114 protein-coding genes, 2 tRNA genes and 1 pseudogene (2 of these 117 cut by a window edge) are annotated in these 112012 nt (G+C 63.8%); 78 read left to right on the forward strand and 39 right to left on the reverse strand.

Features of this window, described 5'->3' with window-relative positions; genetic code table 11:
* Positions 1-1107 carry the 5' portion of a 3-phosphoshikimate 1-carboxyvinyltransferase gene (aroA, locus tag ACOOE2_RS06980; RefSeq protein ID WP_420382295.1) on the reverse strand. It extends 234 nt beyond the left edge of the window, so the window shows 1107 of its 1341 coding nt (coding positions 1-1107); it begins with the start codon at positions 1105-1107; the stop codon falls past the left edge of the window.
* A 175-nt stretch (positions 1108-1282) separates the two neighbouring features.
* Between aroA and ACOOE2_RS06985 the strand changes: the two genes are divergently transcribed.
* Positions 1283-1600, forward strand: a complete 318-nt coding sequence (locus ACOOE2_RS06985) for an FYDLN acid domain-containing protein (RefSeq protein ID WP_420382296.1) — start codon at positions 1283-1285, stop codon at positions 1598-1600.
* A 169-nt stretch (positions 1601-1769) separates the two neighbouring features.
* Positions 1770-1845, forward strand: a tRNA-Ala gene (locus ACOOE2_RS06990).
* A 232-nt stretch (positions 1846-2077) separates the two neighbouring features.
* Here ACOOE2_RS06990 and ACOOE2_RS06995 read toward each other — a convergent pair.
* Complete coding sequence (locus tag ACOOE2_RS06995; protein ID WP_420382297.1) at positions 2078-2329, reverse strand: hypothetical protein; 252 nt, start codon at positions 2327-2329, stop codon at positions 2078-2080.
* 56 nt (positions 2330-2385) lie between these two features.
* Here ACOOE2_RS06995 and ACOOE2_RS07000 point away from each other — a divergent pair, with 56 nt between their 5' ends.
* Positions 2386-2562: a hypothetical protein gene (locus tag ACOOE2_RS07000; RefSeq protein WP_420382298.1), complete on the forward strand. Its 177-nt coding sequence runs from the start codon at positions 2386-2388 to the stop codon at positions 2560-2562.
* 42 nt (positions 2563-2604) lie between these two features.
* Here the strand turns inward: ACOOE2_RS07000 and ACOOE2_RS07005 are convergent, their stop codons facing one another.
* Together ACOOE2_RS07005 and ACOOE2_RS07010 are read right to left on the reverse strand one after the other, a co-directional pair.
* Positions 2605-4248, reverse strand: a complete 1644-nt coding sequence (locus tag ACOOE2_RS07005) for a caspase family protein (protein WP_420382299.1) — start codon at positions 4246-4248, stop codon at positions 2605-2607.
* Between the two features lie 132 nt (positions 4249-4380).
* The gene (locus tag ACOOE2_RS07010) at positions 4381-4755 is read right to left on the reverse strand and encodes a hypothetical protein (protein ID WP_420382300.1); all 375 of its coding nucleotides are present in this window, start codon (positions 4753-4755) and stop codon (positions 4381-4383) included.
* On the opposite strand from ACOOE2_RS07010, the gene ACOOE2_RS07015 reads away from it, so the two are divergent.
* From ACOOE2_RS07015 to ACOOE2_RS07030, 4 genes are all read left to right on the forward strand, one after another.
* Positions 4748-5143: a hypothetical protein gene (locus ACOOE2_RS07015; protein WP_420382301.1), complete on the forward strand. Its 396-nt coding sequence runs from the start codon at positions 4748-4750 to the stop codon at positions 5141-5143. The two genes, ACOOE2_RS07010 and ACOOE2_RS07015, sit on opposite strands and share 8 nt — an antisense overlap.
* Positions 5144-6739 carry an SUMF1/EgtB/PvdO family nonheme iron enzyme gene (locus tag ACOOE2_RS07020; protein ID WP_420382302.1) on the forward strand — a complete coding sequence of 532 codons (1596 nt, stop codon included), beginning with the start codon at positions 5144-5146 and terminating at the stop codon, positions 6737-6739.
* 70 nt (positions 6740-6809) lie between these two features.
* The gene (locus ACOOE2_RS07025; protein WP_420382303.1) at positions 6810-7781 is read left to right on the forward strand and encodes a hypothetical protein; all 972 of its coding nucleotides are present in this window, start codon (positions 6810-6812) and stop codon (positions 7779-7781) included.
* A gap of 37 nt (positions 7782-7818) precedes the next feature.
* Positions 7819-9396: a C1 family peptidase gene (locus tag ACOOE2_RS07030; protein ID WP_420382304.1), complete on the forward strand. Its 1578-nt coding sequence runs from the start codon at positions 7819-7821 to the stop codon at positions 9394-9396.
* Here ACOOE2_RS07030 and ACOOE2_RS07035 read toward each other — a convergent pair.
* On the reverse strand, positions 9361-10698 hold the full coding sequence (locus ACOOE2_RS07035) for an APC family permease (protein ID WP_420382305.1): 1338 nt from the start codon (positions 10696-10698) through the stop codon (positions 9361-9363). The genes ACOOE2_RS07030 and ACOOE2_RS07035 overlap by 36 nt on opposite strands.
* Before the next feature lie 19 nt (positions 10699-10717).
* Between ACOOE2_RS07035 and ACOOE2_RS07040 the strand changes: the two genes are divergently transcribed.
* The gene (locus ACOOE2_RS07040) at positions 10718-11527 is read left to right on the forward strand and encodes an enoyl-CoA hydratase-related protein (RefSeq protein ID WP_420382306.1); all 810 of its coding nucleotides are present in this window, start codon (positions 10718-10720) and stop codon (positions 11525-11527) included.
* Positions 11528-11660: 133 nt separating this feature from the next.
* On the forward strand, positions 11661-13724 hold the full coding sequence (locus ACOOE2_RS07045; RefSeq protein WP_420382307.1) for a M13 family metallopeptidase: 2064 nt from the start codon (positions 11661-11663) through the stop codon (positions 13722-13724).
* Between the two features lie 134 nt (positions 13725-13858).
* On the opposite strand, the gene ACOOE2_RS07050 is transcribed toward ACOOE2_RS07045, so the two are convergent.
* Positions 13859-14812, reverse strand: coding sequence for an isopenicillin N synthase family dioxygenase (locus ACOOE2_RS07050; RefSeq protein WP_420382308.1), 954 nt, complete (start codon positions 14810-14812; stop codon positions 13859-13861).
* A gap of 41 nt (positions 14813-14853) precedes the next feature.
* Between ACOOE2_RS07050 and ACOOE2_RS07055 the strand changes: the two genes are divergently transcribed.
* The gene (locus ACOOE2_RS07055) at positions 14854-15303 is read left to right on the forward strand and encodes an EVE domain-containing protein (protein ID WP_420382309.1); all 450 of its coding nucleotides are present in this window, start codon (positions 14854-14856) and stop codon (positions 15301-15303) included.
* Positions 15304-15368: 65 nt separating this feature from the next.
* Positions 15369-15623, forward strand: coding sequence for a hypothetical protein (locus ACOOE2_RS07060; protein ID WP_420382310.1), 255 nt, complete (start codon positions 15369-15371; stop codon positions 15621-15623).
* A gap of 32 nt (positions 15624-15655) precedes the next feature.
* Here ACOOE2_RS07060 and ACOOE2_RS07065 read toward each other — a convergent pair whose 3' ends face one another.
* Complete coding sequence (locus ACOOE2_RS07065; RefSeq protein ID WP_420382311.1) at positions 15656-16981, reverse strand: MFS transporter; 1326 nt, start codon at positions 16979-16981, stop codon at positions 15656-15658.
* A gap of 163 nt (positions 16982-17144) precedes the next feature.
* Between ACOOE2_RS07065 and pgsA the strand changes: the two genes are divergently transcribed.
* Entirely contained in the window at positions 17145-17738 is a 594-nt protein-coding gene (gene pgsA / locus ACOOE2_RS07070; RefSeq protein ID WP_420384571.1) for a CDP-diacylglycerol--glycerol-3-phosphate 3-phosphatidyltransferase, read from the forward strand.
* A 63-nt stretch (positions 17739-17801) separates the two neighbouring features.
* On the opposite strand, the gene ACOOE2_RS07075 is transcribed toward pgsA, so the two are convergent.
* Positions 17802-18710: a hydrogen peroxide-inducible genes activator gene (locus ACOOE2_RS07075; protein WP_420382312.1), complete on the reverse strand. Its 909-nt coding sequence runs from the start codon at positions 18708-18710 to the stop codon at positions 17802-17804.
* Positions 18710-20005: a ribonuclease D gene (gene rnd / locus ACOOE2_RS07080; protein WP_420382313.1), complete on the reverse strand. Its 1296-nt coding sequence runs from the start codon at positions 20003-20005 to the stop codon at positions 18710-18712. The genes ACOOE2_RS07075 and rnd overlap by 1 nt, the downstream gene beginning before the upstream one ends.
* Before the next feature lie 158 nt (positions 20006-20163).
* Between rnd and aspS the strand changes: the two genes are divergently transcribed.
* The 6 genes from aspS (at position 20164) to ACOOE2_RS07110 (ending at position 27621) form a co-directional block, all read left to right on the forward strand.
* Positions 20164-21960, forward strand: a complete 1797-nt coding sequence (gene aspS / locus ACOOE2_RS07085; protein ID WP_420382314.1) for an aspartate--tRNA ligase — start codon at positions 20164-20166, stop codon at positions 21958-21960.
* A 109-nt stretch (positions 21961-22069) separates the two neighbouring features.
* Complete coding sequence (locus tag ACOOE2_RS07090) at positions 22070-22306, forward strand: acyl carrier protein (protein ID WP_008071537.1); 237 nt, start codon at positions 22070-22072, stop codon at positions 22304-22306.
* 163 nt (positions 22307-22469) lie between these two features.
* Positions 22470-23726 (forward strand): beta-ketoacyl-ACP synthase II, encoded by a 1257-nt coding sequence (gene fabF / locus ACOOE2_RS07095; protein ID WP_420384572.1) that lies wholly within the window; start codon positions 22470-22472, stop codon positions 23724-23726.
* Between the two features lie 43 nt (positions 23727-23769).
* Positions 23770-24771, forward strand: a complete 1002-nt coding sequence (gene mltG, locus ACOOE2_RS07100) for an endolytic transglycosylase MltG (protein WP_420382315.1) — start codon at positions 23770-23772, stop codon at positions 24769-24771.
* 217 nt (positions 24772-24988) lie between these two features.
* On the forward strand, positions 24989-25513 hold the full coding sequence (locus ACOOE2_RS07105) for a 2'-5' RNA ligase family protein (RefSeq protein WP_420382316.1): 525 nt from the start codon (positions 24989-24991) through the stop codon (positions 25511-25513).
* Positions 25514-25593: 80 nt separating this feature from the next.
* A complete protein-coding gene (locus tag ACOOE2_RS07110; RefSeq protein WP_420382317.1) occupies positions 25594-27621 on the forward strand; it encodes a DUF2075 domain-containing protein in 2028 nt (675 codons plus the stop codon).
* 117 nt (positions 27622-27738) lie between these two features.
* Here the strand turns inward: ACOOE2_RS07110 and ACOOE2_RS07115 are convergent.
* From ACOOE2_RS07115 to ACOOE2_RS07125, 3 genes are all read right to left on the reverse strand, one after another.
* A tRNA-Thr gene (locus ACOOE2_RS07115) sits at positions 27739-27813 on the reverse strand.
* A 26-nt stretch (positions 27814-27839) separates the two neighbouring features.
* The gene (locus ACOOE2_RS07120) at positions 27840-28754 is read right to left on the reverse strand and encodes a hypothetical protein (RefSeq protein ID WP_420382318.1); all 915 of its coding nucleotides are present in this window, start codon (positions 28752-28754) and stop codon (positions 27840-27842) included.
* On the reverse strand, positions 28721-30043 hold the full coding sequence (locus tag ACOOE2_RS07125) for a replication-associated recombination protein A (protein ID WP_420382319.1): 1323 nt from the start codon (positions 30041-30043) through the stop codon (positions 28721-28723). The genes ACOOE2_RS07120 and ACOOE2_RS07125 overlap by 34 nt, the downstream gene beginning before the upstream one ends.
* Positions 30044-30144: 101 nt before the next feature.
* Here ACOOE2_RS07125 and ACOOE2_RS07130 point away from each other — a divergent pair, with 101 nt between their 5' ends.
* Complete coding sequence (locus ACOOE2_RS07130) at positions 30145-30837, forward strand: PadR family transcriptional regulator (RefSeq protein WP_420382320.1); 693 nt, start codon at positions 30145-30147, stop codon at positions 30835-30837.
* 101 nt (positions 30838-30938) lie between these two features.
* Here ACOOE2_RS07130 and ACOOE2_RS07135 read toward each other — a convergent pair whose 3' ends face one another.
* Positions 30939-32147 carry a glycosyltransferase family 4 protein gene (locus ACOOE2_RS07135; protein WP_420382321.1) on the reverse strand — a complete coding sequence of 403 codons (1209 nt, stop codon included), beginning with the start codon at positions 32145-32147 and terminating at the stop codon, positions 30939-30941.
* A 229-nt stretch (positions 32148-32376) separates the two neighbouring features.
* On the opposite strand from ACOOE2_RS07135, the gene ACOOE2_RS07140 reads away from it, so the two are divergent.
* The gene (locus ACOOE2_RS07140; RefSeq protein WP_420382322.1) at positions 32377-32682 is read left to right on the forward strand and encodes a hypothetical protein; all 306 of its coding nucleotides are present in this window, start codon (positions 32377-32379) and stop codon (positions 32680-32682) included.
* An 83-nt stretch (positions 32683-32765) separates the two neighbouring features.
* On the opposite strand, the gene typA is transcribed toward ACOOE2_RS07140, so the two are convergent.
* The gene (gene typA, locus ACOOE2_RS07145; protein WP_420382323.1) at positions 32766-34610 is read right to left on the reverse strand and encodes a translational GTPase TypA; all 1845 of its coding nucleotides are present in this window, start codon (positions 34608-34610) and stop codon (positions 32766-32768) included.
* Between the two features lie 294 nt (positions 34611-34904).
* On the opposite strand from typA, the gene ACOOE2_RS07150 reads away from it, so the two are divergent.
* Together ACOOE2_RS07150 and ACOOE2_RS07155 are read left to right on the forward strand one after the other, a co-directional pair.
* The gene (locus ACOOE2_RS07150) at positions 34905-35318 is read left to right on the forward strand and encodes a DUF805 domain-containing protein (protein ID WP_420382324.1); all 414 of its coding nucleotides are present in this window, start codon (positions 34905-34907) and stop codon (positions 35316-35318) included.
* Positions 35319-35332: 14 nt separating this feature from the next.
* Positions 35333-35752: a DUF805 domain-containing protein gene (locus ACOOE2_RS07155; protein ID WP_420382325.1), complete on the forward strand. Its 420-nt coding sequence runs from the start codon at positions 35333-35335 to the stop codon at positions 35750-35752.
* 28 nt (positions 35753-35780) lie between these two features.
* Here the strand turns inward: ACOOE2_RS07155 and ACOOE2_RS07160 are convergent, their stop codons facing one another.
* A complete protein-coding gene (locus ACOOE2_RS07160; protein WP_420382326.1) occupies positions 35781-38321 on the reverse strand; it encodes an ABC transporter permease in 2541 nt (846 codons plus the stop codon).
* Positions 38318-39037: an ABC transporter ATP-binding protein gene (locus ACOOE2_RS07165; RefSeq protein WP_420382327.1), complete on the reverse strand. Its 720-nt coding sequence runs from the start codon at positions 39035-39037 to the stop codon at positions 38318-38320. Before ACOOE2_RS07165 ends, ACOOE2_RS07160 begins: the two co-directional genes overlap by 4 nt.
* A 167-nt stretch (positions 39038-39204) precedes the next feature.
* On the opposite strand from ACOOE2_RS07165, the gene ACOOE2_RS07170 reads away from it, so the two are divergent.
* Positions 39205-39894, forward strand: a complete 690-nt coding sequence (locus tag ACOOE2_RS07170) for an arylesterase (RefSeq protein ID WP_420382328.1) — start codon at positions 39205-39207, stop codon at positions 39892-39894.
* A 105-nt stretch (positions 39895-39999) separates the two neighbouring features.
* Here the strand turns inward: ACOOE2_RS07170 and recF are convergent, their stop codons facing one another.
* Both recF and pspF read right to left on the reverse strand, forming a co-directional pair.
* The gene (recF, locus tag ACOOE2_RS07175) at positions 40000-41076 is read right to left on the reverse strand and encodes a DNA replication/repair protein RecF (RefSeq protein WP_420382329.1); all 1077 of its coding nucleotides are present in this window, start codon (positions 41074-41076) and stop codon (positions 40000-40002) included.
* A gap of 3 nt (positions 41077-41079) precedes the next feature.
* On the reverse strand, positions 41080-42120 hold the full coding sequence (gene pspF / locus ACOOE2_RS07180; RefSeq protein ID WP_420382330.1) for a phage shock protein operon transcriptional activator: 1041 nt from the start codon (positions 42118-42120) through the stop codon (positions 41080-41082).
* A 160-nt stretch (positions 42121-42280) separates the two neighbouring features.
* Between pspF and ACOOE2_RS07185 the strand changes: the two genes are divergently transcribed.
* The 7 genes from ACOOE2_RS07185 (at position 42281) to ACOOE2_RS07215 (ending at position 45628) form a co-directional block, all read left to right on the forward strand.
* Positions 42281-42439 carry a hypothetical protein gene (locus ACOOE2_RS07185; RefSeq protein ID WP_420384652.1) on the forward strand — a complete coding sequence of 53 codons (159 nt, stop codon included), beginning with the start codon at positions 42281-42283 and terminating at the stop codon, positions 42437-42439.
* A gap of 119 nt (positions 42440-42558) precedes the next feature.
* A complete protein-coding gene (pspA, locus tag ACOOE2_RS07190) occupies positions 42559-43239 on the forward strand; it encodes a phage shock protein PspA (RefSeq protein ID WP_420382331.1) in 681 nt (226 codons plus the stop codon).
* Between the two features lie 3 nt (positions 43240-43242).
* A complete protein-coding gene (gene pspB, locus ACOOE2_RS07195) occupies positions 43243-43545 on the forward strand; it encodes an envelope stress response membrane protein PspB (protein WP_420382332.1) in 303 nt (100 codons plus the stop codon).
* Positions 43542-43919 (forward strand): envelope stress response membrane protein PspC, encoded by a 378-nt coding sequence (gene pspC / locus ACOOE2_RS07200; RefSeq protein WP_420382333.1) that lies wholly within the window; start codon positions 43542-43544, stop codon positions 43917-43919. The genes pspB and pspC overlap by 4 nt, the downstream gene beginning before the upstream one ends.
* Positions 43920-43964: 45 nt before the next feature.
* The gene (locus ACOOE2_RS07205) at positions 43965-44240 is read left to right on the forward strand and encodes a hypothetical protein (RefSeq protein WP_420382334.1); all 276 of its coding nucleotides are present in this window, start codon (positions 43965-43967) and stop codon (positions 44238-44240) included.
* A 162-nt stretch (positions 44241-44402) separates the two neighbouring features.
* Entirely contained in the window at positions 44403-44813 is a 411-nt protein-coding gene (locus ACOOE2_RS07210; RefSeq protein ID WP_420382335.1) for a SufE family protein, read from the forward strand.
* The gene (locus ACOOE2_RS07215) at positions 44810-45628 is read left to right on the forward strand and encodes an MOSC domain-containing protein (protein ID WP_420382336.1); all 819 of its coding nucleotides are present in this window, start codon (positions 44810-44812) and stop codon (positions 45626-45628) included. Before ACOOE2_RS07210 ends, ACOOE2_RS07215 begins: the two co-directional genes overlap by 4 nt.
* Here ACOOE2_RS07215 and ACOOE2_RS07220 read toward each other — a convergent pair.
* On the reverse strand, positions 45625-46128 hold the full coding sequence (locus tag ACOOE2_RS07220) for a sterol desaturase family protein (RefSeq protein WP_420382337.1): 504 nt from the start codon (positions 46126-46128) through the stop codon (positions 45625-45627). The two genes, ACOOE2_RS07215 and ACOOE2_RS07220, sit on opposite strands and share 4 nt — an antisense overlap.
* Before the next feature lie 92 nt (positions 46129-46220).
* Here ACOOE2_RS07220 and leuC point away from each other — a divergent pair, with 92 nt between their 5' ends.
* The 4 genes from leuC (at position 46221) to ACOOE2_RS07240 (ending at position 49596) form a co-directional block, all read left to right on the forward strand.
* Positions 46221-47654: a 3-isopropylmalate dehydratase large subunit gene (gene leuC, locus ACOOE2_RS07225; protein ID WP_420382338.1), complete on the forward strand. Its 1434-nt coding sequence runs from the start codon at positions 46221-46223 to the stop codon at positions 47652-47654.
* A 77-nt stretch (positions 47655-47731) separates the two neighbouring features.
* Entirely contained in the window at positions 47732-47914 is a 183-nt protein-coding gene (locus ACOOE2_RS07230; RefSeq protein ID WP_420382339.1) for a hypothetical protein, read from the forward strand.
* A gap of 9 nt (positions 47915-47923) precedes the next feature.
* Positions 47924-48520 (forward strand): 3-isopropylmalate dehydratase small subunit, encoded by a 597-nt coding sequence (gene leuD / locus ACOOE2_RS07235; protein ID WP_420382340.1) that lies wholly within the window; start codon positions 47924-47926, stop codon positions 48518-48520.
* A 77-nt stretch (positions 48521-48597) separates the two neighbouring features.
* Positions 48598-49596, forward strand: a complete 999-nt coding sequence (locus ACOOE2_RS07240; RefSeq protein WP_420382341.1) for an NADPH:quinone oxidoreductase family protein — start codon at positions 48598-48600, stop codon at positions 49594-49596.
* Positions 49597-49790: 194 nt separating this feature from the next.
* Here the strand turns inward: ACOOE2_RS07240 and lpdA are convergent, their stop codons facing one another.
* The 6 genes from lpdA to ACOOE2_RS07270 all read right to left on the reverse strand — a co-directional run bounded on the left by lpdA (position 49791) and on the right by ACOOE2_RS07270 (position 58659).
* Positions 49791-51191, reverse strand: a complete 1401-nt coding sequence (lpdA, locus tag ACOOE2_RS07245) for a dihydrolipoyl dehydrogenase (RefSeq protein WP_420382342.1) — start codon at positions 51189-51191, stop codon at positions 49791-49793.
* A gap of 25 nt (positions 51192-51216) precedes the next feature.
* Complete coding sequence (gene odhB / locus ACOOE2_RS07250; RefSeq protein ID WP_420382343.1) at positions 51217-52491, reverse strand: 2-oxoglutarate dehydrogenase complex dihydrolipoyllysine-residue succinyltransferase; 1275 nt, start codon at positions 52489-52491, stop codon at positions 51217-51219.
* Positions 52492-52527: 36 nt separating this feature from the next.
* The gene (locus tag ACOOE2_RS07255) at positions 52528-55365 is read right to left on the reverse strand and encodes a 2-oxoglutarate dehydrogenase E1 component (protein WP_420382344.1); all 2838 of its coding nucleotides are present in this window, start codon (positions 55363-55365) and stop codon (positions 52528-52530) included.
* 196 nt (positions 55366-55561) lie between these two features.
* The gene (mdh, locus tag ACOOE2_RS07260) at positions 55562-56524 is read right to left on the reverse strand and encodes a malate dehydrogenase (protein ID WP_420382345.1); all 963 of its coding nucleotides are present in this window, start codon (positions 56522-56524) and stop codon (positions 55562-55564) included.
* A 333-nt stretch (positions 56525-56857) separates the two neighbouring features.
* Entirely contained in the window at positions 56858-57064 is a 207-nt protein-coding gene (locus ACOOE2_RS07265; RefSeq protein ID WP_420382346.1) for a hypothetical protein, read from the reverse strand.
* Between the two features lie 281 nt (positions 57065-57345).
* On the reverse strand, positions 57346-58659 hold the full coding sequence (locus tag ACOOE2_RS07270) for a cell wall hydrolase (protein WP_420382347.1): 1314 nt from the start codon (positions 58657-58659) through the stop codon (positions 57346-57348).
* Positions 58660-58808: 149 nt separating this feature from the next.
* Between ACOOE2_RS07270 and ACOOE2_RS07275 the strand changes: the two genes are divergently transcribed.
* The gene (locus tag ACOOE2_RS07275) at positions 58809-60794 is read left to right on the forward strand and encodes a TonB-dependent receptor plug domain-containing protein (RefSeq protein WP_420382348.1); all 1986 of its coding nucleotides are present in this window, start codon (positions 58809-58811) and stop codon (positions 60792-60794) included.
* Between the two features lie 150 nt (positions 60795-60944).
* Positions 60945-63869, forward strand: coding sequence for an excinuclease ABC subunit UvrA (uvrA, locus tag ACOOE2_RS07280; protein ID WP_420382349.1), 2925 nt, complete (start codon positions 60945-60947; stop codon positions 63867-63869).
* A 275-nt stretch (positions 63870-64144) separates the two neighbouring features.
* Here uvrA and ACOOE2_RS07285 read toward each other — a convergent pair whose 3' ends face one another.
* Together ACOOE2_RS07285 and ACOOE2_RS07290 are read right to left on the reverse strand one after the other, a co-directional pair.
* On the reverse strand, positions 64145-64450 hold the full coding sequence (locus tag ACOOE2_RS07285) for a hypothetical protein (RefSeq protein WP_420382350.1): 306 nt from the start codon (positions 64448-64450) through the stop codon (positions 64145-64147).
* A complete protein-coding gene (locus ACOOE2_RS07290) occupies positions 64447-65220 on the reverse strand; it encodes a DsbA family protein (RefSeq protein ID WP_420382351.1) in 774 nt (257 codons plus the stop codon). Before ACOOE2_RS07290 ends, ACOOE2_RS07285 begins: the two co-directional genes overlap by 4 nt.
* 92 nt (positions 65221-65312) lie before the next feature.
* Here ACOOE2_RS07290 and modA point away from each other — a divergent pair, with 92 nt between their 5' ends.
* Genes modA through ACOOE2_RS07305 form a run of 3 tightly spaced genes read left to right on the forward strand, consistent with a single transcriptional unit; the run spans position 65313 to position 67424 of the window.
* Positions 65313-66113 (forward strand): molybdate ABC transporter substrate-binding protein, encoded by an 801-nt coding sequence (gene modA, locus ACOOE2_RS07295; RefSeq protein WP_420382352.1) that lies wholly within the window; start codon positions 65313-65315, stop codon positions 66111-66113.
* Positions 66113-66811: a molybdate ABC transporter permease subunit gene (gene modB, locus ACOOE2_RS07300; protein ID WP_420382353.1), complete on the forward strand. Its 699-nt coding sequence runs from the start codon at positions 66113-66115 to the stop codon at positions 66809-66811. Before modA ends, modB begins: the two co-directional genes overlap by 1 nt.
* The gene (locus tag ACOOE2_RS07305) at positions 66801-67424 is read left to right on the forward strand and encodes an ATP-binding cassette domain-containing protein (protein ID WP_420382354.1); all 624 of its coding nucleotides are present in this window, start codon (positions 66801-66803) and stop codon (positions 67422-67424) included. Before modB ends, ACOOE2_RS07305 begins: the two co-directional genes overlap by 11 nt.
* A gap of 191 nt (positions 67425-67615) precedes the next feature.
* On the opposite strand, the gene ACOOE2_RS07310 is transcribed toward ACOOE2_RS07305, so the two are convergent.
* The 4 genes from ACOOE2_RS07310 to ACOOE2_RS07325 all read right to left on the reverse strand — a co-directional run bounded on the left by ACOOE2_RS07310 (position 67616) and on the right by ACOOE2_RS07325 (position 74467).
* Positions 67616-69616, reverse strand: coding sequence for a potassium transporter Kup (locus ACOOE2_RS07310; RefSeq protein ID WP_420382355.1), 2001 nt, complete (start codon positions 69614-69616; stop codon positions 67616-67618).
* 77 nt (positions 69617-69693) lie between these two features.
* Positions 69694-71364 carry a TolC family protein gene (locus ACOOE2_RS07315; RefSeq protein WP_420382356.1) on the reverse strand — a complete coding sequence of 557 codons (1671 nt, stop codon included), beginning with the start codon at positions 71362-71364 and terminating at the stop codon, positions 69694-69696.
* A 197-nt stretch (positions 71365-71561) separates the two neighbouring features.
* Positions 71562-72896 (reverse strand): HlyD family type I secretion periplasmic adaptor subunit, encoded by a 1335-nt coding sequence (locus ACOOE2_RS07320; protein ID WP_420382357.1) that lies wholly within the window; start codon positions 72894-72896, stop codon positions 71562-71564.
* Positions 72893-74467, reverse strand: coding sequence for a type I secretion system permease/ATPase (locus tag ACOOE2_RS07325; protein ID WP_420382358.1), 1575 nt, complete (start codon positions 74465-74467; stop codon positions 72893-72895). Before ACOOE2_RS07325 ends, ACOOE2_RS07320 begins: the two co-directional genes overlap by 4 nt.
* Before the next feature lie 62 nt (positions 74468-74529).
* Here ACOOE2_RS07325 and ACOOE2_RS07330 point away from each other — a divergent pair, with 62 nt between their 5' ends.
* From ACOOE2_RS07330 to eat, 4 genes are all read left to right on the forward strand, one after another.
* On the forward strand, positions 74530-75054 hold the full coding sequence (locus tag ACOOE2_RS07330; RefSeq protein ID WP_420382359.1) for a MarR family transcriptional regulator: 525 nt from the start codon (positions 74530-74532) through the stop codon (positions 75052-75054).
* Between the two features lie 123 nt (positions 75055-75177).
* Entirely contained in the window at positions 75178-76566 is a 1389-nt protein-coding gene (locus tag ACOOE2_RS07335; protein WP_420382360.1) for an ethanolamine ammonia-lyase subunit EutB, read from the forward strand.
* Positions 76563-77342 (forward strand): ethanolamine ammonia-lyase subunit EutC, encoded by a 780-nt coding sequence (gene eutC, locus ACOOE2_RS07340; RefSeq protein ID WP_420382361.1) that lies wholly within the window; start codon positions 76563-76565, stop codon positions 77340-77342. Before ACOOE2_RS07335 ends, eutC begins: the two co-directional genes overlap by 4 nt.
* Positions 77339-78685, forward strand: coding sequence for an ethanolamine permease (eat, locus tag ACOOE2_RS07345; RefSeq protein ID WP_420382362.1), 1347 nt, complete (start codon positions 77339-77341; stop codon positions 78683-78685). Before eutC ends, eat begins: the two co-directional genes overlap by 4 nt.
* A 23-nt stretch (positions 78686-78708) precedes the next feature.
* On the opposite strand, the gene ACOOE2_RS07350 is transcribed toward eat, so the two are convergent.
* The 3 genes from ACOOE2_RS07350 to ACOOE2_RS07360 form a co-directional block, all read right to left on the reverse strand.
* A complete protein-coding gene (locus tag ACOOE2_RS07350) occupies positions 78709-79284 on the reverse strand; it encodes a hypothetical protein (protein WP_420384573.1) in 576 nt (191 codons plus the stop codon).
* On the reverse strand, positions 79284-80792 hold the full coding sequence (locus tag ACOOE2_RS07355) for a mannosyltransferase (RefSeq protein WP_420382363.1): 1509 nt from the start codon (positions 80790-80792) through the stop codon (positions 79284-79286). Before ACOOE2_RS07355 ends, ACOOE2_RS07350 begins: the two co-directional genes overlap by 1 nt.
* A 74-nt stretch (positions 80793-80866) precedes the next feature.
* Complete coding sequence (locus tag ACOOE2_RS07360) at positions 80867-81544, reverse strand: energy transducer TonB (RefSeq protein ID WP_420382364.1); 678 nt, start codon at positions 81542-81544, stop codon at positions 80867-80869.
* A gap of 471 nt (positions 81545-82015) precedes the next feature.
* Here ACOOE2_RS07360 and rpsL point away from each other — a divergent pair, with 471 nt between their 5' ends.
* The 28 genes from rpsL (at position 82016) to ACOOE2_RS07500 (ending at position 100194) form a co-directional block, all read left to right on the forward strand.
* Positions 82016-82387, forward strand: coding sequence for a 30S ribosomal protein S12 (gene rpsL / locus ACOOE2_RS07365; RefSeq protein ID WP_028639302.1), 372 nt, complete (start codon positions 82016-82018; stop codon positions 82385-82387).
* 83 nt (positions 82388-82470) lie between these two features.
* A complete protein-coding gene (gene rpsG / locus ACOOE2_RS07370; protein ID WP_420382365.1) occupies positions 82471-82941 on the forward strand; it encodes a 30S ribosomal protein S7 in 471 nt (156 codons plus the stop codon).
* A gap of 132 nt (positions 82942-83073) precedes the next feature.
* Positions 83074-85146: an elongation factor G gene (gene fusA, locus ACOOE2_RS07375; RefSeq protein ID WP_420382366.1), complete on the forward strand. Its 2073-nt coding sequence runs from the start codon at positions 83074-83076 to the stop codon at positions 85144-85146.
* A 177-nt stretch (positions 85147-85323) separates the two neighbouring features.
* The gene (gene tuf / locus ACOOE2_RS07380; protein ID WP_420382367.1) at positions 85324-86514 is read left to right on the forward strand and encodes an elongation factor Tu; all 1191 of its coding nucleotides are present in this window, start codon (positions 85324-85326) and stop codon (positions 86512-86514) included.
* A gap of 145 nt (positions 86515-86659) precedes the next feature.
* On the forward strand, positions 86660-86971 hold the full coding sequence (rpsJ, locus tag ACOOE2_RS07385; protein WP_420382368.1) for a 30S ribosomal protein S10: 312 nt from the start codon (positions 86660-86662) through the stop codon (positions 86969-86971).
* A gap of 318 nt (positions 86972-87289) precedes the next feature.
* Positions 87290-88024 (forward strand): 50S ribosomal protein L3, encoded by a 735-nt coding sequence (gene rplC / locus ACOOE2_RS07390; protein ID WP_420382369.1) that lies wholly within the window; start codon positions 87290-87292, stop codon positions 88022-88024.
* Positions 88021-88644 (forward strand): 50S ribosomal protein L4, encoded by a 624-nt coding sequence (rplD, locus tag ACOOE2_RS07395; RefSeq protein WP_420382370.1) that lies wholly within the window; start codon positions 88021-88023, stop codon positions 88642-88644. Before rplC ends, rplD begins: the two co-directional genes overlap by 4 nt.
* Positions 88637-88945, forward strand: coding sequence for a 50S ribosomal protein L23 (locus ACOOE2_RS07400; protein ID WP_420382371.1), 309 nt, complete (start codon positions 88637-88639; stop codon positions 88943-88945). The genes rplD and ACOOE2_RS07400 overlap by 8 nt, the downstream gene beginning before the upstream one ends.
* Before the next feature lie 7 nt (positions 88946-88952).
* Positions 88953-89789, forward strand: coding sequence for a 50S ribosomal protein L2 (gene rplB / locus ACOOE2_RS07405; protein ID WP_420382372.1), 837 nt, complete (start codon positions 88953-88955; stop codon positions 89787-89789).
* 5 nt (positions 89790-89794) lie between these two features.
* On the forward strand, positions 89795-90070 hold the full coding sequence (rpsS, locus tag ACOOE2_RS07410) for a 30S ribosomal protein S19 (RefSeq protein WP_420382373.1): 276 nt from the start codon (positions 89795-89797) through the stop codon (positions 90068-90070).
* Positions 90070-90447, forward strand: coding sequence for a 50S ribosomal protein L22 (gene rplV / locus ACOOE2_RS07415; RefSeq protein ID WP_420382374.1), 378 nt, complete (start codon positions 90070-90072; stop codon positions 90445-90447). The genes rpsS and rplV overlap by 1 nt, the downstream gene beginning before the upstream one ends.
* A 2-nt stretch (positions 90448-90449) precedes the next feature.
* Positions 90450-91145 carry a 30S ribosomal protein S3 gene (gene rpsC / locus ACOOE2_RS07420; RefSeq protein WP_420382375.1) on the forward strand — a complete coding sequence of 232 codons (696 nt, stop codon included), beginning with the start codon at positions 90450-90452 and terminating at the stop codon, positions 91143-91145.
* Between the two features lie 16 nt (positions 91146-91161).
* Positions 91162-91596: a 50S ribosomal protein L16 gene (gene rplP, locus ACOOE2_RS07425; protein ID WP_420382376.1), complete on the forward strand. Its 435-nt coding sequence runs from the start codon at positions 91162-91164 to the stop codon at positions 91594-91596.
* A 12-nt stretch (positions 91597-91608) separates the two neighbouring features.
* Positions 91609-91812: a 50S ribosomal protein L29 gene (rpmC, locus tag ACOOE2_RS07430; RefSeq protein ID WP_420382377.1), complete on the forward strand. Its 204-nt coding sequence runs from the start codon at positions 91609-91611 to the stop codon at positions 91810-91812.
* Positions 91813-91823: 11 nt separating this feature from the next.
* Complete coding sequence (rpsQ, locus tag ACOOE2_RS07435; RefSeq protein ID WP_420382378.1) at positions 91824-92093, forward strand: 30S ribosomal protein S17; 270 nt, start codon at positions 91824-91826, stop codon at positions 92091-92093.
* 69 nt (positions 92094-92162) lie between these two features.
* On the forward strand, positions 92163-92531 hold the full coding sequence (gene rplN, locus ACOOE2_RS07440) for a 50S ribosomal protein L14 (RefSeq protein WP_420382379.1): 369 nt from the start codon (positions 92163-92165) through the stop codon (positions 92529-92531).
* Positions 92531-92848, forward strand: coding sequence for a 50S ribosomal protein L24 (gene rplX / locus ACOOE2_RS07445; RefSeq protein ID WP_420382380.1), 318 nt, complete (start codon positions 92531-92533; stop codon positions 92846-92848). Before rplN ends, rplX begins: the two co-directional genes overlap by 1 nt.
* The gene (gene rplE, locus ACOOE2_RS07450) at positions 92841-93422 is read left to right on the forward strand and encodes a 50S ribosomal protein L5 (protein ID WP_420382381.1); all 582 of its coding nucleotides are present in this window, start codon (positions 92841-92843) and stop codon (positions 93420-93422) included. Before rplX ends, rplE begins: the two co-directional genes overlap by 8 nt.
* Positions 93423-93475: 53 nt before the next feature.
* Positions 93476-93781 (forward strand): 30S ribosomal protein S14, encoded by a 306-nt coding sequence (rpsN, locus tag ACOOE2_RS07455; RefSeq protein ID WP_420382382.1) that lies wholly within the window; start codon positions 93476-93478, stop codon positions 93779-93781.
* A gap of 10 nt (positions 93782-93791) precedes the next feature.
* Positions 93792-94187 (forward strand): 30S ribosomal protein S8, encoded by a 396-nt coding sequence (gene rpsH / locus ACOOE2_RS07460; protein WP_420382383.1) that lies wholly within the window; start codon positions 93792-93794, stop codon positions 94185-94187.
* The gene (rplF, locus tag ACOOE2_RS07465; RefSeq protein ID WP_420382384.1) at positions 94187-94720 is read left to right on the forward strand and encodes a 50S ribosomal protein L6; all 534 of its coding nucleotides are present in this window, start codon (positions 94187-94189) and stop codon (positions 94718-94720) included. Before rpsH ends, rplF begins: the two co-directional genes overlap by 1 nt.
* Positions 94720-95070: a 50S ribosomal protein L18 gene (rplR, locus tag ACOOE2_RS07470; protein ID WP_420382385.1), complete on the forward strand. Its 351-nt coding sequence runs from the start codon at positions 94720-94722 to the stop codon at positions 95068-95070. The genes rplF and rplR overlap by 1 nt, the downstream gene beginning before the upstream one ends.
* 3 nt (positions 95071-95073) lie before the next feature.
* Positions 95074-95838 carry a 30S ribosomal protein S5 gene (gene rpsE / locus ACOOE2_RS07475; RefSeq protein WP_420382386.1) on the forward strand — a complete coding sequence of 255 codons (765 nt, stop codon included), beginning with the start codon at positions 95074-95076 and terminating at the stop codon, positions 95836-95838.
* A 6-nt stretch (positions 95839-95844) separates the two neighbouring features.
* The gene (gene rpmD, locus ACOOE2_RS07480) at positions 95845-96021 is read left to right on the forward strand and encodes a 50S ribosomal protein L30 (RefSeq protein WP_420382387.1); all 177 of its coding nucleotides are present in this window, start codon (positions 95845-95847) and stop codon (positions 96019-96021) included.
* A 173-nt stretch (positions 96022-96194) separates the two neighbouring features.
* A complete protein-coding gene (gene rplO, locus ACOOE2_RS07485) occupies positions 96195-96722 on the forward strand; it encodes a 50S ribosomal protein L15 (RefSeq protein ID WP_420384574.1) in 528 nt (175 codons plus the stop codon).
* Between the two features lie 179 nt (positions 96723-96901).
* Positions 96902-98269: a preprotein translocase subunit SecY gene (gene secY / locus ACOOE2_RS07490; protein WP_420382388.1), complete on the forward strand. Its 1368-nt coding sequence runs from the start codon at positions 96902-96904 to the stop codon at positions 98267-98269.
* A 63-nt stretch (positions 98270-98332) separates the two neighbouring features.
* Positions 98333-98977 carry an adenylate kinase gene (locus ACOOE2_RS07495; protein ID WP_420382389.1) on the forward strand — a complete coding sequence of 215 codons (645 nt, stop codon included), beginning with the start codon at positions 98333-98335 and terminating at the stop codon, positions 98975-98977.
* Positions 98978-99078: 101 nt separating this feature from the next.
* Positions 99079-100194 carry an SRPBCC family protein gene (locus tag ACOOE2_RS07500; protein WP_420382390.1) on the forward strand — a complete coding sequence of 372 codons (1116 nt, stop codon included), beginning with the start codon at positions 99079-99081 and terminating at the stop codon, positions 100192-100194.
* Between the two features lie 374 nt (positions 100195-100568).
* Here the strand turns inward: ACOOE2_RS07500 and ACOOE2_RS07505 are convergent, their stop codons facing one another.
* The 4 genes from ACOOE2_RS07505 to ACOOE2_RS07520 form a co-directional block, all read right to left on the reverse strand.
* Positions 100569-101360 carry a phosphate/phosphite/phosphonate ABC transporter substrate-binding protein gene (locus ACOOE2_RS07505; protein ID WP_420382391.1) on the reverse strand — a complete coding sequence of 264 codons (792 nt, stop codon included), beginning with the start codon at positions 101358-101360 and terminating at the stop codon, positions 100569-100571.
* Positions 101357-102292: a fatty acid desaturase gene (locus tag ACOOE2_RS07510; protein ID WP_420382392.1), complete on the reverse strand. Its 936-nt coding sequence runs from the start codon at positions 102290-102292 to the stop codon at positions 101357-101359. The genes ACOOE2_RS07505 and ACOOE2_RS07510 overlap by 4 nt, the downstream gene beginning before the upstream one ends.
* Before the next feature lie 75 nt (positions 102293-102367).
* Entirely contained in the window at positions 102368-103261 is an 894-nt protein-coding gene (locus ACOOE2_RS07515; protein WP_420382393.1) for a homocysteine S-methyltransferase family protein, read from the reverse strand.
* 75 nt (positions 103262-103336) lie between these two features.
* Complete coding sequence (locus ACOOE2_RS07520; protein WP_420382394.1) at positions 103337-104698, reverse strand: hypothetical protein; 1362 nt, start codon at positions 104696-104698, stop codon at positions 103337-103339.
* A 441-nt stretch (positions 104699-105139) separates the two neighbouring features.
* Between ACOOE2_RS07520 and rpsM the strand changes: the two genes are divergently transcribed.
* From rpsM to ACOOE2_RS07545, 5 genes and pseudogenes are all read left to right on the forward strand, one after another.
* Positions 105140-105508, forward strand: a complete 369-nt coding sequence (gene rpsM / locus ACOOE2_RS07525; RefSeq protein ID WP_420382395.1) for a 30S ribosomal protein S13 — start codon at positions 105140-105142, stop codon at positions 105506-105508.
* Between the two features lie 93 nt (positions 105509-105601).
* Entirely contained in the window at positions 105602-105991 is a 390-nt protein-coding gene (gene rpsK / locus ACOOE2_RS07530) for a 30S ribosomal protein S11 (protein ID WP_420382396.1), read from the forward strand.
* A gap of 151 nt (positions 105992-106142) precedes the next feature.
* A complete protein-coding gene (locus tag ACOOE2_RS07535) occupies positions 106143-107207 on the forward strand; it encodes a DNA-directed RNA polymerase subunit alpha (RefSeq protein ID WP_420382397.1) in 1065 nt (354 codons plus the stop codon).
* 99 nt (positions 107208-107306) lie between these two features.
* Complete coding sequence (rplQ, locus tag ACOOE2_RS07540) at positions 107307-107732, forward strand: 50S ribosomal protein L17 (protein ID WP_420382398.1); 426 nt, start codon at positions 107307-107309, stop codon at positions 107730-107732.
* 224 nt (positions 107733-107956) lie between these two features.
* Positions 107957-108136: pseudogene (locus ACOOE2_RS07545) on the forward strand (GIY-YIG nuclease family protein); the annotation flags it as partial.
* Positions 108137-108190: 54 nt separating this feature from the next.
* On the opposite strand, the gene ACOOE2_RS07550 reads toward ACOOE2_RS07545, so the two are convergent.
* A complete protein-coding gene (locus tag ACOOE2_RS07550) occupies positions 108191-108655 on the reverse strand; it encodes an SRPBCC family protein (protein WP_420382399.1) in 465 nt (154 codons plus the stop codon).
* 216 nt (positions 108656-108871) lie between these two features.
* On the opposite strand from ACOOE2_RS07550, the gene ACOOE2_RS07555 reads away from it, so the two are divergent.
* The gene (locus tag ACOOE2_RS07555; RefSeq protein WP_420382400.1) at positions 108872-110131 is read left to right on the forward strand and encodes an MFS transporter; all 1260 of its coding nucleotides are present in this window, start codon (positions 108872-108874) and stop codon (positions 110129-110131) included.
* Between the two features lie 52 nt (positions 110132-110183).
* On the forward strand, positions 110184-112012 hold the 5' portion of the coding sequence (locus tag ACOOE2_RS07560; RefSeq protein ID WP_420382401.1) for a prolyl oligopeptidase family serine peptidase. 520 nt of this gene lie beyond the right edge of the window; the window shows 1829 of its 2349 coding nt (coding positions 1-1829); the start codon lies at positions 110184-110186; its stop codon lies beyond the right edge, outside the window.

Here is a 112012-nt window from a genome sequence, read left to right on the forward strand (position 1 = left end):
CGCCAGCGTCAGCGCGGCGCACATCGCGGCGATCCGATCCGATTCCTTGACGCGCAATTCTTCGAGGCCCGACGTGGTCGTGCAGCCATGCGCCAGCGCCGCGGCGACGAACAGTATGGGGAATTCATCGACCATCGCCGGCACGACCGCCGGATCAACCGTAATGCCGGTCAGCTCGCTTGCCTTCACATGCAGATCGGCAACGGGTTCGCCGCCGACTTCGCGCGGGTTCACCGCGACGATGTGCCCACCCATCAGGCGCAGGATATCGAACAGCGCGGCGCGCGTGGCATTCAGCCCGACGTTTTCGACCAGCACGTCCGACCCCGGCACGATCAGCGCCGCGACGACGAAGAACGCCGCCGACGACGGATCGCCGGGGACGACGATCGCCTGCGGCCGCAGTTCGGGTTGGCCGGTCAGGCGGACGACACGCGCGCCGTCTTCGATATCGACCGACAGCTCCGCGCCAAATCCGCGCAGCATCCGTTCGGAATGGTCGCGCGTGGGCACCGGCTCGATCACCGTGGTCACGCCGGGCGTATTCAGCCCGGCGAGCAGCACCGCGCTTTTGACTTGCGCCGAGGCAACGGGCAGGCGGTAGGTGATCGGCACCGGTGTTTCCGCTCCGGTCACGATCAGCGGCAGGCGGCCCCCCGGATAAGCCGTGAATTTGGCACCCATGTCGCTCAGCGGCGCGATCACGCGGCCCATCGGCCGTTTCGACAAGCTGGCATCGCCGATGAAGCACGCGGTGATCGCATGACCCGCGACCAGGCCCATCAGCAGCCGTGTCGATGTGCCCGAATTGCCCATGTCGAGCGCGCCCGCAGGCTGCAGCAGCCCGCCCACGCCGACACCTGCAACCAGCCAGTCGCCATCAGCCTGGCGCTCGATCGTGGCGCCCATCGCGCGCATCGCGGCGGCGGTCGCCAGCACATCTTCGCCCTCGAGCAACCCGGTCACGCGCGTTTCCCCCACCGCCAGCGCGCCGAGCATGATCGAACGATGGCTGATCGATTTGTCCCCGGGTACGCGGATCGCGCCGGTCAGCGGGCCTTTGGCGACAAAACGACGGGGCTGGGCCAGGGAAATGGGTTGGGACACGAAAAAGCCTTGCTGTGATTGCGCGGCTTTTGACAGCGGCGCGCGCCTATGGCAAGGCGCCGGGCTCTGCATGGGCACGAGCGCTTTGCCAGCCTGCTTTCGCTCGCCCATGACCCACGCGTATTTTGCGACCGACCCTGGACAGTCCGGGGCGGGCAGGACTTGAGGAAACTTCATGGTCAAGCCGGAATGGGGTGCCAAGCACAGCTGTCCCAAGTGTGGCACCCGTTTTTACGATCTGGGCAAGGATGACCCGGTAACTTGCGTCGAATGCAAGTATGCCTGGCATCCCGACCCGGTGCTGAAATCGAAACAGCCGATCCCTTATGCCGAAATCCAGAAGGAAAAAGTCGACGAAGTCGTCGACGGCGATCTGGCGGATGAAGATCTCGACATCGATGAAGACGGCGATTCGCCCGACAATGATGTCGATCTCGGCGGCGACGATGACCTGGGTGTACCAGGACACGAAGGCAACGACGAAGAAAGCTGATCGGGTCCGGGCGTCCGTCCTCTCCGGGAGGGCGGGCGTCCGTCCATAAAAAATGCGCGCCTCGCAATTTCGTCTTGCAAGCGCACTGGCCCTGCCATAAAGGCGCGGCTCCCGGCGCAACACCCGCCGGACCATGCCATGCCTCCCAGGGCACCGGCGTAAAACACGTGGGGCCTTAGCTCAGCTGGGAGAGCGCTACGATGGCATTGTAGAGGTCAGCGGTTCGATCCCGCTAGGCTCCACCAGTTTCCTGCTTTAAAACTCTGAAGTAGCGGTTTTTCCTCTCGAGCGTCACCGCAGTAATGCGAAGGGCCGGCGCGCCAGGTCGGATTACCGACAGGCTCTTGGCAGAGCTCGATGGTCGACTTTGGCATGTTACTAGAGAAGCAGGTTGGCGGGATCAAGACGATGTGGCCGGTGAGGCGCGCCGGCCGCTGGCAGAGGTGATCGATTGCGATCCTGCACCGCCTTGCCCTGTCAGGTAAAGCGGTTAGACGCTGGCGGATCGCTGGCAGGATAGCTTTCGTCGCTGGCCTGGTCGACTTTATCCCATCTGGGCTGTTCGCCTGCCATGGCTGCGGGCCCGGCGTTACGGACTTCGATGGTACCAGGCGTGGATTCGCCGCTCGCAAACGCTGCGCGCGGCATTTCGCTATCCGATCGTGTGGTGACATACCGATAGAGCCCGTAGGCGACGGACGAGACAATGCCGATTTTCAGCAGGGACATGATGTCGTTTCCTGTTCTAGCTACTCCGTTCAAATGCTTGGCCAGCCATTTGGTTCATGACGCCTGCGATTAAGCGGCAGGAAGCCCGCAGATCTGACAGCGCCGAGATCCGCCATGTCGCCAAGTCGGTGATCCATCCGAACGCAATCCCGGTTATATTGCACGACACCGATTACGATGCTTGGCTGACGGCCGATTGGCAGGACACGCAGCAGCGCAGGAGGGTGGAGTGAAGTTATACGGAACTAGGCTCCACCAGTTTTCCAACATTCTCGCTACGACCCGGTATAGATCTCCGCGATCGACAGCCTGGCTTGTGCTCCCGGATCGGCCAGCACCTTGCGGATCGGCTCGACCACTTGCATCGCGGCGGGCTGGTTGTTCAGAGTCTGCAACAGCGCCCTGAATTGCATCGGCGGCGCCGCAGTGACCAGCGCCACGACGTGATCCGCGCCATAAGGCGCAACGGCCTGGGTGTTCACCACAGGCATCGCGCCGCCCGGCCCAAGTTTGCCATCCCCATCGGCGGCTTCCACCGGGTACAGCAATTGCACCGTACCCAGCGACGTCAGATCGAAAATCGTTACGTACGTGGACGCCGGCAAGTCCTGCGCATGTTTCAGCGCGACATTGACCAGCGCATCGGGACCATACCGCGCGCCAGAAGTCTGCGGCCCGATGACGAGCTGCGCCCGCGTCTCGTTCATATACGGCCGCAACGCGCCGATTGCGCGCCATTTTTCGAGTGCGCCGCGCAGTTGCGCCGGGCCCGTGACGCCTTGCGCGACCGTATCACCGGTCTGGCGCACCAGCTTGCCCGTCCTGGCATCCCACAGGAAATCGGCCTGCGCTGCGCTCGCCGCAACGGTCCAGGGATGATCGCCGGTCGCCAGAAGTGCCTGCGCCCCCGGCTGCGCGGAAAACAGGCCCGGCAGGGGCGATTGCGGAGCTAACGGCGCGCGGGCGGGAAATTGCGCAAACAGCGCCAGATTCTCGTTTCCCGAAACGAACGATGTGCGTGGCTTCTGGCGTTCGCCGCTCAACCCGCGCACCTGGCTGTCGAGGTAGATCGCCAGCTCGCCGACCGAAATCTTGCCATCGCCGTTCGCATCGGCCACCAGGGTCTTGCCGTCCACCGATCGCGCAGTCAGGCCCTGTTCGAACGAATACGTCAGGAACCCGCGCGATGGCGCGCCTGTCACCGGCAATTCGTGCTCCCACGCCACCTGGTCGTCCTGCGCAGCGCCGACGAAAATCACATTGGGCAGATCGGGCCTGTCGGGCGTGGCCATGGGAAAGGCGGCGGCGTCGGTGTCGGGCAGGACCGCAGGGAATTGCGGGGCCGGGCGCGCGACGAGGTCGAACACGTCGGCATCGCCGCGAAACGCCAGTCGCGGCACGAAATGAAACAGCGCAGGGTCGACCGACCGGTTCATCGTTCCCGAATGGCAGGTGTCGGCAATCATCAGCACTTTGACGCTGGGCGGAATATACCGCGACAGCCAGGCATAGAAGTCCTTGTCGACAATGAACCGTTCGGCATCCGGGTGCATCTGGTCGAACCCGGGCAGCGGCACAAACTGGTCGAGATCGCCGTCGCGGGTACCCTTTACCGCGGTATGTGCCTCCGCCCCATGCCCTGAATAATAGAACACGATCCAGTCGCCAGGTTTTGCGCGCAGGCCCAGGGCATGGAGCGCGGTCTCTACCGTGGTGCGGCTGACCTGATCGTTGCGCAGGACGGTCACATCGCTCGCCCCTTCGGATCGCATCAGCGTGTCCATCGCGGCCAGGTCGTTTTCAGGGCCTTTCAAGTCAGGAATCTGCGGATTTGCGAATTTCCAGGCACCGACGAGCAAAGCGCGAGTCTCGGCATAAGATGATGAATAGCACGACAAATATAGGGCGCCGATTGCCATTACTATGATCAGACGGGCATCTTTTCTTTTCTTCAAAGCATGCTCCCGAAGATTCCAGTTGCAATCGTATCACAGAGAAAGCTAACCCGGTATACAGCACGGTAACAAATTAAAATCGCACTGTTGGGGATTTTAAAAAATCGTTTTTTTACAAGGTGGGGCTATGAGGCGGTTTCGGGGGAAACAGTTTCGATTGACGTTTTTTCGATTGTCGGCCGTTTGCACCGCTGTGTTGTTAAGTATGGGAATACTGACGCATATCGCACCAGCAATCGCGCAAACGTCCGCCGAATCGCCCGGTGCTTTGCCACCGGTGGCGATCAGCGCGACGCAGGCAGATCCGTCGCAATCGCGGGGCGTCATCGTTCTGCGGGCTTCGCCCGTTGCCGATACGTCGTCCGCGCCGGTGGCCGTTCCGCAGGCACCGGCCCTGGCCATGGATCCCACAATTTTGCCGCCAGCACCGCCATCACCCCCATCACCGCCAGCACCGGTGTCGATGTTCAAATCATGCCCGCGACCCTTTGGCCGGGCCGACATCGCGATCGTCGCAGCATCGCCCGAAACGCCGAAATTCGAGGGGCTGTTGCACAACCGGCTGGGTCGGCGGCAGCCAAGTGTAGTCGTCGACATGTCGGCGCCATTTGCAGTCGATGGCGGCGCTCCGCCTGAACTCGCAGCCTGGCTGACCCAGGTCAAATCGACCGGCGGCGCGGTGACCATGCACCAGTATTGCGAACAGAGCCGCGGGTTCATGTCGTTTTTCGGCAAGATGTTTACCGGCCCGCGCGCCGGCCGTTATGCAGCGGCGGACAATTACGATGCGGTGCTGCATGTCGACGGTGTCGATCAGCGCGTCACGCAAGTCGAATTCCGGCTGCGGGGAACACACTGAATGCGCCAGGCGTTCGGCCTGTTGTGCGCGCTGCTGGCCATGCTGTGCCTGGGCGGTAGCGACGTTGCTGCGTCGGCGACACGTGCGCCCCGCCTGGCGCTGGTGATCGCCAATGGCGCCTATGCCAATTACGATCATCTTGCCAAGACCGGGGTGGATGGCGACCGGGTTGCGGCCGCGCTTGGTGCGACCGGGTTTACCGATGCGTCGGGCGCGGCCACGGTGCAGGTCAATCGCGACCTGACGCTCGCGCAGATGCAGGCGAAGGTCGCCGAATTCCGCGAAAAGCTGGCGGCCGCCGGGCCCGAGGCGTTTGGCGTGCTGTACTTTTCCGGCCATGGCGCCGCGCTGTCCAGCTTTGGCGATCCGGCGCTGGTGCCGACCGATGCGGACAGGCAGTTGACCGCCGGCAGTCTCAGCCTGACGCGCGCGTATCTGACTCGCACGCTGCTCGGTTCGGGCGCCAAGAACATCCTGATCGTGCTCGACATGTGCCGCAATGTCGTTGCCGCATCTGCGGTGGATGCGCCGGCTGCGCCGCTGGCCGACGCGGGTGTCGGCGTACAGGCAGGCAGCAAGGGTTTGCGCCGCCTGATTCACCAGTCCGATGGCGCATTCCGGCCGGACCAGGGGTACCTGGTCGCGTTTTCGACCAGCCCCGACCAGGTCGCGTTCGACGACGGCACGTTTTCGCGCGTGTTTGCCGAAGAGATCCGCCGGCCGCAGCAGAATATCGCCGATGCGTTGAAACGCACATCGGACCGCGTGGCGGTGACCGCGGTAAAGGCAAGCAAGGCGCTGCAGAAACCGACATTCGATTACGGCCTGCAGGGATCGCCCCCGTGCTTCGTGTCGTGCGATCTGAACAACCAGGACCGGTTCTACGACTGCGCGAACTGCCCGTACATGCGTGTCATTCCGGCGGGTACCGCCCGGCTCGGCTCGCCACTGACCGAGCCCAGGCGACAGCGCGATGAACCGGTCCAGCACGACGTCGCGATCGACCGGCCGTTTGCGATGGGCGTCTATGCCGTCACGATCAGCGAATGGGCGGCGTGTGTGCGCGACAAGGCGTGCCGCGCAATATCCGACTGGTCAAAGGAAAATCCCAACCCGTCGATTCCGGTGACCGGGATCAGCTTTGAAGATGCGCAAGGCTATGTCGCCTGGCTGTCGGTGCAATCGGGGCTGCCCTATCAATTGCCGACCGAAACCCAGTGGGAATATGCCGACCGCGCCGGCGCCGCGACCGTGTTTCCATGGGGGGATGCCATCACACCGGGCGATGCGAATTACGACCAGACCGCCAGCTATCACGGATCGCCGACCGCGCCCTATCGCGGCTATCCCGAAGCGGTGGGCGCCTATCCGCCCAATGCGTTCGGGCTGTACCAGATGAATGGCAATGCCTGGACGTGGACGCAGGGCTGCGCCGACCAGCCGTGCCGCAGCCGGATTTTGCGCGGCGGATCGTTCCAGAGCGCGCCCGAGGAATTGCGCGCGGCGAACCGTTTTGCCGCCGATGCCTCGCGCAAACGCGACGACGCCGGCCTGCGCGTCGTGCGCGAATTGAGCCCGGACGAGGCGCTGCACTGAACGGGCAACGGAAAATTTTCGACTGGCGGAAGGGGACCATCCATTCGCTGCACAACCGGGGAATGCCATAATGAAGCCTGCCACTACCATCACGACGACGCTGGTTCTGCTGGCGGCCGCGGCGCCGATGACCGCGCTGGGCCAACAGATTCCGAACCAGGGTCTTCCGACATCGGGATACTATGCCTACAATCCCACCGAGGGCAGCCCGAACAGCCTGCAGTTCCAGGCGGTGCGCGACAGTTTGAACATGCTCGATGTCGAGGCCGAGGGCGAGGATCGCGGCGAACCCGACGGCGATTCGGATACGATCGGCGGCACGCTGACGCGCTGGGGCATCCAGAACCAGAATGGCGAGCGTTACGACCTGCATTACCAGCATGCGCAGCGCGTGTTCGAAGGCAGCCGCGCGCGCCTGATCATCGACGCGCCGATCAACATCCTGCACCCCGATACCGTGCATGCGCTCGGCTATTCCTTTCCCGGTGCCACGGCGGTGTCGGGCACGCTGAACGTCGGTCTCGAGCTGCCGGCGCAGCCGAACTGGCTGATCACGCCGCGCGTGTCGTACGGGGTTGCGCTGGCCGGCAGCTATTTCGGCGGCAATGGCGAACTGGGCACCGGATCGCTGACCAGCCGGTATCAGATCCGCCATGTCGGGCGCGGTGAAATCATCATCGGCGACATGGTCGCCTATACCCACAGCACCAAATTGCTGACGAGCCAGAAGTTCTATTTTCCGGTGATCAACTGGGTGTTCCGCAACGGGATCGCGTATCAGTTGCCGCTGAAATCGCGGATGTTCGGGCGCCAGACATCGCTGCGCGCCAGCTACGTGTTCACGATCGCGACCAAGGATCCGCTGTTCTTCAAGAAAACGCACGAGCTGGGGTTCAGCATGGGTGTGCGCGCGCGTGAAGCCGAACAGAAAAGCCGCTTCGAACAATTGCGCGTCGGGATCCTGTATACCCGCGCCAGCGACCAGTACGTTTCGACCGACCATTATCACGCCATATCGCTGACGCTGGGCTATCGGTTCTGACGCACCGCAATTTACCGTGATCCGGGGGGATGGTCGTATGGGCAAGATGGTTTGGCTGGGGGGTGTTGCCGCGCTGGCGGCGGGCATGGGGGTGGGGGCCTTTCCGCTGCTCGCCGGCGACACCGTGGCACCACCGCCTGCGCTCCACACGATGTTTGTGACAGGGGCAGATCCGATTGATCCGGCCGACTACGAAACATTGCCAAAGCTGGGAACATTTCGCGCATTTCTGCCAAAATCGGTTGATCTGACGCCATTTTTTCCCAAGCCGGGGTATCAGGGACAGCAACCCGATTGTGTGGCCTGGGCGACGACATATGCCGCGCGCGGCTTTCTGTCGGGCCGGGAAATGGGCCATCAGCCGTCATTGCCCGCGGAGGAAATGAGCCCGGCCTATGTCTATAATCGCTTGCGCCGGCCCGGATCGCTATGCGATCGCCCCACCAAGATCGTCGATGCGCTGGGCGTGTTGCAGCACGAGGGCACCGTGACGTTTGCGGATTTTCCCGACGACGTGAACCAGTGCACGACGCCCGCACCACAGTCGCTGATCAGCAAGGCCGCGCTATACCGGCTAGGCGGCTGGCGCGCGATCGAGCACGAAACGTCGGGTCCGTTCAAATCCGCGATGGCGGTCGATGATATCAAGGGCGCGCTCGCCCAAGGACAGCCGGTGGTGTTTGCCATGCCGGTCGCCGATGACTGGTATGCAGTGAAGGACGCCACCGTCTATACCCACCGGACGCCCGAACATGCCAATTTTCACGCGATGACCGTGATCGGGTATGACGAGGATCGCCAGGCGCTGCGCGTGATCAACAGCTGGGGCACAGACTGGGGCGATCATGGTTATGCCTGGATCGGGTATGACACGTTCCGGACGCTGGTCTACGAGGCCTATGCGCTGCACGATATGCCGCACGCCGACACGGCCCACTCGCAGCCTGGCCTGTCGCCGCGCCAGACGCTCGATGCCGATCTCGCCAAATTGCCCTGCGGCTCGGCGCAAGTGAAGCAGGTGGGCGGGCATCTGTCGGTCACGGGATTTGCCGGCGGCAAGGATACGCTGGACGAGCTGCACGCTGCGCTGCTGGCGGTTGATCCGCATGCCGGCTGGTCCATGGCCTATCACCCCTGGCCACAATGCGAGGCCGAACTGACGGTGGGCCCATCGCGGATTACCGGCGACGTGGCGATGGTCGCGATGACTGACAGCGGCGCCGCGCGCAGCGGTGATCCGGTAATCATGCGTGCGGGCGAATTGTTCGGCATCGGCGTGGACGTGCCCGCGGGCAAACCGGAACTGAGCATCGTCTATGTGCAGGCCGATGGCAGTGCGGTCGAACTGTTTCGCGGCACCGTTGCGCCCGGCACCCCGGGGCATCACAGCGTGGTCATCGGGCTGGATGGGGCCAAGGCGGCGCGGTTTCAGGTGGGGCCGCCCTTTGGTAACGAAATGGTGATCGCGCTTGCTTCGGATCGTCGGCTGTTTGGCAACGAATTGAGCGACTATGCGTCCGAACGACAGTTCCTGACCGCGTTGCGTGCCCGATTGACGACAGTGCCGGCAGGCGCGGTGTCAGCGTCCATCCTGCGCCTGCGCACGCACGACTGAACGCCGGCGCACCAGCCGTTCCAGCACCACGCCAAGCGCCATGACCGCCGCGCCGGCCAGCGCGGCGGGCCCAAGCTCGGTCAGCGATGACCACAGCATGGCGAGCGCGAGGCCGCCGAACGCCAGCGGAAACAGCGGAAACAGCGGTGTGCGGAACGGAAATGCCGCTGCATCGTGCCCCCGGCGCAACCGGATCGCGGCGCCCATGCCGAACACGATGAACACCCAGTAGACCGGGGTCATGTAGTCGACCATCGCGCCAAAGCCGTTGCCGGCCAGGCCCGCAAAGACAGTCAACACCGCCGAAAACCCGCCGACCGCGATGACCGCAGACACGGGCGTGCCGCGCGTGGCATGCCAACCTGCCAGCGGTTGCAGCACCGGGATATTGCGCGCCGCCGCGCTGGTGATCCGCGCGCCGACGATCAGCGTCGAATTCATGCTGGCCAGCGCGGATACCACCACCACGCCGACCACCACCCAGGCGCCGGGCGTGCCGAAGGCCGCGCGCGCAACATCGGCGCCGGGCGCCGTGCTGTGCGCGAGCGCCGCCATGCCCAGCCCATGCGCCATCGCGGCGTTGAGCGCGACATACAGCATGATCAGCAAGGCGATCGCGCCCAGCGTGACCAGCGCCATACCACGCCGCCCGGCGCGCAGCTCGGCCGACAGCGTCGCAATGTCGCTCCACCCGCCATAGGCCAGAAACACATAGATCAGTGCAACACCCAGGCGGGGCTGAACCGGTGCGGTTGCGGCAACAATCGCAGGAGGATGCGCGACAAACCCGGCCGCGATCACTGCGGCAAACCCTGCCGCAACCAGGGCGACAAGCGTGGCCTGCGTCAGAAACCCGAGCCGGACATGGACGCAGTTCAGGCCTGTCAGCGCGATCACCACCGCCAAGGCACACAGCGTGTGCGCAAGCGGACCCATCGGCACCACTGCGCCCGCGTAATCGGCCAGCAGATACGCCATCAGCGCGATCCACCCGGTGTGCATTACCGCAAAGCGCGACCACGCATATTGTGCGCCGAAGCGCGGCCCCCAGGCACGCGACAGGAAACTGTATTCGCCGCCGGCATCGGGAAACGCGCAGGCCATTTCGACATACGACAGCGCACCCACCACCGTCGCCAGCCCGCCCAGCACCCACAGCCAGCCGAACTGCCCCGGCGCGACATTCAGCGCCACGGTGGGGGCAGTTTTCAGCACATCGGTCGACATGATCATGCCCAGCGCAATCAGCGTGGCCATGGCCGGGCCGAGATGCGCGCGCGGGGTCGGGGTGGCTGGTTCCATATGTCCCGGGATACGCATTGTGCGCGCGGCGTCCAGCCCCGGTCTTGTTGTCCTGCGCGCCGGCGAGTATCCGGCGGGCATGATCGAAATCGAGATTACCGACGCCGTGGCCACGATCACGCTCGAAGCGCCGGCGACGCGCAATGCGCTGACACTGGCGGGATGGCACGCGCTGTCGGCTGCGGTCGCCGCGATCGGCGCTGCGATCGGCGCTGGGCGACCGCGTGCGGTGGTGCTCTGCGCAAAGGCGCCGGGCATGTTCTGTTCGGGGTCCGACATTGGCGAAATTGCCGCGCTGGCCGACGACGCGGCCTTGCGTGCGCCGTTCCGGGTGGCGATGCGCGACGCGCTGGAGCCGTTGGCACGGCTGCCGATGCCGGTGATCGCCGCAATCGACGGCGATTGCTTTGGTGCGGGCGTGGCGCTGGCGCTTGCTGCGGATCTGCGCATTGCCACCCCGCGCGCGGTGTTTGCCGTGCCCCCGGCAAAGCTGGGGATCACCTATCCGCAAGAGGATGTCGCACGGCTGGTGGCGCTGGTCCGCCCGGGGCAGGCCGCACGCATGCTGTATGGCGCAGCGCGGATCGATGCGGCGGAGGCGGCACGGATCGGGCTGGTGGAGATCGTGGCAGATGACGCATCGGGCGCGGCGCGGGCTATGGCGCGATCCATGGCAACACTTTCGCCATCGAGCCTCGCGGCGTTGAAAACAGCGGTGGCGCGTGCCCCGCTGGGGCATGATCCCGCGCTCGACGATCTTTTCGACAACGCCTTTGCGGGCGACGATTTCGGCAAGGGTATCGCTGCTTTCCGCGCGCGGGCACGATAATCCGCCCGTCCATAAAAAGTGGGCAGCGTCGCGTTCATCTCGCAAAACTGGCATTCTCGCACCGTCGTGCTATGCCGCGCGGCGACGATGTCCGCGCCTTTCCCCTCATGGCGCGGGTTCCGACGGAGGTTTGATGACCCGCACCTGGTTTCGCCGCGCGCTGACGTGCGCGCTTGTCGCCCTGCCCATTGCGCCGCTGATGGCCCAAAACGCAGATACGCATACAGCCCCGAATGCCCGAGACCCCGACGCGCCGGTTTATGGCAGCCTGGGTATCGATACCGGCAACATGAACCGCGACATCGTGCCTGGCGATGATTTCTTTGCCTATATGGAGGGCAATTGGGCCGATCACACCTCGATCCCGCCCGACAAGACACGCATCGGTTATAACTATGATCTAGAAGACAAATCCGCCGAGGATGTGCGCAAGATCGCGCTGAATGCGGTTGCCCACCCTGACAGTCCGACCGCGCAGCGCATCGCGGCAGTGTGGTCGGCGTTCATGAATGAACCGGCGATCGAGGCGCACGGCGTGACCGCGCTGCAGGCGATGATCGCGCGGATCGCGGTGATCAAGACTCGCGGCGAATTGATGGCGCTGATGGCAGAGCCCGGGTTTGCAAATGCAATCGGGTTCAGTGTCGCGCCCGATGTCAAGCGGCCCGATCACTATGCGGTGTATGCCGGGCAGGGCGAACTCGGCCTGCCGGCGCGCGAATATTATCTGGAAAACGGCGAGAAATATGTCGCCGTGCGCAAGGCCTATGTCGAATACATGACCCAGCTGTTTGCGCTGGCCGGCGTGTCGGATGGGCCGACGCGCGCCGCTTCGATCCTGGCGCTGGAAACTGCGCTGGCGAAGGACGACTGGGCGCCCGAACGGATGCGCGATCCTGTCGCGACATACAATCCGGTGCTCCGTGCAAAGCTGGCGACGTATGCGCCGGGCGTGGCGTGGGAAGCGATGCTGAACAAGCTCGGCCTGCCCAAGGCCGACATGGTCGTAATCCGCCAGCCCAGTGCGGTGCGCGCGATCGGGCATCATCTCGCCACCGATCCGGTCGAAGTGTGGCGCGATTACCTCGTGTTTCGCCTGGTCAGCGATATGGCGCCGTATTTATCGGCGCAATTCGTGCAATCGCGGTTCAATTTCTACGGCGTGGTGCTCGAAGGCGTGACGCAGCAGCGTCCGCGCTGGAAGCGCGGCGTCGACATGGTCGACAGCGCACTGGGCCAGGATGTCGGACAGATCTATCTGAAAACGCACTGGTCGCCCGAAGCCGACAAGCAGATGGGCGAACTGATCGATGATCTGAAAGCGTCGTATGCCGACAAGATCAACCACGCGGCATGGATGGACGCGCCGACCAAAACAGCTGCGCTGGCCAAGCTGGCCACTTTCGAAGCACGCGTGGCGGGCCCGAAAACGCCGATCGACTACAGCGATTTTCACGCTTCAGACGATGCCTTTGCCAACGCGATCGAGATGGAGCGGTTCGGCTGGGCGCTGCAGGCCAAGCGCTATGGCGGGCCGGTCGATCGCGGTTTGTGGGATATGAACCCGCAGACGGTGAACGCCTATTACAGCGAGACGACCAACCAGATCACGTTTCCGGCGGCCGAATTGCAACCGCCGTTCTTTGATCCCAATGCCGATCCGGGGGTGAATTACGGCGGGGCAGGCGCGACCATAGGCCATGAAATGGGCCATGGTTTCGATGATCAGGGGCGCCAGTTCGACGGGCAGGGCCGCCTGCGCGCCTGGGGCACGGCGGCAAGCACCGCCCGGTTCAAGGCCAAGGCTGCGGCGCTGACCAGACAGTTCGACGCGTACGAACCGATTGCGGGCGTGCATATCAAGGGTGCATTGACGCTGGGCGAAAACCTGGCGGATCTGGGTGGGCTGGAAGTCGCCTATGCGGCGTGGCACCGCTATCAGGATCGGCACGGCGCGGCGACCGAGCTCGACGGGATGACCGGTGATCAGCGGTTCTTTTTGTCCTATGCGCAAAGCTGGCAGGCATCCACGCGCGACGAGGCCTTGCGCGAGCAATTGCTGGGCGATCCGCACAGCCCGGACAAGTTCCGCGTCAACGGGATCGTGCGCAATATGGACGAATGGTACGCGGCGTTCGACGTAAAGCCCGAGCAGAAGCTGTACCTGGCACCGGAACTTCGCGTCCACGTTTGGTGATTTTCGGTCTCTTTGCCCCTCCCCTTCAGGGGAGGGGTTGGGGTGGGGGCTCTCGGCTATATCCCATGCTTCAGGCAGCCTCGGCGAGTGGGGAGAGGCCCCACCCCCAACCCCTCCCCTGAAGGGGAGGGGAGCTAAGACGGCAGAAGGCCGATTTCGCGCAGGCGTTGTTGCAGGTATTCGTCGGCGGTGATCGGGTTTGGATAGCGGTCCGGGTTGTCCGGCGTTACGCATCCGGGCAGTGTCCGGATGACGAAGTCGCTGCGCAAGTGCAGGAAAAACGGCATCGAATAGCGGCTGAACCGGGCGCGCTCGCCGCTTGGGTTGCGTACGCGGTGCGTCGTCGAGGGCAGCACGTGGTTGGTCAGGCGTTGCAGCATGTCGCCGATATTCACCGCCAGTGCGCCCGGCGGGGGGATGACTTCGACCCATTGTCCGTCACGCGCCAGCAGCTCCAGACCGGCCTCTTCGGCGCCGAGCAGCAACGTGATCAGGTTGATGTCCTCGTGCGCGCCGGCGCGGATAGCGCCTTCCGGCGCATCATCGATCGGCGGATAATGCAGCAGCCGTAGCACCGAATTGCCCTCATCGATCGCGGCATCGAACCAGTCCGGCGCGAGACCCAGCGCGGTGGCAAGGTACGCCAGGATCTGGGCGCCGATGCGGTCGAATTCCGCAAACAACGCACGAAACGTCCCGGCAAATCCGTCCGGCGCTTCGGGCCAGACATTGGGCGGCATGCTGTGTGTCAGCGGATGGCCAGCCGGCAGGTCGCGGCCGACATGCCAGAATTCCTTGAGATCGTGGACAGTGGCGCCCTTGGCAATCTCGGTGCGGAACGGGGTGTAGCCGCGCGCGCCACCTTTGCCCGGCACATGGCCGCGCCGTTTGACGGCGTCAGGTTGCGCAAACAGCTGCGCGGTCAGGTCCCATGCGCGCGCAATCAACGCGGGTGCGATGCCATGGTCGGTGACGAGTGCAAAACCGAATTCGCCAAAGCTGTCCATCAGCGCGCGCGGCAAATTCCGGGGATCCCCGGCCAGCGATATACCGTGAAGGGTTGGCAGCATCGGCGTTTCAGGCGACATGGCTTTTCCCGTGATCATCATGCCCGCTCTATTGGAACACCATGACCCGCTTTGCCAATCCCGATGTTACCGGCAAACAGCTTTGGCTGTTGAAGTCGGAACCCGATGCCTATGGCTTCGACGATCTGATCGCCGAGGGGGAGGGGACGTGGGACGGCGTGCGCAATCATACCGCTGCGCGCAATCTGCGCACGATGCGGGAAGGGGATCTCGCGTTTTTCTACCATTCCAACACCGGCAAGAATATCGTCGCGGTGGCGCAGGTTTCGGTGCCCGGATTGACCGATCCCGGCGACGCCAAATGGGCGGCGGTCAAAGTGAAGCCGGTGGCCTGGCTGAAAATGCCGGTCACACTGGCGACGATCAAGGCCACGCCGGAACTGGCGGGGATGGACATCGTGCGCCAGTCGCGTCTGTCGGTAGCGGCCGTGCGGCCCGAGGAATGGGCGTTGATCATCGACATGGCCGGGGGGCTGGTGTCCCTTTCCTGAACAGCGCGAATTCAGCGCCGGGGGAGGGATACTAAAGGGGTTAACAACCCGTTAAAGCCATCAGCATGAGCATGATCACACTCGTGCCGGGACGCCCCGGCCAACCCAACGCCTTTCGCCGCAACCTGCCAGGCCGGGTGCAGGACCATCTCGCATTGCCGCTACCGCGCTTCGAACCCGAAGTGGAAGCAGCCATCGCGCGCGGCGCATTGCGCTCGCCGCCGGTTAACTGGCGCCGCATCACGCGCCAGGACGCGCGCGATTTCCTGCTTGCCTATTGCGCGTGCTTCATCGCGCTGCAGATGTTCTTGCTGGCCTGAGATGTGTCTTTCCCCTTCTCGGGAGGGGATGGTCAGAAGGTGTATTCGATCTCGCCGACATGGGCCTTTTCGACCTGGTACAGCTTCCATGACAAGAGCGCCGATACCGCGCACAGCGCCGCGCCGAGCAACAGCTGGTGGACGATGGCTACGCCGATCGCGGTCAGGCTGACCGCAAACACCGACGAGATGACCATCGCGGCGGAATTGACGATGTTGTTGGCGGCAATCGTGCGCGAGGTTTCCGCCTTGTCCACGATCGTGGTCAAAAACGCATAGAGCGGCACGACGAACATGCCGCCGGTCACTGCGATGCCCAGCAGCGTACCCAGCAGCGGAATCGCCATCGGCTGCATCACGAACGACCAGGCATCGAGCATATGGCTGTGATCGCGCGCGGGCCACATGCGGCACACAATATCGAACGCGACGATGAACAGCGCCATGGCCACGATCGAGATCGGGGCAAAGCGCGCCGAGGCCTTGCCGCGCAGCAGGTGGTTGATCGACACCGACCCGAGCGCCACGCCGATCGAAAACACCACGAGAAACAGGCTGGCGACACTTTTGCTGGCGCCCAACACATTCTTGGCAAGCGGCGGAAACTGGATGAATAGCACCGCGCCCACGCCCCAGAACACGCTGATCGCGGCAATCGCCAGGAATACGCGCGGATGGCGCATGGTCATGCGCACCAGGTTCACCGACGAGCGTATGACATGCAGGTCGATCCGCTGACAGGCGTGAACCGGTGGCGCGCAAGGCACGCTTTGCGCGGCGATCCGGCCGATGATCGCGACCGCGACAACCGCCATCGCGGCCCATTGCACCGAAATGAACCCGGCAAGGATTGTACCCGCCAGGATGGCGATATAGGTGCCTGCCTCGACCAGGCCGGTGCCTGCCAGCACTTCGTTCGGCCGCAGGTGCTGCGGCAGGATGGCGTATTTGATCGGGCCGAAAAACGCGGAATGAACACCCATCGCGAACAGCGCGGCCAGCATCAGCGGGATAGCCAGCGTTTCGACCGAGACATGATGCGACGCCAGGATCAGCCCCGCAGCACCCACCACCATGATCGCCACTTCGCACGTCTTGATGATGCGGATCAGCCGCGCCTTGTCGCGCATATCGGCCAATTGGCCGGCCAGCGCCGACAGCAGCAGGAACGGCATGATGAACAGGCCCGATGCGATCGCGGAAAACCGCGTTTCCTGCGCTTCGGAATTGTACAGGCCATAAACCACGAACAACAGCATCGCGTTTTTGTAGAGGTTGTCGTTGAAAGCCCCCAGCAACTGGGTGACGAACAGCGGTAGAAAGCGCCTCTGGCTAATCAGATTCGAATTGGTGGTCATCGCGCCCCGGATCGCATCCCCATATGGCGAAACCCTTAACGTCCCGGGCGGGGCGGGCAAGGGCTTGTTGATTGTACGAAGCATATTGATGTATTTCCGGTAACAATGTTTGATATGCGCCGATGTTTCCAACGTGCACATGAACGGATACGGGCGGATCGCCATGCTGACTTTGCCCAATATCCTGACCCTTTCGCGGATTTTTACGGTGCCCGTGCTGGTCGGCCTGCTGTGGTGGCCCGAATGGCCGCTGGGCTATGGCCTGGGTTTTGCGATCTACTGCCTGATGGGTATCACCGACTATTTCGACGGCTATCTGGCGCGCGCGCAGGGCACCGTATCAAAGCTGGGCGTGTTTCTGGATCCGATTGCGGACAAGATCATGATCGCGGCGGTGATCCTGGTGCTGGCGGCGCGCGGCATCCTGACCGGGCCTTATGTCGGATCGCTGCATGTCATTGCCGGGCTGGTCATTTTGCTGCGCGAGATCGCGGTCTCGGGCCTGCGCGAATTTCTGGGCAGCGCTCAGGTTTCGGTGCCGGTGTCAAAGCTGGCGAAATGGAAAACCACCGCGCAAATGGTGGCGCTGGGCGCGCTGATCCTGGGCACGGCCTTGCCCCACTGGATGTGGCTGATCGACGGGTACGAGGTCAATGTGCCGCATACCGTCGGGCTGACCACGCTGTGGACCGCAGCGGTGCTGACGGTGATCACCGGATGGGATTACCTGCGAATCGGTTTGAAGCACATGGATTGAAGCTGGGGAAAAATCCCGCAGCGGACAACCCACCTCTCCCCCCCGTGGCGGCAGCGCGCCGTCTCAGCCCGCGCGCAGTTCCTCGGCCAGCAACCGGAATTCTTCTGCACGGGGCGAGTTTTTGCGCCAGACCAGCGCGATTTCGCGCAAGGCATGGTCGCTGATCAGGGGGCGGGCGACGATGCGCGTGCCCATCAGGATGCCGGCGTTGATGGCCATTTCGGGCAGCATGGTCAGGCCCAGGCCGTTGTCGACCATTTGCACCAATGTGTGCAACGACGTGCCGATCATCGTTGCGCTGGCGCGCAATTCGGGGCGGTTGCAGGCGGCAAGCGCATGTTCACGCAGGCAATGGCCGTCTTCGAGCAGCAACAGGCGGTTCTGGTCGATCGAGGACGGGGCGACCATGGGCGGCGGGTCGCCCAGATGCGCCAGAATGTCATCGTGGGGCAGGGCGATCAGCAGAGGGTCGTTGAACAGATGGTGCATCTCGACATCGCCGGTGGGGAACGGCAGCGCGAGCAGCACGCAATCGGCGCGGCCATGGTGCAGCGATTCGATCGCGGCGGCGCTGGGTTCCTCGCGCAGGAACAGGCGCAGTTGCGGGCGTTCGGCGCGCAGGCGGGGCAGGATGCGCGGCAACAGGAACGGTGCGATCGTGGGGATGACGCTCATGCGCAATTCGCCGGCCAGCGGCACCCCGTGCGACTGGACCAGTTCGGACAATTCCTCGGCCTCGCGCAACAGGCGGTGTGCCTTGGCCACGACCTGGTTGCCCAGCGGGGTAAACCGCACGACGCGGCGCGTGCGTTCGACCAGCACCACGTCAAGCAGCGATTCGAGCTCGCGCAGGCCGGCCGACAGCGTCGATTGCGAAACAAAACACGCTTCTGCCGCGCGCCCGAAGTGGCCATGTTCGTGCAGCGCCACCAGGTATTGCAGCTGCTTGAGTGTAGGCAGATAGATCGCCATCAGGCTTCGGGCGTTTCGTGGGCGCTTTGGGTCTCGCCGGTTTCGTCGGCGTCGATCGGCTTGAACATTCCGTCGTCGTCATCGTCGTCCTGTGCAATCTCGGGCGTTTCCGGCCCGGAATTCCCGATATCGTCGATATGCGCCATTTTCAGCCGGTTGCGCACGACCGCGAACGCGACTTTGCCTTCGACCAGTTCAAGCGCATCACGCCCGAACTGTTCAAAGCGCCAGCCTTCGAGGATGGCCAACCCGCTGCGTTGCCCGGCAGCCAGCGCTTCGAGATCGTCGCTGCGTGCCAGCAGGCGGGCGGCGACATCGATTTCGCGGCTGCGGATTTTCAGCAGCAGTTTCAGCAGGTCGGCGACCAGCGCGCCTTCCTTGCCCAGCGGCGCGCCGCGTGGCGCACGCGGCGGCAGTTCGGCATCGGTCAGCGGCTGCGCACCGGTGAGGCATTGCATCAGGCGGCGACCGATTTCGTTGTCGCGCCACCCGGCCGACAGCCCGCGCACTTTGGCCAGGTCCGCCTGGTCGCGCGGCGGGTGGCTGGCAATGTCGGCCAGCGTTTCGTCACGCATGATTCGCCCGCGCGGGATGTTCTTGTCCATCGCCTCGGTTTCGCGCCAGGCGGCGAGCGCTTTCAGCCGGCCGAGCACGGCATGGTTGCGGCTGGGCGGCCGGATCCGCAGCCAGACGGTTTCGGGGTCGCTGCGATAGTTCGCCGGATCGGCAAGCTTTTCCATCTCGATATCGAGCCATTCGCCGCGCCCGGTGCGGATCAACCGCTTGAGCATGCGCGGAAAGATCTTCGACAGATGGGTGACGTCGCCGATCGCGTATTCGATCTGGCGCTCGGTCAGCGGGCGGCGCGACCAGTCGGTAAAGCGCGCACCCTTGTCGACCGAGAACCCCAGCCAGCTTTCGACCAGGTTCGAATAGCCGATCTGTTCGGACTGGCTGATCGCCATCATCGCGATCTGCGTGTCGAAGATCGGATGCGGCGTCCGCCCGGTCAGGTTGAAGATGATCTCGACATCCTGCCCGCCGGCGTGAAACACTTTCAGCACGTTTTCGTTCTGCGTCAGGAGGTCCAGCATCGGGGTCAGGTCGATGCCCGGCGCCATCGGGTCGATCGCCGCGGCCTCCTTGTCATCGGCGATCTGCACCAGGCACAATTCCGGCCAGAACGTGTTTTCGCGCATGAATTCGGTATCGACAGTGATGAAATCGGCTTTGGCCAGGCGGCCGCACAGATCGGCCAGCGCGTCGGATGTGGTGATCAGCGGATGGATCTTCATCGGTCTTTTTTCTTTTAGGGGCCACGTGACGGCCCGTTCGGGTACCCCCGTCCGGGGGCGGCGGCTTGACAAAATCACGGCCATCGCCTCTTGGCCGCTGAAAGTACCTGCCCGATTGCGGCATGAATGGAAAGAGCCCCCTAATGCAATCGTCAGCGATGCAATCGTCTGAGCATCCCTATCGCTCGCACACCTGCGGCGCGCTGACGCCCGAAGCGGTCGGGCAAACCGTGCGCCTGTCGGGCTGGGTGCATCGCAAGCGCGATCACGGCGGGGTGCTGTTTGTCGATCTGCGCGATCATTATGGCCTGACGCAGATCGTCGCCGATGTCGACAGCCCCGCGCTGGCGATCCTGGACGCGGCGCGTATCGAAAGCGTGGTGACAATCGACGGATTGGTCAAGGCGCGCGGGGCAGGGACGATCAATGCGAACCTGGCGACCGGCGCGATCGAAGTCTATGCGCGGCGCGCGACCGTATTGTCGGCGGCCGAGGAGCTGCCGATGCCGGTGGCGGGCGAGCAGGAGTATCCTGAGGATATCCGCCTGAAATACCGCTTCCTCGATCTGCGCCGCGATACGCTGCATGCCAATATCGTGCGCCGCACAAAGGTCATCTCATCGATGCGCCGGCGGATGGAAAGCGCCGGGTTCACCGAATATTCGACGCCGATCCTGACCGCGTCGAGCCCCGAAGGCGCGCGCGATTTCCTCGTGCCCAGTCGCATCCATCCCGGCAAATTCTACGCGCTGCCGCAGGCGCCGCAGCAGTACAAGCAGTTGCTGATGGTCGCAGGCTTCGACCGCTATTTCCAGATCGCGCCGTGTTTTCGCGATGAAGACCCGCGCGCCGACCGCCTGCCGGGTGAATTCTACCAGCTCGACCTGGAAATGAGCTTCGTCACCCAGGAAGAAGTGTGGGCCACGATGGAGCCGGTGATCGGCGCGGTGTTCGAGGAATTCGCCGATGGCCGCAGCGTCACGCCCAGCGGCGAATTTCCGCGCATTGCCTGGGACGACGCGATGCTGAAATACGGATCGGACAAGCCCGACCTGCGCAATCCGATCCTGATCGGCGATGTGTCGCACCATTTCACGGCCTCGGGCTTTGGCCTGTTCGAACGCATCGTCGGCGGCGGCGGAGTCGTGCGCGCGATTCCGGCACCGAAAACAGCGGAGAAAAGCCGCAAGTTCTTCGACGAGATGAACGACTGGGCCCGCGCCGAAGGGCATGCCGGTCTCGGCTACGTGACGCGCAAGCAGGGCGAATTCGGCGGCCCGATCGCCAAGAACCATGGGAGCGAAGGCATGGCCGCGCTCTATGCCGAACTGGGCCTGGGCGATGACGACGGTCTGTTCTTTGCCGCGGGCAAGCCGGACCAGGCAGCCAAGCTGGCGGGTCTTGCGCGTACGCGCGTGGCCGAACAGCTCGACTTGATCGAAAAGGACGCGTTCCGCCTGTGCTGGATCGTCGATTTCCCGTTCTACGAATGGGACGAGACCGAAAAGCGCGTCGATTTCAGCCACAACCCGTTTTCGATGCCGCAGGGTGGGCTCGACGCGCTGAACAATGCCGATCCGCTGACGATCAAGGCCTATCAGTATGACCTTGTCTGCAACGGCTTTGAAATCGCATCGGGATCGATCCGCAACCAGAGCCCCGAAACGATGGTGCGCGCGTTCGAGATCGTCGGCCTGACCAAGGCGGATGTCGAGGACCGCTTCGGCGGGTTGTACCGTGCGTTTCAGTACGGCGCGCCGCCGCATGGCGGCATGGCGGCGGGTGTCGACCGCATCGTGATGCTGGTGTGCGGGGCGCAGAACCTGCGCGAAATCACGCTGTTCCCGATGAATCAGCGCGCCGAGGATCTGCTGATGAGCGCGCCGGCGCCGGCCGCGCTGAAACAGTTGCGCGAGTTGTCGATCCGAGTCGTGGAGCCTGTCAAAAACGTTTGAATGAACGCTTGATGTGCGGGACCGGAACTCTCACTTGCCAGCGACGCCCGGGCCCATTAGGGCGAGAGCCTGACCGACCAAATGCAAATAGTCTGAAGGGACTTTTCGAATGAGCGATACCGCCGACCGCGTAAAGAAGATCGTTGTCGAGCACCTCGGGGTCGAGGCCGACAAAGTCACCGAAGATGCAAGCTTCATTGATGATCTTGGCGCCGATTCGCTCGACATTGTTGAGCTGGTGATGGCGTTCGAAGAAGAATTCGGTGTCGAGATCCCCGACGACGCGGCGGAAAAGATCGCCACAGTCGCCGATGCGATCAAATATATCGACGAAAACAAGGGCTGATCACCCCAAACTCCCTGGGCTCGCCGGAACGCATGGTCCGGCATGGTTGCGGGGCAGTGTAAAGGCAGGCTCGGTCCATTTCATGGGCTGAGCCTGTTTCTTTTTTCCGGAGAAAAAAATGCCAGAAACTGGTGATTCTGCAACCGGTGCTCCTTCAACTGGTGTGCGCCGCGTGGTTGTAACCGGCCTTGGCCTGGTCACCCCGCTGGGAGCGGATGTCGAAACCGTCTGGGCAAACCTGATTGCCGGCAAATCGGGTGCCGGGCCGATCACGCGGTTTGATGCGAGCGACCAGAAATGCACGATCGCGTGCGAGGTCAAGCCGGCGGATCACCCTTACGGGTTCGATCCCGGCAAGCGCGTCGATCACAAGGTTCAGCGCCAGGTCGATCCGTTCATCATCTATGGCATCGATGCCGCAGGGCAGGCGCTCGAAGACGCCGGCCTGACCGACATGACCCAGGCCGAAAAGGAACGCGCCGGCTGTTCGATCGGCTCGGGCATCGGCGGCTTGCCGGGGATCGAGATCGAATCGATCGTGCTCCACGAAAAAGGGCCGGGCCGCGTCTCGCCGCATTTCGTCCATGGCCGCCTGATCAACCTGATTTCGGGCCAGGTCAGCATCAAATACGGCCTGATGGGCCCGAATCACGCGGTCGTCACCGCGTGTTCGACCGGCGCGCATTCGATCGGCGATGCCGCGCGGATGATTCGCGACGACGATGCCGATGTGATGCTGGCGGGCGGTTCGGAAGGGACGATCAATCCGCTGGGCGTCGCCGGTTTTGCGCAGGCGCGCGCACTCAATTGCTCGTACAACGATCGGCCGGAACAGGCCAGCCGCCCGTATGACAAGGCCCGCGATGGGTTTGTGATGGGTGAAGGCGCGGGCGTCGTGGTGCTGGAAGAATACGAACATGCCAAGGCGCGCGGCGCGAAGATCTACGCCGAAGTGGTCGGCTATGGCCTGTCGGGCGATGCCTATCACGTGACCGCGCCGCATCCCGAAGGTCGCGGCGCCGAACTGTCGATGCGCATGGCAATGCGCAAGGCGGGGATGGAGCCGGGCGATATCGACTATGTCAACGCGCATGGCACCTCGACGATGGCCGACACGATCGAACTGGCCGCGATCAAGCGCGTGCTGGGCAATGATCTGGGCGGTGCATCGATGAGCAGCACCAAATCTGCGATCGGGCACCTGCTCGGCGGCGCGGGCGCGGTCGAGACGATTTTCTGCATCCTGGCGATCCGCGACCAGATCGTGCCGCCCACGCTCAATCTGGATAACCCGGACGACGGCTGCGAAGGCGTCGACCTGGTGCCGCTGGTCGCGAAAAAGCGCGTGGTACGCGCCGCGCTCAACAATTCGTTCGGATTTGGCGGCACCAACGCCAGCGTGATCGTGAAAGCGATCTGACCGTTCCTGCGGGCGCCAAGCCCAAAGATTGGTACGACAGATAATGGCGAAAGGTCGATTCCGCGGGGCATCACGGCCGAGCAAACGGCGCCTTGCGCTGATTGCTGTGCTGGTGCTGATCATCGGGTACGGCGTGCATTTCGCGTGGGGCTGGTACGGCCCCGGCCCGCTGGCGCGCGAAACGTCGTTCATCGTGTCCGAGGGTGCGGGGATGACCAGCGTGTCGCAGGAACTGGAAGCCTCGGGCGTGGTCGCATCGGCCGCCACATTCCGCGCACGCGCGCGCCTGCTTGGCCATGCCGGCGGGCTTAAAGCGGGCGAATTCATCATTCCGCCGCATGTCAGCGGGTCCAAGGTGCTGGCCATCCTGCAGGGCCGCGAAGGCGTGATGCAACGGCTGTTCACCGTGCCAGAGGGCATGCCGGCGGCGCTGGTACACGAAAAACTGATGGCGCAACCGCTGTTGGTCGGGACCGTGGCAATGCCGGCCGAAGGAAGCATCCTGCCGCAAAGCTATGGCTACGAACGCGGCTCGCAGAGGGCTGCGCTGATCAAGCGCATGCAGCACGCGATGCAGAAAACGCTGGCGCAACTGTGGGCCAGACGCAGCCCGCACACATTCGTGAAAACGCCCGCCGAAGCGATCATCCTGGCCTCGATCGTGGAAAAGGAAACCGGCAAGCCCTCCGAACGCCGGCTGGTTGCGGGGCTCTATTCGAACCGGCTGCGCCAGGGCATGATGCTGCAGGCCGACCCCACGATCATCTACCCGATCACGCAGGGCCGCCCGATCGGCCGCCGCATCCGCGAATCCGAAATTCATGCGGTCAACGGGTATAACACGTACGCGATGGTCGGCCTGCCCAAAGGCCCGATCACCAACCCCGGCCGCGACAGCATCGCCGCCGTGCTCAACCCTGCGGACACCAAAGCGCTGTACATGGTCGCCGACGGCAGCGGCGGGCACGTGTTTGCCGATACACTCGACCAGCACAACGCCAATGTCGCCAAATGGTTCGCCTATCGCCGCGCACACGGGTTGTGATGGCATCGTGTTGTCGGGCGTCCGATGCCTACAAATCACCGCACCGGATCAGTCTTAACGATTCCCTAGGTATTTCTCCGCTACGTATCAATGCGCAGGGCCGATCCATGATTGGTGAAGCCCTTACGAGCGGGAACATTACGACCTTCGCCGAATTCTCCATCCACGGCTTTCCGGCTTGGCCGAGTGTTCCCGCCACCTCCCCTACAGACTGCTGATGCCCGCAGACCGCACACCCCACCTGGTGCTCGCGGTTTTGCCTGAGGCCGTCCAGGCGCGCCTCGACGCCCTGCGCCGCGCGCACTACCCGCCCGAACGCAACCACAACCCCGCGCACTGCACGCTGTTCCACGCCGTCCCGGGCATGGTCGCTGCTGAACTGGCCTCGGTCCTCGCGCGCCTGACCGCGCAAACTCCGCCCCCGCGCGCCCGCATAGACCGCGTGATCGACCTCGACGGCGGCACCGCGCTGGGGCTCGTCAGCCCCGAACTGCTCGACATCCGCGAAGCCCTGGCCGACCACTTTCACGGCCTGCTGACCGGCGGCGACGCCGTGCCCGCGCGCTTCCACATTACCGTGCAAAACAAGGTCGAACGCCGCACGGCACATATCCTGCAATCCGAGCTGGCGACAACATGGCGCGCAACCGACACGACCATCGTCGGCATTGCAGTCCACCGCGTGACCGACGGGCAGTGGCTTCCCGCCGGTTCGTGGCGTTTTCGCGCGCCGCGGCGTTGATCATCCAGATTCGTACGAGTTGATCGTTGCCGATATCGTCCGGCACATGAAAGCGTGATAAGGCCCCTGACGGGGGACGGATGCGCGCTTATTATTCTGCCGATCGCGATCGGTTCTATGCCGACAGTCCATCGCATATTCTGGGCGAACTGACGCGCTGGCACCATTTTGATGTCGAGGCCGGGCAAAGGCAGGCCTGGCTGAAGCAAATCGAGCTGTTGCGCAGCGCGTTGGCTGCAACGCCCGTATTTACGCTCTATTTCGAATTCGCGATTCCCCGCATGGGCCGGCGGGCCGACGTTGTCGTGATCATAGGAAATGCAATCTTCGTCCTTGAGTTCAAGGAGGGCCAGTCCCGGTTCGATGCTGCCGGCATAGAGCAAGTCGAAGACTACGCGCTCGATTTGAAGAACTTCCACGAAGGCAGCCACGGCCTCGCGATCTATCCGATCCTTGTGCCTACCGAGGCCCGATTATCGCGCAACATCCAGTTTGAATTGGCCTTTGACCACGTCGCCCGGCCTTTTTTGTTATGCCCGGCCGATTTGGGACCAATCATGCAAATGATCGGGTCAAGGCATTGCGCCCGGGATTTCCGGCCAGCGGCATGGGAGGCCAGCGGATATCGCCCCACGCCGACGATCATTCAGGCGGCAACCGCGCTCTATGCCCGCCACAACGTCGCAGACATTACCCGCAACGACGCCGGCGACATAAACTTGATATGCACCGAAGCCGTCGTCACCCGGGCGATCGAGGCCTGTCGCAACCACGGTGAGAAAGCGATCTGCTTCATCACGGGCGTACCAGGCGCTGGCAAGACCCTCGCCGGTCTCAACATCGCCACGCGGCGCAGCGAGCGCCAGGACGATGAACATGCCACGTTTCTATCGGGTAACGGTCCCCTGGTGGATGTCCTGCGCGAGGCTCTGGTGCGTGATCACCGCGCACGGACCGGTGGGCAACGTTCGGCTGCAGAGCGCCACGTGCAGGCGTTCATTCAAAACATTCATCACTTTCGCGATGAATACGTCCATTCCGATGCGGCGCCTTCCGATCATGTCGTGATCTTCGACGAAGCGCAACGCGCCTGGAACGAACGCAAGGCAGCGGCCTTCATGCGCCAGAAACGCGGAATTGCCGATTTCGCCATGTCCGAGCCGGAATTTCTGTTGGGGGTCATGGACCGGCACGCTGACTGGTGCACGATCATCTGTCTGGTCGGCGGAGGCCAGGAAATAAACGACGGAGAGGCCGGCCTGAGCGAATGGATGGCCGCGCTTGAAACCCGTTTTGCGCATTGGCGGGTCTATACGTCCGATCGCATCGACCATCCCGACTATGACCTCAATCAGAACGCACGCCGGTTTCTGACCGGTCCGCGTGTTTCGCTCTGCCCCGATTTGCACCTGGGCGTGTCGATGCGCTCCTTTCGCGCTGAAACTCTGTCTGACTTCATCTCTCATGTCGTCGACGGCGACGCCGATGCTGCTCGAGCGGCCCATGCCGAACTTGCGCATTACCCGATCGTGCTGACCCGAGATCTGGCAGAAGCCCGTTCATGGCTCAAAGGCAGGGCGCGTGGATCGGAGCGCTACGGCCTGGTTGCTTCGTCCGGTGCGCTGCGGTTGAAAGCCGAAGGGCTGAACGTCAAGGCCGCCATCGATCCGCCCAACTGGTTTCTCAACGCGCGCGACGATGTGCGTTCGTCGTATTACATGGAGGACGTCGCCAGCGAATTCGACGTTCAGGGCCTGGAACTCGATTGGACCGGTGTCTGCTGGGATGCCGATCTGCGCCATGATGGCGTGCGTTGGCAATCATACAAGTTCAAGGGCACCCGCTGGCAGTCGGTCCATGACCGGTTTGTGCGGCTCTATCTGAAAAATGCCTATCGTGTGGTGCTGACACGGGCGCGCCAGGGCATGGTCATCTATGTGCCGAAAGGTGACGATGACGATCCGACGCGGGTCCCCGGCTTCTACGACGGCATATTCGATTTCCTCAGGCGCTGCGGCCTGCCAATCCTGACCTCTGAAACCCCTGCGGTGGCGGCGCTGCAAGCCGCTACAACGCTGCCACTTCTGCCGGTTCGTGCCCAGCCATGATCGGCAGCACAGGAGACCGGCGCATATCCATGGACACGCGTGCCGATAATGCCGAGGCTGCGGCGATTGTGCTCGTTGGGCATGCGCTCGGGGCTCCTGCATCTCGTAAACGAGGAATGGTGCCGACAGAGGGATTTGAACCCCCGACCTTCGGTTTACAAAACCGCTGCACTACCACTGTGCTATGTCGGCACGCCTGAACGGACATGCGCATAGCCCTAATGCGCGCCAAAGGTCCAGCCCTCGGTGATGGCAATTTTTTCGGTCATGGCGGCGGGGTGCCATAATCGTGCGTCATGCGCGACGTGGCGCAACCATGCGGCGGTGATGATTGCGTCGCTGCGATGGTCGTCGATCGGGCCGGCGTGGCAGTGCGCGCGTGATCCGAGCGCGGCCAGTGCGGTGTCGAGATCAGCGCCGGTGCGGATTTTTGACCGGGCGGCGGTGCGGCCTGCGGCCATGGCGGCGATCGTGGTGTAGATTTCGCAGATCACCGAGCCGTGCGCGGGAAGGGGGTCTATCGGCCAGACCGGGATCGTGCGGTTCAGCGCGTGGAGCACGCGCATGCCGGTCAGGCTGGATTTGCCGACTTGCGAGGCGCCGACGAGGTTGAAATTGGACGTGGGTTTGCAGCCCATCGCTTCCTGCGCGCGTTCGGTCACGCGCATGCGGCCGCGGCCGGGGGTGAACAGGTCGCCCTGGCGGCCGCCGTGACGACGGAAATGGCGGGCAATGTCTTCGTGATCGACAAAGCTGGTGGCCGCATGGTGCGCGTCGCTGGCGGCCATATTTTCGACCAAAGCCCACAACGCATGCGCATCGGATGGGCTATCAGCCCAGCCGGGGAAGAATGCGCCGGCATCGGCGAATGGCAGCGATATGCCCAGGTCCATTCCGACGAGCGTGCCGGGCGCCATATCGCGCTGCAGCCACCCGAGTACGTCGGCACGCGACCACACGTGCCCGGGCCGCACGATCTGCGGCGCACGATCGTCGTGATCGCACAGCGCAACAGCGATCCCGCGCTGCCGTTCGCCGACCGCACCCGACCAGTCGATCGCCGCGAAATGCCGAAAATCTCTTCCCGAACGGGGAGGAGTCACGGGCGTTCGGTTCGTTTCTTGTCCCACCATTCCAGGCGGCGGAGTACTTCGCGTTCGAAGCCGCGCTCGACCGGGCGGTAGAATGTCTGGCGGGTCATGCCCTCGGGCCAGTAGTCCGCGCCAGAAAACCCGTCGGGCGCGTCATGGTCGTAGGCATAGTCGGCGCCATAGCCGATGTCCTTCATCAGCTTGGTCGGCGCGTTGAGGATGTTGGACGGCGGGCTGAGCGACCCGGTTTCGCGCGCGCTGGCAAACGCGGCCTTTTGCGCCTTGTAGGCCGCATTCGATTTGGGCGCGGTAGCGCAATAGAGGCACGCCTGGACGATCGCCAGCTCGCCCTCGGGGCTGCCGAGGAAGTCGTAGGCGTCCTTGGCCGCGAGGCACTGGATCAGCGCCTGCGGGTCGGCCAGGCCGATGTCTTCGCTGGCAAAGCGCACCAATCGGCGCAACACGAACATCGGATCTTCGCCCGCGACCAGCATCCGCGCGAGGTAGTACAACGCCGCCTGCGGGTCCGATCCGCGCAAGGTCTTGTGCAGCGCGGAAATCAGGTTGTAGTGCCCGTCGCGGTCCTTGTCGTAGACCGCCATGCGCCGCATCAGGAATTTCGACAGGCCCGCCGGATCGAGTGGCGCGGGCAGCGACACATCAAGCAGCATTTCGGCCTGGTTGATCAAAAATCGGCCGTCGCCATCGGCCGAGGCGACCAGCGCCTCACGCGCGGGCGGGGTCAGCGGCAGGATCACGCCGGTTTCCTCTTCGACGCGCGACAGAAGTTTGGTGAGTGCGGCGGGATCCAGCCGGTGCAGGATCAGCACCTGGGCGCGGCTGAGCAGCGCGGCGTTCAGCGCGAAGCTGGGGTTTTCGGTCGTCGCGCCGACCAGCGTCACCACACCGCGTTCGACAAATGGCAGGAACCCGTCCTGCTGCGCGCGGTTGAAGCGGTGGATCTCGTCGACGAACAGCAGCGTACGCCGGCCGATCGTGGCCATGCTTTCGGCTTCGGCAAACGCCTTGCGCAGATCGGCAACGCCCGAAAACACCGCGCTGATCGAAACATAGCGCATGCCCACGGCATCGGCGAGCAGGCGCGCGATCGTGGTCTTGCCCGTGCCTGGCGGGCCCCACAGGATCATCGATGACAGTTTGGCCGCCGCGACCATGCGCCCGATCGCGCCTTCGGGCCCGGTCAGGTGATCCTGGCCGATCACGTCCGCCAGCCGTTTTGGGCGCAGACGTTCGGCCAGCGGTTCCTGGTCCGGATTTAGCGCGCGCGCGCGAGGCTCGTCGGCAGGGGAGGGGGCGAACAGATCGGACATGGTGTGCCCCCATATAGGACGGCATCGAAAAATTATCACGGGGGACTTGTCAGATCGTTTTAAAGATATATCTTAGACGCATCGAATCGAGAGGAGATAGTATGCGTTTCGACAAAAGGTCGCACAGCGACCGTAACAAGAGCGCCCACTGGGCGCATATGATGGGCCATATCGGCATGGCGGGCATGGAATTCATGCGTGCCGGCGGGCGTGGCGGACCGTTTGGCCGCCACGGTGGCGATTTCGGCGATGAAGGCCGCGGGCCTGGTCATGGGCGTGGTGGTTTTGGCGGCGGCTTTGGCGGTGACGGTTTCGGCCGGGGTCGTGGCCGCGGCGCGCGGATGTTTGGCCAGGGCGAGTTGCGCCTGCTGCTGCTCAGCCTGCTCGCCGGCGAAAACCGCCATGGCTATGACCTGATCAAGGCGGTCGAAGACCTGACCGGAGGCGCTTATGCGCCAAGCCCGGGCGTGGTCTATCCGACGCTGTCACTGCTGGTGGATGAGGGCCTGATCGCCGAAACCCCGGGCGAGGGCGCGCGCAAGGCGTTCGCCGCAACCGATGCAGGCCGGGCCGAGGCCGAAAGCCGCAGCGAGGAGATCGCGACGATCATCGAACGGCTGAAAGCGCTGGCCGATGCGACCAGCCGCGAATCGAGCCCGCCGGTGATGCGCGCGATGGCCAATCTTAAGCTGGCGCTGCGCGGCCGGGTCTTTGCGACCGGGTTCGACGAAAGCGTCGCGCATCAGATCGCCGATGTGCTGGATGAAGCCGCGCGCAAGATCGAGCGGCTGTAAGGGACGAGGCGCCGATAACTGCCTTTATCGGGAAGTCGGCGCCTTGTTTCTTAGATGAATAACAAAACCCGAGCGATATCTGTTCGATAACAGAAAAAACCCTACCGCTGTGCACGCTTCTGGCGGATCAGGCGCAGGTATGTTTCCGCCACCGCTCTGTTGATCCGGTCCCAGCTGAAATCGTGGCTGCGCAGTTCGCCCGCCGCGCCGTGCCGCGCGCGCAAGGCAGGGTCGGTGACGTACGCGCGCAATGCCTCGGCAAACGAATGAATCGCCCCGGGGCGGATCAGGCGGCCGTTGACGTGGTTTTCGACCAGGCTTTCGCTGCCGGTGGCTTCGGCCGCCACGACGGGCAAGGCGCAGGCCATCGCCTCAAGCGTGACATTGCCGAAGGTCTCGGTAACCGACGGGTTGAACAGCACATCCATCGACGCGACCGCGCGGCCAAGATCGGTCCCGCCCTGGAACCCGACGAACACCGCGTGCGGCAGCCGTGCCTGGAACCACGCGCTGGCCGGGCCCTCGCCGATGACCATGACTTTGTGCGCAAACCCGCGCCTGGTCAGGTCATCGATCGTGTCGGCAAAGACATCGAGGCCTTTTTCCATCACCAGACGACCCAGAAAGCCGATCACGACATCGTCATCGGCGATGCCGTTTTCGCGCCGCCACGCCATGTCGCGGCGCCCGGGGTGAAACGTGTCGCGATCGACCCCGCGCGACCATAGCGAGATATCGTAATTCATCCGCTGATCGCGCAGCACTTGCGCCATCGATTCCGACGGCGCGACCAGGCCGTCGCAACGGCGATAGAACCTGCGCAGCACCGCGGTTAGGATCGGCTCGATCCACGCGAGATTGTAATAGCGCGGATAGGTATCGAACCGGGTGTGGACACTGGCCAGCACCGGCAATTGCCGCCGCCGCGCCCACGATACCGCGCGGTGGCCCGCCACATCGGGTGACGAGACATGCACGGCATTGGGCGCAAAGGCGATCAGGTCGCGCCGGGCACGCGGGCCCAGTGCAAACGGAATGCGGTATTCGCTGCGCCCGGGCAGCGGCATGGCGGGCACATCGACGAGATCGCCCGTTGGAGGAAACGCCGGCTCGTCGACCACGGGTGCATAGACGCGCACTGCCGCGCCGTGGCGCAAAAGATAGCCGACCAGCCGGTTGAGCGCCTGGTTCGCACCATCGCGGACGTAGTTGTAATTGCCGCTGAACAGCGCGAGGCGCAAACCAGACAGATCGGGCCCTGGTTCATCCGTGGCTGGCAGCGTATCCGGGTTTGACGAAATCATTGGCATCGCGCGCCCATAACGGGGTTGGCGGTCGTTGTCGCGTGTTGTCGCACCGGTCGCCGGGTGATCGGGTGCAGGCCGGACTTAAATTTGGCCCCAGACTTAAATTCGGCCCAGACTTAAATTCGGCCCAGACTTAAATTTGGCTCAGACTTAAATTCGCCTATGACCAACCGTTCTGCCGATAACGGACGCGTCTGTTGTGACTGCAGGTCCGCGACAGTGGAGCCTGTGCATGATCGGTATCAGCAGTATTGCCTCGGCCCTCGGCCTGAATCCGCTCGATGCGTTGACGAGCGCCGTCCGGCAGGCTGGCGCAACGGCCAACCCATCCGCCGCTGCCGCCGCGCAGTCTGCCGCGCAGACAGCGGCTGCCGCGGCCGGCACGGTAACGCCCCATGCGCATCACCGCCACCACGGTGCTGGCGAGGCATCGCCGGCCGGCGCGTTTGTCGGCACGCTGGAAACCGCCCTGGCGTCGCTGAGCGCGAGCGAACGATCGTCCGCCGCCGGGACCAGGACAGCGGCAACGCTCACCTGACAAGCAAGACGGCGCAAAGGTTCCCTCTTGCGCCGTCTTTGATCCTATCAGGTCCGCGCCGATCGCTGGCCCGGATGGAAAAGTCAGGCGACTTCCTTGCGGCGGCCGGCTTTCTTGCGCTCGTTCGGATCGAGCAGCGTCTTGCGCACGCGGATCGACTTGGGCGTCACTTCGACCATTTCGTCGTCGTCGATATAGGCGATTGCCTGTTCCAGCGTCATGATCTTTGGCGGGGTCAGGCGGATCGCGTCGTCCTTGCCGGTCGAACGGAAGTTGGTCAGCTGTTTCGATTTCAGCGGATTGACTTCCAGATCATCAGGCTTGGCATTTTCGCCGATGACCATGCCTTCATAGACTTTTTCCTGCGGGCTGACGAACAGGATGCCGCGCTCTTCCAGGCTGTTCAGCGCGTATGACACCGCTTCGCCGGTGGCATTGGAGATCAGCACGCCGTTCTGGCGGCCTTCGATCAGGCCCTTGTGCGGCGCATATTTTTCAAACAGGCGGTTCATGATCCCGGTGCCGCGCGTGTCGGACAGGAATTCGCCGTGATAGCCGATCAGGCCGCGCGACGGCGCCGAAAACGTGATGCGCGTCTTGCCCGCGCCCGATGGGCGCATGTCGGTCAGTTCGGCCTTGCGGCGCTGCATCTTTTCGACAACGTTGCCCGAATATTCGTCGTCAACGTCGATCAGCACGGTTTCGTACGGTTCGGTGCGGCCGCCCTTTTCGTCGGTGCCAAACAGCACGCGCGGACGGCTGATGCCAAGCTCGAAGCCTTCGCGGCGCATCGTTTCGATCAGCACGCCCAGCTGCAATTCGCCGCGGCCGGCAACTTCGAAGCTGTCCTTGTCGGCGCTTTCGGTCACGCGGATCGCGACATTGGTTTCGGCTTCGCGCGTCAGGCGATCGCGGATCATGCGGCTCGTCACCTTGTCGCCTTCGCGGCCCGCAAACGGGCTGTCGTTGACGGCAAAGCGCATCGCCAGCGTCGGCGGATCGATCGGCTGCGCATAGATCGGCACGGTGACCGACGGATCGGCGATCGTGTTGGCCACGGTCGCCTTTTCCAGGCCGGCCAGCGCGATGATGTCACCGGCGCGGGCTTCGTCGACAGGCACGCGTTCCAGGCCATCGAACGACATCAGTTTCGACGCGCGACCCACTTCGACCACTTTGCCGTCACGGTCGATCGCGTGGATCGGCTGGTTGACGCGGATCGTGCCCGACTGGACGCGGCCGGTCAGCACGCGGCCGAGAAAGTTGTCGCGATCCAGCAGCGTTGCCAGAAAACTGAACGGTGCGTCGGCGTCGAGGCCCGGCGAGGGCACATGGCTGACGATCTTTTCGAACAGCGGAATGAGAGTGCCTTCGCGAGCGGCTTCGTCGACGCTGGCATAGCCGTTGCGGCCCGAGGCATAGAGCACGGGAAATTCGAGCTGTTCATCGCTGGCTTCCAGCGCCACGAACAGGTCGAACACTTCGTCGAGCACTTCCTGGGCGCGTTCGTCGGCGCGGTCGATCTTGTTGACGACCACGATCGGCTTCAGTCCGAGCGCGAGCGCCTTGCCTGTTACGAACTTGGTCTGCGGCATCGCGCCTTCGGAACTGTCGACCAGCAGGATCACGCCGTCGACCATCGACAGGATGCGCTCGACTTCGCCGCCGAAATCGGCGTGGCCGGGGGTGTCGACGATGTTGATGCGGGTGGTTTCACCGTTCGCCGGGTTCGTCCATTCGACCGAGGTGCACTTGGCCAGGATGGTGATCCCGCGTTCTTTTTCCAGATCGTTGGAATCCATCGCGCGCTCTTCCACGCGCTGGTTGTCGCGGAACGTACCCGACTGGCGGAACAGCTGGTCGACGAGCGTGGTCTTGCCATGGTCGACGTGGGCGATGATCGCGATATTGCGCAGGGCGCTGGACATCAAAAAGGCTTTCGCTGTTGGTGCGGCGTTTTGGGGGCCGGAATTATGAAAGGGGCGTCTTCTGGCGCAATCTTACCCGGCGATGCGTGTCTGGCCTGCCATCACGGTGGGACCATACGCATAGCCGGAACGCACGCCCGGGTTGGGCGGGCCCTTACCGTCGTTTGTGCGCTGCGGCAAGTGGGTGTTTTTGCGAGCGTCGGAGAGGGGTGCGGGAATTGCTTGCCCAAAACGCGCGACCGTGGCCTAAATACTGCCGGGGTGCGATAACGGTCGCACATCGGGGGACAACTCATGGAATCGATGTTTCTGCCGTTTCGCCGGTATGCCGAATTCAGCGGGCGTTCGGGCCGCCGGGAATACTGGATGTTTTTCTTGTTGTGCATGATCGTTTATACCGTGCCGACGATATTACTGGTGATTGGCATGGCTCAGCGCGCGGCGCAGCCAGGCTCGGGGTCGGCGCTGGTCCCGATAGCCTTCGGCGTGTTCGGCGTGTTTGCGCTGGTTGCATTCATTCCTACGATCGCGGTGCAAGTGCGCCGGTTCCACGATCAGGACAGATCGGGCTGGATGGTGCTGCTGGCGCTGATACCCTATCTGGGTGGCCTCATCGTGCTGGTTTTTATGTGTCTGGATGGTACGCGCGGGGGCAACCGGTTCGGCCCCGATCCGCGCGATCCTTATAACACCAATGTGTTTGGTTGATCGGAGCCGTTGCCATGTTGACTTGGATGTTCATGCCGTATCGCCGCTACGCCGAATTCGGCGGGCGCTCGCAACGTGCCGAATACTGGTATTTTTCGCTGTTCCTGTTTCTGGTGGCGGTCCTCATGACCGCGATCTTTGCCCATCCGACCGAAATCAGGGCGCCAGGGTTCATGTCGTACAATTACGGGCTGACTGGCATTCCCGGCGCGGTGCTGAATATCTTCAACCTCGCCAGCTTTATCCCGAGCCTTGCGGTTGGCGTGCGGCGCCTGCATGATCAAGACCGCAGCGGTTGGCTCATGCTGCTGATCCTTATTCCGCTCCTGGGCTGGTTTGCGCTGTTCGTGCTGATGTGCCTGGATGGCACGCACGGGCCGAATTCCTACGGGCCCGACCCGAAACACACCAGCGACGTCGACGCGTTCAGCTGAACCAACCCAACGAATAAGAGGAAAATTCCTAAAGTTCGCGCAGCGCCTTGGCGGGGCGCGTGCGCAGGATCGACAGCGAACCGCCCAGCGCCAGCGCCATGACCAGCACGAGGCCAACCACCAGCACGCCCAGGATGCGCGGCCAGTCGGGCAGCCACGCGAACTTGAACAGCCATACCGTCACCGCCCACGCGGTTGCCGTACCAAGCCCAAGAGCGACCACGCCCAGGATCGCACACAACAGCCCGTATTCGGCCATGACCAGCGCCAGCAATTGCCGCCCGCTGGCGCCCAGCACGCGCAGGATGACCGTGTCGTACTGCCTGCTGGCACGCTGCGCCGCGATCGCGCCGGCCAGCACCGCCAGGCCCGCCAGCACGGCGACCGAGGCCGCCGCCAGCACCGCGGTGCTGACTTCGCTCAGGATCGCACGCGCTTCGCCCAAAACCTGGCCGACCTCGATGACCGAGCTTGCCGGCATCGCGCGCACCAGCCCCGACAGGATCGCGCGGCGCACCGGCGCGGTCTTGCTGACGGCGGGCAGTTCGATCGTGCCGGCCAGGCTGTGCGGCGCATCGGCGATCGCATTGGGGCTGAACACCAGCACATAGTTGAACCCGAAACTGTCCCAGTCGATCCGGCGGAACGAGCCGATCGTCGCGCTGCGCTCGACGCCCAGCAGCGATATCGTGATCCGGTCGCCCAGACGCAATCCAAGCGTCTGCGCCAGTTTTTCATCGATCGAAACTTGCGGCGGGCCGGCATAATGCTGCGGCCACCAGCGCCCGGCCGTGACCACGTTGCCCTGCGGCACGGTATCTGCAAACGTCAGCCCGCGATCACCGCGCAGCGCCCAGGCATCGTCGGGGATCATCTTGAGATCGGCCACGCGTGTCATATGCGACGCCGGGCCATAAGCAAGGATCGCCCCGCGCATCGACGGCACCGCGCGCACCACCGCGCCTGGCGCAATCGCGGCGACAATGCTGCGGAACTGCGCCTCCTTTGCGGTCGGCACGTCGAGGACGAAATAATCCGGCGCGCGCGCCGGAACGCGCTTGGCGATATTGCCGTCGAGGCTGGTTTCGACGCCCGCCATGACGACGAATGCGGCGAGCGCAAATCCCAGGGCGACGACCAGCGCGGGCGTCTGAGACCCAGGCCGGTGGAGATTGCCCAGCGCCATGCGTGCGATCGTGCCACGCGGGCGCGGGATGCGTGCCGCCAGCCACGTCAGGCCCCAACCCAGTGCGCCGAGCAGGGCAAACAGCGCCGCCGCACCGCCGAGGAAACCCAGCGCCAGCAATGGCTGCGGCGCGGGGATCACCGCCAGCGCGACAATGCCCAGCAGCCCGCCGCCGACCGGCACCAGTGCCAGCCGCCACGGCAACACCAGTGGCGACACCCGCGCACGCAACAGCGCCATTGCGGGAAACGCGCGTGCGCGCAGCAGCGGCGGCGCGGCAAAGGTCATCGCGATCAGCAACCCTTGCGCCACTGCGGTGCCCAGCGCCCTGGAATCGACCACCAGTCCGGTCGCAACAGGCAGGATGCCGCGCAAGGCCAGCCCGATCAGCGGCGTTGCCAGCAGGCCGATGGCCAGCCCGATCACGATCGCGACCAGGCTGGCAGTGGCGATCTGCAGCGCAAAGATCCGTGTGATATCGCCGCTCGTCGCGCCCAGGATTTTCAGCGTGGCGATCGTGCCGCGTCGCGCGTCGAGAAAACCGGTCACGCCATTGCCGATACCGATGCCGGCGATCGCCAGCGCGGCCAGCGCGACCAGCAGCAGGAATTGCCCCAGCCGCGAGACGAACCGGTCGAGCCCGGGCGAAGCGCGGTCGCGGGTGCGGAATTCGAACCCGGATGAAGGAAATGCGGCCTTGAACGTGTCGATCGCGGCGTGCGGATCGGCGGCGGGCGCCATGCGCACGCGGTATTTGAATCTTACCATCGCGCCGGTCGAGACCAGCCCGGTCTGCGCCAGCGCGGCGGTGCCGATGATCACCGTGGGGCCGAGCGAAAAGCCTTCGCCCAGACGATCGGGCTCGTCGCCGATCACCCCGCCGATCACGAGGTCTGCTGCGCCGATCAGCAGATGATCGCCCGGCGCAACGCCCAGCCGGTCGGCGACGCCCGATGCGATCCACGCCTGGTTGCCGACAGGTGCGCCCGCATTGCGCACCGGATTGACCAGGGTGAATGTACCATACAGCGGCCAGTGGCTGTCGACCGCTTTCAGTTCGATCGGCACAGCCGCGTCGCTGCCCGGCTTGCGCGCCATCGCCTGCATTCGTGCGCCGGCAGACACGCTGCCGACATGCGCAATCGCCGCGTATTCGCGCGCGCTCGCGGGCCTCGCCGCGACGGTGAACTCGGCATCACCGCCCAGCATCGTGCGCCCGCGCGCGGTCAATTCATGGTCGATCGCACCGGTCAGCGTACCGATTGCGGCCAGAGCCGCCGCGCCGAGCACGAGGCACGCGAACAGCAGCCGCAACCCCTTGAACCGCCAGTCGAGCCCGCGCCGCGCCATGCGCCACGCCATTGTCCAGGAGAGGGTGCTCATGCGCGCGTCTGATCGCTGACGATGTGTCCGTCTTCCAGCCGCACGATCCGCCGGCAACGCTGCGCCAGCGCTTCATCGTGCGTCACCATCACCAATGTCGCGCCCGCCGCTTGCGCGCGCGCAAACAGCAGGTCGGCGACTGCGGTGCCGGTGGTGTGATCGAGGTTTCCGGTCGGTTCGTCGGCAAACAGGATCGCCGGCGCCGGGGCCAGCGCGCGCGCAATCGCGACTCGCTGCTGCTCTCCGCCCGACAACTGCGCGGGATAATGGCCCAGCCTGTGCCCAAGCCCGACCGCGACCAATTCGTCCTGCGCGAGCGCCATCGCCTTGTCATGCCCGGCCAGTTCGAGCGGCGTCGCGACATTTTCAAGCGCGGTCATCGTCGGCAGCAGGTGAAACGCCTGCAGGATGATGCCGATCCGCCCGCGCCGCGCGGTCGCGAGCCCGTCTTCATCGAGCGCGGAAAAATCCTGCCCGGCGACGTGCAAGGTGCCGCTGTCGGCGCGTTCCAGCCCCGACAGCACCGACAATAGCGAAGATTTGCCCGATCCCGATGGCCCGAGCAGTGCCACCGTTTCTCCCGCCGCTACAGTCAGGTCGATCCGATCCAGTACGGTAACAAGGCCGTCGCCTTCGCCCAGGGCGAGCGTGATGGCCTGGGCACGGATGATGACGGTTGTGTCGGAAGGGGCGATTTGCGGGGGGGTGCTTGTCACGGCGCCTGCCTGACATAGATAGGGCGCAGCCTCAAGCTTTTGCGAAACGAGCCCCCATGCGCCTACGGATTTGTACTTCAGGATTGTTGGCGGGGTCGCTTGCGCTGGTTTTGGCCGGTTGTGGGCACGCACCGTCATCCGGGGGCAACGATGCGCCCGATGCCGGAATGGTGGGACCGGCCGATGGCGGTTCGACGCAGGCCCGCGCTGTGGTGCCCGCAGATGCGCCGGTGATTCTGGCGTTCGGCGACAGCCTGTATGCCGGATACCGGCTCGAACCCAACGACAGCTACCCGGCGCAGCTCGAAGTCGCGCTGAATGTGGCTGGCGTGCCCGCGCGCGTGATCAACGCCGGGGTTTCGGGCGATACGACGGCGGCGGCGCTGCAACGGCTGGCATTCACACTCGACAATCAGCCCAGAAAACCGGCGCTGATGATGGTTGGTCTTGGCGGCAACGACATGCTGCGCGGCCTGCCGCCGGCAGACACGCGCGCCAATATGGAGGCGATCGTCAGCGCGATCGAGGCGCGGCATATTCCCGTCTTGCTGACCGGGATGCTCGCCGGGCACAACCTGGGTGCCGATTACGACCGCGCGTTCAATCCGATCTGGCCGCAGCTGGCGCGCGAGCACCACACAGCGCTGGTGCCGTTTTTCCTGCAGGCGATCATCGGCAACAGCGCGCTGCAACTCGACGACCATGTGCATCCCAACCGCGCGGGAGTCGCCGCAATCGTGCGCGCAACCGAGCCGGTGGTGGCAACGGCGCTGAGAAATCCTCCCCGGAACGGGGAGGGGGACCGCCCGCAGGGTGGTGGAGGGGCAGTGCCTCATGGTGCTAACCGGGCAATGTAGCGCTGTCAGCGGCTGCGGGTGGGGGCTAGTTCATCGAAGGAATCCCTTGGGGCAACGCCCCTCCACCACGCTTCGCGCGGTCCCCCTCCCCGTTTCGGGGAGGATTTAGGCGCGTTGTACCCCACCATCGGCGACGTGCCAGAATGTCGCAGTCGCCGGCAGATCGGCAAACGGCGCCGGCTCGGTGCCGGTCATCCACACTTGCGCGCCCGACGCTGCCAATCGCGCATACAGCGCTGTACGCCGTAGCGGATCGAGATGCGCGGCGATCTCGTCGAGCAGCAATAGGCGCGGGCGCGCGCTGTCGTCGCCCAGTTCGGCATGCGCGAGCACGATGCTGATCAGCATCGCCTTCTGCTCGCCGGTCGAACAGTGTTCCGCCGGCACGTTCTTCGCCGCCATCGTAACCGCCAGATCGTCGCGATGCGGACCGACCAAGGTGCGCCCGGCGGCGCGATCGCGGCGGCGGGTGTCTTTCAGCATGGCCGCCAGCGCGACCGCGTCATCGGGCGTTTCACCGGTATAGGCCAGCAGCGGCCGCGCAAATGGCCCATCGGGTTCGGCCGCAATCGCACAATCCAGCCGCCGCACCAGCGTGCGCCGCGCCGCCGCAATCGCCGCGCCGCATTCGGCCAGTTGCCCCTCCAGCGCATCGAGCCACGCCGGATCGGGCTCGGCAGGATCGGACAACAGCCGGTTGCGTTCGCGAAGGGCGGTCTCGTAGCGCGTTGCCCTGCGCGCATGCGCGGGCTCCACCGTCAGCACCAGCCGATCGACAAACCGCCGCCGCGCGCTGGCACCTTCGGCAAACAGCCGGTCCATGGCAGGCGTCAGCCAGGTGATCGACAGCCATTCGGCCAGCCGGGTCGAAGGTCCCTCGGCGCCATTGATCCGCACCGTGCGGCGATTGGGCGCAGTCGGTGCCGTCGTGGTACCCAGTGCGATCGTGCCGTGTTCCAGGTCCGCCGCGACGGCAAATCCGCCAGCGCCGTTGGCAGCGGCCATGTCCAGCGGCTGCGCACGGCGAAGCCCGCGCCCGGGCGCAAACAGGCTGATCGCTTCCAGCACATTGGTCTTGCCTGCGCCGTTTTCTCCGGTCAGCACATTGAATGTCGCCATGGCGTCCAGCCGGGTCGCGCCATGGTTACGAAAATCGCGCAGAGTCAATCGGGTAAGCGCCAAAGTTCAGGTCCGGTCGATCAGGCCGTGACGGCGCAGGCAATGGCGCAACTGGTCGTAACTCAGGCCCAGTGCCTTGGCCGTCTGGCGCTGGTTGAACCGGTTCTTGCCCAGGTGGTGATCGATGATCGCACGCTCGTGCGCGTCGACCGCCGCACGCAGATCGGTCACTGTCTCGAAATAGCGGGCCAGATCGGATGAGGGTACCGTGATCGCGGTTTCGGCCGGCGGCAGGATCTCGATCGCGCGCCCGCCCAATTGCCCGGCCGGTTTCCATGGGCTGTCGAACGGGTCGAACTGCACAGCGCCGATCGCGCGCGCCGGATTGTCCCAGCGATACACCGCACGTTCCACGACATTGCGCAGTTCGCGTACATTTCCCGGCCACGGGTGCATATCGAGCGCGTCGGCCACGTCATCGGCAAACCCGGGCCAGATATCCCATTCGAGCTCTGCGGCCATGCGCCGGCCGAAATGATCCGCCAGCACCGCGATATCGCCGTCGCGCACGCGCAGCGGGGGCAGGGTGATCACCTCGAAACTCAGCCGGTCGAGCAGATCGGGGCGGAACCGTCCGGCCAGCGCCATCGCCGGCAGATCCTCGTTGGTGGCGGCCACGATCCGCACATCGACGTGCAACGGCCGTGACGCGCCGATCCGTGTGACTTCGCCGTATTCGACCACGCGCAACAGGCGTTCCTGCGCCGCCATCGACAGCGTGCCCAGTTCGTCAAGGAACAGGGTGCCGCGATTGGCCTCCTCAAAGCGGCCGGCGCGGGCGCGCGAGGCGCCGGTAAACGCGCCCGCCTCGTGCCCGAACAGTTCCGCCTCGATCAGCGTTTCGGGCAGTGCGGCGCAGTTCATCGTCACCAGCGGTTCCTGCCATCGTGGCGACAGGTGGTGCAGCCGTTCGGCGATGAGTTCCTTGCCGGTGCCGCGCTCGCCGATGACCAGCACCGGGCGGCGCAGCGGCGCGGCGCGGCTGGCGCGCTCGATCGCGTCGAGAAACGGGCTGGCCTGGCCGATTAGCTGTGTGGCGCGATCCATTCCCAACCAATAGCAAATTGCACCATGTTTGGGCAAGATTTCCCATGTCTGAACGACCGCACTGTGGCGAAAACCGCGGAAAAGCGCCATTGCGGGCAATTGGCACGGCTCGTGCAGTTATGGTGATGTGGCCCAATCGGGCTTGTTCAGGAGAATGGTCGTGTTCAACAGCCGCTTTTTCGCATCGCCCCTCGGCCGCGCCGCGATCGCCAGCATCCTGGCCCTGACCGCGCTGTCGGGCGTCGCGATGTCGCACCGCGCCGCGGCTGCGCCGCTGGTGTTTGCCAGCCCTGCTGCCATTACCGGTGAGCTTGCATGAATTCGCCATTCGCCCCGGCTTCGCGGCTTGATCGCGCGATCGCTGCCCGGATCGTCGATCACGACGCACCGCCTGAAACCCGTTTCGCCCCCCGTCAGACCCGCGCTGGAGCAATGCCCATGGGAATTTTTTCGCGAACCCGCGATATCATCGCCGCCAATTTTACCGACCTGCTCGAGCGCGCGGAAGACCCAGCCAAGATGATCCGCATGATCATCATGGAAATGGAGGAAACGCTGGTCGAAGTGCGCGCCACCGCCGCGCGCAGCATTGCCGATCAAAAGGAAATGCAGCGCCATATCGACCGCCTGGTACGGTTGCAGGACGATTGGGCGGACAAGGCGCAATTGGCGCTGTCGAAATCGCGCGAGGATCTGGCGCGCGCCGCCCTGGTGGAAAAGAAGAAGGCCACCGACATGGCCGAGCAGTTGCGCGGCGAAATCGGCATACTGTCCGGATCGCTGCAGGCGTATGAAGTCGATATCGACAAGCTGCAGACGCGGTTGCGCGAAGCGCGCCACCGCCAAAGCGCGATCGCTGCGCGGCTGGAAAGCGCCGAAAACCGCGTGCGGCTGAAAAAGCTGATGACCAGCGAACGGGTGGACGAGGCGCTGTCGCGCTTCGACCAGCTCGAACGGCGGGTCGATGATGCCGAAGGCCGCGCCGATTCGCTCGATCTGGCCGGCGCCAAGCCGACGCTGGCCGACGAGATTGCTGCGCTGGCATCCGAAGATCGTATCGATGCGGAGCTGGAAGCGATGAAGAAATCGCTTCGCATCGAACCAGCAAAGGAGGGCTGAGCGATGGAAGCCGGTGATGTCCTGGGATTGTTCGCAATCGTCTCGCTGTTTATTTTCCTGCCGTGGATCATCCTGCATTATGTGACGAAGTGGAAAACCGCCTCGACGCTGACAACGGGTGACGAAGCGCTGCTCGATGAGCTGTATCATCTGGCGCGCAGGCTTGAGGATCGCGTCAATACGGTCGAGCGGCTGGTTGCGGCCGATCACCCCGATTTTCGCCCGTTGGGGCGTAGCATGACTGTCGATGAACCAATCAGCGAGCTGGAACGCATGCTCGCCGACCAGAAGGGGTTTCGCCCATGAACACCGTGCGCACGAAATTTTATCGCGACAGGATCAATGGCAAATGGCTGGGCGTGTGTTCGGGTATCGCCGATTACACCGGCCTCGATGTGCTGTGGGTGCGGCTGGGATTTGTCGTTGCGACACTGTGCGGGCTTGGCTTTGTGCCGGTGATCTATATCGTGCTCGGGATATTCGCCAATGCCAAGCCGTACGGCCTGTATACCGATGCCCGCGAAGAGAAATTCTGGCAGGGCGTACGCCAGTCGCCGACGCGGACGTCGCGCGAAGTGCGGGCGCAGTTTCGTGAAATCGATCGCCGCCTGGCCGAAGTCGAAGCGTATTATGTCTCGTCCAATCCGAGACTTGCGAATGAAATCGAACAACTACGCTGAAGTCCGGCGCGACGTTCAAATAGTCTTTTTTCGGGGGAATGTATCATGCTTGCCCAAGACCTGGCCGTCCTGATCCCGCTGGCCCCGTTCATGCTGGGAGGATTCGCGATCTGGACGCGGCACAACCGCCAGGTCGAAACGATCAGGGCCACCGCCGCGAGTGACGCTGCCTCGCAATACGTCGCGCATACCGAACGGCTGGAAGAACGGGTGCGCGTGCTGGAACGGATCATTACCGATCGCGGCACCAGTCTTGCGCACGAGATCGAATCGCTGCGCGGCATCGACAGCGCGTCGGTGATCGACAAGAAACTGCAGTGACGCCTGTTCCATCTTTCCTCCGCACGTCGCTCCGGGCTTGACCCGGGCCCCGGCTTCCTTTCTTGAGTCTGTGTGCCCCAAAGGCAGCGGTTCCCGCCCCGGACCTGATCCGGGGCGGGGATGGCGCGATCGGGGCGTGATGGATCAGCCTGGGCGGACGTGATGCGCACACTCGATGACATTTACGAAGAGTATGAATTCCTCGATGGCGATGATCGCTATCGCCTGCTGATCGATCTGGGCCGCGAACTCGAACCGATGCCCGATGCGCTCAAGACCGATGCCACGCTGGTGCGCGGCTGTTCGGCAAGTGTATGGGTCTATCCGCTGGATGGCGCAGACGACGGCTTGCATTTCCTGGCCGACAGCAATGCGGCGATCACCAAGGGAATCGTCGCGCTGGTGCTGGCGGCCGTTCAGGGCCAGACCGCGCGTACAGTCGCCGACAGCGATATCGCAGGAGCGCTGGCACGGTTCGATCTCAAAAATCAGTTATCGTCCAACCGCACCCAGGGCGTGCCCAACATGATCGCACTGGTCCGCCAACACGCTGCGCGGATCGCCACGGCATGACCATGCGTGTCGCTGCGATCTGGCGTTACCCGGTGAAATCGCTTGGCGGACAAGAGGTGCCCAGCGCCGCGATCGAGGCACGCGGCGTTGCCCATGACCGCCGCTGGATGGTGACGACGCCCGAAGGGCGGTTTCTTACCCGGCGCGAATTGCCTGCGATGGCGCATTTTCATGCCGCGCCGACGATCGGCGCGGGAATAGTCTTGTCGCATCGTGATGGCACATCGCTCGCGGTGCCCGTGCCCGACAACGCGCCGCTGGTACGGGTTCGGGTGTGGGGCGATCACGTCGCGGCGCACGATGCCGGCGATCCTGCGGCGCAATGGCTGTCGGCTTTGCTGGGGCAAGCCATGCGACTGGTTCACCTGCCCGATGGCGTGCGCCGGCCGGTGGCGGATGGCGAAGTCACCGACCATGTCAGCTTTGCCGATGGTTTTCCGCTGCTGGTAACGGTGACTGCATCGCTCGACGCGCTCAATCGGGAATTGGCCAGTCCGATCCCGATGGCGCGTTTCCGGCCGAATCTGGTAATCGAAGGCGCGCCCGGGGCATTTGCCGAAGACGGTTGGCAGCGTTTGCAGATCGGCCATGTTTCGGTGCGCGTGGTCAAGCCGTGCACGCGTTGCGTCATCACGACACAAGATGTCGACACCGGCGAAGTGATCGATCGTCTGGAACCCTTGCGCACCTTGCGTGCGATGGGCCGGGTCATGCCGGGTGACAGCAAATTGCGCGAACCGATTTTTGGCCGAAACGCGATCCCCGATGGGCTGGGCACGATTGCGGTCGGCGATGTCGTCTCGGTAACTGCCTAGAACGCGTCCCGGACGATCGCAGTCCCGTCCTGACGCTGTTTCTGAAGTTCGCGTTTCAAGGCCTTGGGATCGCGCGCGAAAACGAAGCCAAAACTTACCCCGCCTGCTTTGCCGATCGTCGCATGGTGCAGCTTGTGCGCCTGGACCAGGCGCTTGGCATAGCCGCCGCGCGGTACGTAGCGAAACCAGCGCTGGTGGACCAGGCCGTCATGCACCGCTGTATAGATCACGCCATAAGCCATCACGCCAAGCCCGACCCAGGTGCCCGGCCACCATGCCGCACCGCCGAGGACCAGCGGGCTGCCGATCGCGAAAAAGCTGATCGAGATTACCGCACCGACCACTGCGAAAAGGTCGTTCTTTTCCAGGAACCCGTCATGCGGTTCGTGATGATCGCGGTGCCAGGCCCAGCCAAAGCCGTGCATCACATATTTGTGGCTGGCCCAGGCCAGGCATTCCATCGCAAGCGCAGCGGCAACGACAATCAGCAGATAGATCATGGCAACGCTATACCCGCCTTGGGCGCTGAACGCTACGCGCCAAAATGAACCGCTGCCTTGAAATAAAGGGCAGACAGGATTACCCGGCAGGCATGACCACGAAAAATCCGCGCACGTTGTATCAGAAGATCTGGGACGCTCACGTTGTCGAAACCCGCGACGATGGCACCAGCCTGCTCTACATCGATCGGCATCTCGTCCACGAAGTGACCAGCCCGCAGGCGTTCGAGGCACTGCGGCTCGCCGGGCGCACGGTTCGCCGGCCCGACCTGACTCTGGCGGTGCCCGATCACAACCTGCCGACGACGGCGCGGCGCGATGCGAACGGTGCGCGCATTCCGATCGCCGATGGCGAAAGTGCGCAGCAACTCGCCGCGCTGGAGCGCAATGCGCCCGAATTCGGCATTCGCTACATCGGTGATTCCGATCTGGAGCAGGGCATCGTCCACGTTGTTGGGCCCGAGCAGGGGTTTTCGCTGCCCGGTGCCACCATCGTATGTGGCGACAGCCATACCGCGTGTCATGGCGGGCTGGGCGCGCTGGCGTTCGGGATCGGCACCAGCGAGGTCGAGCATGTGCTCGCGACGCAGACGCTGTTGCTCAAGCAATCGAAATCGATGGAAGTGCGCGTCGAGGGTGAATTGACCCCGGGCGTGACCGCCAAGGATGTCGTGCTGCATATCACCGGGGTGCTCGGCGCAGCGGGCGGCAGTGGCTATGTAATCGAATACACCGGCGCGGTGATCCGCGCGCTGTCGGTCGAGGGGCGCCTGACGGTGTCGAACATGGCGATCGAACATGGCGCACGCGCCGGCCTGATCGCGCCCGATGCCAAGACGATCGCCTATGTCAAAGGCCGCCCTTATGCGCCAAAGGGCGCCGAATGGGATGCTGCCGTGGCATGGTGGACCAGCCTTGCGACCGATGCCGGTGCGACATACGACAAAGTCGTGGTGATCGATGCCGCCGATATCGCGCCGAGCGTGACCTGGGGCACCAGCCCCGAGGACGTTCTGCCGATCACCGGCGTGGTGCCCGCGCCCGAAACCTTTGCCGACCCATCGAAGCGCGAGGCGGCGGCGAAGTCGCTGGCCTACATGGGCCTGGAGCCGGGCCAGCCGCTGAACGCGGTCGCGATCCAGAACGTGTTCATCGGCAGCTGCACCAACAGCCGGATCGAGGATCTGCGCGCGGCGGCCGCCGTGCTCAAGGGCCGGCACAAGGCCGACAGCGTCAAATGGGCCATCGTCGTGCCAGGGTCCGGACTGGTCAAGGCGATGGCAGAAGCCGAAGGGCTGGACCGGGTGTTTACCGATGCCGGATTCGAATGGCGCGAGCCGGGTTGTTCCGCGTGCCTGGGCATGAACCCCGACAAGGTCCCGGCGGGCGAGCGCTGCGCCTCGACCAGCAATCGTAATTTTGTCGGACGCCAGGGGCCGGGTGCGCGCACGCATCTGGTAAGCCCGGCGATGGCTGCGGCCGCGGCCGTGGTGGGCCATCTGACTGATGTGCGCGAACTGGTCTGATCGATGGCCCGTTCAAGCCTGGGACATGCAACCCATGCCAGGGCCGGTGTCGGAACCAAACGAAGGGAGTGACGGGTGTGAGCAAGGACGACGAAATTTCCGAAGCATTGACCGGATCGTGGGCCGGGGCTGCTGCCATCGCCGGCGCGGCGATCGGTTCGGCAGCGGTGGCTGCGGCACTGCTCTATGCCTCGCGCCGCAAGGATCGCGCCGACAGAAAGCCCGCAGTCCTGCATCATACGCCCCCTGAAACGGATTGATCGCCAGCAATGGAACCTGTCAACACCATCAACGGTCGTGCTTATCCGTTTGCGCAGAAAAACGTCGATACCGACGTGATCATCCCGTCGCACTGGCTCAAGACGATCACACGCGAAGGTCTGGGACGCGGCGCGTTCGAGACGTTGCGCACCGATCCCGACAACCTGTTCGACAGCGCGGAATTCAAAGGGTCGCCAATCCTGATCGCGGGCGACAATTTCGGGTGCGGGTCGAGCCGCGAACACGCCGCCTGGGCGTTGCTCGACCTGGGCGTGCGTGCGGTGATCGCGCCATCGTTCTCGGACATTTTTTCGGGGAACGCGTTCAAGAACGGCATTCTGACCGTGGTCCTGCCGCAAGCCGCCATCGATCGCCTGGTCGAAGTGGCGAGGACCGAGACGATCCATATCGATCTCGAACATCAGACCGTGACGACGCCGTTCCAGGATCGCTATACCTTTGAAATCGATCCGTTTCGCAAGACCTGCCTGCTGGGCGGGCTCGATGAAGTCGGGCTGACACTGGCGCGCGATACCGCGATCGGTGCATTCGAGCACGTCGTGCGCACCGAGCGGCCATTCCTGGCGAGCAGCATCGCGGCTTAAACGCGCGATTAAAAGGCTTTCCATCCCGGATATTTCTTGGCACTTCAGCGGCTGAGAATTTTATCCGGGAGAGATCGATGAAAGCCCTGCTCAGCCACGCCGCCGGCGGACCCGAAACGCTGGTTCTCGAAGACTTGCCCGATCCGACGCCGGGCGCGGGGCAAGTGGTGGTCACCGTCAAGGCATGCTCGATCAATTTTCCCGATACGCTGATCATCCGTGACCTCTATCAGTTCAAACCTGCGCGGCCGTTTGCCCCGGGTAGCGAAATAGCGGGCGTAATCAGCGCGGTGGGCGCCGGCGTGACCGGCTGGAGCGTGGGCGACCGCGTCATGGGCCTGGTCGGCAATGGCGGGTTGGCCACGCATGCGGTGATCGACCAGGGGCGCCTGTTTGCACTTCCCGAATCCGTCGATTTCGAAACCGGCGCATCGTTGCTGATGACCTATGGCACGAATTATCATGGGCTGGTCGATCGCGGGCATATCAAGGCGGGCGATGTCGTGCTGATCCTGGGTGCCGCCGGCGGAGTTGGCCTGTCGGCGATCGAATTGTCCAAGGCGTTCGGTGCGCGGGTGATCGCGGGTGTTTCGTCGGAAGAAAAGGCTGCCCTGGCGCGTGAGGCCGGCGCCGACGATGTGGTGATCTATGGCCGCGCGCCGTTCGACAAGGCGCAGTCGCGCGAACTGACCGAGGCGTTCAAGACAGCGTGCGGGCCGGATGGCGCAAATATTGTCTATGACATCGTCGGCGGGGATTATTCGGAGCCGGCCTTGCGCGCGATCGCGTGGGAAGGGCGGTTTCTGGTCGTGGGCTTTCCGGCAGGGATCGCGCGTCTGCCGCTGAACCTGACGCTGCTGAAATCGTGCGATGTCTGCGGCGTGTTCTGGGGTGCGTTTACCGCGCGTGATCCGGCACGGTTCAAAGTGGAAGTCGCTGATCTGTTTGCGATGCTGGCCGACGGGCGGATTGCCCCGCGCATTTCAGCTCGGTTCCCGCTGGAGCGCGGCGCAGAGGCGATCGCCAGCCTGGAGAACCGCACGGCGGTGGGCAAGGTTGTGGTGGAGATCGGGTGAAGGGGTCGTAGGGGGCAAATCCTGCTCGCAGAGCCCCTCTCACAACCAAAAACCGAGTCATTCCCGCGAACGCGGGAATCCAGAGGGTGCATTGCGCAACGACCCATTGGCTCACCTTTGAACCGTTGGAACTGGATTGCCGCGTTCGCGGGAATGACTCGGTCTGTTCGGGGAACGGAACTGCCCCACACCGATCACATATGGATCGGTTTGCCTCTTACCGCCATGGCCGCTTCCTTGACTGCTTCTGCGTGCGTCGGATGCGCGTGGCAGGTGTAGGCGATGTCTTCGCTGGTGGCGCCGAATTCCATCGCCAGCGCCGCTTCGGCGATCATCGTGCCGGCCAGTGTTGCGATGATCCACACGCCCAGCACCCGGTCGGTTTTCGCGTCGGCGATGATTTTGACGAAGCCGTCCGGTTCCCGGTTGGTCTTGGCGCGGCTGTTGGCCATCATCGGGAATTTGCCGACCTTGATGTCGTATAGGCCCTTGGCGATCTCTTCGGTCAGCCCAACGCCGGCAAATTCGGGGTTGGTATAGACCACGCCGGGGATGACGGCATGGTTGACGATGCCGGTCAGGCCGGCGATGTTTTCGGCAACCGCGATGCCTTCGTCCTCGGCCTTGTGCGCCAGCATCGGGCCGGGAATCACATCGCCGATTGCCCACACGCCATCGACACTGGTGCGGAAATCATGGTCGGTCTCGATCTGCCCGCGCGCATTGACCGCCAGGCCGATCGCATCAAGGCCCAGGCCGTCGGTATATGGGCGGCGCCCGATTGCGACGAGCACCACATCGGCTTCGATCGTTTCGGCAGCGCCGCCGGCCGAGGGCTCGATCGTCACGGTCGCCTTGCCGTCGCTGGCCGCGACACTGGTGACTTTGGTTGACAGTTTGAGCTCAAGTCCTTGTTTCTTGAAGATCTTGGCAGCTTCCTTGCGCACATCGCCGTCCATGCCGGGCAGCAGCTGGTCGAGATATTCGACCACCGTGACTTGCGCGCCCAACCGGCGCCAGACCGAACCAAGTTCAAGCCCGATCACGCCGCCGCCGATCACCACCAGATGCCCGGGAACTTTGTTCAACGCCAGCGCGCCGGTCGAATCGACGATTACGCCGCGATCGTTGTCGACTGCTACGCCGGGCAGCGGCGTGACCGACGACCCTGTCGCGATCACGATATGTTTGGCCGTGACTTTGGCGTCGGCCACCACGACGGTATGCGCGTCGGCAAACGTTGCATAGCCTTTCAGCCAGGTGACCTTGTTCTTCTTAAACAGGAATTCGATCCCGCCGGTCAGCTCGCGCACCGCGGTCGATTTTTCGCCCATCATCACGTCGAGATCGAGCTCGACGCCGGTCGCCTTTACGCCAAACTTGGCCATCGTGCCGTTGGCAGCTTCGTCATACAATTCCGACCCGTGCAGCAGCGCCTTCGAGGGAATGCACCCGACATTGAGGCAGGTGCCCCCAAGCGTCGCACGGCCGTCGGCACATGCGGTCTTCAGTCCCAACTGCGCAGCGCGGATTGCCGCAACATAACCGCCGGGGCCTGATCCGATGACCAGCACGTCGTAATCGTAGTCTGCCATTGTGTTTGTCCCGGATTCGTAGGGCTTACAGGTCGATCAGGAGCCGCGTTGGCTCTTCAATCGCCTCCTTGATCGTCTTGAGCGCAGTCACCGCCTCGCGCCCGTCGATCAGACGGTGATCGTATGACAGCGCGATATACATCATCGGGCGGATCACGATCTGGCCGCCGCGCACGACCGGGCGATCCTCGATACGGTGCAGGCCGAGCACGGCAGACTGCGGCGGATTGATGATCGGGGTGGACATCAGCCCGCCAAACACGCCGCCGTTCGAAATGGTGAACGTGCCGCCCTTCATATCATCCATCGTCAGCGCGCCGTCGCGCGCCTTCTTGCCAAAACCGGCGATTGCGGATTCGATCCCGGCAAACGACAGCTTGTCGCAATCGCGCACGACCGGGACCACCAGGCCGTTGGGTGCCGAGACCGCGATCGAGATATCGACGTAATCGTGGTAGATGATTTCATCGCCTTCGATCCGCGCGTTGACCGACGGAATGTCCTTCAGCGCCAGCACCGCAGCCTTGGCGAAGAACGACATGAAGCCCAGCTTGATGCCGTGCTTCTTTTCGAATGCATCCTTGAATTTGTCGCGCGCGCCCATCACTGCCGACATGTCGACATCGTTGAACGTGGTCAGCAGCGCGGCGTTGTCCTGCGCGGATTTCAACCGCTTGGCGATCGTCTGGCGCAGGCGCGTCATCTTCACGCGCTCTTCGTTGCGCGCGCCGGCAGGGGCCACCGTCGCGGGCACGGGCGCTGCGGCCGTAGCAACCGCCGGCGCGGGCGAGGCGGCCTTGGCCTGCGCGGCCGAAGACACGTCTTCCTTGGTCAGGCGGCCGCCGGCGCCGGTGCCTTTGATCGTCGCCGGGTCGATGCCGTATTCAAGCACGGCGCGGCGCACGGACGGTGACAGCGCGGCGGCTTCCGCATCGGCCACAGGCTTGGTGGCTGGGGTATCGGCAGCAGACGCCGGCGCTGGATTAGGCGCAGGCGCCGCAACGGTAGCGGGTGCCGCAACCGGTGCGGGTGCAGCAGCAGGCGCGGGCGCCGCAGCGCTGCCGGCGGCCTCGATCAGCGCCAGCGACGCACCGACCAGCACGGTGTCGCCTTCCTTGACCAGGTAATTGCCCATGATGCCCGCTGACGGCGCCGGCACGTCGACCGCGACCTTGTCGGTTTCCAGGCTGACAATCGCTTCGTCCTGCGCGACGGCTTCGCCCGGCTTTTTCAGCCACTGGCCGACGGTCGCTTCGCTAACGCTTTCGCCCAGCGTTGGCACTTTGACTTCGATGGACATCGTATGGGTTCCTGTAACGCGATAGGTGTAGGACAATCAGGCTTTTTTCTTGCGGCGGATCTCGTCGCGCACCGACAGCGCCAGCGCATTGGCGACCAGCGCCGCCTGTTCGCTGGCATGGCGCTTGGCGATTCCGGTCGCAGGCGACGCGCCGGCGGCCCGGCCCGCATATTGCGCGCGCGTCACGCGCGACTTGCCCGACTTCAGCGCTTCTTCGATCAACGGCTCGACAAAGAACCAGGCGCCGTTGTTCTTCGGCTCTTCCTGGCACCAGACCACCTCTTCAAGGTTGGGCATATGCGCAAAGCGGGCCGCGAGCGGTTCGCCAGGGAAGGGGTAGAGCTGTTCGACGCGGATGATCTGCGTATCGGTGAGGCCCTGCTGCGCACGCGCTTCGAACAGGTCATAGGCGACTTTGCCGCTGCACAGGATGACCTTGCGCGTATCGACGTCAGCCGGGCCGGCAATGTCCGACAGAATGCGCTGAAAATGTCCGTCGCCGATGAAATCGGACGCATTCGATTTCGCCATCGGATGGCGCAACAGGCTCTTTGGCGTCATGATGATCAGCGGTTTGCGAAACGAGCGATGCATCTGCCGGCGCAGGACATGGAAGTAATTCGCCGGCGTGGTGATGTTGCACACCTGCAGGTTGTCTTCGGCGCAAAGCTGCAGATAACGTTCGAGCCGCGCCGACGAATGCTCGGGCCCCTGGCCTTCATAGCCATGCGGCAACAGCATCACCAGGCCATTGGCGCGCAGCCATTTGGCTTCGGACGCGGCGATATACTGGTCGATCACGATCTGCGCGCCGTTGGCGAAATCGCCGAACTGCGCCTCCCACAGCACCAGCGTTTTCGGGTCGGCACTGGCATAGCCGTATTCGAACCCGAGCACGCCATATTCGGACAGCGTGCTGTCATGCACTTCGAACCGGCCATGCGGCAGCGTTGCCAGCGGCACATAGCGGTGCTCGTCGTTCTGATCGACCCAGACGGCGTGGCGCTGGCTGAACGTGCCGCGCCCCGAATCCTGGCCCGACAGGCGGATGTTGAAGCCTTCGGTCGCCAGACTGCCATAAGCCAGCGCTTCGCCCGTCGCCCAGTCGAAGCCGGTGCCGGTCTTGAACATTTCGCGCTTGGCATCGATCACGCGGCCAAGCGTCTTGTGCACGGTCAGATCGTCGGGGATCGTGGTCAGCACGCGGCCCAGGCTGTCGAACAGCTTGGCATCGATGCCGGTGGGCACATTGCGCCGCGCAGTCACGGGATCCGCCGGCTTGTTCAGCCCGCTCCAGCGTCCGCCGAACCAGTCGGCCTCATTCGCCTTGTAGCTTTTGGCAGCCTCGAATTCGTTTTCCAGCGTCGCGACGAACGCGTCCTCGGTCTGCGTCTTCCACGCGCCGTCGATCACGCCCTGCGCGACCAGGCGGTCGGCGTAGACGGTGCTGATAGGCGGATGCTGGCGGATCTTGGCATACATCAGCGGCTGCGTGAAACTGGGTTCGTCGCCTTCGTTGTGGCCAAACCGGCGATAGCACCACATGTCGACGACGACATCGCGGCCGAATTTCTGGCGGTAATCGATCGCCAGCTTGCACGCGAAAGTCACCGTTTCCGGGTCGTCGCCGTTGACATGGATGATCGGCGCCTGGACGCCCTTGGCGACATCCGACGGATACGGCGATCCGCGCGAAAACTGCGGACTGGTGGTGAAACCGATCTGGTTGTTGACGATGAAATGGATGCAGCCGCCGGTGTTGTACCCGCGCACGCCCGAAAACCCGAAGCATTCCCATACGATGCCCTGGCCGGCAAATGCCGCATCGCCGTGGATCAGCACCGGCAGGACCTGCTTGTGCTTGCCCGCGCCGATATCGTCGCGAAACACCTGTTGCGCGCGCGTCTTGCCCAGCACCACCGGGTCCACCGTTTCCAGATGCGACGGATTGGGCGTCAGGCTCATGTGAACCTTGATTCCGTCGAATTCGCGATCGGTCGACGTGCCGAGGTGGTATTTGACATCGCCCGAACCGCCGACGTCTTCGGGATTGGCGGTGCCGCCCGAAAATTCGTGGAAGATCACGCGGTAGGGCTTGGCCATCACATTGGCGAGCACGTTCAGCCGGCCGCGATGCGACATGCCGGTGATGATTTCGCGTACGCCCAGCTGGCCACCGTACTTGATCACGGCTTCGAGCGCGGGGATCATCGATTCCCCGCCATCGAGGCCGAACCGCTTGGTGCCGACATATTTGCGGCCGAGGAATTTCTCGTACTGTTCGCCGCGGATGACTGCAGCGAGGATCGCGCGCTTGCCATCGGGGGTGAAATCGATCGACTTGTCGCCGCCCTCGATCCGGTCCTGAAGGAACTTGCGCTCTTCCACATCGGCGATGTGCATGAATTCAAAGCCGATCTTGCCGCAATAATTCCGGCGCAGGATCTCGACGATCTCACGCGGGGTAGACCACTGCAGGCCGAGCACGCCACCAAGATAGGTCTTGCGATCAAGCGCGGCGCCGGTGATGCCGTGGTATTCGGGCGAAAGATCCGCAGGGACGTGCTGGCGTGCCAGGCCCAGCGGATCGAGATCGGCCGTCATATGGCCGCGCACGCGATATGTGCGGATAAGCAGCATCGCGCGGATGGAATCCGCCGCGGCCTGTTCCAGGGCGGCCTCATCGAGTTTCGGCGCGTCTTTTTTCTGGGCCTTGGCGATTTCCAGCTTCAGCGCCATCGGGTCGAGCGCGCGGGTCAGCTCGTCTTCGGCACCCGCGTCGGTCACGGGCCAGCGTTTCGATGCCCAGCTCGGTCCGGCCTGGGGGCCTTCCTGCGCTGGATCCACATCGAATTCCTGAAATTCCTGGCCCATCTTCAAACTCCTGTCCCGCCGGCAGGGCGGGGAACGGTCGGCGTGACCTGACACAAAACCGGGACCAAATACCCCTGTCGGGGGTCAGGGTGATTACCCGGGTGCGATGTCAGGATGTGTGCGCCGTCCGTGATCCATTGATCATGAACACATGCTGGCGGACCCATCGCAAATGGGCCCGCCGTCATCGTTTTTATCAGGCCAGTTCGGGCGCAATGCCCTTGCACGCCACCAGCAGTTCCTTGACCGCGTCGACCGAGACCTTGAGATTGGCCTTGGCCGTGTCGTCGAGCGCGATTTCGATGACCTTTTCCACACCGCCCGCGCCGATCACGACCGGCACGCCGACATAGAAGCCATCGACGCCGTATTCGCCGTCGACATGCGCGGCGCATGGCAGCACGCGCTTCTGATCCTTGAGATACGCCTCGGCCATCGCGATGCCCGATGCCGCCGGGGCATAAAACGCCGATCCGGTCTTCAGCAGGCCAACGATCTCGCCGCCGCCGCCGCGCGTGCGCGCCACGATCGCGTCGATCTTTTCCTGCGTCGACAGGCCCATCTTGATCAGGTCGGTGACAGGGATGCCCGCGACGGTCGAATAATCCACCACCGGCACCATCGTATCGCCATGGCCGCCGAGCACGAACGAATTCACATCGCGCACCGAAACGCCGAATTCCCAGGCGAGGAACGTGCTGAACCGCGCCGAATCGAGCACGCCGGCCATGCCGACGACCTTGTTGGTGGGCAGCCCTGAAAATTCGCGCAGAGCCCAGACCATCGCATCAAGCGGGTTGGTGATGCAGATCACGAACGCATCGGGCGCATTGGCCTTGATGCCTTCGCCGACCGCTTTCATCACTTTCAGGTTGATCGACAGCAGGTCGTCGCGGCTCATGCCCGCCTTGCGTGGAACCCCGGCGGTGACGATGATCACGTCGGCGCCCGCGATGTCCTTGTAATCGTTGGTGCCGGTGATCGAGGCATCAAATCCTTCGACCGGGCCGCACTGCGACAGGTCGAGCGCCTTGCCCTGGGGCACGCCTTCAGCCACGTCGAACAGGACGATATCGCCGAGTTCTTTTTGCGCAGCGATGTGTGCGAGGGTGCCGCCGATGTTTCCGGCGCCGATCAGCGCAATTTTCTTGCGAGCCATTTACGGTCCTTTCCCGTAGCTGCGGGACTGAACTGAACATGCGTCCTGATGGACAAAACCGGGCCCCGGATCCCGTCCTACGTCCCGCGTGACAAGACGGCATCCGATGGGGCGCCTCGGTCGTTAGGCCCGTGGAATTGGGATTGCAAGGCGGTAAAACACCGAAATGCGGGGTTTTTATGATAACGGTTCGCAATATCACACGTCTTGGGCGCTGGGGTCAAAACCGCGCGTATGGGGCCATGCCATGGCAGTGTGACACGCGGATGATGGGCCGGACAGGCATTTATTCAAGCCCCGCCCGTTTCGAGGGCGAGGGCTTTTGGTGAGGCTTTATTTCCGCCGTTGGCCCAGCATCACGCTGATATCATTCCACCATTTCGCATCGCTGTCATCGCCGCGCGCATTGGCATTCGCGGCCGACTGGCGCGCGCGCTCTGCCGCCGACAGGCCGTGAACGGCAAACAGGCGCAACGCGGCCTGCACACGCGCATCTGCCAGTGCGGCGGCCCGGGCCGTGCGCGCTGACGCCAGATCCATGGCATTGTCATTGCCGGCAAAGCGACGCGGAAGGCGCGAGGGCCGGACAAGAGCAGGCGATACCATACCATAGCGTGGGGCAAATCGCAGCATCGTCGGGGGTCTCCACCAAATCAAAAAACCGGCCGGCGGTTTGACCGCCCGGTTGCCCAGGCTTTAGCCCCAACCCGTGAATGGGTCGTGAGGCGACACAGTAAAGGAGACGACAATCAAACTTTCAAATCGTGCCTAATTTTAATTACTTGAGCTCGCAGCGGTGGAGATGCCGGTACCTCCGGCGATCAGGTCCCCGGCTGATGGATCCAGTGCGCGGCGCCGTCATATTGCTGCTCGGCTTCTGGGCGCACGGCGCCCGATCCGGGCATGAGCTGGGGGCGGGGCGTCTCGGGCGCGACAGTCGGCCTTGCAGGCGAGGCATTCGGGCCGGGCGGGGCGAGCGCGGGCGGCTGACCCGGCAACGCCGGCGCCACTGTTGCCGGTGTTTCACGCAGCGCGGTCAAACGTCCGGCCTCGAACGCTTTCTGCAGCACCACCGCATCCGCCAGATCGGCGTCGCTCGTGGTAAAGTCATGCGGATGCGGCGCTGCCAGTGGCTCATTGCCGGTGTAGACAGCGGCAAACGCCTGCGTCTGGCCCGCGCCGCCGTTCCATCGATAAAACCGGTGCGCGCCGATCGTGCCCAGGAATGCCATGGTATCGGCCCACGCGGGGTGAACCGCGCTGGTATGGTAATGCGTGGCCAGGCCAATCGGGGTATAGACATTGCCGGCGAGCGCGGTCTCGGCGACGCGCCGTGCGCGTTCCCACCATTGCGCCATCGGCCGGCGTGCCAGCGACCCGTCGCAGGCAAAGCTGAACTGGCAGCCCGATCGTTCGGAACCCTGAAAGACGACGCCGCACACTGTCTTGGGAAAGGCCGCATGCGCAACGCGGTTGAGCACGACTTGCGCCACCGCGCGCTGTCCGTCATCGGGCTCGCGCGCTGCCTCATAATAAATCGCCGTGGTCAGGCATTGCAGCGCGCGCCAGCGATCGAGCGAACTGCCCGCAAGCAACAGCGGCCGCGCACTCGGGCCGATCGACGCAGAGGGCTCCGCGTCGGAATGCACGTCCGCAACGACGGCGGGCGTCACTGGTGCAATTTGGCGCGAGACAGGCGAAGGCGCGTGCCACGTCTTGTCCTGCGCTGCCGCGCCGGTAATCCCGCGTGGATCGCCCCAGCCGAGCGCAGCGAGCAGCGCGGGCAGCAGCCCGATCAGCGCGATCCCCGCAATCCGCTGGCGCAGCCGCGCCGGGCGATGCAGCATGCGACGATAGGACACCGTGTCGCGCTGCCGGATGCGCGCGACGAAATCGCGCGCGCGCGGTTCCGCCTGGTTTTGCGCCGCCATGGCAAAGGCGGCGTAACCGGCTGCGGGCACAGCGTCGCCCGGCGCATCTGGCGCGATCCCGGCAAAGTCCAGGACGACCGGTCGATAGGCGATTTCCAGCGGCATTCGGGCCTGGCGGCACCTCGTGGTAAAGCGTCCTGCGCATGTATCCGATTCCACCGCGCGGATCACGCGGCCATCGGTGCGTGTACCGATATGCGACAAACCCCTGCCATGACCTTAACCGACCGGCCACAATCCGGCTGGGCCCTGGCGTGGCAAATACGGTTGTCGTGCGCGGCGCGCGCCGCTATGCGCCGGGGTGCGCCATGTGTCTGCGCGCGCAGCGGCGACCGGCCGGCTAGGAGTAATGGATGACCGGCATGATCCGCGGCATTGGCGCAACCGGGTTTGTGGCCTCGGCGTTGATGGCGGGCACTGCCATCGCCCAGACTGTGCCCCCAGTGACACCGACACCGACACCCGTGCCGGCCGCTGCGCCAGACGATTACCCGCCGCCCGAGGAAGCGCAGGCCGCGCCCGATATCGCGCCGGTGCCGGTCACCACGCTGGTCACCGGTGGCAAGCTGGCGCTCGACAAAGTCGGCCAGACGGTCACGGTTTTGAACACCGATGATATCGAACGCATCGGTGGTGCCGATTTTACGCGTGTGCTCGCGCTGATCCCCGGAGTCACCACCACGCGCGACGGCGCGCAGGGCAGCGCGACGCAAGTGCACTTTCGCGGCGCTTCGCCGGGCGATGTGCTGGTGATGATCGACGGCGTGCGCATGACCGACGTTGCGGGGCAGAGCGGCGGCTTCGATTTCGGCACGCTGACCACTGCGGGCATCGACCGCATCGATGTGCTGCGCGGAACCAATTCGGTGGTGTGGGGCAGTGGCGCGATTGGCGGCGTGATCGCGCTGACCACACCCGAGACCAAGGGCATCCTTGCCTCGGTTGAAGTGGGCACGCACGACAATGTCGCCTACAACCTCGGCGCCGGTATCAGGAAAGACCGCTATGCGCTTGCTTTCAATGTCGGTTATGTCGCCGACGACAGCTATCCGGGAGAGCGCGACGATGGCCCGGGCGGGTATCATCAATGGCACCTGGGCGCACGCGGCCGCTATAATCTGACCGATACCCTGTCGGTGATTGCAACCGCGCGTTATGCCGACGGCAAGGAAAGCGGCAAAGGTTTTCCGACGCCTTTGGAACTCGCGGGCGATCCGGTCAGCGCGCTGGAAACCGAACAGTTTTCGGGGCGAACCGCCGCGCATTTCGAAAAGGGCGGGGTCATGCTCGAAGCGGGCTATGCCGTTTCGACCACCCGGCGCGTGTATCTGGACACGATCAGCGACGTGACCGGGCAGCCTGCGACCACCAATCCGACCTGGCTGGGCCGCTCGGAACGCGCCGACCTGAGCGGATCGATCAAGCTGCCCGCGGGCTTTGCCGCCAATTTCGGTGCCGATGACGAATGGATGAGCTATTCGAGCAGCTACAATCCCGTTCAGCGCGCGCGGATCGACAGCGCCCACGCGCTGTTCGGCTGGTACGGCCCGGTCGCCACGCTGACCGCCGGGTTCCGGGTCGACGATCACAGCCAATTCGGCAGCCATGAGAGTTACAGCGCCAATGCCAGCGTCAAACTGGTCGAGGGCGTGCGTCTGCGCGCCAGCTATGCCGAAGGGTTCAAATCGCCGACGCTGTATCAACTCTATTCCCGGTTCGGCAACAGCGCGCTTCGCCCCGAAACCGCCAACAGCTATGACGGCGGTATCGAATATTCGGGCGACGATGGCCGGATCAAGCTGGCCGCGACCGCCTATCGCCGCGACAGCCGCAACGCGATGGGTTTTACCGGATGCACCGGGTCTGTCCTGCCAACTTGCGTCAACCGCCCCGATGGCACTTTCCTCAATGTCGGCGTCGCGCGCGCCGATGGTGTCGAACTTGAAGCGACTTTGGTGCCGTCGGCCAAACTGCGGCTGTCGGCGCTATACAGCTATGACAACGCCCGGGACCGGACGCCGGGCGGTGCAACCGAGGGCAAGCAGCTGGCGCACAGCCCGCACGATGCGGTTACCGCCACGGTCGACTGGACTTCGCCGTTCAAGGGCGTCGTGCTCAGCGCCGATGTGCGGGTGCAGAGCGGCAGCTGGGACGATGCGGCCAACACCGTGCGGCTGGGTACAGGCGAACTGACCACATTGCGCGCCAGTCTGCCGTTCGGGCGGTTTGTCGACTTTTATGGCCGGATCGAAAACCTGTTCAACGATCACACCCCGACGGTCGCCGGCTATGGCACGATCGGCCGCGGGGCCTTTGCGGGAATCCGTATCCGCTATTGATCCGCCCCGATCATCCGCCCTGATGATCCGTTCACAGGCCAGGAGGGCAGGTTGTCATCCGGCCGGCGCATCCTATCTCGACACCTGCCCTGTGAAGGGGCGCGCGGCGCGGCTTGCGTAAATCGAACAAATGTGGAACACGCGACAGCCATGGCTTTGAACTTCATCTCTGTGCGCGGCGCGCGCGAACACAATCTCAAGGGGTTCGATATCGATCTCCCGCGCGATTCGCTCATCGTGATCACCGGCCTGTCGGGGTCGGGCAAATCGAGCCTGGCGTTCGACACGATCTATGCCGAAGGGCAGCGGCGCTATGTCGAAAGCCTGTCGGCCTATGCGCGCCAGTTCCTGGAAATGATGCACAAGCCCGATGTCGAACATATCGACGGCCTGTCGCCGGCGATTTCGATCGAGCAGAAAACCACCAGCCGCAACCCGCGTTCGACGGTGGCGACGGTCACCGAAATCTACGACTACATGCGCTTGCTGTGGGCGCGCGTGGGCATTCCCTATTCGCCCGCCACGGGCCTGCCGATCACCGCGCAGACGGTCAGCCAGATGGTCGACCGCGTGATGACCCTGCCCGAAGGCACCCGGGCCTATCTGCTGGCGCCGGTGATCCGTGGGCGCAAGGGTGAATACCGCAAGGAATTGGCCGAATGGCAGCGCGCCGGCTATACCCGCGTGCGTATCGACGGGGAATTCTATCCGATCGAGGACGCACCCGCGCTCGACAAGAAGCTGAAGCACGATATCGAAGTCGTGGTCGACCGGATCGCGGTGCGCGAAGGGATCGAGGCCCGGCTCGCCGACAGTTTCGAGCAGGCGCTGAAGCTGGCCGAAGGGCTGGCCTATATCGACATGGCCGATGGCGTCGTGCCGGGGCGCGAGGAAGAAGCGAAGACCAAAGGGCGCGCCAAGACGCTGAAAGGCACCGGCCTGCCGCCAAACCGCATCGTGTTTTCCGAAAAATTCGCCTGTCCGGTCAGCGGCTTCACGATTGAAAGCATCGAGCCCCGACTGTTTTCGTTCAACGCGCCCCAAGGCGCGTGCCCGGCCTGCGATGGCCTGGGCGAAAAACTGCTGTTTGACCCGCAGATGGTCGTGCCCAACGAGCATCTGTCGCTCAAACAGGGGGCGATCGTGCCCTGGGCGAAATCGAACCCGCCAAGCCCCTATTACATGCAGGTGCTGGCCAGCCTGGCCGCGCATTTCGGGTTCAGCCTCGACACCACCTGGGACAAATTGCCCGCAGAGGTCAAGGTCGTGATCCTGTACGGCACCGCAGGCAAGGCGGTGCCGCTGACGTTTATCGACGGGCGCAAATCGTACACCGTGCAGAAATCGTTCGAAGGCGTGATCGGCAATCTCAACCGCCGGATCCTGCAGACCGAGAGTGCATGGATGCGCGAGGAACTGAGCAAATACCAGACCGCGCAACCGTGCGAAACGTGCAACGGCGCGCGGCTCAAGCCCGAGGCGCTAGCGGTTAAAGTCGCAGGCGAAGACATTTCGGCGGTGACGCACCTGTCGGTTTCGGCAGCGGCCGAATGGTATGGCAAGCTCGAAGAGCAGCTGACCCCGCAAAAGCAGCAGATCGCGCGCTCGATCCTCAAGGAAATCAACGAGCGCGTCGGCTTTCTCAACAATGTCGGGCTCGATTATCTCAACCTCGATCGCACTTCGGGCACGCTGTCGGGCGGCGAAAGCCAGCGCATCCGGCTGGCCAGCCAGATCGGTTCGGGGCTGTCGGGCGTGTTGTATGTGCTCGATGAGCCGTCGATCGGGCTGCACCAGCGCGACAACGATCGCCTGCTGATTACGCTCAAACGACTGCGCGATCTTGGCAACACCGTGATCGTGGTCGAACACGACGAAGACGCGATCCGCATGGCCGACCACGTTGTCGATATGGGACCGGGTGCCGGCGTCCATGGCGGCGAAATTGTGGCGCAAGGCACGCTTTCGGATATTCTGGCCAGCGAAGACAGCCTGACCGGGCAATATCTGAACGGCACGCGGCGGATCGAAGTGCCGCCGACGCGGCGCAAGGGCAATGGCCTTGGCATCACGATCAAGGGTGCGCGCGCCAACAATCTCGACAATGTGTCGGTGCGCATTCCGCTGGGCACGTTCACGTGCGTGACCGGGGTTTCGGGATCGGGCAAGTCGTCGCTGATCATCGACACGCTGCAGGCAGGCGCCGCGCGTGTGCTCAACGGCGCGCGGGTGATCGCGGGCGCGCACGATGCGATCGACGGCCTGGAGCAATGCGACAAGGTGATCGAGATCGACCAGTCGCCGATCGGGCGGACGCCGCGATCGAACCCGGCGACGTACACCGGATCGTTCACGCTGATCCGTGACTGGTTCGCCGGCCTGCCGGAGTCATTGGCGCGCGGATACAAGCCCGGCCGGTTCAGCTTCAACGTCAAGGGTGGCCGCTGCGAAATGTGCCAGGGCGACGGGCTGATCAAGATCGAGATGCATTTCCTGCCCGACGTCTATGTCACATGCGAGGAATGCGGCGGCAAGCGCTACAACCGCGAAACGCTCGATGTGAAATTCAAGGGGCTGTCGATCGCCGATGTGCTCGACATGACGATCGAGGACGCGGTCGAATTCTTCAAGGCAGTCCCGCCGATCCGCGACCGCATGCACATGCTCGCCGAAGTGGGCCTGGGCTATGTCAAGGTCGGCCAACAGGCAACGACACTGTCGGGGGGCGAGGCGCAGCGCGTCAAATTGGCCAAGGAACTGGCGCGGCGCTCGACCGGGCAGACATTGTACATCCTCGATGAGCCGACCACCGGCCTGCATTTCGAGGACGTGCGCAAATTGCTGGAAGTGCTGCACCGCCTGGTCGAACAGGGCAATTCGGTGGTGGTGATCGAACACAACCTCGATGTGATCAAGACCGCCGACTGGATCATCGACATGGGCCCCGAAGGCGGTGTGCGCGGCGGCGAAGTCGTTGCGCAAGGCACGCCGGAGCAAGTGGTGAAAGTGCCGGCAAGCTTTACCGGGCACTATCTGAAGCCGCTGTTGAAGCAGAAGAAGCTGGCAAAAGTTTAAGATCTGCCCCCGGCGGCCAAGGGCGGAGGCCCGTAGGCGCTAACATAACAATACCGTCGCCCCGGGCTCGACCCGGGGTCTCGCTTCTTTGGCGCGGAAACGCTCAGATTTGAAGGTACCGCGAAAGAAAAGCGGGATCCCGGGTCAAGCCCGGGAAGACGAGAAAAAACAAAGTTAGCGCCTATGGGCGGGGGTCCTTGGATCCCGTGACTGTCCAGATTGGCGATACCTCCCGCCCCTTTCGTCATCCCGGGGTGACGGGTTACGGCGGCGCCCTAGAGTGCCATCAGAGACACCGTCTTGCGGTCGAGCAAGCCGGTCGGCTTCGAGCCGATGCTCGCCTGGAATCCCTTGATCGCCTCGGCCAGCTTTGCCGGGTCCGCCGCGTCGGATACGCTGACGAGCAGATGCAGCGACACCAGCCGCGCGACGATCGCCTGCGCCACCATCGGATCGAGCGGCGCGTCTTTTCTGGGCTGGGGCAGCGCAATCGGTGGCAGACCTGCGTCGAAACCCGGCGCGGGTGCGTCGGTGGGCGGCGCTGCGGCAGTCGCCAGCATCAGCGCGAGCATCCCGATCAATGCGTTGCACCGCCGGGCAGGCCCTGCTGGTTCCGCGCGGGCGAGGCACCGGGATGATCGTCGGACTTGGCCAGTTCCTCGATCGCATCGTTCATATCGTCTTCGCTGACTGCGCCGGCGACCATGATGGTGTGGCCAAAGCGGTTGTCGCGCAGCGCAACGGCCGGGGTCCCCTGGATCTGCGCCAGATCGGCGGAATGCATTTCGGCAGCGAGGCGCTGCGCCGTCGCGCTTGACGCGGTGCATCCCGCCAGAGCATCACGGTTGCGCGCGCCCGATGCCGCGGCCAGCGCCGCAACCGGATCGTCTGCACCGGTTGACCCGCCGGCTCCCGGGCCGATGCCACGCCCGTTGCTGGCGGTCTTGGCCAGCCAGGCGTCGAGGAACCGATAATAGCCGGTCACGCCTGCCTGATCCGCCACGCACAGCGCTGTGGCGGCGGCCAGCATTGCGTTGGGGCCATGGAACGGCAGCGGATACAGCCGCTCCGCCAGGTTCACGCGCCCTTTCGATCCGTCCACGACATGCTCGGGCTGCGCGCCCAGCACTTTGCAATAGGGGCATTCGGGATCGAGCCACACGATCAGGGTGAATCGCGCGTCGGTATTACCATAAACGCGGTCCAGCTTGCCGATCGGCGGCACATTGGGCGCCTCGTTCCAGGTGGCCGCTTCGTCATCGGCCTGGGCATGCGCCGGCGGTAATCCGGCAATTGCGAGCAGCACGGCGGCCAGCGTGATCAGGGGGCGGATTGGGTTGGTCATGGACATGACGCAGGCTTTTTTCATGTTTGCTGCAAAAGCGCAATGTCACCTGTTGGGCGGGCTTTTCGTGGCCGGGGTCCTGCTCTATACGCCCGACTATGGGAACCGACCACACATTGACCCGCCGGATCTGGCGCTGCCTGACCGTCGCGTTCGGCCTGCTGGCTGCGCTGACGATATTGGCGCCACCCGCGCTGGCCGAACCAAAGCCGCCGCTGGTGCTCGCCGCCGCCAGCCTGCAGGAAGCGATGACCGCCGCCGCAGAGGCCTGGGCGCGCCGGGGCCATCCGCGCCCGGTGGTGTCGTTCGCCGCGTCATCCGCGCTCGCGCGACAGATCATGGGCGGGGGGGATGCCGACCTGTTCATGTCGGCCGACGAAGACTGGATGGACACCCTCGCCAAAGCCGGGTTGATCGTGCCCGAAACGCGCACCCGCCTGCTGTTTGGTGCGCTGGTGATCGTCGGGCCCGCGGGCGGCCGGCTGCATCTGCGCCCGGCGCCGGGCTTTGCGCTGGCGCGCGCGCTCGGCGGGGGCAAGCTGGCGATGGCCGATCCCGACAGCGTGCCCGCGGGGCGCTACGGGCGTGACGCGTTGCAGCATCTGGGCGTGTGGGATCAGGTGTCGGGCCAGGTCGCGCGCGCGGAAAACGTGCGCGCAGCATTGGGGCTGGTCGCGCATGGCGCTGCGCCACTCGGCATCGTCTATGCAACCGACGCCTTTGCCGAACAGCGGGTGCGCATCGTCGGCGTATTTCCGGCCGCCAGCCACGCGCCGATCGACTATCCGCTTGCGCGGTTGAAGTCCTCGACCAATCCCGAAGCCGAGGCGTTTCGCCGGTTTCTGCTGTCCAGCGAAGCAAAGGTGATCTTCCGCCGCTATGGCTTCGTCGCACCCTGATGCTGACGGCTGACGAATGGGGCATCGTCTGGCTGTCGCTGCAGGTCAGTCTTGTCGCCATCGCCGGCGCGCTGCCGGTCGCGTTTGGCCTGGCGTATCTGCTCGCGCGCGGGCGATTTCCCGGCAAAGTCGTGATCGATGCGCTGGTTCATCTGCCGCTGGTGTTGCCGCCGGTGGTGGTCGGCTGGATGCTGCTGATCGCCTTTGCGCCAAATGGACTGCTGGGCGCGCTGCTGCAACGCTGGCTGGGGGTGTCGCTGATGTTTCGCTGGACCGGCGCGGCGCTGGCGGCAGCGGTGATGGCGCTGCCGCTGATGGTGCGGTCGATCCGGCTGTCGATCGAGGCGGTTGATCCCCGGCTGGAGGCGGCGGCGCGCACACTCGGCGCAGGGCGGATCGATGCGTTTGTCACGATCCTGCTGCCGCTGGCACGCCCCGGCGTACTGGCGGCGCTGGTGCTGGGGTTTGCGCGCTCGCTTGGCGAATTTGGCGCGACGATCACGTTCGTATCGAATGTGCCGGGGCAGACTGCCACGCTGCCGCTGGCAATCTATTCCGCGCTGCAGGTGCCGGGGCAGGAGGTCACGGTCTGGCGCCTGGCGCTGATTTCGGTGGTGTTGTCGCTGGGTGCGTTGATCGCTTCGGAAATGCTCGTCCGTCAGGGGCCTGGTCGCGACCGGGATGCGCATGTCCTTTGATATCGCGCTGTCGCTGACCCGGGGCAGCCGCCGGATCGAAACCGTCTTTGCGACCGGGGCCGGCATAACCGCGCTGTGCGGGCCATCGGGCGCCGGCAAATCGAGCGTCCTGGCGGCGATTGGGGGGCTGCTGCGGCCTGACCAGGGCCGCATCGTGGTGGCGGGTGACGTCGTCTACGATAGCGCCGCCGGGATCGCGCTGGCGCCCGAGATGCGCGCGTGCGGCATGGTGTTTCAGGACTTGCGGCTGTTTCCGCATGTGTCGGTCGAGGCGAATTTGCGTTACGGGCAGCGTCGTTCGCCGCCATCGCGGCGGGTCGTCGATTTTGGCGAGACCGTGCGGTTTCTGGATATCGCTCCGTTGCTTGCCCGGCGGCCGGGCACATTGTCGGGCGGTGAAGCGCAACGCGTCGCGATCGGTCGCGCGCTCCTGTCGGGCCCGCGCTTCTTGCTGCTCGATGAACCCCTCGCGGCACTCGATGTCGCGTTGCGAGAGGGGATCATGACGGTGATCGAACGCATTCGCGCGGATTTCGCGCTGCCGATGATTTTGGTAAGCCACTCGGCCACCGAAGTCGCGCGGCTGGCGGATCATGTGGTGATGATGGACTGATAAATCCTCCCCGGAACGGGGAGGGGGACCGCGCCCCTTTTTCTTGGGGCGTGGTGGAGGGGCGGTGCCTCATGGCGCGCACTTTTCGGTGGGGCGCTGTTGTGGGGCGCGTCTTGGTGGTCGATTCCCTTGGGGCACAGCCCCACCACCACTGCTTCGCGTGGTCCCCCTCCCCGTTCCGGGGAGGAATTTTAGAGTTCCAGCTGGCTGCCGAGTTCGATCACGCGGTTGGTGGGCAGGCGGAAAAACTGCATCGCGGTTTCGGCGTTGCGGATCATCCAGGCGAACAGTTTTTCGCGCCAGATCGCCATGCCGGGGCGCTTCGATGCGATCAGCGTCTGGCGCGCGAGGAAATAGCTGGTGTCCATCGGTTTGAACGCGCCGCCGGCGCGGGTTTCCAGCGCGAGTTCGGCGGGCACGTTGGCCTCGTCCATGAAGCCGATGCGGATGATCATGCGGTAGAACCCGTGCCCGACCGCTTCTACCACGCGCCGCGATTCCGACGGGATGTGCGGCACGCCCTCGGTTTCGACAGTCAGGATGATGACGCGTTCGTGCAGGATGTGATTGTGCTTCAGGTTGTGCAGCAGCGCGGGCGGAATGCCTTCGGTGGTGGAGGACAGAAACACCGAAGTGCCCGGCACGCGGCGGACTTTGTCACATACCGAATTCAGGAACAGGTCGAACGGCATCGAATCTTCGGCCAGGCGTTCGCGCAGGATCATGCGTCCGCGCGCCCAGGTCGTCAGCACGATGAACACGATCGTCGCAATCGCCAGTGGAAACCAGCCGCCGTCGGGAATCTTGGTGATATTCGACGCGAAATAGGCGCCGTCGACGATCAGGAACACACCGGTGACCAGACCGGCCAACACCGGCGGCCATTTCCACACGGCAAAGGTCAGAATGCCGAGCATGCACGCAGTGATGAACATCGTGCCTGTGACCGCGATGCCGTAAGCCGAAGCCAGGTTGTTCGACGATTTGAACCCGACCACCAGCAGCAGCACAAGCGCCAGCAGCAGCCAGTTGACCAGCGGCACATAGATCTGCCCGGCGGCCTTGGCGCTGGTGTGGAGGATACGGATGCGCGGCAGATAGCCAAGCTGGATCGCCTGTTGCGAGATCGAATAGGCGCCCGAAATGACCGCCTGGCTGGCGATGATCGTCGCCAGCGTGGACAGGATGACCAGCGGCAGGCGGCCCCAGTCGGGCGCCATCAGGAAGAACGGATTTTCGACGAGTTTGGGATGGCGCAGCAGCAGCGCCGACTGGCCCAGGTAATTGAGCAGCAGGCACGGAAACGCGACCCACAGCCACGCGACGATGATCGCGCGGCGGCCAAAGTGGCCCATGTCGGCGTAGAGCGCCTCTGCGCCGGTGACCGCCAGGATGACCGAGCCGAGCGCGAGGAAGGCGAGCATCGGGTCGAGCGTGAAAAATTTCACCGCGTAGACCGGATTGATCGCCCACAGGATTTCGGGCGCCTGCCAGATGCCGCATATACCCAGCACCGCGATCACGGCGAAATACACGAGCATGACCGGGCCAAACAATTTGCCCACCGCTGCTGTGCCGCGCGACTGGATTGCAAACAGCCCGATCAGGATCACCACCGAAATCGGCAGGACCAGCGACGAGAATGCGGGTTGCACGATCTCGAGCCCTTCGACTGCCGACAGCACCGACATCGCGGGCGTGATGATCGCATCGCCATAGAACAGCGCCGTGGCGATAATGCCCAGCATCACGGTCAACGCCGTCAACCGGTTCGGGCCCATGCGGCGGCCGATCAGCGCGAGCAGCGCCAGGCTGCCGCCTTCGCCCTTGTTGTCGGCATGGAGGATGATGAACACGTATTTGATCGTGACGACCAGCGTCATCGTCCAGAAAATCAGCGACAGCACACCATAGATATGCGCCGGATCGACCGCGAGCGGATGGGCGCCGATAAAGCTTTCGCGGAGTGAATAGAGCGGGCTGGTGCCGATATCGCCGAACACCACGCCGATTGCGCCAACCGCGAGCGTCGACAGGCTGTCGCCGTGGTGTGCGTCGTGGCCGGGCAGGCCCGACGTGTCGCCGCCTTCGTCAGACGCTTGCGCCGCATCGGGCAAGGCCGATTCGATCAGCGCGGCATCCGACAGGGTGACACCCGGCAGATTGGTCTCTGGAATAATGGAGTCGCTCATCCCGCGCAATTACGCGCGCGTTACGCCGGGTGCCAGCGTATTTATGCTTTCTTTATGGGCTCGCCTGGCTGGCCGCGTCAGCGGCGCTGCGGCGCGCCGGCGATGGTCGGCGCGGGCGGGTCGGTCAGTACGGCGGCGGGCACGGCGGTTGCATCGGCCGGATCGCGGTTGGCGCGGGCATGGACGGGCGGCAGCGTCAGGGTGTCGAGCGCGCGCAACAGCGGCGTGATCAGCGGCAGGTCGTCGCTGTGGCGCACTTTGTCGAGATGGCGCGTGTCATCGTAGGTCGCCTGGCCCGGCAGCATCGTGCCCGGCTCCAGCGCGCCGATCAGCGCCATGACCCGCGCGACATCGCTGATGGCAGCCGCCGTTGCCTGGTTGGCGCCGCTGCGCACGGTCAGCACTTCGAGCGCGATCTGCAGCACGTCGAACGTGGTGATCTGGCCCTCACGCTCCTGAATCAGAGCGCCGTCATACGCCTTTTGCGCGGCGACCGCGGCCCTGGCATAGCGCGCGGCAGAGGCAGTCTGCGCCAGCCAGTCGTTCCATGACGCCGCGATCGCCGCGCGGGTGTCGCGCGTCGCGGCATCGATCAGGCGCCAGTCGGAATCGTTGGCCGCCACCGCATCGGCGATCTGCGTGCGGCGGATACCGCTTTCGAATATCGGGCCGCTGATCACGACGCTGGCGATTTCCTCGTTGTAACGCGCGGTGTTGTTATACGGGCTTTCGCTGGCATACAGCGCCTGCGCGCGCAGATCGACACGCGGCATCAGGTTGGCTCTGGCCGACGCAACCCCGGCGCGCGACACCCGCTCGCGCTCGTGCGCGGCCAGGATCACGGGGCTGTGCGCTTCGGCATAGGCATAGGCATCTTCGAGCGTGCGCACCGACATCGGCATTGCGGCCGGCGGGCCCAGCGCAGAGTCGGCGCGTACGCCAATCTTCTGCACGAAGGTCGCCTCGGTGCTGCCTTGCGCGCTTTGCGCAGCGTACAGTTGCGCATGCGCCTCCTCGACCCGGGTTTCGACGAGTTGCAGGTCGGTTGCAGTGATCTCGTGCAGTTTCATCCGGGTGCGGTTGTCGAGCAGTTCCTGATCGAGTGCGGTCAGGTTGTCGCGCGCGATCGCAACCGCTGCGCGATCGCGGATCAGCCCGGTATAGGCGGCCACCGCATCATAGAACGCGGTCTGTTCGGTCTGGCGCAACAGCTGTTTCTGAAACCCGCGCTGCGCGGCGGCGTTGCGCTCGGCGGCGGCGTTGCGGCCAAAGGTAAACAGCGGCATGGTCAGCACGGCCATTGCCGAATTGCTGACCCCGCGACTGATCGTCGGCGTCAGCTGGCCCAATTGGCGCTGGATCGCGCCGGGATCATCGCGATCGCGCTGCCAGCCGAGCATCAGCTGGTAATCGAGCTGCGGTCCATACGCTGCGCGCGCTTCGGGAATGCGGTAATCGTAGCTTTTGACCAGTGCGCGCTGCGCGAGCACCGCCGGCGAGGTCCAGTAGGCCAGCGCCATGGCGATCGACCAGTCTGCGACAGGTGTATCGCTGGTGGCTGCGGTGCGGATCTCTGCAGGGGTTTCGGGGGGTAGTTCCACTGCGGGGCGGGTACGGGGTTGGTCGTCTTCGCGTTGGTCTTCGTCGCGTGCGCTTTCGTCATCGACCGGGCCGACGCGTGTGGGTGTGCTTTCGGCGGCTGTTTGTGCGTGTCCAGCGACAGGCTCGGGATAAGCGGGACTTGTCATGTGGGTGGTGCGCGGCATTTGCGTGCATAACGCGGCAAGCGCACCGTGCTGAATAAAGGGATCCAAGGGCAATGGCCCTTGGCCGCCGGAGGCCCTTCCTTCGCACATAGGCGCGAATTGCCGATCCAGCCCGGGATGATGAGCCTGTGCGGTGGCGGCGAGGCCCGAGGCGAGTGCGATCGCGAGGAGCATGCCGGTCAATTGTCGCGGAAGGCGCGCGCAAACTGGTCGCGCAGGGGTTTCAGGGCGTAGGACAGCAGCGACCGGCTGTTGGTGGCGATGTGGACTTCGGCAGGCATGCCGCTTTTCAGGTCGAGCGCTTCGTGGGCGACCATGGCGGGGTCGAGGGCGATATGGACGAGGTAGTAGGCCTGTTTCATCTCGGCGTTTTCGGTGCGGTCGGTGGCGACGTAAGTGACTGTGCCGGTGATTTCGGGGGTTGCGCTGCGGCTGAAGCCGGAGAATCGGACGCGGGCGGGCAGGCCTGGGCGGATATGGTCGATGTCGGCGGGGCTGATCATCGCTTCGATTTCCATGGCCTCGTGGTCGGGCACGATTTCCATGATCGGTTCGGCGGAGCGGATGACGTCGCCGATCGCGGTGAAGGCAATCTTTTCGACGGTGCCGGCGTAGGGGGCGTGGATTTCGCTGCGGTCGTGGGTGTCGCCGGCGGTGACGCGGCGCATCTGCTGCTGGTTGAGTGCGGTGTTGATCTGGGCGAGGTTGGTGCTGGCCTCGACCCGGCGGGTTTCGCCGAGCTGGATCGATTGTGCGCGGGCTTCGGTGATCTTGGCGCGGGTCTGGGCGATCTGTGCCTCGAGCGAGCCGAGCGAGCCGCCCATGTCGGCCATGGTGCGATCGAGCTGGTTCATGCGGCTGATCGTGACGAGTTGGCGATCCCACAGTTCGCGCACGCCGGCGCGTTCGCGATCGATCAGGCGGCGCTGTTCGGTGATTGCGGCGATCTGCGCCTGAAGGCCGTGGATTTCTGCGTTGTTCTGCGCGATGCGGGCGGCAAGTTGCGCGTGCATTTCGGCGGCTTCGGTCTGGCGCAGAGCGAAGATGTGGCGTTCGTCGGCCATCGCCTTGAGCGCGTCATGGTTGTGCGAGGTGGTCAGCTCGTCGGGAAAGGCGATGGCGCCGCCAATCCGTTCGGCCTCAAGCCGCGCCTTTTGCGCGAGCAATTGTGCGACGGTCAGGTCGGCGAAGTGCGCGTCGGCGCCGGTGACGCGATCGTCGAGCCGCAACAGCACCTGGCCCGTACCGACATGCTGCCCATTGTGGACCAGAATGTCGGCAACCACGCCGCCTGCGGGATGCGCGATACGTTTGACCCGCGATGCCACGACCACCTGGCCACTGCCGATCACCGCGCCGCCGATCGGTATGGTCGCGGCCATTACGAACAGGATCACCAGGAGCGCGGCAAGGCCGGCAAACAGCCCGCGCAAGGTCCCCGGTGCGGCCGGGGCCGCGGCATCGTCCTGCCACAACCTTGGCAATCCGGCCGGGGTGTGCCCGAGCGGGCTCATGCCGCCGCCTCCCGCAGCGGCGTTTCGGTCACGGCTTTCCCCCGGCCCAGCACGGCGTCGCGCTCGCCGAAATCGACGAGCCGGCCATTCTGCATGACGGCCATATGCGTCGCGGGGCCGAGCGTCGCCGGGCGGTGGGTGATCATCACGACGATCCCGCCGCGGCGCTTGACCGCCTCGATCGCGCTGGCGAGAGCGGCATCGCCGGTCGCGTCGAGATTGGAATTGGCCTCGTCGAGGACCAGCAGGAACGGATCGCCATACAGCGCGCGGGCCAGCCCGATGCGTTGACGCTGCCCGGCCGACAGCGCGCCGCCACCGGCCGAAACGCGCGTGTCATAACCATCGGGCAGCGCCAGAATGGCGTCGTGCATCCCTGCCGCGCGCGCGGCCGCGATGATCGCCGCGGATTGCGCGGCCGGATCGAACCGCGCGATGTTTTCCCCGATGGTCCCGTCGATCAGGTCAACGGTTTGCGCGACGTAGCCGAAATGCTGGCCAATACGGTCGCTGCCCCACTGGTCGATGGTCGCGCCATCAATGCGGATGTCGCCGCGTTCGGCGCCCCAGATTCCCAGCATCGCACGAACCAGACTGGATTTGCCCGCAGCGCTCGGGCCGACCAGCGCCAGCACCTGACCCGCCATCAGTGTCAGGCTGACGCCCTGAACGGCAAACCCGGACGACGAACCGGGCGGCGCGATCCATACATCGCGCAGCGCCAGGTGCGCGACGGGCGTATCGAGCACGATCGTTCGCGGCAGGGCCTTTTGCCAGGTGGCGAGGCCGGTAACCATGCGGCCCCAGCCGGCACGCGCCGCGACAAAGCCGCGCCAGTGCCCGATCGCCATGTCGACGGGCGCCAGCGCGCGGCCCGACAGCACGGAGGATGCCAGGATCACCCCGCCGCTGGCCCGGCCGTCGATCACCAGCAGCGCGCCCACCGTCAGGATCAGCGATTGCAGCACCATGCGAAACATGCGGCTGGCCCCGCCAAAGCGCAGCATGGTACGCGCGAGATACGTCTGTGCCGCGATGTAGCGCCCCTCCCACGCCTGGGTGCGGTGCATCAGCCGGCCGGTCATGCCCATCGCGAGCGCAACTTCGCCAAAGCGGATTTCGGCCATTGCGGCGGCAGACCGCTGACCGATGATCATCGCCAGATCGTGCGAACCGGCGCGCGTGCGGCGATTGGACCACGCGGTCAGCCCGGCCATCACCAGCGTTCCGGCAAGCGCGGTCAGCCCCAGCCACCAGTGCAGCGCAAACAGCACCACCATGAAGATCATGACCCACGGCAGATCGATCAGCGCCAGCGGGCCAGAGCCTGCCAGAAACGCGTGGATCGCATCGAGATCGCGGATGAATTGCAGATCGTCACCGCGATCGGGCGCAGTCGCGGTGCCCGCGCGCAGCGACCGTGTAACGGTGGCGTGGTGGACCGCTTCGAACAGATCGTCGTGCAGTCCGTTGGCGATGCCGAGCAGCGCCTCGCCCCTGATCGCTTCGAACAGCGCCTGAAACGCATAGATCATCAGCAGCATGGCAAACAGACCGGCCAGCGTCGGCACGCTGCGGCTGGATTATATGCCCTGGCGCCCTGCCTGACGGCAAACGCTCGCGGGCTCGCTGCATGACGGTGCGCAACACCCGGACCCCGGGGGGTGGTTCGGGGCGGCCAGGCAAAGTCGAACGCGCCATGCGCGCGGCGCCGGTATCCACGTTTCCCCAAGTCGCCGGCGATGCCGGATCGCTCGCGCGGCGCGAGCGGCTCGCACTGACTCTCGCGCGCGAATTCTATGCCGGGCGCAGGCGGCGGGCACGGTATCTCAGCGCCGACCTGTTTGGCGAACCGACATGGGATATCCTGCTCGACCTGTATGTCGCGGCGCGCGAAAACCGCCGTGTGCCGACGACCAGCGCGTGCATCGGCGCGCATGTCCCGCCGACCACCGCCTTGCGCTGGCTGCGCATCCTGGAAATGCGCGCAATGGTCGAACGCGAAGAGGACGGCCGCGATGGGCGGCGCACGTTCGTCAAGCTGACCGAGCGTGGCCATACGGTCATGGAGGCGTTTCTGGGCACGATGGCCGACACATTGCTGTCAGCGCTCAACGATGCGGACGAATGCACGACGCTGAACGAAGCGGCGCAGTAGCGCGAGGACCCGGCAGATCGACCAGGATCTGCCGGGTTTTGCCCATATTGGCGCAAGCGACTTGCCAGACAATCGTTTCGGGTGTGTCTGTGTGCCAGGATTGGCAAAGGATGCCGCGCACACATGCCCTATCGCTGCGATTTCGCCGGAGAACGCCATCATTTCACCAGCCTGGCGCAAGTCATGGCCTGCGCTTCGCCGGCGCGATCGGGTGATGCACTGGCCGGGCTATCGGCGCAAAGCGCCGCGCACCGCGTCGCGGCGCGCGCGGTACTGGCCGATCTGCCACTGCGGCATTTCCTCGATGTCGCGCTTGTGCCTTACGAAAGCGACGAAGTTACCCGGCTGATTGTCGACACCCACGATACCACCGCGTTTGCGCCCCTGTCGTCAATGACCGTCGGCGATTTGCGCGACTGGCTGTTGCGCCCCGAAACCGACAGCGCTGCGCTTGCCGCGGTGGCACGCGGACTGACCCCCGAAATGGTCGCCGCGGTATCGAAACTGATGCGCAATCAGGATCTGATCATCGTCGCGCAAAAAGTGCGGGTGGTGACAGCGTTTCGCAACACCATCGGCCTGCCCGGGCGGCTGGCGACGCGGTTGCAACCCAATCATCCCGCCGACGATCCGCGCGGGGTGGCCGCCGCCGTGCTCGACGGACTGATCCACGGGGTCGGCGATGCGGTGATCGGGATCAATCCGGCGACCGACAGTGTGCCCGGGGCACTGCGACTGCTGACGATGCTCGACGATTTGCGCGAACGCTATGCGATCCCGACACAGGCCTGTGTCCTGACACATGTGACCAACAGCCTCGACATCATCGCGCGCGGCGGCCCGGTCGACCTGGTGTTCCAGTCGGTCGCGGGCAGCGAGCTGGCCAATCGCGGGTTCGGCATCGACCTGGCACTATTGCACGAGGCGCACGACGCTGCGCGATCGCTGGGGCGCGGCACGGTCGGGCGCAATGTGATGTATTTCGAAACCGGGCAGGGCGCAGCGCTGTCCGCCAATGCGCACCACGGCGTCGATCAGCAGACGATGGAGGCCCGCGCGTACGGCGTGGCCCGCGCGTTCGATCCGTTGCTGGTCAACACTGTGGTCGGCTTCATCGGCCCCGAATATCTGTACGATGGCAAGGAGATCATCCGTGCCGGGCTCGAAGACCATTTCTGCGGCAAGCTGCTCGGGCTGCCGATGGGGTGCGATGCGTGCTATACCAACCATGCCGAGGCCGACCAGGACGACATGGATACGCTGATGACCGTGCTGACGGTGGCGGGGTGCAGTTTCCTGATCTGTGTGCCTGGCAACGACGACGTGATGCTCAGCTACCAGAGCCTGTCGTTTCACGATGCGCTGGCGCTGCGCACGATGCTCGGCGTGCGCGCGGCGCCCGAATTCGAGACGTGGCTGGAGACGATGGACCTGATCGCGGCTGACGGTTCGATCCGCACGCTTGAAAACGGCCCGGCGGGCCTGGTGCATCTGCTGGTCGATGCGGCGTGAGCGACGATCCGGTCACGCCTTCCGCACGGGCTGCCTTGTGGGACCGGTTGCGTGCGGCCAGCCCGGCGCGGCTGGCACTGGGGCGGGTGGGCCATGCGCCGCCGCTGGGCGCGGTGCTGGCGTTTCAGCTCGATCACGCGCGGGCGCGCGATGCGGTTCACGCGCCGCTCGATAGCGGCGCTTTGGCAGATGAACTGGCGCCAATGCCCACGATCGTGGTGACGAGCGCGGCGGGCGATCGCGCGACCTATCTGCGGCGCCCCGACCTGGGCCGGGCCTTGGCGGCCGGATGCGCAGAGCAACTGGCATGCGGGCAGGGCGGATACGATGTCGCGATCGTGATCGGTGACGGCTTGTCGGCGACCGGCGTGCAGAACGGCGCAGCCCGATTGGTCCACGCGCTGATTGGCGAATTGCAGGGGCTGACCGTGGCGCCCATCGTGATTGCCACCGGTGCACGGGTTGCTCTGGGCGATCCGATCGGCGAAGCGCTGCGTGCGCGTGCGACCGTCATGGTGATCGGCGAACGCCCGGGGCTGACCGTGGCCGACAGCCTGGGCATCTACCTGACTTTCAGCCCGCGCAGCGGCCGCGCCGACAGCGAGCGCAATTGCATCTCGAATATCCATGCTAACGGCGGCTTGTCGGCGCAACACGCGGCATCCTTGTTGGCGCGCCTGTTGCGAGAGGCCTTGCGGCGCGGGCTGTCCGGTGTTGATCTGAAAGACGACGCGGACGTTTTGCCCGCGCCTGATACGAAACGGATCCCTGAATGACGCAAACCCCACCGACCGGCCTGTCCCAACGCCTTGGCGCGTTTCATCTGTGGGGCATTGCCGTCGGGCTGGTCATTTCGGGGGAATATTTCGGCTGGAGCTATGGCTGGGCGACCGCCGGCACGCTCGGGTTTTTGGTGACGACGGCGCTGGTCGCGGCGATGTATGTCGCGTTCATCTTTTCATTCACCGAGCTGACCACCGCAATCCCGCAGGCGGGCGGGCCGTTCGCTTATGCCAATCGCGCGTTCGGGCCGTTGGGCGGGGCGATTGCCGGGTTTGCGACGCTGGTCGAATTCGTGTTTGCCCCGCCCGCGATCGCGCTGGCCATCGGTGCTTATCTCAAAGTGCAGTATCCGTGGGTCAATCCGACGCAGGCCGCGACCGTCGCCTATCTGGTGTTTGTTACGCTCAATATCGTCGGCGTGCATATTGCCGCGACATTTGAACTGTTCATGACCTTGCTCGCGGTCGGCGAACTGCTGGTGTTCATGGCTGTCGTCGCGCCGTCATTCCACTGGTCGAATTTCGTCGCCGGGGGGTGGGCAGGGCACGACCATTTCACCCCTGCCGCGATCGGCGGCATGTTTGCCGCGCTGCCGTTTGCGATCTGGTTTTTCCTGGCGATCGAGGGTGTGGCAATGGCCGCCGAAGAGGCGCGCGATCCACGCCGGACGATTCCGCGCGCGTATATCGCAGGGATCCTCACACTGGTCGCGCTGGCGTTCGGGGTGATGCTGCTGGCGGGGGGGTCTGGCGACTGGACCCAGATCGCCAACATCAACGATCCGCTGCCACAGGCGATGCGGCGCAGCGTCGGCAATTCCAGCGGGTGGCTGCATATGCTGGTCTGGCTCGGCATGTTCGGGCTGGTCGCGTCGTTTCACGGTATCATCATGGGCTATGCGCGGCAGATCTTTGCGCTGGCCCGTGCCGGGTTCCTGCCACGCGCGCTGGCCCGGCTGCATCCGCGATTTCACACGCCCGATCTGGCGACGATTGCCGGCGGGGTGATCGGCGTGGCGACGATCTGGTCAGACAACGTGGTGCATATCGCCGGGCAATCCCTGACCGCCAGTGTGGTTACGCTGTCGGCGCTGGGCGCGCTGTCGATGTATATCATGGCGATGGCCGCGCTGTTCCGCTTGCGCACGATCGAGCCTGCGCTGGTTCGCCCGTTCCGCGCGCCGCTCTACCCGTTTGCGCCGGCGTTCGCGCTGGTGATGGCGGTGATCGCGCTGGTCATGCTGGCGTGGAACAACGTGGTAATCGCCGGGATTTTTGCGGGTTTGATGATCGCACTCGTCGGCGGATCGATGGCGCTGCGCCGCCGCGAAGCATAATCCTCCCCGGGCCGGGGACGCTATCATTCATACAGCAGATCATCCGCGGGCGCGTTCAGCCCCGCAATAATCGCCACGCGCTGATCCTCGGGCAGCACCCCCGGCTGGTCGAGCCAGCGGCGCAACGCCCAGATCTTGCCCGGATCGACACGCCCGTCCTGCCATTGGTCGACGATATAATCGCCTGCTTCGGGAATCCCCCCCTTGATCGCAACGATAAGATACGCGAGCGCATCGTTGGGCACCTGCCGGTCGCGATCGTTGTCGATCAATTGCGCAGCAGCCCATGCGCCGGTCGCATCGCCGTGATCGCCGGCAAGGCGGAACCAGTGCAATTCATGCCCCTTGCGGTCGATCAGCGGCAGCGTACCGGGCACGTTCAGATAAAAATCCCCGATCTTCAATCCGGCGGCAATGTCCCCTGCCTCGGCACGGTCGGCCAGGCATCGCCCCGCCGGCGTCTGTTCGACCGGTATCCCGCGCCGGGGCGCATCGGCGGAAAGCACGGCATCCGGTGCGCATGGCCCGGGCGCCGGGGCCTTGGCCGCTGGCGTACACCCCCATAGCGTCAAGACCGCGATCAGACCCAGACCCCGCATCACTTGCCGCGCCTTTCCATCGCCGGCTGATAGGTAAAATCGCCGGCATCGCCCTGGCAGCCGCCGCTGCGGACAAACACGCACTGGCGGCGCTCGTCGATCGGCAGATCGCCCTGGTGCCAGCATTCGACCAGATGAAACGTCGCGGGCAGGGCGGGCCTGTCGAGTTGCGCGGCGATCATGACATTGTATCGGCTGACCATTGCATGCGCTTGCGCGGGAGCTTCCGGCCCGTCGAACAGCAGCGCTGGCACCGGGCGGTTGAACAAGCTGATGGCCAGCGCCGGATGGTTGGGCTGATTGTAGAGGCCCAGCCCGCATACGCCGGGCTGTTCGCCCGCGATCGCCAGTGTGCTGAACGCCTTGTCGCCCTGGCGCCAATACATGATGAATGTCGGCGCCAGCGACACCGCCAGGCTCAGCCCCAGCCAGGCAATGCCCAGCACGATCAGTGTGCTGCGTTCCCCGGGCATCGCGCACGGAAAACGGCGGCGCAGCCAGTCACACAGTTCGGCCGAGCCGATCGCTGCCAGCAGGACCAGCGTCGTCGCGCCCAGGATGACGAAGCGGTATTCCTTGTGCGCGATCAGCGAATGCGGAATGTAGATCGCAACTGCAATTGCCAGCAGCATCGGCCGGCGCCATGCGCCGATCGCCACCAGCGGCACGATCGCCAGCGCGGTCCAATACCACGTTTCGATCTGGAACTGCGCAAACCACCAGGGCGGCTGCGTGCCGAACATCGCTGCGCCGCCCGCCACGACATTGAACGCAATGCTGCGCCAGATCCACAGCAACGGCACATGGCCCGTGACCAGATCACACAGCCCGCCCAGCACGATGCCTGCGGCAAAACCCAGCGTCAGCATTGGCAAAACCGCGCGCCAGTTGCGCCCCAGGCTCCACACCGCGATCAGCGCGATCGCAGGCAGGTAATGAAACCGCACCACGAACCCGAGCGCGAGCAGCAGGCCCAGCGCCAATGCATTGCGCCGCTGCGGCTGATATCTCACGCGCTGGGCGAGGGCCATCGCCGGAAACAGCAGCGCCATGCCCAGCCCCTCTGCCGACGGGCGCACGCCGAAATAGAACACTTCGCACCAGATCGCCGCGACCCACGCCGCGATCAGCGCGTGGCCGCGCCCAAGCGGTCGCGCCAGATCATACCATGCGATCGGAATGCCGAGCGAAATGACCGCCAGCATCGCGCGCATCAGATAGATATGCAGCTGCGTATCGGGCGAAAGTGCATGGCCCAGCGCCAGCGGCGGCACCAGCAGCACGGGCACGAACCACCCGCGCAAGCCGGCATGAAACTCCCACGCGCGCACCCACGATCCGGTAACGAGGCCATAGGCCGGCTCGAGATATTGCCACACTTCGTCGGCGTGCAGCACGGTCATCTGGCTGCCCAGGCCCAGCCGGAAGGCCAGCGCAATCGCCAGGATTGCCCACAAGGCGCGGTCATCGCGCAGCCGGCCGCCCGGATATGGTGCCCTATTCCGCAATCCAAAGCCCCCCGGTGTGCCGCGTATCAGCGCGCATACCGAGGGGAAAGGCGCGCGACAAGCGCGTTACAAATTCAGTCCCCCGGTACTTCATTGATACGCCAGCGAATTGCGCCATCATAAGTGCCCGCGCCGGCCGCGCCGCTGCTGTCGTGCGCCGGGCTGAACCGCGCGCGCTCGGTCACTTTGGCGCAGGCCACGGTGTCAAGCTCGGGATGTCCGCTCGATGCGGCCACGCTGCAACTTTCGACCCGGCCATCGCTGCCGATCAGCAGATGCAACCGCGTCACCCCGCTCCACCCTTCGCGCAAGGCACGCGACGGATAATCATCCGTGGTGATCCAGGCCCCGCGATCGCCGAGCGGACGCGCGGCGACGGGCGCAAATGTCGGGGTCGGATGGGGCTCGGGCGTAAAATCGGTCAGAAACCCGTCGCCCTTGCCGGCGCCCGGCTGCATCGGCAACAGCTCACCAAGCGCAATATCGGTGGGCTGGGCGAGGCCGGGTAGCGCAGGCTGCGGGGCGGCCACGGCATCATGGCTCGGCGCGGCGGCATGCGCGACGCGATCGGGCTGGGGATGAGGGGGGGGCGGGGGGACGTAGGCCCAGTTCGCAGCCGGCAAGGCCTTGTGGATCACCTCGGTAATCACGCCACCGGCAAAGGTGGACAGCAGCGCCGCCCCGATCCCGACATGGATGGCCCCGACAACAAGTCCGGTGCGAAGTGTACTGCGTGTAGGGCTTTCATACATCGTCTTTCTCCCTTGTGTGACTGCGACAGAACCTCCGTGTGTAATGGTGTAACATTACCACCATTCTCCGCGTGGCCAAGCGTTAAATTCCCGCCCCCAGGAGTGACGCCAAAGCCTGAGGCAAAGCCAAAACCGCATGCCGCAGGCCTGGGTCGATCGGTCACTTGACCTCGACCGGACTCGCGCGTAATGGGCCACCTCCGGAATAAGCCCGGGCAGATCGCGTGTCGAACCTGTCCGGCCTGAATCATTCGAGCTGAACATTGGCGGTGTGTGCCTGTCTCATGACAAGCGGGACGGCATAAAGCGTCAAAGTAACCCGGTGCCATAGTGCATGGGTGGAGTGTTTTCGGCTCGCGCAGGACCATGCGTCCACCTTTACAAAGAGGTGGCGCATGCAGTCTCTTCGCGATCCCCGTATCCGCTTCACCACTGCGCCACGGCGACCAGAACCAAGGTGAAGTTTTCACAATGCCAACGATCAACCAGCTGGTCCGCAAGGGCCGCGTTCCGCAGAAGGCCAAGAGCAAGGTCCCTGCGATGGAACAGAACCCGCAAAAGCGCGGCGTCTGCACCCGCGTGTATACCACGACCCCGAAAAAGCCGAACTCGGCTTTGCGCAAGGTCGCAAAGATCCGCCTGACCAACAGCCGCGAAGTCATTTCGTACATCCCTGGCGAAGGCCATAACCTGCAGGAACATTCGGTCGTGCTGATCCGTGGGGGCCGCGTTCGCGATCTTCCCGGCGTGCGCTACCATGTGCTGCGCGGCGTGCTCGATACCCAGGGCGTCAAGGATCGCAAGCAGAGCCGTTCGAAGTACGGCGCCAAGCGTCCGAAGTAAGCCTCTCAAGGCTGATCGTACGGAAATTGCGGGCGAGCCCCTGAATCGAAGGATTTGGGCTGCCCAGTCAGAAGGAATACTTTATGTCACGTCGTCGTCGTCCGGAAAAGCGGGTCATCCTGCCCGATCCGAAGTTCGGTGATCAGACTCTGTCGAAGTTCATGAACAACCTCATGTACGACGGCAAGAAGTCGAATGCCGAAGGCATCGTCTACGGTGCGCTCGATACCATGCTGGCGCGGGCGAAAGCCGATCCGTTGCAGCTGTTCCATGATGCGCTGAACAATGTGAAGCCGCAGATCGAAGTGCGTTCGCGCCGCGTCGGTGGTGCCACGTACCAGGTGCCGGTCGAAGTGCGCCCCGAGCGCGCCCAGGCTCTGGCGATCCGCTGGCTGATCACGGCCGCGCGCAACCGTTCGGAAACGACGATGTCGGCACGCCTGTCGGCAGAGTTGCTCGACGCTGCCAACAACCGTGGCAACGCGGTGAAGAAGCGTGAAGACACCCACCGTATGGCCGACGCCAACCGTGCGTTCAGCCACTACCGCTGGTAATTGCGTCGCGATCGCGGGGTGCGGCTTTCCCGCGCCCCGCTGTCGCACCATATAGCAGCGTAACACTACGGTCACAGTACTGAACCAATGGGCGGTGCTGCCACCACTCATTCGACCTTCGAGGAACTCCCCATGCCCCGCAGCACGCCGCTCGAGCGCTATCGCAATATCGGCATCATGGCGCATATCGACGCCGGCAAGACGACCACCACCGAACGCATCCTGTATTACACGGGCAAGTCCTACAAGATCGGCGAAGTCCATGACGGCGCCGCGACGATGGACTGGATGGAGCAGGAACAGGAACGCGGCATCACGATCACGTCGGCCGCGACGACCTGCTTCTGGGGCGATTACCGCATCAACATCATCGACACCCCCGGGCACGTCGATTTCACCATCGAAGTCGAACGCAGCTTGCGCGTACTCGATGGCGCGGTCGCATGCTTCGACGGCGTGGCCGGTGTCGAGCCGCAATCCGAAACGGTGTGGCGCCAGGCCGACAAGTACGGCGTGCCGCGCATGTGCTTCGTCAACAAGCTTGATCGCACCGGCGCCAGCTTCAAGTTCTGCGTGCAGTCGATCATCGATCGCCTGGGCGCCAAGCCTGCCGTCCTGTATCTGCCGATCGGCGCCGAAGCCGACTTCATCGGCCTGGTCGATCTGGTGCACAACCGCGCGATCATCTGGACCGACGAAAGCCTCGGCGCGAATTTCGAATACACCGAAATTCCGGCCGACATGGTCGACGAAGCCGAAGACTATCGCACGCAGCTGATCGAACTGGTCGTCGACCAGGATGACGAAGTGATGGAAGCGTATCTCGAAGGCACCCTGCCCGATGTCGACACGCTGAAGCGCATGATCCGCAAGGGCACGCTGGCGCAGGCGTTCGTGCCGGTGGTGTGCGGCTCGGCGTTCAAGAACAAGGGCGTGCAGCCTTTGCTCGATGCCGTGGTCGATTACATGCCGTCGCCGCTCGATATTGCCGACGTGCAGGGGATCAATCCCGACAACAACGAGCCGGCAACCCGTCCGACCGCCGACGATGCGCCATTCTCGGGCCTGGCGTTCAAGATCATGAACGATCCGTTCGTGGGCAGCCTGACCTTCCTGCGCGTGTATTCGGGTACCCTGGTCAAGGGCACGTATCTGAATTCGGTAAAGGACAAGAAGGAAAAGGTCGGCCGCATGCTGCTGATGCATTCCAACAACCGCGAAGATATCGACGCGGCCTATGCGGGTGACATCGTGGCTCTGGCGGGTCTGAAGGAAACGACGACCGGCGACACGCTGTGCGCCGAACGCTCGCCGATCATTCTGGAACGGATGGAATTTCCCGATCCGGTCATCGAATTGTCGGTGGAACCCAAGACCAAGGCCGACCAGGAAAAGATGGGCATCGCGCTGCATCGCCTGTCTGCCGAGGATCCGTCGTTCCGCGTGGCGACCGACCACGAATCGGGCCAGACGATCATCAAGGGGATGGGCGAGCTCCACCTCGAAATCATCGTCGATCGCATGCGCCGCGAATTCAAGGTCGAAGCCAATGTCGGTGCCCCGCAAGTGGCGTACCGCGAATCGCTCGGCCGCGAAGCCGATATCGATTACACCCACAAGAAGCAGTCGGGTGGTTCGGGCCAGTTCGGCCGTATCAAGTTCAAGGTCGTTCCGGGCGAGCGCGGTTCGGGCATCCAGTTCTTCGACGAAGTAAAGGGCGGCAACATCCCGCGCGAATACATTCCGTCGGTGGAAAAGGGCATGCGCGAGACAGCAGCGACCGGCAGCCTGATCGGGTTCCCGATCATCGATTTCAACATCCACCTGGTGGACGGCGCGTATCACGACGTCGACTCATCGGCGCTGGCATTTGAAATCGCAGGGCGCGCCGGCATGCGCGAAGCCGCGCAGAAAGCAGGCATCAAGCTGCTCGAACCGATCATGAAAGTTGAAGTCGTCACCCCTGAAGATTTCATGGGCGATGTCATCGGCGATCTGAACTCGCGTCGCGGGCAGATCCAGGGCACCGACAGCCGGGGCAATGCCCAGGTCGTCGAAGCGATCGTGCCGCTGGCCAACATGTTCGGCTACGTCAACACGCTGCGTTCGTTCACACAAGGACGCGCGCAGTACACGATGCAGTTCTCGCATTACGACGAAGTCCCGGCGAACGTCGCGACCGAGTTGAAGGAAAAGATGGCCTGATGAGCCAGGGGTTTGCGAATTTCACGGGGTTCGTGAAATTCGTTCCCCGAACCATCAACGATACGCTTGCTTGATCCTTGCGATCACGCTAGGGGCGGCGCCTGAATTTCTGGCGCGAGTCTGGCCTGGTGCCGCTCCAACAGCAGTCACTCAAAGATTGAAAAGAAGGTTTGGACAATGGCGAAGGCTAAGTTTGAGCGGAACAAGCCGCACTGCAACATCGGCACCATCGGTCACGTCGACCATGGCAAGACCACGCTGACCGCAGCGATCACCAAGGTGCTGTCAAAGACCGGTGGCGCTGTGTTCACCGACTATGCCAACATCGACAAGGCGCCTGAAGAGCGCGAGCGCGGCATCACCATTTCGACCGCGCACGTCGAATATGAAACCGCCAACCGCCACTATGCGCACGTCGATTGTCCGGGCCACGCCGATTATGTGAAGAACATGATCACCGGTGCGGCACAGATGGATGGCGCCATTCTGGTTGTGAACGCTGCTGACGGCCCGATGCCGCAGACTCGCGAACACATCCTGCTTGCACGCCAGGTCGGCGTTCCTGCACTGGTCGTGTACATGAACAAGGTTGACCAGGTCGACGACGACGAAATCCTCGAACTGGTCGAGCTCGAAGTGCGCGAACTGCTGTCGTCGTACGATTATCCTGGCGATGACATCCCGATCGTCAAGGGTTCGGCTCTGGCCGCGCTCGAAGGCCGGAACGAAGCCATCGGCGAAAATTCGATCCTCGAACTGATGGCCGCAGTCGACTCGTACATCCCGCAGCCGCCGCGTCCTACCGACAAGCCGTTCCTGATGCCCGTCGAAGACGTGTTCTCGATTTCGGGCCGCGGCACCGTGGTGACCGGCCGTATCGAAACCGGCATCATCAAGGTTGGCGAAGAAGTCGAAATCATCGGCCTGAAGAACACGCAGAAGACGACCGTTACGGGCGTTGAAATGTTCCGCAAGCTGCTCGACCAGGGCGAAGCAGGCGACAACGTCGGCGCGCTGTGCCGCGGCATCAAGCGTGAAGACGTTGAGCGCGGCCAGGTTCTGGCCAAGCCCGGCACCTGCACGCCGCACACCGACTTCAACGCCGAAGTCTATGTGCTGTCGAAGGATGAAGGCGGCCGTCACACGCCGTTCTTTGCCAACTATCGTCCGCAGTTCTACTTCCGCACGACCGACGTGACGGGTGAAGTGGTTCTGCCCGAAGGCACCGAAATGGTGATGCCTGGCGACAACGTATCGATCGGCATCAAGCTGATCGCGCCGATCGCGATGGATGAAGGTCTGCGCTTCGCAATTCGCGAAGGTGGCCGCACCGTCGGTTCGGGGGTTGTCAGCAAGATCACGAAGTAATATAGGCCCCGCTCCGGCGAGAGATTCGCGTCTCTCGCCGGTCGGTTTTCACGGGCTGTAACGCCTCTCTCCGGTGCCCGGGTACCAGGATGACGAGGCGATACGGCTTGTTATGTGTTTAGCTCTTTCGCATCGGTAAACGGACATGGACGCCCAGAATATCCGCATTCGCCTCAAGGCATTCGATCACCGCGTGCTCGACCAGGCAACTGGCGAAATCGCGGAAACCGCACGCCGCACCGGCGCGCTGATCCGGGGCCCCATTCCCCTGCCGACGCGTATCGAGAAGTTCTGCGTCAACCGCGGACCGCACGTCGACAAGAAGTCGCGTGAACAGTTCGAAGTTCGTACGTACAAGCGCCTGCTCGATATCGTTCAGCCCAATGCGGCGACGGTCGACGCGCTGATGAAGCTGGACCTCGCGGCCGGCGTCAACGTGGAAATCAAGCTCGCGTAAGCGGGTCTGATACGAAGGTTTCGGGGCCCCGGGTGTAAAGTCCGTTGCTCCAAAAGTCCTTTTCGGCAGCTCGGTCCAACCGGTTGCCACCAGGCGGACCGGGCCAAACAACAGCCAGGTTTGTTCTGACCAAGGGATACCTCCGGCATCCGCCGTTTCTTCGGAAATGGCACCTGGCCGGGAAAGCGTCCCCCGTTGGTTCTCGTGCGATTGTTCGTACGAGGGCATTCAGCCCGGACGGGGGCGCGCTTCACTTTACGGGCTGAACACGCATGGAGGGGATGGTCCTCTTCATGCCTCTGTTTGGGAGTACTGATCATGCGCACCGGCGTGATCGCGAAGAAGGTGGGGATGACTCGCCTTTTCCAGGAAGATGGTCGGCATGTCCCGGTCACTGTCCTTTCGCTTGAAGATTGCCAGGTGGTCTCGGTCCGCACCGCAGAAGTCGACGGTTACGTCGCGCTTCAGCTTGGTGCAGGCGTGGCCAAACAAAAGAACGTTGCCAAGCCGCAGCGTGAACACTTCGCCAAGGCCCAGGTGCCGTTGAAGGCCGAAGTCGCCGAATTCCGCGTTGCAGACGATGCCACGCTCGAGGTCGGTTCGACGATCGCCGCATCGCACTTCGCCATTGGCCAGTATGTCGACATCACCGGTCATACGCAGGGCAAGGGTTTTGCCGGCGCGATGAAGCGCTGGGGCTTCGGCGGCATGCGCGCGACGCATGGTGTGTCGATCTCGCATCGTGCCCACGGTTCGACTGGCCAGCGCCAGGATCCGGGCAAGGTGTTCAAGAACAAGAAGATGGCCGGCCACATGGGCGACCGTCAGCGCACCCAGCAAAACCTCGAAATCGTTCGTGTCGACGACGCGCGCGGCCTGATCTTTGTCAAGGGCTCGGTGCCCGGATCGAAGAACACCTGGCTGCTCGTACGCGATGCGGTCAAGATCGATCGCCATGCCGAGGCGCCGTATCCGGCCGGCCTCAAGCAGGCTTCCAACAACAACGAAGTTGCTGCCGACGCTGCGACTGACGGCCAGGAGGACAACTCGTGAAAGTTCAGGTCCTCAAACTGGACGGGACTGCCGCAGGCGACCTCGAGTTGTCGGATGACGTGTTCGGCATCGCGCCGCGCTCGGACATTCTGCACCGCGTCGTTACCTGGCAGCTCGAAAACCGTCGCGGTATCGCCCGCAAGGCGCGTGAACGCAGCGAAGTGTCGCGCACCGGCAAGAAGTTCGGTCGTCAGAAGGGCGGCGGTACGGCGCGTCACGGCGATCGTTCGGCCCCGATCTTCATCGGCGGTGGTAAAGCCCATGGTCCGCGTCTGCGCGAATTCGACGTTTCGTTGAACAAGAAGATCCGTGCACTCGGCCTGAAAATGGCATTGTCATCGAAGACCGACGGCAACCTCGTGATCGTCGACAATCTCGAACTGACTGACGCCAAGACCAAAGTGCTGGTGGGAATTCTCGCCGGTGCCGGGTTCGGCAAAAAGGTACTCGTGGTTGATGGTGAAGCAGTGAACGAGGGCTTTGCCCGCGCGGCCGGAAACATCATCGGTATCAACGTGATGCCCGCGATCGGTGCCAACGTTTACGACATCCTGAAGCATGACACGCTGGTGCTGACGCGCTCGGCAGTCGAAAAGCTGGAGGCCAGGTTCAATGGCTAAGGACGCAGCAATCAACGCGCGCCATTACGACGTGATCGTGGCTCCCCACATCACCGAAAAGGCGACGCTGTTGTCCGAACACAACGCGGTTGTGTTCAAGGTCGCGCAAGACGCGTCCAAGCCCCAGATCAAGGCAGCCATCGAAGCGATTTACAATGTAAAGGTCGCTGCGGTGAACACCCTGGTTCAAAAGGGCAAGACCAAGCGTTGGAAGGGCAAGCCCTACCGTCGTTCCGATGTCAAAAAAGCCGTTGTGACGCTGGCCCAGGGCCAGTCGATCGACGTCACCAGCGGGGTCTGAGGGCACCATGGCACTTAAAAGCTATAACCCGACCAGCCCGGCGCGCCGTGGCCTGGTCCTTGTCGACAAGTCGTCGCTGTGGAAGGGCAAACCGGTCAAGGCATTGACCGAGGGCAAGTCCAAGACCGGCGGCCGCAACAACAAAGGCCATGTGACCAGCCGCGGTATCGCGGGCGGCCACAAGCAGAAGTACCGCTTCATCGACTTCAAGCGTCGCAAGTGGGACCAGCCTGCAACGGTCGAACGCCTGGAATACGATCCCAACCGCACGGCCTTCATCGCTCTGGTGAAGTATGCGGATGGCGAACTGACCTATATCCTGGCGCCGCAGCGTCTGGCCGTTGGTGACAGCATTGTCGCCGGCGAAAAGACCGACGTGAAGCCGGGTAATGCGATGCTGCTGTCGCAGATGCCGATCGGTACCATTGTCCACAACGTGGAAATGAAGCCCGGCAAAGGTGGTCAGATCGCACGATCGGCAGGCACGTATGTGCAGGTCGTCGGCCGTGATCGCGGACAGGTGATCGTTCGCCTGAACTCGGGTGAGCAGCGTTACCTGCGCGGCGATTGCATGGGCACGGTTGGCGCGGTTTCGAACCCCGACAACGGGAACACCAACCTGGCGAAGGCCGGTCGCAACCGTTGGCTGGGCAAGCGCCCGCTGACGCGCGGTGTCGCCAAGAACCCGGTCGACCATCCGCACGGTGGTGGTGAAGGTCGTACTTCGGGCGGTCGTCATCCGGTTACGCCGTGGGGCAAGCCGACCAAGGGGGCCCGTACCCGTCACAACAAGCGCACGGATAACCAGATTATCCGTTCGCGCCACGCGAAGAAGAAGAGGTAACCCCTATGGCACGCTCCGTATGGAAGGGCCCCTTCGTCGAATTGCACCTGATCAAGAAGGCGGAAGCCGCTCAGGACGCAACTCGCGCGGCCCCGATCAAGACCTGGTCGCGTCGTTCGACCATCCTGCCGCAGTTCGTTGGCCTGACATTCAGTGTCTACAACGGACACAAGTTCATCCCGGTCTCAGTCAATGAAGACATGGTCGGGCACAAGCTTGGCGAATTTGCGCCCACGCGCACGTTCCCTGGCCATGCTGCTGACAAGAAGGGCAAGCGCTGATGAGCAAGTCTGCATCTCCGCGCCGCGTCGGTGACAAGGAAGCGCTGGCTGTCGGCACCACGATCCGTGGTTCGGCACAAAAGCTCAACCTGGTTGCCGCGCTGATCCGCAACCGGAAAGTCGAAGACGCCCTCAACATCCTGGCGTTTTCGCGCAAGGGCATGGCTGTCGACGCACGCAAGGTGCTCGCTTCGGCGATCGCCAATGCGGAAAACAACCACAACCTTGATGTCGATGCGCTGATCGTGGCGGAAGCCAGCGTCGGCAAGTCGATCATGATGAAGCGCTTCCACACCCGTGGTCGTGGCAAGTCGACCCGTATCCTGAAGCCGATTTCACGGCTGCGGATCGTTGTCCGTGAAGTCGAGGAGGCCTGATCATGGGTCACAAATCCAACCCCATCGGTCTGCGCCTGCAGATCAACCGTACGTGGGACAGCCGCTGGTTTGCCGAAGGCAAGACCTATCAGCGCCTGCTCCGCGAAGACCTTCAGATCCGCAAGTTCATCGTCGAAAGCCTGCCCCAGGCAGCGATTTCGAAAGTGGTGATCGAACGTCCGGCCAAAGTGTGCCGTGTGTCGATCTATGCGGCGCGTCCCGGCGTGATCATCGGCAAGAAGGGTGCGGACATCGAAAAGCTGCGCGCCCGCCTGTCGAAGCTGACGTCGAGCGATGTGAAGCTGAACATCGTCGAAATCCGCAAGCCCGAAGTTGATTCGAAGCTTGTGGCGCAGGGCATTGCCGACCAGCTGGTTCGCCGCGTGGCGTTCCGCCGTGCGATGAAGCGCGCTGTGCAATCGGCGCTGCGTCTGGGTGCCGAAGGCATCAAGATCACCTGTGGCGGCCGTTTGGGCGGCGCGGAAATCGCGCGCGTCGAATGGTACCGTGAAGGTCGCGTGCCTTTGCACACGCTGCGCGCGAACATCGACTACGCCGAAGCCGAAGCCCACACCGCCTACGGTGTGATCGGCATCAAGACCTGGATCTTCAAGGGCGAGATCCTGGGACACGACCCGATGGCGCAAGACCGCCTCATGCTCGAGGCACAGACCTCGGGCGTGCGTCCGTCACGCTGAGGGAAGGGTACAGGCCATGTTGCAACCTAAAAAATCCAAGTTTCGCAAGGCGTTCAAGGGACGCCTCAAGGGCAATGCCAAAGGCGGCACCGATCTGAACTTCGGTTCGTACGGGCTGAAGGCGCTGGCGCCGGACCGCGTTACCGCGCGTCAGATCGAAGCGGCCCGCCGTGCGATCACGCGCCACATCCGCCGTCAGGGCCGTCTGTGGATCCGGATTTTCCCGGATCTGCCGGTGTCGAAGAAGCCTGCCGAAGTCCGCCAGGGCAAGGGCAAGGGTTCGGTCGAATACTGGGCCGCACGCGTCAAACCGGGCAAGATCCTGTTTGAACTCGATGGCGTTCCGGGTCCGCTCGCCGCCGAAGCGTTCGAGCGTGCCGCAATGAAATTGCCGATCAAGACGAAGGTCGTCGCCCGCCTGGGTGATACTTCGCACCTTGGCGGCGAGTAAGGAGGAAAGACCATGGCGAAGTTCGAGGACATGCGCCTCAAGAGCGACGACCAGCTTTCCGCTGATCTCGTCGAACTGAAGCGCGAACAGTTCAACCTGCGGTTTCAGGCCGCAACCAACCAGCTGGAACGTCCGGCCCGCATCCGTGAAGTGCGTCGCGATATCGCACGCATCAAGACGCTGCAGACCGAACGTACTTCCGCGGTCAAGGTCTGAGGAGAACCAACGTGCCCAAGCGTATCCTGGTCGGGACGGTGGTTTCCGACAAGAATGAAAAGACCGTGGTGGTCAAGGTCGAGCGCAAGGTAAAGCATCCGCTTTACGGCAAGATCATCCGCCGCTCGAAGAAGTATCATGCCCATGACGAGGACAATTCGTTCAAGCTGGGTGAGACGGTACGCATCGAGGAAACCGCACCGATGTCCAAGTTGAAAACCTGGAAAGTCATCGAGCGCGTGTTGGCCGGTAAGACCGCCGCGATTGAAGCCGACATTTAAGTCGGGTTCGAGACCAAATTTGGAACTGCCGGACTGGTTTCGGCAAGCCAGTGAGAAGGAACCGGATCAATGATCCAGATGCAATCCAATCTTGAAGTCGCTGACAACAGCGGCGCCAAGCGCGTCCAGTGCATCAAGGTGCTGGGCGGGTCGAAGCGCCGGTTTGCCGGCGTCGGCGACGTCATCGTGGTGTCGATCAAGGAAGCACAGCCACGCGCCCGCGTCAAAAAGGGTGACGTACACCGCGCCGTGATCGTACGCACCCGCAAGGATGTACGCCGCGCCGATGGTACGGTCATTCGTTTCGACACGAACGCTGCGGTGCTCGTCGGCAAGAACGAAGAGCCGATCGGCACGCGTATCTTTGGCCCGGTGGTCCGTGAACTGCGCGCGCGCGGTTTCATGAAGATCATCAGCCTTGCGCCGGAGGTGCTGTAATGTCTGCAGCCAAAATCAAGAAGGGCGACAGCGTCGTCATTCGTGCGGGCAAGGACAAGGGCCGGACCGGTACGGTCCTGCAGGTCATGCCCAAGGACGACAAGGTTGTCGTTGGCGGCATCAACATCGCCACGCGTCACCGCAAGCCGAGCCAGCAGAACCCGCAGGGCGGTCTCGACCGTTTCGAAGCGCCGATGCACATCTCGAACGTCGCGGTTGCCGACAAGGACGGCAAACCCACGCGCGTCCGTTTTGAAACCAAGGACGGCAAGAAGGTCCGCGTGGCCGCCAAGTCCGGGGAGGCGATCGATGGCTGATAAGTATGTGCCACGGATGAAGGCCAAGTTTGAAGCCGAGATCGCAGCCGCGATGCAGGCCAAATTCGGCTACAAGAACGTGATGGAAATTCCCAAGATCGAAAAGATCACGCTCAACATGGGCGTCGGCGAAGCCAGCCAGGACAAGAAAAAAGTCCAGACGGCCGCTGCCGAAATGGAAAAGATCGCCGGCCAGAAGGCCGTGATCACCAAGGCGAAGAAGTCGATCGCACAGTTCAAGCTGCGCGAAGGCATGCCGATCGGTTGCAAGGTCACCTTGCGCCGCGAACGGATGTTCGAATTCCTTGACCGCCTGATCACCGTTGCAATGCCGCGCATCCGCGATTTTCGGGGCCTGAACCCGAAATCGTTCGATGGGCGTGGCAACTATGCGATGGGTCTCAAGGAACAGATCATCTTTCCAGAGATCAGCTATGATCAGATCGAAAAGGTGCGTGGGCTTGACATCATCGTGACCACCACTGCCAAGACCGATGACGAAGCGCGCGAGTTGCTGCGTCTGTTCGGTTTTCCCTTTCCACGCGAAACCGAAGAGCCCGCGAAGGCTGCCTGATTTGGCAGCTTCGACGGTTCTGACATTCCAATTGGAAGAAAGAGCTTAAGTCCATGGCGAAACTGAGTTCGATCAATAAGAACGAGCGGCGCAAGAAGCTCGTTGTTAAGTACGCGGCCAAGATCACCGCATTGAAGGCCCAGGCCAACGACAAGGCACTCGACGAAACCGAGCGTCTGATCGCGCGCCTGAAACTGGCCGAAGTTCCCCGCAACGCAAACCCGACCCGGGTGCGCAACCGTTGCGCCACCACGGGCCGTCCGCGCGGCTATTATCGCAAGTTCGGGCTTTGCCGCATCGAACTGCGCGATCTCGGCAACAAGGGGTTGATCCCCGGGCTGACAAAGTCGAGCTGGTAAGGATAGAGCGATGGCATTGACCGATCCACTGGGTGACATGCTCACCCGTATCCGCAACGGCCAGCGCGCGAAGAAGGATTCCGTCCTTTCGCCCGCTTCGAAGTTGCGTTCGCATGTGCTCGAAGTGCTTCAGCGCGAAGGCTATATCCGCGGCTTCACCGAAGACGCCACGGGTCTGCACCCGCAGCTGCGCATCGAGCTCAAATATTTCGAGGGCCAGCCGGCAATCAAGCACGTCGCACGTGTTTCGAAGCCGGGTCGCCGGGTCTATTCGGGTTCGAAAGAACTGCCGGTGATCCGCAATGGCCTGGGCATCACGATCGTATCGACCCCGCGCGGCGTGCTTTCGGATGCCGAAGCGCGCGCTGCCAATGTCGGTGGCGAAGTGCTGGCGGAGGTATTCTGATGAGCCGCATCGGTAAAAAACCGGTTGCGATCCCTTCGGGGGTTTCGGCCGATATCGCCAACGGCGTGCTGACAGTCAAAGGGCCCAAGGGTTCGTTGACGCTGAAGCTCGCCGACGAGGTTACGTATGCTGTCGAAGGTGACACCATCGCGATCAAGCCTGCGAACGACGGCCGTGTGGCCCGCGCGTTCTGGGGCCTGCAACGCACATTGGTGTCGAACCTGGTGACGGGTGTGACCGACGGTTACACCAAGACTCTGCTGATCACCGGCGTCGGTTATCGTGCGACCTCGCAAGGGGCCAATCTGAAGCTGCAGCTCGGCTACAGCCACGACGTCGATTATGCGATCCCCGAAGGGATCGACATCAAGACGCCGGACAACACGACGATCAACATTTCCGGCATCGACAAGCAGAAGGTCGGGCAGGTTGCGGCCGAGATCCGTCGCTGGCGCAAGCCCGAACCCTACAAGGGCAAGGGTATCAAGTACCGCGGCGAGTTCATCTTCCGCAAGGAAGGGAAGAAGAAGTAATGGCCAAGCTGTCACTCTTTGCACGCCGTCGTCGCCGGGTGCGCACCGCACTCAAGGCACGTTCCGGCGGGCGTCCTCGCCTGTCCGTGCATCGTTCGGGCCGTCACATCTATGCCCAGATCATCGACGATCTTGGTGGCCAGACCCTGGCTGCCTCGTCTTCGCTGCTGAAGGGCGAGAAGTCGATCGGCGCGAACATCGATGCTGCGGTCAAAGTCGGCAAGGACATTGCTGAAAAAGCCAAAGCTGCCGGCATCACCGCTGTCGTGTTCGATCGCGGCGGTTTCCTGTTCCATGGTCGCGTCAAGGCGCTGGCCGACGCTGCCCGCGAAGGCGGTCTGGAGTTCTAAGACATGGCAGATGAACCCACAGAAGGCGGCAACGCCATCGAAGCGGCACCCGCACCCGAAGCTCGTGAATCGCGCGGACCCGGTGGTCCGGGCGGCCCTGGTGGCGGTCGCGGCCGTGGCCGCGGCAACAACGATCGCAACAACAGCGGCGGCAACAACAACGACCGTGGTCGTGGCCGCGGCGGCAACGATCGCGATCGTCGCGGTGGTCGCGGCGGTGACGAGGACGGTGGTGAAGAGCTGATCGAAAAGCTCGTGCACATCAATCGCGTTTCCAAAACCGTGAAGGGCGGCAAGCGCTTCGGCTTTGCGGCGCTCGTCGTGGTTGGCGATGGCAAGGGCCGGGTCGGTTTCGGCCATGGCAAGGCACGCGAAGTGCCCGAGGCGATCACCAAGGCGACCGCGTCGGCCAAGAAGAAGATGATCCGCGTTGCGCTCAAGGAAGGCCGCACGCTGCACCATGATGGCCTCGGCCGTTTCGGTGCGGGCAAAGTGGCGCTGCGTTCGGCTCCGGCCGGGACCGGCATCATCGCCGGTGGCCCGATGCGCGCCGTCTTCGAAAGCCTGGGTGTTCATGACGTGGTGACCAAGTCGGTCGGCACATCGAACCCCTACAACATGATCCGCGCCACATTCGACGCGCTGGGTGAACAGACTTCGCCGAAGTCGGTTTCGCAGCGCCGGGGCAAGAAGGTCGCAGACCTGCTTGGTCGTGGCGGCGCGGCTCCGGTGGAAGCGCAAGCTGCTGCCGAAGCCATCGTGGAGTAACAGATCATGGCAACCATCAAGATCAAGCAGATCTCATCGCCGATCCGCCGCCCCGGCCACCAGCGCAAGACGCTGATCGGCCTGGGCCTGAACAAGATGCATCGTGTCGTCGAAATCGAAGACACCGCAGAAGTTCGCGGCGCGATCGCCAAACTGCCCCACATGGTGGCAGTGATCGACTGAACCTCTCGGTTCGGGCAATTGGCTGAGCCTTCGGGTTCGGTTGAACAGAATTTCCCCGGCGGAAACGCCGGGGTTTTTCGTTTGATGACAACTAATGACAAATCCTGGCGATGTCGCTAAGGGCCACGTCTCCCATCAGCGCGACTCAAAGCGAAAGCGAGTGCTTCATGACTATCAAACTCAACGAAATCGCCGACAATGAAGGCGCCCGCAAGGGCCGTATGCGCGTCGGACGCGGCATCGGTTCGGGCAAGGGCAAGACCGCAGGGCGCGGCCAGAAGGGCGCCAAGGCGCGTTCGGGCGTGTCAGTCAACGGTTTCGAAGGCGGCCAGATGCCGCTGCACATGCGTATCCCTAAGCGCGGCTTCAACAACATCTTCGCCAAGGACTATTCCGAGGTCAACCTTGGCCTGGTGCAAAAGGCGATCGACGCGGGCAAGCTCGATGCCAATGCCGTGATCGACCAGGCAGCGCTGCGCGCGGCCGGCCTGTCGCGTGGTGGCAAGGACGGCGTGCGCCTGCTCGCCAAGGGCGAACTGACCAGCAAGGTCAGCTTCAAGCTGGCCGGCATTTCCAAGGGTGCGGCCAGTGCGGTCGAAGCCCTGGGCGGCAAGGTCGAACTGATCGTGCGGGCTCCCAAGGTTACGCCGGAAGAGGCCAAGGCTGCTCGCGCCAAGGCGCGCGCTGCAAAGACAGCCTGATTATTTTACGCTGCCAGATTCTTCTACGTTAAATGCGTGAATTGCGGCGGGCGCAGGGGTGTTGCATCCCTGCGCCCGTACTATATGGGCAAGACACGGCTTTAGGGGGAACAAAACCGGCGACGGTGATCTGCGCCCCCAACACGTAAACAAAAGTCCGAAAGGCTTCGGTTCCGATCATGGCTTCACGCGCCGACAATCTCGCCAGCAATCTCAGCATGGCCAATTTTTCCAAGGCCACCGATCTGCAAAAGCGGATCTGGTTCACGATCGGTGCGCTGATCGTCTTCCGGTTCATGAGCTTCGTGCCGCTGCCCGGTGTCAATCCACTTGCGCTGGAATCGCTGTACAAGCAGACCCAGGGCGGCGTGCTCGACATCTTCAACACCTTTTCGGGTGGGTCGCTGCAGCGCATGAGCCTGATCGCGCTGGGTGTGATGCCGTATATTACCTCGTCGATCGTGGTGCAGCTTGGATCGTCGCTGCACCCCGCGCTGGCCGCCTATAAAAAGGAAGGCGAAAGCGGCCGCAAGAAGCTGAACCAGTATACGCGCTATGGCGCGGTGTTCCTGACCATCCTCCAGGGCTGGTTCCTCGCCACGGGCCTCGAAAGCTATGGCGCGGCGTCGGGTATCCAGGCCGTGGTCGACCCCGGCTACATGTTCAAGGTTGGTGCCGTGATAAGCCTGGTCGGCGGAACGATGTTCCTGTTGTGGCTGGGCGAACAGATCACCAGCCGGGGTATCGGCAATGGGGTGTCGCTGATCATCATGGCCGGCATCGTCGCGCAGATGCCGAAATTCTTCGGCAATCTGTTCGAACAGGGCCGCACCGGCTCGCTGAACCCGTTTGCGATCATCGGTGTCGTGCTGCTGCTGCTGGCGATCGTCGTGTTCATCTGTTTCGTCGAGCGCGCCTCGCGCCGCCTGCTGATCCAGTATCCGCGCCGCGCATCGCAAAACGGCATGATGGCCGCCGAACGCAGCCATCTGCCGCTCAAGCTCAACACCGCTGGCGTCATCCCGCCGATTTTCGCCAGCTCGCTGCTGCTGCTGCCGCTGACGATCACGCAATTTGCCGGCAAGTCGGTTTCGCCCGACACGATCACCGGGCGCGTCATCGTTACGCTCAACCAGGTGCTGGGCCACGGCAAGCCGCTGTACATGCTGCTTTACGCACTGGGCATCATCTTTTTCAGCTTCTTCTACACCGCGGTGGTGTTCAATCCGGAAGAAACCGCCGACAACCTGAAGCGCAACGGCGGGTTCATTCCGGGCATTCGTCCGGGCCGGAACACTGCGGTTTATCTGGACTACGTGCTGACGCGCATCACCGTGCTTGGTGCGGCATATATCACGATCGTGTGCGTCGTGCCCGAATGGATCATGGCGGAAACAGGCATGGGTACGCTGTTCTTCGGTGGCACCAGCCTGCTGATCGTGGTCAACGTAACGGTCGATACCATCACGCAGATTCAGTCGCACCTGCTGGCACACCAGTATGGCGACCTGATCAAGAAGGCGAAGCTGAAGGGTCGCATGCGTTAAGCGTGACGACGACCTGGCGGGGCGGGGATAATCCGCTCCGAACGGAATAGAGGGGATCTGCCAGTGAACATCATCCTGTTGGGACCACCCGGCGCGGGCAAGGGCACCCAGGCACAGCGCCTGGTCGAGCGTCATGGCCTGAAGCAGTTGTCGACCGGCGACATGCTGCGTGCTGCTGTCAAGGCGGGCACAGCGGTTGGCTTGCAGGCCAAGGCGGTAATGGATGCGGGCGAGCTGGTGTCGGATGACATCGTCTCGGCGCTGATCGGCGAAGAGCTTGACGCGATGAGCCCCGATACCGGCGCGATTTTCGACGGCTATCCGCGCACCGCGCCGCAGGCTGCGTCACTCGCGACAATCCTGAGCGATCGCGGGCGCAGGCTCGACCATGTGATCGAGCTTGATGTCGATGAAGACGCGCTGGTCGAGCGCATTACCGGTCGATATACCTGCGCGACATGCGGCAAGGGCTATCATGACCGGTTTGAACGCCCCGCAGTCGAGGGCACGTGCGACAAATGCGGCGGTCACGAATTCAAGCGCCGCCCCGATGACAATGAAGCGACCGTACGCACGCGCATGGCCGAATACCGCGCCAAGACCGCGCCGATCCTGCCGATCTATGATGCGCAAGGGATCGTGTCGCACATCGATGGCATGGCGGACATGGACACCGTAACCGCCGCGATCGAAGCGATCATCGCGTAAGTTGCGCAAGGGACGCGAATATCGGACCCGGCGAGTCGGACTCGCCGGGTTTTTTCGTTATGACTCCGGAGTGTGACGGAGATTGGTGCAGGAGAATCGGTATGACGGCGTTTCGCCCGGTTTTGGCCGGATTGCTGATCGGCATGGCGGCGAATGCGGTTCCGGCACAGGCTGATATCGTCGATCAATCGGCGCAAGGGTTTGCGTCGCGCAACGGGGTCATCGTTGCGGCCACGCCGGCGGCGGTATGGAAACGCCTGGTTACGCCGGCGGTATGGTGGTCGTCGGATCACACGTTTTCGGGCGATGCCGCCAACATGTCGCTCGACCCGGTGGCGGGCGGATGTTTTTGCGAACGACTGCCGGGTGACATGGTCAAGGGCGCGAAAGGTACGGTGCGCGGCCCGTCGCGTGGCGGGGTCGAACACATGCGCGTGGTCTATGCCGAGCGCGGCAAGGCGCTGCGGATGGTCGGTGCGCTAGGCCCGTTGCAAAGCGAGGGCGTCAGCGCGACGCTGACCGTGACTTTGAAAGAGGTGGACGGCGGCACGCGCGTGATCTTTGAATACGTGGTGGGCGGCTATATGCGCTATCCGGCGGACAAGATTCAACCGGCAGTCGACACGGTGATGGCCAACCAGTTGCTGAGCCTGGCGCATGGATTCGCAGGCGTGGCCGGGGCGCAACAGGTCGAACAGCGCGCGGCCGCGCCGCAACCCGCCCAGGACGCAGCGCCGCAGGATGCGCCGGCCGCTGGCGGACAGGGCCTGGACAAGCAGGGTCTGCTGTTGCCGCGTGGCCGCATCTGGAGCCTGCCGCCCAGCGATGGCATTCCAGGGCCTGTGCCCGCGCCCGCTGCGTTGCCACCCGCAACGCCGGCAACCGCGCTTGTCGGTGGGCCGTTGCACGTGGATGCGATCCCGCAGGACGTTGCGCCTTCGGGGGGCGGTAAGCCCGGTTCCAGGCGCTCGAGGACCGCGCCGCGAAAAGCGGCACTCGCGCCGGTTCCTGCTGATGACTCGCCGCTTGTCGAGGTGCCGGCACCTGTTGCCCCGGCAGTGGTGAAAAAGGCCGGCAAGGCGGTGCGCAAGACCGGCAAGGCCGCAACGACGACAAATCCGCCGAAAAGCGATGAGCCCAGCACGGATACGGTCAATTCCGAGTTCGACAGCGCAGTGGGCGATCCACAGCGCCCGGTACAGACCAACCCGAATTAGGCGCGAAACCGATGCAAATCGTCACCGTAACGGCTATCAAAGCGGCAGATTTCCAGCCGCTTCGCGGCGGGCGCAAGATCCAAGAATTTGCGCAAATCCAAAGATTTCGGGTTCCAAGGGCGATGGCCCATAGGCGCTAACATAACAATACCGTCGCCCCGGGCTTGACCCGGGGTCCCGCTTCTTCGGCGCGGAAATGCCCGAATTTGAAGGTACCGCGAAAGAAAAGCGGGATCCCGGGTCAAGCCCGGGAAGATGAGAAAAAACAAAGTTAGCGCCTATGGGCGATGGCCCTTGGCCGCCGGAGGCCCTTCTTTTGACTTGTGTGCATCCACTAGCCCGGACCGGGGAGGATATGTCGCGCGCACATCGGTTTACGCGAGTTGCGGGTAACCCGATGCAATGGCGCGCTGTTCAACTGCCGTGACCGCGCCGTACGCGGTGCGATCGATGACGACGATACCGGTCAGGCGCAAGGCCGCACGCGCCTTATGCAGCGCCGGGTCGATCATGACATCGGCCAATGCTTCGCGCAGCGGGGCGATCACTTCGGCGGACTGGTTGGCGGCGGTGATCAGCGGCAGGCCCGGGGTCGGCTCAGTCCAGGCCAGCACGCGAATCCGGCGGTCGATCCCGCGATACCGGTCGCGCCACAGCGCCAGAGTCACCGCGTCGATCGCCGCGCAATCGGCATGGCGGGCGATGACCGCGCACAGGCTGCGCGCGTGCGCGCCGGTCTCGATCACTTCGTCAAAAAAGCGGCCGTCTTGCGCAAATGGCGCGATCAAACCGCGTGGCAGGTTCATGCCGGTGTTGGAATCGCGCGCGTTCATCGCGATGCGACGGCCAGACAGATCCGCCAACGATTGCGCGCGATCATCGGCCCGCACGATCAGTGCCGAACGGTGCCATCCGTCCTCGCTCCCCGGGGCATCATAGACAGGCGTTGCAACCACCGCCGCATCGAGCCGCGTCATCAGGGGATAGCCGCAGGTTTGCGCCAGCAACAGATCGGGCGCGCTCCAGATGGCATCCAGCGGGCGATCGCGAGTCAGCGCCGCTGGCGCCGCGATGTTCGCGGGCAGGCGGTCGGCGATCGCTTGCCACAACAGATCGTTTGCGCCGCGCAGCCAGCGCGGATCGTACATGCCAAGCGAGGCGATCATGCGGCGGGCGGGATCGCCATCGTACGCGGGCGCGTTACCGACTCGAGCAGCGGTGCGGGATGGATCAGGCGGTCATGCGGGCGCAGGAAAAATCGCGCGAAGATCACGCCGTAATGCGCATAATGCGGCGCCATCGGAAAATCGTTGGGCGATGCACGGTACAGCGCGGGCAGGGTATACCATGGCCGGTCGGGCCGTAGATGATGATACGTGTGCAGATTGTTGTTCAGGAACAGCAGCGCCAGCGGGCCGAAATCGGTGACGAGCGCGGTGCGCGCCTCCGGGTGAGGGCTGGCGCGATGTTCGGCGTAAGAGCGGATCAGCGCCAGCGATGTGCCAGGCCATACAAAACACAACACATACGTGCCCAGCGACATCCCGACATGGTGCAGCCACCACACGACCAGCGCGACGGCCACCAGATGCGGCACCCAGTCGCGCGCCCAGGCACCGGGCGTACGCCAGGCGCGCAGCGCTTCGTCGAGCCAGAACCGGGCGACGCGGATGGGCGGGCCAAACAGCATGCGCCCCGCGAGCGTTGCCTCCAGCGCCACGAGCAGATGGGGCAATCCCCCTTCGCGCGACAGATAGCTGCTTTCGGTATCGTCGAGCGGATCGGTCAGGTGCGGCGTTGCATGATGCAGCGTGTGATCGCGCTTGAAAATCGCATAGGGCAACCACATCGCCACCGGGGGAAACCCGATCGCATCATTGATCGAGGTTTTTCGCGTGGGGTGGCCGTGAATAACCTCATGCTGCAGCGATCCCTGCCATGCGGTCAGCCATGCGCCCAGAATGAGCAGGAGCGGCCAGGAGAGATGTGCGTGGAATGCGGTAACCGCGATCCAGCCGCAGTAGATAACGCCAGACAGGAACAGCGTGGGCCATTCTATCGAGGGTGTATGATGTCTGGACGCAACGTTTGTTCCCATAGCAGCAAGGCTATCGGATGATCGCGCTTATGTCTAGACATGACCACCAAGGAAGGTTGCCTATGTCCGATAAGCTTATTCGTTATCAATAACCAGGGCGGCGATATGTTCCGGCCCGATTCCGCAGCATCCGCCCACGATCGACGCGCCGGCTTCGCGCCACGCTCTTGCAAATCGGGCATAGCCCGCCGGATCGAGATCGGCCCGGATATCGTGCAGCGTCGAATTGGCCTCGGCCTCGTCGCCTTGCGGCGGAAAGGCATTGGCGTAGACGCCGATGGCCAGATCGGTCGTTGTACGTGCCGTTTTCACCGCCGCGGCCATCGCTTCAGGCTGGCTGCAATTGAACAGGATCGCGTGGGCGCCGATCCTGTGGGCCAGCCGCGCCGCGTCGGCGACACTTTCGCCCGACCGCAATTTGGGTTCGCCGCCGGTTTCGCCATCTTCGATCGTGAATGACAGCCACAGCGGCTTGCCCGTGGGCGCGGTCAATTCGCCGACGAGCGTGGCTTCGCTCAGCGACGACAGCGTTTCGGCCTGCCAGTGATCGACATACGGCGTCAGCGCGGCGACCAGCGTCGCCAGGATCGGCCGCGCGGCGTCGATGTCGACCAGATCGGGACGGTACGAGCCGCATACCGGTGGCAGCGATCCGGCGACCGCGACCGGGCGCGGTGCGGCCTTTGCCACAGCCCGCGCAAGCGACCCTGCAAGCGCGGCCCATTCGCCGCCATGCGTCGCAAACCTGTCATCCCCGATATGAAACGGCACGAGCGCATAAGTGTTGGTGGTTATGACGTCGGCGCCCGCATCGACATAGCTCTGGTGCACGCGTGTCACGTAGTCCGGCGCCTCGATCAGCGCGAGCGCCGACCATTCGGGCTGCCGAAACGGCGCGCCGATCCGCAACAGTTCGCGACCCGTCCCGCCATCGAGGACGATTGCAGGCGCGCAAGCGGGTTTCGTCACAAGGCAATCTCCGGATCGGTGGCGCCCGCTCATGGCAAGGGCAGGGCGCCACCGTCAAGTGCTGCTGCGTTTTGATCAGGGGTGTTCGTGGCGCTCGTTGTCGTTGCGCTGTGGTTGCGGCCGTGGCGGCGGCGGGGCGGCAGGCCGCGGAGCAGGTTGCGGCGGCGCGGCGTGGAACTGCGGTTGCGGGGCAGGCCGGGGCTGCATTTGCTGCTGCTGCTGGGGTGGTGCCGCGTGGCCATAATTGGGCGCGGGTTGAACCTGCCGTTGCGGCACGGGCTGATAGGTCTGCCGGTTGCCGCCCATGTCGCCGCGCTGGTTGCCGAATTGCGGCGTGTTTTGCGGCGGCATGGTGCGCGCGGCATTCGTCACCGGTTGCGACTGGGGCGGCGTTCTCGGCGCCTGCCGGTCGTATTCCGGCGCGCGTCCGTTGTACGCCGGCGCTTGACCGTTGTATCCCGGCGCCTGGCCATTATACCCCGGTGCCCGGCCATTGTACCCGGGTGCCTGGCCGGTATATCCCCGCGCCTGACCATTGGTGCCCGGGGCTTGCTGGCCATAGCCGGGCGACGACTGGTATGCCCGTGGCGACGCAGCCGGCGCGCCCGGAGCGCCCGGAAAAGTGCGCTGTTGCGGATACGCTTGCGGGTTTTGCCCCTGTCCACGCTGGCCGCCCCGCTCCGACCCGGGGCCTCGCGCCACGGGCGCGCCAGTGTTGTCCACACGGTGCACGGCGGGCGGGCTCCACGTGGGGATGATTTGCGACGCGGCTGCGCGCGGGTTGCCGGCTGCCTGGCGAAAGCGCTGCTGCTGCTCTTGCGTCGGGGCGTAGCGCTGCGCGTTCGTCGCACGCAGATCGTCTGGCCGGGGTTGCGCGGAAATACCGCCCCTGCCGCCGTTATAGCTGACGCGTGGCCCCCGATTGCGGTCGACCGGCGCATAATAGACGTTGTTGACGCGCGCATTGTCTACATTGATGACCGCCCGATTGTACGAGATATGGCCGTTGTCCCAGCGCCCGCCGTCCCAGCCGTGGCCGTGATAGCCATGGCCATAGTCGATCCCGCCGTACCAGCCGACCTGATGGCCCCAATAGCCCTGGTGGTAGCGGTACGCGTTGTAATCCCAGCCCCACCACGCCGGTGTCCACAGCAAGCCGGGCTCGGGCGGCAGGTCCCAATATCCGGGCACCCAATAGTAATCGTCGATATCGTCGCTCCACGCCCAGGTGCCGGGCACCCAGATATAGTCGGGGCCGGGCAACGGCGCCTGATCGTATTCGTCCGGCAGCGGCGGGGGCGCATACCCGATGCGAACGTCGACCCCGAACTGCGCGAAAGCGGGCGCAGCGCCCAGTGTCACGCCCAGTACCGGCGCCGCCATGGTCAGTGCCACAAGCGTTCCGAATTTCGTTAGACCCTTGCGTATGGCGGGCATGGCAGCATCCTCTCGCATTCATCGTTTCATGATACAGTGCATCATATTGTACCAATCCGGACTGACGCATGAACGAAATCGTTAGCCGCTGTACAGCAAGGAAAACCGAAACCCTTTTGACGTTGGGGTGACAATCGGGTATTTATGACCGACAAGGCCGCCCAACCTGCCCGCATCTGCGGACACGCTGTTGGGGCGCGGCCGTTTGTGCCGAATTGCGGTTGACGCCTCATGCGAATCCGCTTAAGCGCGCCTTTCACTCGAAACCGTCTGGGGGTAGTCCACTTTCGTCAGCGCACATTTGGGCACTGATGAGGTTGCGGCTGCTGTCATGCGTTTTGCGTGTTTCGCTATGAGATAGGGCCCGTGCGGGCGACAGGTGGGCATATCGCCCCCCGTCGCAAGTTACGACAACCCTGTGGAGCTTAAACGGAGAACCAAGTGGCTCGTATTGCCGGGGTGAATATCCCCACAAACAAACGCGTGATCGTCGCGTTGACGTACATTCATGGAATCGGCCCGTTCAAGGCCAAGCAGATCGCTGAAAAGCTCGGGATCGACCAGAGCCGCCGCGTGCAGGACCTGTCCGACGCCGAAGTGCTGCAGATCCGTGAAGCGATCGACGCCGATCACACCGTGGAAGGCGATCTTCGTCGCGAAACCGCGATGAACATCAAGCGTCTGATGGACCTGGCCTGCTATCGCGGCCTGCGTCACCGCAAAGGCCTGCCCGTCCGTGGCCAGCGCACGCACACCAATGCGCGCACCCGCAAGGGCAAGTCGAAGCCGATCGCCGGCAAGAAGAAGTAACCCGTCACCTTCCGGCCGTTGCGGCCGGATACAGGTTCAGGCGTTTTTTCGCCTGCGGGTTTCCCACGGTTTTTCCGACAGGATTAAGATAAAATGGCACGCGAACCTCAGCGTATCAAGAAGCGGGAGCGCAAGAACATCACCAGTGGTGTTGCGCACGTGAATGCAAGCTTCAACAACACCATGATCACCATCACTGATGCCCAGGGCAATGCCATTTCATGGTCGTCCGCCGGGATGATGGGTTTCAAAGGCAGCCGCAAGTCGACGCCGTATGCCGCGCAAGTCGCGGCCGACGACGCCGGCAAAAAGGCCGCCGAACACGGCGTGCGTACGCTCGAAGTCGAAGTAAAGGGCCCGGGTTCGGGTCGTGAAAGCGCGCTGCGCGCGCTGGCGGCGGTGGGTTTCACCATCACCGCCATTCGCGACGTGACGCCGATCCCGCACAACGGCGTTCGTCCGTCGAAGCGCCGTCGCGTCTGATCTGCCTGGTGGCGACCGGCGCAGCGGGCACCCCCATCGGGCCCGTCGCACCGCCGCCACCGTCTGTTACCTGACCGATTGCAGCCAGTCATGATGATCACATGACAACGCAGGCTGCAACCGGCACACCCGATCAAACCAGGGGAATTCCATGACTGTCAATATCAAGAACTGGCAGGAACTGAAGAAGCCCAACACCCTTGAAGTCAAACCCGGCAACGATCCGCAGCGCCGCGCGACCTTCATGGCCGAACCGCTGGAACGCGGGTTCGGCCTGACGCTTGGCAATGCCTTGCGCCGGGTGCTGCTGTCTTCGCTTCAGGGCGCAGCAGTGACTTCGATCCGCATCGAAAACGTGCTTCACGAGTTCTCGTCGCTTGCCGGCGTGCGCGAAGATGTCACCGACATCGTGTTGAACGTGAAGCAGATTGCACTCAAGATGCAGGGCGAAGGCCCCAAGCGGCTGCAGCTGTCGGCCACGGGCCCCGGCGAAGTGCGCGCGGGCGATATCGCGGTGACCGGCGACATCGAAGTGATGAACAAGGATCTGGTGATCTGTCATCTCGACGAAGGCGCGACGTTTAACATGGAACTGACTGCCGACACCGGCAAGGGTTATGTCCCAGCGGTTGCAAACCGTCCGATCGACGCGCCGATCGGCCTGATCCCGATCGATTCGCTGTATTCGCCGGTGCGCCAGGTTTCGTACAAGATCGATGCCGCACGCATCGGGCAGGAGCTCGACTACGACAAGCTCAACCTGATCGTCGAAACCGACGGTACGGTCACGCCCGAAGATGCCGTGGCTTACGCTGCGCGCATCCTGCAGGACCAGCTGTCGCTGTTCGTCCACTTCGACGACCAGCTGCCGACCGGCCATGTCACCACCACCGGCACCGGTATGGCAACGCATGCGCCTGAAGAAAGCGACGCGAACCAGCTCAACCGCTATCTGCTCAAGAAAGTGGACGAACTGGAACTGTCGGTGCGTTCGGCAAATTGTCTGAAGAACGACAACATCATCTATATCGGCGATCTCGTCCAGAAGACCGAAGCGGAAATGCTGCGCACGCCGAATTTCGGCCGCAAGTCGCTGAACGAAATCAAGGAAGTCTTGTCCTCGATGGGGCTGCGTCTGGGGATGGATATTCCTGGCTGGCCGCCTGAAAACATCGAAGAGATGGCGAAGAAGCTTGAACAGGAACTGCTGGGTTAATCCCAGCGGTTTCGAACGGGGCACACACGGCCACCCCGTTAAAAACATCGGCCAGGTCTGGGTTACCTGATACGGATCCATAACGAACGGATAAGAACCATGCGTCATAGACTGGGCCAGCGTAAGCTCGGCCGCACCTCCGCCCACCGCATCGCGATGCTGCGCAACATGGCAGCCGCGTTGATCAAGCACGAACAGATCACCACGACCTTGCCAAAGGCGAAAGAACTTCGCCCTTACGTCGAAAAGCTGATCAGCCTGGGCAAGCATGGTGGCCTGTCGAATCGCCGTCTGGCGCATGCGCGCCTGCTCGACGCGACGCAGGAAAAGAAACTGTTCGAAGTTCTGGCCGAGCGTTACGCCACGCGCGAGGGCGGCTACACCCGGATCATCAAGGCCGGCATCCGCGCCTCGGATGCGGCGCCGATCGCCGTGATCGAACTTGTCGACCGTGACACATCTGCCAAGGGCCAGGATTCAGGCCCGGTGATGAACGCGGACGAAGACGAATACGAAGCCGCCTGATTTTCGGATCAGCGGTGACGTTGGGGGGCGGTGCCGACGGGCGCCGCCCTTTTTTGTCTTTGGGGTCTGAAGGTGAGCCATGCCGGATTGGCGACGCGCCACAGAAGCACAATCCCGGGTCAGGCCTGATGACGTGGGTTGGGGGCAGTCGCTCCGATGCGCTCTCCCGCGCTTCAAAACCCCACCCAACTCCGTCATCCCGGGCTTGACCCGGGATTGTGCTGGGTTCGGATTTTTGCGTGCGGCAGAATGCCCGGTGCCTGGTATGGGCTGAGCGCGGGGACACGATCGCAGAATGCATCGCGCATGAGAAGCGTCTGAAACGATGGCGGCGGGATTGGAAAATCGACCTGATCGAACGGGGCAATCCGGATTGGCGTGATCTTTACGATGTGCTTGTGTGAGAGGGCAGCGCGCAGAAGACGATGGGGGGGTAGGTTTTCCCGTATCGGCCATCGTTATAAATGCCGCGCCAGTTCCTCCAATTGGTCGAGGCACTGCGCCCAGCCCTGCGCGAAGCCCATTTCCTCGTGCCTTGTCCGGTCTTCCGCGCTCTTGTGGCGCACGAGCGCGCGGTATTGCGTGCCGCCGGCGGTCGGCGTCATGGTGATTTCGCCGGTCATGAACGATTGGGCATTCGGACGGAATTGCGGGCCGAGGGCGTCAGTCCACACCAGCCGGCACTCTGGTTCGACGACCAGCAAGCATCCGGGCATTTCGGGAAACGCATCGCCTTGCGGCGAGCACATCACAATGTTGAACTGGCCGCCCGGGTGGAGGTCTATTGCGACTTTGGCGACGCCATAGGGCTTGGGCGCGAACCACTGCCGGACAAGATCGGGCTCTGTCCACGCGCGCCACAGTTGCGCTGGCGTGGCCGCAACGACACGTTCAAGCACGAGATCAAGTTCGCCGTCGGTCATGGGTGTCTTTCTCCTTTGCCGCGCCATCCATGCTACCGCCGGAAACCTGCGCAAGGCAAGGGACGGGATGATAGCGCAACAGCCGATCCCGCCGGGGGACGCTTAAAAGGGCTGCGGCCTTGACCCGGCTCGCCTTGAACGCTCGGGACCGCTCCGCCATTGTGGCCGCACACCACCAGCGGAGGAACCAGACTTTTGTCCGGAGGCAAAAGCCTCATGCATGAAGCGCCGGCGGCCGAGCTCTTCGACGGCGAGCCGTCGCGGGGCCAGTCTGGTGCCGTGCCGTTCTGGCGCGCCAGTTTCGTGGTGATGATCGGAATCGTGGCAACGACGCTGGCGCAGCATAATCTGCTGGCGCGGATTCCGCTGCGCAATCTGTTGAAGAATGATCTGCACCTCGATCGCACCGGGATGGCGGCATTCTTGTTCGTCACCGGCTTTGCCTGGTATCTGCAGCCGCTGTTTGGCGCGATGATCGACGCGTTTCCGTTGTTCGGCTCGCGGCGGCGATCGTACCTGATCGTCGGGGCGGCGCTGGCGAGTGGAGGCTGGGCAATCACCGGGCTGGTGCCGCACGACTATGCGCCGCTGCAGCTGGCCATGGCGCTGACGTCGTCGGCGATGGTGCTGGTCAGTTGCGCCACCGGGGGCCTGTTGGTCGAGACGGCGCAGGCAAATGGTTCGGCGGGAAAGCTGGCGGGGATCCGGCAGGCGACGAACGCGCTGTGTTTTCTGGTGGGCGCGCCGGTATCGGGGTATTTGGCGGGGACGGATTTCAGCTGGACGGCTCTGGCCTGCGCTGTGGTGGTGGCGGCGCTGGTGCCGGTTGCGGCGATATTCCTGCCCGAGCGGCATTTGCCGGCGCAGCCGGTTTCGGCGCTGTGGCACCAGTTGCGTACGATCGGCGCGGCGCGGCCGATGTGGGCGGCGGGCGCGATCATGCTGGTGTTCTTCATTGCGCCGGGCACCGAAAGCGCGCTGTTTTTCCGGCAGCAGAACGAGCTGCGGATGACCACGGGCGGCCAGGGGTGGCTCGTGTTCGCGGCCTATTTGGCGGGAATCGCGACCGCGCTCGTGTATACGCGGCTGTGCCGCCAGCTTTCGTTGCAGGCGCTGTTGCTGATCGGGATCGGCGCCAATGCGTGTACGCAGGCGCTGTACCTGTTCTACACCAGCGTTCCGGCGGCGTTCGTGATCGAGGCGATCAACGGCACCGGGTTTGCGCTGGCCGAACTGGCGTTTCTCGATCTGGCGGCGCGGGCGACGCCGCGCGGCAGCGAAAGCCTGGGCTATGCGCTGATGATCAGCGTGCGCGCGTTTGCGCTGTTTGGCACCGATATCGTCGGTGCCAATCTGCTCGACCATCATGGCTGGCACTTCGAAGGGCTCGTGGTGGTCAACACCGCGACATCGCTGCTGGCCATGCCGCTGGTGTTCCTGCTGCCCCGCACGTTGCGGGCCCAGCGCGACATGTAGATTTCCCTCGTTGCCAGTGTGGCGATGTGCTACGTCACACGACGATAAAACGATGAAAAACCGGGAATGGATGGGCCTGAAACGGGTGTTGCTGAGCGGCACCGTTGGTCTTGCACTTTATGGAGTGCCGGCGCTGGCCGGGACGGGCAAAGCGGATGCCGATGCGGCAGATATCAGCGTGTCGCGTATCGGTGCGTCCGATACGGCATCGCCCGCGCATTCCGACAATCCGACGATCAAACCCACCAGCAACCTGGCCCTGCCATCGTCGCGCTATCCGGCGGCGCGCCGTGACGGGATCAGCGACCACATGTTCGGCGAAACCGTAGCCGATCCGTGGCGCTGGCTGGAGGGCGACATCCGCAGCGATCCCGCCGTCGCGGACTGGGTCGGACGCGAAAACACGCTGGCGCGCGGGTATCTGGCGGCTTTGCCCGGGCGCGACGATTTCGCAGCGCAGTTGCGCACGCTTTACGATTACGAACGCTACAGCCTGCCGCGCAAGGCCGGGCACCGCTATTTCTTCATGCGCAACAGCGGGTTGATGAACCAGTCGGCGTTGTATGTGCGCGATGGACTGGCCGGCGCAGACCGGCTGCTGATCGATCCCAATCACGCCGCGGTGGCCTATGCGCTTGACGCCTGGGTGCCGTCGCCCAGCGGACGCTATCTGGCCTACAGCGAACAGCATGCGGGCAGCGACTGGCGCACGATCCGGGTTGTCGATGCGGGCGCGGCCGCCGCGACAGGCGCGGGCGAGACGTTGGCCGACAGGCTGGAATGGGCCAACGACACGCTGATCGGATGGGTCGGCGACGGCGGATTTCTCTATTCGCGCTATCCGGCGCCGCGCGCGGCAGATGAATTCCAGGCGCCGTCGCATGACAAGGCGATCTGGTTTCACCGCGTCGGTACGGGCCAGGATGCCGACGAACTGGTCTATGCGACGCCCGACCACCCCGACTGGGGACACAAGGCGCAAGTCACTGCGGACGGCCACTGGGCGGTTATTTCGACCGAGGCCGGCACCGGCGCGGCGCGCGCGATCCATCTGATCGACCTGGCGGCACCGCGCGTGGATGGGAAATGGACCGTCCTGCCGCTGGTGCCCGGCCTCGATCATGACTGGAAACTGGTCGATGGCACGCGCGACCGGCTGTGGTTCATCACCAACGACGGCGCGCCGAATAACCGGCTGGTGCGGATCGATCTGGCGCCGCGGGACACCCGGGGGACACAGGCGTCGCATCCCGGGCTGAAACTCGCCGTGACCACGGTCATGGCCGAGCGACATAGCCTGCTGGAAACGGGCCGGATCGTCGGAGACCGGCTGATCCTGTCGTACCTCGTCGGCGGGCAGCGCGTGGCGGTTGTCACCGATCTCAACGGCCGGCCGGCCCAGGCGCTGACGATCACCGGCAATGGCGCGGCGACCGGCTTTGACGGCCACCCCGGCGATTCCGAGACATTCTATCAATACTCAAGCTACAACCAGCCGCCGACGATCTACCGCATGGACTTGCACAGCGGGCGCGTGGCGCCGTTTGCAAAGCCGACGGTGCCGTTCAATCCGGCGGATTATGTGATCGAGGAACGGCAATATCCGTCGCGCGACGGCACGATGGTGCCGCTGACGATCGTGCGCAAACGCGCCGACGTGGGCAAGGCAGCGCCGACGCTGCTGTATGGCTATGGCGGGTTCGATATCGCGCTCAATCCGGGCTATTCGCCGTGGCGCATGGCCTGGCTCGAGGCGGGCGGCGTGTTTGCCGTGGCATCAGTGCGCGGCGGCGGCGAACTCGGCCCGGCGTGGTACGAGGCGGGCCGGGGACCGCACAAACAGAACAGTTTCGACGACTTCATCGCAGCGGGCGAATACCT

Origin of the sequence: Novosphingobium sp. (assembly GCF_965214355.1) — a bacterium.
Classification (GTDB): domain Bacteria; phylum Pseudomonadota; class Alphaproteobacteria; order Sphingomonadales; family Sphingomonadaceae; genus Novosphingobium.

Bases quoted from the DNA above. Each gene is read 5' to 3' on its own strand.
- ACOOE2_RS06985 (WP_420382296.1), top strand. From the start codon at position 1,283: ATGGTCAAGCCGGAATGGGGTGCCAAGCACAGCTGTCCCAAGTGTGGC.
- ACOOE2_RS06995 (WP_420382297.1), bottom strand. From the start codon at position 2,329: ATGTCCCTGCTGAAAATCGGCATTGTCTCGTCCGTCGCCTACGGGCTC.
- ACOOE2_RS07000 (WP_420382298.1), top strand. From the start codon at position 2,386: ATGACGCCTGCGATTAAGCGGCAGGAAGCCCGCAGATCTGACAGCGCC.
- ACOOE2_RS07005 (WP_420382299.1), bottom strand. From the start codon at position 4,248: ATGGCAATCGGCGCCCTATATTTGTCGTGCTATTCATCATCTTATGCC.
- ACOOE2_RS07015 (WP_420382301.1), top strand. From the start codon at position 4,748: ATGTTCAAATCATGCCCGCGACCCTTTGGCCGGGCCGACATCGCGATC.
- ACOOE2_RS07020 (WP_420382302.1), top strand. From the start codon at position 5,144: ATGCGCCAGGCGTTCGGCCTGTTGTGCGCGCTGCTGGCCATGCTGTGC.
- ACOOE2_RS07025 (WP_420382303.1), top strand. From the start codon at position 6,810: ATGAAGCCTGCCACTACCATCACGACGACGCTGGTTCTGCTGGCGGCC.
- ACOOE2_RS07030 (WP_420382304.1), top strand. From the start codon at position 7,819: ATGGGCAAGATGGTTTGGCTGGGGGGTGTTGCCGCGCTGGCGGCGGGC.
- ACOOE2_RS07035 (WP_420382305.1), bottom strand. From the start codon at position 10,698: ATGGAACCAGCCACCCCGACCCCGCGCGCGCATCTCGGCCCGGCCATG.
- ACOOE2_RS07045 (WP_420382307.1), top strand. From the start codon at position 11,661: ATGACCCGCACCTGGTTTCGCCGCGCGCTGACGTGCGCGCTTGTCGCC.
- ACOOE2_RS07050 (WP_420382308.1), bottom strand. From the start codon at position 14,812: ATGTCGCCTGAAACGCCGATGCTGCCAACCCTTCACGGTATATCGCTG.
- ACOOE2_RS07055 (WP_420382309.1), top strand. From the start codon at position 14,854: ATGACCCGCTTTGCCAATCCCGATGTTACCGGCAAACAGCTTTGGCTG.
- ACOOE2_RS07060 (WP_420382310.1), top strand. From the start codon at position 15,369: ATGAGCATGATCACACTCGTGCCGGGACGCCCCGGCCAACCCAACGCC.
- ACOOE2_RS07065 (WP_420382311.1), bottom strand. From the start codon at position 16,981: ATGACCACCAATTCGAATCTGATTAGCCAGAGGCGCTTTCTACCGCTG.
- pgsA (WP_420384571.1), top strand. From the start codon at position 17,145: ATGCTGACTTTGCCCAATATCCTGACCCTTTCGCGGATTTTTACGGTG.
- ACOOE2_RS07075 (WP_420382312.1), bottom strand. From the start codon at position 18,710: ATGGCGATCTATCTGCCTACACTCAAGCAGCTGCAATACCTGGTGGCG.
- rnd (WP_420382313.1), bottom strand. From the start codon at position 20,005: ATGAAGATCCATCCGCTGATCACCACATCCGACGCGCTGGCCGATCTG.
- aspS (WP_420382314.1), top strand. From the start codon at position 20,164: ATGCAATCGTCTGAGCATCCCTATCGCTCGCACACCTGCGGCGCGCTG.
- ACOOE2_RS07090 (WP_008071537.1), top strand. From the start codon at position 22,070: ATGAGCGATACCGCCGACCGCGTAAAGAAGATCGTTGTCGAGCACCTC.
- mltG (WP_420382315.1), top strand. From the start codon at position 23,770: ATGGCGAAAGGTCGATTCCGCGGGGCATCACGGCCGAGCAAACGGCGC.
- ACOOE2_RS07105 (WP_420382316.1), top strand. From the start codon at position 24,989: ATGCCCGCAGACCGCACACCCCACCTGGTGCTCGCGGTTTTGCCTGAG.
- ACOOE2_RS07110 (WP_420382317.1), top strand. From the start codon at position 25,594: ATGCGCGCTTATTATTCTGCCGATCGCGATCGGTTCTATGCCGACAGT.
- ACOOE2_RS07120 (WP_420382318.1), bottom strand. From the start codon at position 28,754: ATGGTGGGACAAGAAACGAACCGAACGCCCGTGACTCCTCCCCGTTCG.
- ACOOE2_RS07125 (WP_420382319.1), bottom strand. From the start codon at position 30,043: ATGTCCGATCTGTTCGCCCCCTCCCCTGCCGACGAGCCTCGCGCGCGC.
- ACOOE2_RS07130 (WP_420382320.1), top strand. From the start codon at position 30,145: ATGCGTTTCGACAAAAGGTCGCACAGCGACCGTAACAAGAGCGCCCAC.
- ACOOE2_RS07135 (WP_420382321.1), bottom strand. From the start codon at position 32,147: ATGCCAATGATTTCGTCAAACCCGGATACGCTGCCAGCCACGGATGAA.
- ACOOE2_RS07140 (WP_420382322.1), top strand. From the start codon at position 32,377: ATGATCGGTATCAGCAGTATTGCCTCGGCCCTCGGCCTGAATCCGCTC.
- typA (WP_420382323.1), bottom strand. From the start codon at position 34,610: ATGTCCAGCGCCCTGCGCAATATCGCGATCATCGCCCACGTCGACCAT.
- ACOOE2_RS07150 (WP_420382324.1), top strand. From the start codon at position 34,905: ATGGAATCGATGTTTCTGCCGTTTCGCCGGTATGCCGAATTCAGCGGG.
- ACOOE2_RS07155 (WP_420382325.1), top strand. From the start codon at position 35,333: ATGTTGACTTGGATGTTCATGCCGTATCGCCGCTACGCCGAATTCGGC.
- ACOOE2_RS07160 (WP_420382326.1), bottom strand. From the start codon at position 38,321: ATGAGCACCCTCTCCTGGACAATGGCGTGGCGCATGGCGCGGCGCGGG.
- ACOOE2_RS07170 (WP_420382328.1), top strand. From the start codon at position 39,205: ATGGTGGGACCGGCCGATGGCGGTTCGACGCAGGCCCGCGCTGTGGTG.
- pspF (WP_420382330.1), bottom strand. From the start codon at position 42,120: ATGGATCGCGCCACACAGCTAATCGGCCAGGCCAGCCCGTTTCTCGAC.
- pspA (WP_420382331.1), top strand. From the start codon at position 42,559: ATGGGAATTTTTTCGCGAACCCGCGATATCATCGCCGCCAATTTTACC.
- pspB (WP_420382332.1), top strand. From the start codon at position 43,243: ATGGAAGCCGGTGATGTCCTGGGATTGTTCGCAATCGTCTCGCTGTTT.
- pspC (WP_420382333.1), top strand. From the start codon at position 43,542: ATGAACACCGTGCGCACGAAATTTTATCGCGACAGGATCAATGGCAAA.
- ACOOE2_RS07205 (WP_420382334.1), top strand. From the start codon at position 43,965: ATGCTTGCCCAAGACCTGGCCGTCCTGATCCCGCTGGCCCCGTTCATG.
- ACOOE2_RS07210 (WP_420382335.1), top strand. From the start codon at position 44,403: ATGCGCACACTCGATGACATTTACGAAGAGTATGAATTCCTCGATGGC.
- ACOOE2_RS07215 (WP_420382336.1), top strand. From the start codon at position 44,810: ATGACCATGCGTGTCGCTGCGATCTGGCGTTACCCGGTGAAATCGCTT.
- ACOOE2_RS07220 (WP_420382337.1), bottom strand. From the start codon at position 46,128: ATGATCTATCTGCTGATTGTCGTTGCCGCTGCGCTTGCGATGGAATGC.
- leuC (WP_420382338.1), top strand. From the start codon at position 46,221: ATGACCACGAAAAATCCGCGCACGTTGTATCAGAAGATCTGGGACGCT.
- leuD (WP_420382340.1), top strand. From the start codon at position 47,924: ATGGAACCTGTCAACACCATCAACGGTCGTGCTTATCCGTTTGCGCAG.
- ACOOE2_RS07240 (WP_420382341.1), top strand. From the start codon at position 48,598: ATGAAAGCCCTGCTCAGCCACGCCGCCGGCGGACCCGAAACGCTGGTT.
- lpdA (WP_420382342.1), bottom strand. From the start codon at position 51,191: ATGGCAGACTACGATTACGACGTGCTGGTCATCGGATCAGGCCCCGGC.
- odhB (WP_420382343.1), bottom strand. From the start codon at position 52,491: ATGTCCATCGAAGTCAAAGTGCCAACGCTGGGCGAAAGCGTTAGCGAA.
- ACOOE2_RS07255 (WP_420382344.1), bottom strand. From the start codon at position 55,365: ATGGGCCAGGAATTTCAGGAATTCGATGTGGATCCAGCGCAGGAAGGC.
- mdh (WP_420382345.1), bottom strand. From the start codon at position 56,524: ATGGCTCGCAAGAAAATTGCGCTGATCGGCGCCGGAAACATCGGCGGC.
- ACOOE2_RS07265 (WP_420382346.1), bottom strand. From the start codon at position 57,064: ATGGATCTGGCGTCAGCGCGCACGGCCCGGGCCGCCGCACTGGCAGAT.
- ACOOE2_RS07275 (WP_420382348.1), top strand. From the start codon at position 58,809: ATGACCGGCATGATCCGCGGCATTGGCGCAACCGGGTTTGTGGCCTCG.
- uvrA (WP_420382349.1), top strand. From the start codon at position 60,945: ATGGCTTTGAACTTCATCTCTGTGCGCGGCGCGCGCGAACACAATCTC.
- ACOOE2_RS07290 (WP_420382351.1), bottom strand. From the start codon at position 65,220: ATGTCCATGACCAACCCAATCCGCCCCCTGATCACGCTGGCCGCCGTG.
- modA (WP_420382352.1), top strand. From the start codon at position 65,313: ATGGGAACCGACCACACATTGACCCGCCGGATCTGGCGCTGCCTGACC.
- modB (WP_420382353.1), top strand. From the start codon at position 66,113: ATGCTGACGGCTGACGAATGGGGCATCGTCTGGCTGTCGCTGCAGGTC.
- ACOOE2_RS07305 (WP_420382354.1), top strand. From the start codon at position 66,801: ATGTCCTTTGATATCGCGCTGTCGCTGACCCGGGGCAGCCGCCGGATC.
- ACOOE2_RS07310 (WP_420382355.1), bottom strand. From the start codon at position 69,616: ATGAGCGACTCCATTATTCCAGAGACCAATCTGCCGGGTGTCACCCTG.
- ACOOE2_RS07315 (WP_420382356.1), bottom strand. From the start codon at position 71,364: ATGACAAGTCCCGCTTATCCCGAGCCTGTCGCTGGACACGCACAAACA.
- ACOOE2_RS07320 (WP_420382357.1), bottom strand. From the start codon at position 72,896: ATGAGCCCGCTCGGGCACACCCCGGCCGGATTGCCAAGGTTGTGGCAG.
- ACOOE2_RS07330 (WP_420382359.1), top strand. From the start codon at position 74,530: ATGACGGTGCGCAACACCCGGACCCCGGGGGGTGGTTCGGGGCGGCCA.
- ACOOE2_RS07335 (WP_420382360.1), top strand. From the start codon at position 75,178: ATGCCCTATCGCTGCGATTTCGCCGGAGAACGCCATCATTTCACCAGC.
- eat (WP_420382362.1), top strand. From the start codon at position 77,339: ATGACGCAAACCCCACCGACCGGCCTGTCCCAACGCCTTGGCGCGTTT.
- ACOOE2_RS07350 (WP_420384573.1), bottom strand. From the start codon at position 79,284: ATGCGGGGTCTGGGTCTGATCGCGGTCTTGACGCTATGGGGGTGTACG.
- ACOOE2_RS07360 (WP_420382364.1), bottom strand. From the start codon at position 81,544: ATGTATGAAAGCCCTACACGCAGTACACTTCGCACCGGACTTGTTGTC.
- rpsL (WP_028639302.1), top strand. From the start codon at position 82,016: ATGCCAACGATCAACCAGCTGGTCCGCAAGGGCCGCGTTCCGCAGAAG.
- rpsG (WP_420382365.1), top strand. From the start codon at position 82,471: ATGTCACGTCGTCGTCGTCCGGAAAAGCGGGTCATCCTGCCCGATCCG.
- fusA (WP_420382366.1), top strand. From the start codon at position 83,074: ATGCCCCGCAGCACGCCGCTCGAGCGCTATCGCAATATCGGCATCATG.
- tuf (WP_420382367.1), top strand. From the start codon at position 85,324: ATGGCGAAGGCTAAGTTTGAGCGGAACAAGCCGCACTGCAACATCGGC.
- rpsJ (WP_420382368.1), top strand. From the start codon at position 86,660: ATGGACGCCCAGAATATCCGCATTCGCCTCAAGGCATTCGATCACCGC.
- rplC (WP_420382369.1), top strand. From the start codon at position 87,290: ATGCGCACCGGCGTGATCGCGAAGAAGGTGGGGATGACTCGCCTTTTC.
- ACOOE2_RS07400 (WP_420382371.1), top strand. From the start codon at position 88,637: ATGGCTAAGGACGCAGCAATCAACGCGCGCCATTACGACGTGATCGTG.
- rplB (WP_420382372.1), top strand. From the start codon at position 88,953: ATGGCACTTAAAAGCTATAACCCGACCAGCCCGGCGCGCCGTGGCCTG.
- rpsS (WP_420382373.1), top strand. From the start codon at position 89,795: ATGGCACGCTCCGTATGGAAGGGCCCCTTCGTCGAATTGCACCTGATC.
- rplV (WP_420382374.1), top strand. From the start codon at position 90,070: ATGAGCAAGTCTGCATCTCCGCGCCGCGTCGGTGACAAGGAAGCGCTG.
- rpsC (WP_420382375.1), top strand. From the start codon at position 90,450: ATGGGTCACAAATCCAACCCCATCGGTCTGCGCCTGCAGATCAACCGT.
- rplP (WP_420382376.1), top strand. From the start codon at position 91,162: ATGTTGCAACCTAAAAAATCCAAGTTTCGCAAGGCGTTCAAGGGACGC.
- rpmC (WP_420382377.1), top strand. From the start codon at position 91,609: ATGGCGAAGTTCGAGGACATGCGCCTCAAGAGCGACGACCAGCTTTCC.
- rplN (WP_420382379.1), top strand. From the start codon at position 92,163: ATGATCCAGATGCAATCCAATCTTGAAGTCGCTGACAACAGCGGCGCC.
- rplX (WP_420382380.1), top strand. From the start codon at position 92,531: ATGTCTGCAGCCAAAATCAAGAAGGGCGACAGCGTCGTCATTCGTGCG.
- rplE (WP_420382381.1), top strand. From the start codon at position 92,841: ATGGCTGATAAGTATGTGCCACGGATGAAGGCCAAGTTTGAAGCCGAG.
- rpsN (WP_420382382.1), top strand. From the start codon at position 93,476: ATGGCGAAACTGAGTTCGATCAATAAGAACGAGCGGCGCAAGAAGCTC.
- rpsH (WP_420382383.1), top strand. From the start codon at position 93,792: ATGGCATTGACCGATCCACTGGGTGACATGCTCACCCGTATCCGCAAC.
- rplF (WP_420382384.1), top strand. From the start codon at position 94,187: ATGAGCCGCATCGGTAAAAAACCGGTTGCGATCCCTTCGGGGGTTTCG.
- rplR (WP_420382385.1), top strand. From the start codon at position 94,720: ATGGCCAAGCTGTCACTCTTTGCACGCCGTCGTCGCCGGGTGCGCACC.
- rpsE (WP_420382386.1), top strand. From the start codon at position 95,074: ATGGCAGATGAACCCACAGAAGGCGGCAACGCCATCGAAGCGGCACCC.
- rpmD (WP_420382387.1), top strand. From the start codon at position 95,845: ATGGCAACCATCAAGATCAAGCAGATCTCATCGCCGATCCGCCGCCCC.
- secY (WP_420382388.1), top strand. From the start codon at position 96,902: ATGGCTTCACGCGCCGACAATCTCGCCAGCAATCTCAGCATGGCCAAT.
- ACOOE2_RS07500 (WP_420382390.1), top strand. From the start codon at position 99,079: ATGACGGCGTTTCGCCCGGTTTTGGCCGGATTGCTGATCGGCATGGCG.
- ACOOE2_RS07505 (WP_420382391.1), bottom strand. From the start codon at position 101,360: ATGATCGCCTCGCTTGGCATGTACGATCCGCGCTGGCTGCGCGGCGCA.
- ACOOE2_RS07510 (WP_420382392.1), bottom strand. From the start codon at position 102,292: ATGGGAACAAACGTTGCGTCCAGACATCATACACCCTCGATAGAATGG.
- ACOOE2_RS07520 (WP_420382394.1), bottom strand. From the start codon at position 104,698: ATGCCCGCCATACGCAAGGGTCTAACGAAATTCGGAACGCTTGTGGCA.
- rpsK (WP_420382396.1), top strand. From the start codon at position 105,602: ATGGCACGCGAACCTCAGCGTATCAAGAAGCGGGAGCGCAAGAACATC.
- ACOOE2_RS07535 (WP_420382397.1), top strand. From the start codon at position 106,143: ATGACTGTCAATATCAAGAACTGGCAGGAACTGAAGAAGCCCAACACC.
- rplQ (WP_420382398.1), top strand. From the start codon at position 107,307: ATGCGTCATAGACTGGGCCAGCGTAAGCTCGGCCGCACCTCCGCCCAC.
- ACOOE2_RS07550 (WP_420382399.1), bottom strand. From the start codon at position 108,655: ATGACCGACGGCGAACTTGATCTCGTGCTTGAACGTGTCGTTGCGGCC.
- ACOOE2_RS07555 (WP_420382400.1), top strand. From the start codon at position 108,872: ATGCATGAAGCGCCGGCGGCCGAGCTCTTCGACGGCGAGCCGTCGCGG.